The organism is uncultured Psychroserpens sp. (genome assembly GCF_947492715.1).
In the GTDB taxonomy this organism is placed as follows: domain Bacteria; phylum Bacteroidota; class Bacteroidia; order Flavobacteriales; family Flavobacteriaceae; genus Psychroserpens.
This window is the reverse complement of sequence record NZ_CANLNS010000001.1, coordinates 1,153,428-1,268,770: the sequence shown is the minus strand read 5'-3', so window position 1 is coordinate 1,268,770 and position 115,343 is coordinate 1,153,428. Positions and strand designations below refer to the sequence as shown.

Here is a 115,343-nt window from a genome sequence, read left to right as displayed (position 1 = left end):
ATTGGCGCCCCAAAAAACATCAGTCAGGTAAAATATGTTGGCGAATTATTACAACGTATTAATGCCGAAAAAGGAAACTTACAAAGCACTGCCGTTGTTTTAGGCGATGAATCACTGCTATTACCACTACTAAATTCGATTCCTAAATCTATAAATACTATAAACATCACAATGGGACTGCCGCTAAAAGTTATCCCATTGGCATCATTATTTGAAGCATTGTTTAATATTCACAAATCGAACTCTAAAACATTATACTACAAAAACATTATCGAGGTATTGTCAAATCAGTTTATAACACCTCTATTTCAAACTAATGGGATCAATAAGGCTCAGCATATTATAAATCATATTCAAGTAAACAATAAAGTATCTCTAACTTTAGAGGACTTAATGCATGTAGCTCCCGAACATCACGAGCTCTTAACCGTATTGTTTAGTTCCTGGGATGATAAGCCAAAAACTGCAATACGTCATTGCCTCGCTCTTATTGCAAGCATAAAAACCGCCCTAAGTCTTGACAAAGAAAACAACTTATTGGCTCTAGAATATCTATACCGCTTCTATCAAGTGTTTAATACCCTAGACACTCTAAACACTTCCTTTTCGCATATTAATGCGATTGCAACCTTATTGAGCTTATATCGTGAGCTCATAAAAAGTGAAACACTAGACTTTAAGGGAGAGCCTCTCAAAGGCTTACAAATTATGGGAATGTTAGAATCTCGTGTTTTAGATTTTGAAACCGTTATTATAACATCAGTTAACGAGGGTATTTTGCCATCCGGAAAAAGTTATAACTCCTTCATTCCTTTTGATGTCAAAATAGAAAATGAATTGCCTACCTATAAAGAGAAGGATGCCGTTTATACCTATCACTTCTATCGTCTTTTGCAACGCGCAAAATCGGCCTATATTCTTTATAATACAGAACCTGATGTTCTTAATGGAGGTGAGAAAAGCAGGTTTATTACCCAATTGGAAGTAGAGAAAAAGCATCAAATAAAAAATTATGTCATATCTGCTCATGTGCCCTCAATAGATGAAAATCTAAGGCAAATTCAAAAAACACCAGATGTACTTAGTATCTTAGATAGCGTAGCTCAAAAAGGATTTTCGCCTTCCTCATTGACTAATTATATACGAAACCCTATAGATTTCTACTATAACAAAGTCTTAGGAATTAAACAATATGAAGAGGTTGAAGAAAGTGTAGCTTTTAATACCCTAGGAACTGTCATTCACAATACGCTTGAAGACTTTTATAAGCCGCTAGAACATCAGTTACTCACTGTTGACCTCATTAAAAAAATGAAATCTCAGATTACTAAAACCGTACATCATCACTTTAAAGCGGAATTTAAAGAAGGAGATATTACAACTGGTAAGAATCTTATTATTTTTGAGATTGCTCAACGTTATATATCAAATTTTTTGAATTTAGAAATTCAAGATCTTACTAAAGGTAATACCATTAAAATTGTTGCTATTGAAACCGAAAACAAAGTCCCTGTATATATAGAAAAACTCGATAAAACAGTTTTTCTTACAGGAAAAGTTGACCGCGTAGATCAATATAACGGCACAACAAGAATTATAGATTATAAAACTGGACGTGTAGAATCTGGAAAAGTTGAAATAGTTAATTGGGAAGCTATTTCAACAGATTACAATAAGTATAGCAAGAGTTTTCAAATACTCATGTATGCATATATGATGTATAAGTCTTCGATGATTAGCCTGCCAATAGAAGCAGGAATTATTTCATTTAAAAACCTAAGTTCTGGTGTCTTAAAATTTGCAACTAAACCAACTAGTAATAGTAGAACCAAGAATCATTCTATAACACAGGACACCTTAGACGCTTTTGAAATTGAACTCAAAAAGTTAATTATTGAGATTTATGATTTGAATGTAGATTTCAATGAAAAAGAAATAACATGATACGTAAAAATCAAGTTTTATACAGAACAAATAAAAAGCCAATTGTTTGGGACGCTTTTTTCAATGCAAATGGAAATAAAAAACCCATAGTCATTTTCTGCCATGGATATAAAGGATTTAAGGATTGGGGGTGTTGGGATTTAGTGGCCCAAAAGTTTAAAAACAGTAATCTGTTTTTTATAAAATTTAATTTTTCACATAACGGCGGAACCGTTGAAGACCCAATCGATTTTCCAGACTTAGATGCTTTTGCTGAAAACAACTACTCAAAAGAACTTGACGATTTAGACGATTTAATTGAGTTCATTAGGTCCAAGTCGTTTGAATATAAGCAAGAGGTAGACCTTAATAATATTACTTTAATAGGCCATTCTCGAGGTGGAGGGATTTCAATATTAAAAACGTCTGAAAGCAACAGTATTACGAAACTCATTACTTGGGCGAGTGTAAGTAGTTTTGGAAAACGAACATCTACCACTGGAGATTTAGAACAATGGAGGAAAGACGGAGTTAAATATGTATTAAACGGAAGAACTAAACAACAAATGCCTCATAACTATCAGTTTTATGAAGATTTTAAAGCTAATGAAAGTCGATTACATATTGAATCTGCCATAAAACGAATCACTAAACCTGTGTTAATTATTCATGCCCAAGACGACCCTTCAGTAAAATTTGATGAGGCTTTGGCCTTACATTCTTGGAACCCAAAAAACACATTAATTACCATAGATAATTCTAACCACGTATTTGGAGCAAGTCATCCTTGGAAAAAAAATGATTTACCAAAACCATTAGACCTTGTAGTTATTAAAACGATTGCTTTTATAACCTCAGGAAATTAATAGTTAATTAAATAAACAACTTAAAAGAAATATTAGGTGTAAACCCTAATGAAAACCGTTGAATTACCTGTTCTAATATAATTTCTCGCTCTTCTGGTGTTTCGCCAGTTGTGCCTTCTATAGCAATCCCACCATCATCTAGAGGTTTTCGTTCTGCTTTGTAAATTACGTTTATTGGTTTTATCCTATTGTAAATATTTAAAAATGATATACCAAATTGTGCATCTGTTTTTTTAATCTTAAAATCATATAAAACCGACGCATCTAATCTATGAAAGCTTGGCAATCTATCACTATTTATTACGCCAAAATTTACAACTCCCGCATTTTCACCATCAGCATCAACTTCTATAGTATAACTGTTTACAGGCGTTATTGGTTTACCTGTTCTTATTTGCCATCCTATTGCAAACTGCCATTGGTTTAATTTAAGCGAATTGGATATTCTAAATTGATGGGTAATGTCGTTATTACCATTAAATTTAGATGGTGTATCGGCTAAGTTTGGGAACCGAAAAATAATATCATTAAATGTATAACCAAGCCAAATTTTATAGTTTTTTCGCTTATATTTTAATAAAACGTCAATCCCTTTTATAGTACTTTCTCCTTTTTCTAAATTTTCCAAGGGATTACTAAATCCGTTAGTAAAAGTTGTTAGTCCTTTTAGTTCTTTATAATAAAAATCTACGTCAATGTTTAAGTTTTTATGGTAATACAATAATCCTCCTGAAATTTGATTACTAGAGAGCAATGGATATTGATCATTATCTGATAATCGCCATAAATTATTTTCAAGACGTAATTCTGTATGATTAAACTCTATTAACTGTGAAATGGGTTGATTTCTTCTTTCTATTGCGATTTTTGTTCTGAGACGTTTGCTTAAAGGGTATTCAAAATTGACACGAGGTTCAATTAAAAATTCATTTAAACTACCATAATGTGAAAATCGCAAACCAGCATTAATCAAGCCTTTATTTTTTAAGCCTATACTGTACTCTGCAAATAATGCATTCTTAAGATTATGATCGTCTTGCAATAAGACCTCTTTTTCAAGTTCTAGAGGCTTTTCTTTACTTATGGTAACATCTAGATCTGTATAAGACAACTGATAACCCAATGTTAGTTTCTGAGTGGCAGTAATTTGTCTAAAGGACATAAAGTTGACGCCAATATCTGTAATATTATTTTCTCTAATATTAACTTCGCTCAGGTCTAAAATACCATCTCCTGTTTCATCTTTGATTTCATCGTTCTGATAAAAAGAATTGTATTCAGAAAAGTAAGCTGTAATCTCCTCTTCTTGCTTTTCGTTACTTTTATGTTTCCAGTTAAAACTTAGTCCTTTATTTTGAGTGATTAGCGAATCTACAAGGACTTCATCTCCACCTTTAAAATCGAAATCTAAACGATTTCTAGTATACAATGCGCTAAATTCGATGTTATTTCTTTCATTTGGTTTAAAAATCAACTTAGTACTAACATCGGCAAAATTAAATGTATTATTGCTAGTTTCTGGACTAAAATCATCGTCGGTTTCTAACTGCAAAATATTTCCATTAATATCTCTAGCAACACCAAAATTTGTAAAAATTTTATCTACATAACTATTGTAAGTAGGCGTTTTTAATAGGTCCGAATACGACCTTCTTGCAAATAGATATAACCCTATCTTACTTGATAATGGTGTTTTAACATAGCCATTTATAGATAAACCATCTATTTCAAATCCTCCTTTAGTGTTTTCATAAATTTTATTGCCACTAGAAATATCTATAATCCCAGAAATACGATCACCATATTTAGCACTTGTTCCTGATCTATAAATGGTAGCTTTTTGGGTGGCAAAAGGATTAAATAACGAAAACATGCCATAGAAATATCCAGTATTGAATAATTTAATATTGTCGTATAGCACTAAATTTTGATCTGGGGAACCACCTCTAACTTGTATTCCTGTAGCCGATTCATCTAAAGTTGAAACCCCAGGAATTAGCTGGATACTTTGTGCGATATCAGTATTTACCATTCCAGGTAAAATCCCTAACCTTTCAGTATCAACAACAATAGAACCGTCTTTCTTTTTATCTATCCCGTTTGTAACATATCCCAGAATAATAACATCATCTAATGTTTCAATAGGCAGCAGTTTATCGCGATCTATATTGGGCGTGACTATAATCTGATTGTCGGATATTTTTTTAAAAATCAAACCCGTTTCACTTTCTAAAACCGACAAAAACTCTACCCAAGTAACTTGCTTTAAATCAAGACTAACAAGAATACCTTCGACAACATCAGACGCAAACGAAATGGATACATTATTTTTCTCTTGAAGCTCTTTTAATACTTGAGACAAAGGGGTTTGAGTGTATTTGAAATTCTGTTTTTGCTGCGCAAAAATCGTCATAGAAAAAAAGAATACTAAAACAAAAAAATAATGTTTCATATTTGTTGATTTGGGAATCCAAATTTAGGTTTTGTATTTTATTCAGACAGGATAATCGTTTGCTTCTCGATTTTATAATTTATTCCCATTGGGATTAATGTTGCCTTTAACGCCAAATCCAAATCATTATGATTAAAACTTCCTGAAAACAATCTGTTTTTGTTAATGTTATGAGCATCAAAAGTGATATCGAAATACTGCGTTAATTCCTCTAATACTAGATGTAACGGTTGCTCGTCAAATTTTGAAACACCTTTTCTCCACAAAGGTGATTCTTCTTTAAAAAGTACATCTTCAACCAGATTATCATCAATTATTATTTGCATTCCTTGGGTCAAAATTTTCGAAGAAGATGCATCGCTCAACTGAGAAAACTTAACCTTTCCTTCGTAACATTTCAATTCAAAATAAGATCTGTCTTTTATATTAAACTTTGTTCCTAATACCTTAACTATACCCTTTGAAGTCTTTACTTTAAAATCATTGTTTTTTGTAACTATGAAATAGGCTTCACCATCTAAATTTACCGTTTTATTATTTGACCAAAAGAAGCGCTTTAACGAAAGACTGGAGTTAGCGTTTAAATGCACCTTTGAACCATCTTCTAGAACGATTGTTTGCGTTTCACCAATTGCATTTGTATAGGTTTTTGATGAATTGAAAAATACACCTAACGCTATAATTAACATGGCAGCGACAGTAATAGTTTGCCAAAGACGAATTGTTTTAGGTTTGTTTTGTTTTAGTTTCTGCTTTACATCATGCAGTGCCTTTTCGACATCAATATCGGGACCATCTAATAATTGAGACTCCCTATTAATGAGTTTAAACTGTTTATATGTCTCGGTCTTTTTAAAGGCAATAAGTTCCTCGTCAGATAGTTCTCCTGCAATCCAGCGTCCTAAAAAAGTATCATCATTATCGTAATTTTTCATCATATATTATAAGCTTCTAACTATAAGACATTTAAATTAAACCCTACCCTATTTTTATACTTTAATATGCGCTCCAAGCAGGTCTCGTAATTCCCTCAAGGCTTTACTCATTCGACGCTCTATTGCTTTAACTGTAAGACCTGTTATTTCTGCAATCTCTTTATATGTTTTATCTTCAACCCTACTTAATAAAAAAACCTCCCTTTCTTTAGGGTTTAACATGTTAATAGCTTGCTTTAGTTTTATTCGAAACTCATCAACTTCTATTAAAAAATCTGGACTTTCATAATTTGTATGTTCTTCTACTGTTTTCTGATGCTTTAAAACTACTTTTTCATGCGCGACTTCATTTAAAAATGAATGGTTACATGCAGAATAAATATAAGATTTTGCTTTTGAGTAAATAATAGTAGCACAAAGCTTCCAAATTTTAATAAATACATTCTGAACAATATCCTCTGCTTGATGTAAATTTCCACATTTATAATAAATGTATTTCGTTACTGGCTCGTAGTATTTCCGAAATAATTCGTTATAAATTTTTTCTTCACAAATAGAAGGTTCTTTTTCTGACATCTTTTAACTAATGAGAGTTCAAAAATACTCAAAGCACTAAAATATATCATCAAAAATAGGGTGAAGTTGTTTTTTCGTGTATTAACTATAGAGACCAATACGTAATTCTTTACCATGAAACTACTTCTTTATTTACCATTTTTAATTTCATTTAGTGTTTTTTCACAAGATTGGAATACTAACTTGGAAACTGCCAAGTCTATAGCTCAAGAGAATGAACAAACTATAATATTAGTGTTTCAAGGGTCAGATTGGTGCGCACCTTGTATGAAATTGGATAGAACTATTTTTCAATCGGAAACATTTAAGTCTTATGCAAAGTCTCATTTTGTGATGTTAAAAGCAGACTTCCCTAGACGAAAAAAAAATGCGCTAAGCGAAAAGCAGCAAAATCACAATAAGAAGTTAGCTGAGATGTATAACAAATATGGATACTTTCCACATGTAGTTGTACTCGATGGAAAAGGTAATGTCTTAGGAGAGACAGGATTTAAAAAGACAACACCTGAGGCCTACATAAAATTATTAGAATCTTTTAAAAAATAGATAAATGAAGAAGCTAATTATTTTGGGTCTATTGTTTTGTGTTAACTATACAGCCTTAGCTCAGGGCACTTACAAACGTGTTTTAAAGCTAATGGGGAGTCGTTTTGATATTACTGTTATAGCTACAAATTCTATTGAAGCCAACACATACATAGATACAGCAGTATCTGAAATATCAAGAATAGAAAAATTAATTTCTTCATGGGACAAAAACTCTCAAACTTCAGAAATAAATAGAAATGCAGGCATCAAACCTGTAACTGTAGATAAAGAACTCTTTGATTTGATTAAAAGAGCCATTCAAATATCTAAACTAACAGAAGGTGCTTTTGATATAAGTTATGCATCTATGGATCGCATTTGGAAATTTGATGGATCCATGACCGAAATGCCATCTGAAGACCGTATCAAAAAATCTGTTGAAAAAGTAGGCTATAAGAACATAATATTAAATGAAGACAACTACTCTATATACCTAAAACACAAAGGAATGAAAATTGGGTTTGGAGCTATTGGCAAAGGATATGCCGCAGATAAGGCTAAAGAATTATTAAAAAAAATAGGTGTCGAGGGTGGAATTATTAATGCTTCTGGAGACATGAATACATGGGGAAAACAACGTTCAGGTAAAGATTGGCAAATAGGAATTAAGAACCCCCTAAATAAAAATAAAGTATTTGCACTTCTCCCAATTTATGAGAGCGCTGTGGTTACCTCAGGTAATTATGAAAAGTTCGTTGTGCTTAACAAAAAGAGATTCTCTCATATTATTGATCCACGAACAGGTTATCCTAGCAGCGGTATTGTAAGTGTAAGTGTGTTTTCCGTAAGCGCCGAACTAGCCGATGCCTTAGCAACATCAATCTTTGTTATGGGAATAGATGTTGGACTAGACTTTATTAATCAATTACAAAATATAGAGTGCATTATTGTTGATGATACCGGAAAAGTATTCTACTCTAAAAACATCAATATAAAATAAAACAATCAAAAAAATTAATGATGATAAAAAAAGGAATTTCTATTACAGTAATACTGCTATCTCTAAGCTCATGCGTGGCTGTTAAAGAGTATGATAAAGTTAATATTAATGATCCAGATATGGCATTATCCGCAAACAAAATAGATCGTTTTGAAACTAATTTTCATGTCTACAGAGAAGGTGCTTCTGGAGCAAATGGAGGAAAAACAGGCGGAGGCTGTGGCTGTAACTAATATGAAATATCTATTCGTATCGATTTTGTGTTTCTTCTCTTTGCTTTTGCATTCTCAAGATAAGAATAAAGATTCTATATCTTCAGGTTATAAAAAACGCGTATTAGAAACAACAGAAGTTGATTTTTTAATGAGTTATTACCAACAAGATGGAACTCATGCTTCAGTAACTGGAGGCATAGGCGACGAGCATCTTACAGATATAACCCCAACTATTGTCGTTGCCATACCGTTAAATGCAGATGATGTATTAACTATAGATGCAGGAATTTCTGCATATACCTCGGCGTCTTCGAGTAATTTAGATCCTTTTGATTCTTCTGGAGCTTCTGCTGGAGGAGGAGATGACGATGACAACGAAGGCAATGCAAATGCATCTCCAACAGGTAGTCCGTGGGTAGAATCATCGGGAGCCTCTGCAAAGGATGTTTGGGGAGGAGTTACTGTTAGTTATAGTCATAGTTCAGATGATAGAAATAATATATGGAGTGTTAATGCTGGATTTGCAACTGAATACGACTATACCTCAATCGGCTTTGGTGGAGGATTCACTAAATTGTTTAATGAAAAGAACACAGAATTAGGAATTAAAGCACAAGTTTTTCTAGACACTTGGAGCCCAAGATACCCAACAGAAATAGACTCGTATAATGAAGCTGGTGGAGATCTTAATAACGGTTTTTTTAGTGGTATCGATATTCTAGATCAACAAGGGCAGGCCATTGATAAAAATGGCGCCATAGTTTGGAATCCATTCAATACAACACTTATACAAGATGAGTCAAGAAATTCTTATTCCTTATCCCTTAGTTTTTCTCAAATAGTGAGTAAAAATGCACAATTCTCTTTGTTTTTAGATGTTATCCAACAAAAAGGATGGCTCGCGAACCCCATGCAACGCGTTTATTTTAATGATAGACCAAACTATTATATAGGAAATGCAGCAAATATTCCTAATTATACATCACCAACAAATACTGATGTTTTTCAACTAGCAGATGATATCGAACGATTGCCTGACACACGATTCAAAATTCCAATTGGAGCTCGCTTTAACTACTATATAAATGAAAATATGGCGTTAAGAACGTATTATCGATATTATTTTGATGATTGGGGAATTAACTCGCATACAATAAGTATTGAACTTCCTATTAAATTGGGTAACGGTAAATTTACCTTCTATCCTAGTTATAGGTTTTATAACCAAACCGCGGCAGACTATTTTGCACCTTATGAAGCCCATACGTCCTCCTCAGAGTTTTATACATCAGACTACGATTTATCAGGTTTTAATAGCAATCAATATGGCTTAGGGTTTAGATATACAGATATTTTTACAACGTTTAAAATCTTCAATTTTGGTCTTAAGTCATTTGATATAAAGTATAGCATTTATGATAGAAGTGACGGACTTAACTCTAGCATTATTTCTAGCGGATTTAAGTTTGTATTAGATTAGAAAAGACCATATGAATCCCAAATATTTATGAAGCCCATGTATAACAAAAACTATAAATTTTATAGAGTAATCATCCCATTTACTTTACTAGTATCCCTGGCTCATGTTCTACTACTCTTAATATACCTCCTATAAAATATAAAATGAAACATTCCAAATAATGAACTAATAGATACCCAATGCGCTTGTATACTTCTTTTATATCCGATTAAGTATTTTAAAAAACCCGATTAAACATCATTTATTCATGATGAATTACAATTTTTTTAATAAAAAAAATAGGGTAAGCTCAGAATTACATGTCATAAGAGTAACAAACATTATTTAACCTATTTAATTATGAAAAAACAATTACTTTTTTTACTTGCAATGGTATTTTTATACCAAACTTCAACAGCCCAAACTGCTACAGGATTAGACTTTGATGGGCAAGTCGCTTCATGGGATTATATAGAACTTCCCGATAATGATTTATTAGATTTCACAACAAGTTTTACTTTCGAGGCTTGGGTGAATTTTGATCAAATAAATAGAACAACAAACGGATGGGACTGGGAATGCATCTTTGCTAAATCCAGATACACCGAGTCATACGGACTTATGTTGTTAACCGATGGAGCAAATAAGATTTTTCGTTTTTATCATGCTGGGATTGGTGCCAATTTCACCGATTATCAATGGAATACTGTGGCTCCAGATCAATGGTACCATATAGCTGTGACCTTAAGTAGTACCGAAGTGAATTTTTACATTGATGGTATAAACGTTCGAACTCAAGCCGTTTCAGGAAACTTAACACCTAATAGTAGCCCTCTAAGAATTGGTGCTGGTACCACGGCAGGTGGCGATCCATATCCTTTACAAGGCATGCTGGATGATATTCGTATATGGAACTATGCAAGAAGTGCTAGCGACATTGCAGACTCGAGAAATTGCGAATTAAATGGAAGTGAAACTGGATTAATCTTAAACTTTGATCTCAACCAAGGTATGGTAGATACAGATAATACTGCAATAGCTATGGTTACTGACAAGTCTTCAAATAGTTTAAACGGAAGTTTAAATGGTTTTCAACTAATGAATGTAGAAGGTAATTTCAGAGTCACTTCTGCTAATGGTATTTCAGGGTCTTGTGATACCTTATCTGTTAGTGATCTGGACAGCAATGAAAGTGATGTGTCTCTTATACCTAATCCAACAATTAATGGAACATTTAGAATTAAACACTTAGGAAATTCCGAAATAGAAAAAGTATCTATTTATGATATTTCAGGGAAGTTGATAAAAGAAGAAACAAACATAACAGACGGTCAACGTTTTGATATTTCCGAATGTACTTCAGGACTATATTTAATAGAGCTTAAATACACTGAAGGCATACTGACTAAAAAGCTTATTAAAAATTAATTAAGGGAGAACTAAACGCGGTTTAGTTCAAAATTAAGCCCAAAACTTTCGTTTTGGGCTTTTAATTATATCATATTTCACCTTTTTAACACGTTTATAAACTATAGTTTTTGAAGAGTTAAAGTATCTGTTCCGCCGCCGCCGCTCACATCTTGGATAACCACTTCAGTACTTGAAACAGAAATAACATCCCAGTCATCATCATTAAATTCTTCAAAAGGTATATCTGTTACAAAATCTAAAGCCATTTGATTTCCTGAGCTAAATACAGACCAAGTTCCATTATTTGTATTAGAACCGTTTGATGCTGATACAGAACCATCCATATTAAAATCTAATTCGTAACCTGAATAGTTAGAGGTTTGGTCATCAGCATCTTCAGTATAAGATGCAACTATCCATAACCCGTCTGTTAGTATTGCTTCCAAATCATCATTACCATTGCCTCCGTCGAATGGGTTTCTTTCAAAGGTTAAAAAATCTTCCGAACCATCTCCACCACTAACATCTTTTAGCCTAATTATATCATTAGTTACTTCAAGAACATCCCAATCGTCAGCTAATTCATCTAAGGGAATACCAGTTCCAAAGTTTAGGTTTAATCCAAGCTCGGTATCATCTCCCGATGTTGTTGACCATGAACCATTAGTAGATCCACTTGTATCTGTCGCTGTTGCAGTATTATCAGATGAAAAATTAAATACGTAATCTGAAAAATCTGATGTTTCGTCAGTATCATCAAAGAAATAAGTTATATACCAATCTCCATTTATAAGGGCGTTAACTAAAGCCGTGTCATTGATTGACCCATTAGACTGACAATCACTTTCAAAGCGTAATCTATCATCACCTAATCTTAGGTCTACATCTACTTCGTCATCATCTTGTTCAATTTCATGTAAATTCCATGTATCATTAAAATCAGGCAATCCTGTAACATTTATAACGACGGAAATATTATTACCTGTACCTGAAGCTTCCCAAGTTCCATTAAAAGAGTTAGTTCCTTGAGTAACTAAAATTGTTCCATCACTATTAAATTCAAATACATATCCTACATAATTGTCCTCAAGGTCATCGTCATTGCGTTCTAATTTATCAACAGTCCATTCAGAACAATCCGCAAAAACAGTTTCTAGGTCATTGGTCGTACAGTTATCACAATCATCATCATCAAAATCATTATCATCATCTTCATCACAGCTATCATCTGCAATCTCAATGACACCCTCTAATTCTTGTATGTTATTTATAGTCTGCGTAGTTCCATCTATAAAAATCACTATAATCGGGAAGTTAATTGTTACCGCTGCAAATTCGTCTAAATCATCAATAAAATCATACATATCATTATCATTATTGATTGTTATAGAATTGATTAAATCGTTGTTTTCATCATATATAGATGCCGTAATTGGATACTGAAAGTCTATACATTCTATATCGTCATCATCTTCGTTTTCGCCATTGCAATCTGCTACTAGTATTGCTAATTCAGAATCTGAGTTGACTGTAACAGTGGAAAAATCAGTTAGTATAACTGTTATTGGATATGAAATCACAACAGAATCTACATCGTCGTCAAATAAGTCGATAATATCTTCAATATCCTGATAACCATCATCATCATTAATGGTAATCTCGATACCATTAACTGTTACGGTAACGGGTAACTGCACGCTTAAACAATTGGCATTATCTATAATGTTATCGTCAGAACCATCATTGGATGCAACGTTACTCATAAGGTTAGCAATTGTTGAATTCGCTTCAATAGTGTCTTCAACAGGCGGGTCGATTGCTAAATCGTCTTCGGTTCTACAAGATGTCATAGTGAATAAAAAACCTATAACTAGTAGTAAAATTGGTTTCAATGTTTTCATAATGGAATGGATTTTATTAAATCTTAAGTTCGTTAATCAATTAGTTTTTAAATAACCTCTTTATTCTTAAAACAACCCATTAAAAAATTGTCCCAAGAAAAGATGAATTTTTTTTATTTATCTTTCTATATAGAAATTGAAAAACTGAATCCTTGTCAAAATCATTACATCAAGATATATGTGATAAGACTCGCTTCTCAAAACTTTACGAGAAGTATGCTCAATCATTGAGCAATATTCTTTTATATAAATATGGTCAATTATTAAATCCAGCAGACAAAGTTCAAGAAGCATTTATTAAACTCTGGAAAAATTGTGCTAAAATCAAGCCAGAAACTGCTAAATCATATTTATACACCACAGCAAATAATATGATGCTCAACGAGGTCAAGCACCAAAAGGTTGTTTTAAAACATCAACAAGTAAAACCAAAGGATTACACAAACGAATCTCCAGAATTTATTCTACGCAAAAAAGAATTTCTAACCCGATTTGAACGTGTATTATCACAGTTAAAGGAAGAAGAAAGAGTTGCATTCTTACTGAACAAGGTAGATGGTAAAACTCATAAAGAAGTTGCAGAAATTTTAGGAATCACCAAAAAAGTCGCTGAGCACAGAATTTATGCGGCTTTTAACAAATTAAAAAATGAGCTTGAAGAGCTCAAGCGAAAATAATTCTGGGACAATTATAATTTAAATTGTTTTAAGAATATAACCCTATTTTATGAACGAAGAGTATTTAGTAAAAAAATGGTTGAATGATGATTTGTCTCTTTTAGAGGCAGAGTCTTTCAATGCTTTAGAAAATGCAACGTTCTATAAAGAAATTATTGACAGCGCACAACAGTTTAGTGGTTATTTAAATGCTAAAGTCGAATCCTTTGATATGTTAGACAAAAAGTTAGCTTCTCAAAAAAATACTTCTAATAATTGGCTAAAAGTTGCTTTTAGTATTGCTGCTACTCTTGTTGTTGGGTTTGCATTGTTTACGTTGTTAAACAAAGATCAAATAAGCTCTTTTAAGACCAATTTAGCTCAAAACCAAACTATCACTTTACCTGATAATTCAATTGTAAATCTTAACCAATTATCTGGTCTAGAATACTCTAATTCTAATTGGGATAAGAATAGGTCATTAGACCTTTTTGGAGAAGCCTTTTTTGATGTTGAAAAAGGAAAACGCTTTGATGTAAATACAAAATTTGGGAAAGTCAGTGTTCTTGGTACAGAATTTAATGTATTATCTAGGGATAGCATTTTTAAAGTCTCTTGTTATGAAGGCTTAGTTCAAGTCACATATAATAATGATATTATAAGGCTACCTGCTGGTACTGAATTTGTTCTATCATCAGGACATAGTATAAAATCGAATATTGTCGTAGCAGAGCCTTACTGGCTTAAAAATATGAGTGTATTTGAAAACGCTTCTTTTGAGGAAGTTATTGACGAGCTAGAAAAGCAATACAATATTAAGGTACAATATTCATCTGATTTGAGTATTCAATTCATAGGTGCTTTTGAACATGACAATCTTGAAAATGCTTTAAAGTCTATAACGAACCCCCTTAATTTGACCTATGAAATTCAGAATACTAACGAGGTCATTATAAGGAATGGACAGAACTAGGTTTTACATATTTCTATTTCTGTGCTTTTTTCAATTATTTAAGTCGCACGGACAAAATTCAGAGCAAAAAGTTCCAGTATCTGAAGTACTTGAGCAAATTACAAAAGTGCATTCTATTACCTTTAATTATGAAAGTAATCTTTTAAAAAGCATCATTGTAACCCCTATATCACAGGATTTAAGTTTAAATTCAAAACTTAAAAATCTCGAAAAACAAACCAATCTAATTTTTGAGAGAGTTAGTGATTTAGTTTATACTATTTCTAAGTCAATACGATTGTGTGGTTATATCAAAGATTCAGAATTAAAAAAACCTCTTATGGGCGCTACTATTACAGGTAAATTTGCTCATTCAGTAACCGATGAAAATGGCTATTTTGAAATTGAAATAAGATCCCAAAATGAACTAGTAATCATAAGACATATTGGATTGAAAACCATTGAGCGTCAAGTGAAATATTTTGACTTAGAGGATTGTGGAATAATAGTAATGCTTATTCAGCAAGAGTTAATTTCCCCAGTTCTCATTGAAGCGTATCTCGTTAAAGGTATTGATAAAAGACACAATTGGACAACCTCAATAGACTATAAACGATTTAGTCTTTTACCTGGTCTAATTGAATCAGATGTCTTACAAACTGTTCAGGCATTACCAAGCATCTTGAGTGTTGATGAAACTGTTTCTAATATAAATATCCGAGGTGGTTCTAATGACCAAAATTTGATGCTTTGGGATGATATCAAAATGTATCAAACGGGACATTTTTTTGGTCTCATCTCGAGTTTTAATCCGCTTATGACTCAAACTGCAAACGTTATTAATAATGGCTCAGATGTAGCATTGACAGATGGAGTTTCTGGTACGATTCAAATGCAAACAGATAAGCAAATTGATTCTAAATTCAAAGGTGTTTTTGGTCTTAATTTTTTAAATGCAGAATTGTTTTCGAATATTCCAACAGGCAATAAGTCGTCACTTCAGATTGCATCCAGAAAGTCTTTGAACGATTTTGTAAGAACACCAACTTACGATGTTTATTTCGATAGAGTGACTCAGGACACAGAAGCAGAAAATAATATTGCAAATGTTACTAATTCTAATCAGGAATTCGACTTTTACGATACAGCGCTACGATGGTTATATCAGCCTACGAGTAGAGATTTTATAAGACTAAATTTCATACTAATTAATAACGATTTAGGCTTCAATGAAACGGCTGATATTGATGGCGTATTAAGAACCAGAGGTAGTAATATTACGCAAAACAGTCTAGCAGTAGGGCTAAACTACAAAAGACAATGGAGTGAGAGGCTGTCATCAACAATCAATATTTATGATAGCGAATATAAACTTGAAGCTCTTAACGCTGATGTATTGAGCAATCAGCTACAGCTACAGGAGAATATTGTTTCTGAAACAAGTGTCTTGTTAAACAACCTGTATGAACAAAATCAATGGCGCTTTAATCTTGGTTATCAATTTACAGAAACAGAGGTCATAAACTTAAATGATATTGACTTACCTCGATTTGTGAGACGAGACGAAGAAATATTAAGAGAGCATAGTGCTTTTGGTCAAGTTTGGTACAAAAACCCAAATAAAGACTTTTCCGTTAGAGGCGGACTGAGAGTAAATTACTTAACACGATTTGAAGAGTTAATTCTTGAACCAAGATTAAGCTTAAGAAAATCTATTGGAGAGCATATTGAAATTGAAGCACAAGGCGAATTTAAACATCAAAGTACATCACAAATCGTTAATTTTCAGAATGACTTTTTAGGTATTGAGAAAAGGCGTTGGCAATTAACTGACAACGATAGCATCCCAATCATTCAAAGTAAGCAAGTTTCATTTGGAATAACATACAAAAATAATGGTTGGTTATTAGATGCTAAGGCTTATTATAAAATAGTAGATGGCATAACTTCCCAAAGTCAAAGTTTTACTACTAAATATGAATTCGCGAAGCAAAAAGGCAGTTATGATGTCTATGGTTTTGAGTTTTTATGCAGAAAGAAATTCAGCAATTTCAATACTTGGTTAAGTTATTCATACATGAACAATACTTACACTTTTGAAACACTTGAAGATATTGAATTCCCCAGTAATTTTGATATAACGCATTCGGTTGCTCTAGGAACAACCTTTAGTAACAAATCTTGGAATATTTCAGCAGGAGTAAACTACAGAACAGGAAAACCTACGTCTATACCGTTAAACGGAAATGAAATAGTTGAAGATAATGTAAATTTTGATCAAGGAAATAATGAACGATTATCAGACTATTTAAGAATTGATGCTTCAGTCATTTACAAGTTCAAATTAAGTAATTCTGTTAGATCAGAAATAGGTGCATCCATCTGGAATATATCAAATAGAGAAAATGCCATTAACAACTATTATAGAGTCAATGTAAATACTGAAGTCAATAAATTCTCTAGGTTTTCCTTAGGGCTTACTACAAATGCCGTAGCACGTATCTATTTTTAATTGAATAAGCGCTTCCATATTAAAACACATTTCCATATCATATAAAAAAGCCTCACATCACTGTGAAGCCCTGTTATTCAGTGTGGAGCATATCGGATTCGAACCGATCGCCTCTACGCTGCCAGCGTAGCGCTCTAGCCAAATGAGCTAATGCCCCAATTTTTATTTCAAACCTCTTAAAACCAATACAGGCAAAGCACTACTAAAGTCTTTCTTTAAAATGGTACTCTTTTCCCATTTTTTCACAAAAAACCCACGCTTACGTCTTACAACACATAATAAATCAGGGTTATTATTGGTATAATGTTCTAAAACACCTTGATGTGTTGTGGCGTTTTCACTTACTGTAGTATTTGTAATTAAACTCGCTAAATCATCATTAACATCTAAGTCGCCTTCATTGAAAAATGGCGTTTTTACCAGAAGTAAATTCACTACAGCTTTAAACTGGTTCTTTATTGCTTTTAAAGGATCTAAAGCATCTTCTTTTCTAATGATAGCAGATTTAACGGCTAATAAAATCTTTACAATCGGTTTGTAAACATAACCCTCTGGAACAATTAATGCCGGAATATTCGTTTGCTTAACAATTTTCCCTGAAGTTTTGCCTAAGTATACCTCATCTTTAATTGAGTTCGTTCGAGGCTCTAATAAAATGAGGTCTACATTTAGAGCTTCACATGCCAACTCTATCGTATCTACCAGTTTTCCTTTAAATGTTTTAACAACAACGTCTACTCCTTTGGTATCAATTTTAGACACATGACTATTTAAAAAAGTAACACTTTCGCGCTCCAATATGTGATCAATCTTTATCATAGTGCCTGCTTTTGTATAAACATTATAAATCTGTACAACATATAATTTGGCACCAAATGCTCTAGCAAAATCAACAGCATACTGTAAATGGCTTTCAGCATTTTTAGAGGAACCAACAGGAACAAGAATAGACTTCATAATCAAATATTTAAAAGTAACTTTGTTTAAAATAAATTTTTGCAAAGGTAACTATTAATATGATACGTAAAGCAACTCTAAAGGATATAGATGCTATCATAAGCATCACAAAGGCATGTGCTAAACATATGATCGATCAACAAATATTTCAGTGGAACGAACATTATCCAAACCCATCTGCTTTTCAAAATGATGTAGAGCGCGATGAATTATATGTGCTAGATGTTGAAAACAGTATTAAAGGCTGTATAGTAATCTCAACCTTAATGGACGAGGAGTATATGCCTGTGACATGGTTGACTCCAAATGAAAACAATATCTACATTCATCGGTTAGCCATTCATCCAAAGTATCAAGGTCAAGGTTATGCGCGTCAACTTATGAATTTTGCAGAAGCACACGCTATAGAAAACAACTATACCTCTATTCGATTAGACACCTTCTCTGAGAACAAAAGAAACCAAAAATTTTACGAACTTCGTGGCTATCAGCGCTTGGGTAATATTTATTTTCCTAAGCAAAGTGAGTTTCCTTTTTATTGTTACGAGCGTATTTTTTGAAAACAGACATTACATTAAAAAACATCAATAAATTAGCCATTCCGGCATTAATATCTGGAGTAGCCGAACCTATCTTGTCGCTTACAGATACTGCTATAATTGGTAATGTAGATCATAATGCTGCCGAAGCCTTAGCCGCTGTTGGAATTGTTGGGACCTTTATCTCTATGCTTATTTGGGTATTTGGTCAAACACGAAGTGCTATTTCATCTATTGTATCCCAACATTTAGGCGCTAATCAGTTAGATGCAGTTAAAAATCTTCCTGCTCAGGCTATTTTTATTATCACATCAATTAGCCTCATAATTATAGCCATCACATTACCATTCTCTTCTCAAATATTTAATTTCTATAATGCCTCTGGTCAAATATTAGATTACAGTGTTGAGTATTACAATATTCGCGTTTTTGGCTTTCCATTTACACTCTTTACTATTGCTGTTTTTGGCACATTTAGAGGGCTTCAAAACACCTACATTCCAATGATTATTGCTATTGTTGGAACCGTCGTTAATATTGTATTGGACTTTGCTTTTGTTTATGGTATAGAAGGACTTATAAGCCCTATGCATATCAAAGGAGCCGCATACGCCAGTGTAATTGCTCAAATTATTATGGCCTTATGCTCAGCCTATTTTTTACTAAAAAAGACCGATATTTCGTTGCGTGTTACATTTCCGTTTAATAAAGAAATTAAAACATTTACGGTTATGGTTTTGAATCTATTTGTAAGAACCCTAGCCTTAAATGCCACCTTATATTTTGCAACAAGTTTCGCCACATTATATGGAACACAATACATTGCAGCCTATACCATTGCTATAAATCTTTGGTTTTTAGGAGCTTTCATTATTGATGGTTATGCCAGTGCCGGAAACATTCTGTCTGGGAAATTATTAGGAGCAAAAGACTATAAAAAATTGGTGGAATTAAGTCGGTTTTTGATAAAATGTGGCATTGGTATTGGAATTATTTTAGCCGTCATTGGATTTATAACTTATAATGTTGTTGGTTCTATTTTCACGAAAGACCAAACCGTACTCAATGAGTTTTATAACGTCTATTGGATTGTTTTGGCAATGCAACCTTTTTGTGCATTAGCCTTTATTTTTGATGGGATATTTAAAGGCATGGGGAAAATGAAATTTCTTAGAAACCTACTCCTTTTGTCAACTGGTTTAGTCTTTATTCCACTTTTATTTTTACTAGATAGCTTTGACCTTAAGTTATACGCTGTTTTTATTGCATTAACCTTATGGATTATTGCAAGAGGTATTCCGCTAATCATAAAATTCAGACAACTATTTTTATCACTTTCACAAAAGACGTAACTTTGGCGAATAATACGCTTTAAAGCAAGCCTAAAAACAACGCTATGGATATCATGTCATTTATAAGTGGAAACGGTTTATTTCTTATTTTAGGAATCGTTTTAGTTATTGTTTATTTCTACAACCGTAATAAAAAACGATAATGAGTAACATTCGCATTACAAAACAATTTTCTTTTGAAACTGGTCATGCCCTTTATGGATACGACGGAAAGTGTAAAAACGTTCATGGTCATAGCTATCGATTAGATGTAACGGTTATTGGGAAGCCTATTTCAGACAATACCAACGTAAAATATGGGATGGTTATTGATTTTAGTGATCTCAAGAAGATTGTTAAAGAAGAAATCGTAGATGTGTTTGATCATGCGACAGTGTTTAATAAGAATACACCACATGTTGAGTTAGCCAAAGAACTTGAAGATCGAGGCCATAATGTATTATTGGTTAATTACCAACCTACAAGTGAAATGATGGTTATTGATTTTGCTGAAAAGATAAAACAACGTTTACCTAATACCATCAAACTACACTCATTAAAACTCCAAGAAACGGCAACCTCATACGCACAGTGGTTCGCTTCTGATAATGACTAAGCCAACTCACATAAAAATCCCAGAGGGCAAGAAAATTTACTTTTCGTCAGATAATCATTTGGGGGCACCAACAAAAGAAGCCTCCCTACCTCGCGAAAAGAAATTTGTAGCATGGCTTGATGAAATAAAAAAAGACGCTGCAGCCATCTTTTTACTTGGTGATTTATTCGATTTTTGGATGGAGTACAGACGTGTTATTCCAAAAGGATTTACAAGAACTTTAGGGAAACTTGCTGAAATTAGTGACTCCGGAATTCCTATTTACTACTTTGTTGGTAATCACGACTTATGGATGAATGGATATTTTGAAGAAGAACTTAATATTCCTGTATTTCATAAACCCAAAGAATTCATTTTTAATGATATGCGTTTTTTTATTGGTCATGGTGATGGATTAGGCCCAGGAGATAAGGGTTATAAACGCATGAAAAAAGTATTTACAAATCCAATTTGTAAATGGCTATTTAGACGTCTATTACATCCCGATTTTGGTATGCGCATTGGGCATTATATGTCTGTTAAAAACAAAATGATATCTGGAGATGACGATGCTAAATTTTTAGGGAACGATAAAGAATGGCTAGTGCAATATTGTAAACGAAAATTAGAAACAGAACATAGAGACTTCTTTGTATTCGGACACAGACATTTGCCTTTAGATATTCAACTCAATGAACAATCAAAATACATCAATCTAGGAGATTGGATAACCTATTATACCTATGGCGTTTTTGATGGCAATCAAATGGAATTGAAAACATTTAAGTAGTCTCATCGGTCTCTGCCTCGTGAGCTTCAATATCTTTTGTTAAATCGAGATCACGTAACGGTTTATTTTTAACTCCCATTACCGCCACAACAATTAAGGTTACTGTTCCGCCTAACATAACAGCTAAAGGCGCACCAAAAATCCTGGCAGCAATACCGCTCTCTAGAGCTCCCAGCTCATTAGAAGATCCTACAAACATAGAATTTACCGCACCAACACGACCTCTCATATTATCTGGAGTTTTAAGCTGAAGTATGGTTTGACGTACAACCATAGAAATACCATCAAAAACACCTGAGAAAAATAATGCTAAAACACTCAACCACATAAGTTTAGATGCTCCAAAAATGATCATACAAAACCCAAATCCGAATACAGAAATGAGTAACTTCTTCCCTGTATTTTTTGTAATAGGTATATAGGTTGTTGCTAACATGGTTATAATACTACCTGATGAAAGCGCTGCATTTAAAATACCGAACCCTTTTGGTCCAGCGTCTAAAATATCTTTTGCAAATACAGCAAAAATTGCCACAGCGCCACCAAACAAGACAGCCATCATATCTAAAGTTAAAGCGCCTAAAATAACCTTGTCGTTAAACACAAAGCTAAGTCCGGCCTTTAAGCTTTCTTTTATTGATTCATTATTTCCTTTATTTAAAATTGGTTTTTTAGCTATTTGTAATACCAATACCAGGGCAACCATTACTAGTAGAAATACGATCCCTAAGGTCTGATTTACACCTATCCAAGCTATTAAAAACCCACCGCATAAAGCTCCAAATACATTTGCACCTTTCCATGTACTACTACTCCATGTTGCTGCATTAGGATATGCTTTCTTTGGAACGAGTAATGCTATTAACGAAAATATCGTAGGACCAAAAAATGCCCTCAATACACCGCCAAAAAAAACTAACCCATAAATCCCATATAAAATAGTACTTGTTTCCCACGAAGACTCAACCGTGTTCGATGTTAACCAAAACAATCCAAAACTTATTAAAGAAAACAATGAAATACAAAGTGCAAATAAATTTCGTTTTTCTTTCTTATCGACGATATGGCCTGCAAAAGGAGCAAGAAAAAAAGCTGGTAAAAATTCGCAAAGACCAATAATCCCCAATGACAATGGGTCTTCGGTTAGTGCATAGACCTGCCATTCTATGACTACAAATTGCATAGACCAACCAAAAACTAATGCAAAACGAAGAATCAAAAAAATGTTGAATTCTCTAAACCGTAATGCTGCGTATGGATCGTTTTTAGCCAATTAGATAAATTTGTGATTATGTCTAATATTTACCACAAAAATAAACGAAAGCAAAGTATTAATCTTTGATTTTCTTAATCAATTTAAATTCAACACGCCTATTAAGTTCACGTCCTTCTGCTGTTGTATTGGTTGCAATTGGTTTAGAACTAGCATAACCAAAAAATTGAATTCTTTCATTAGGAAGCCCTAATGACATTAAATATTTAGAAACCGCCTGAGCTCTTTGTTGAGACAATTCAAGATTTCTTACTTCCGTCCCTGTATTATCAGTATGTCCATAAATTTCAACATTCAAATCAGGGTTCGTAAATAGGTATGTATATAAGCTATTCAGTTCAATTTTAGAAGTATCCAGTAATTTGGCCTTATCAAATTCGAAAAGGACATTCTTAAAGGTATAAATTGTTTCATTTTCAAAACTCTCCTGTTCTTTTTCAGTAGATAATTGAGTTTCGTTTTTAGCAATCGGTTTAACGCTCACATCATCAATATAATAATACGAAAATTGCTTACCTGTTGAAGACAATACATTCTGTTTTTTCGTTTTGCGATTAGAGCTAAAATTTCCAATGGTAAAATATTTTTCAAACCCTAAAGCCGTATACTCTACATCTATCTTAATCCAATTCACCGTATCAGCATAGAAATCGTCATGAGGTATTTCTAAAAAATTTGATGCAACAGCTTGTTTAGATAAACGTTTTATATTGATTTGATTCGAATTTGTATTTTGTAATGGAATTGGCATAAACAAAACATCTATATGACTTATAGCATGCGTAGAATACTCCGCTAAACTCACATAAAAAGACAACTTGTAAGTTATTCCTTCCTCCAGTTTTTGGCGTAATTCACCTTGAATATATTCGCGATAATTTTTATCAGAAAACGTATATATTCCAACATAGCCATTTCCTGTCTTGGCTTTCTGGTTTCCTGCATGATTAATACTATTCATGCGTTCAGCACACGTATTGAAATAGTCAGTAGTGGCAAAAGTAGGTGTTGACCATGAGGTCACGTTTTTATTGAAATTACTTATAAATTCTGGACAATACTTATACGTCTCAAAACTTGGGTTAACAACTAAATTTTGCGCCAATATAATATTGCAAATTAAGCAGGAAATAATAGTTGTAATGTGTTTCATAATGGAGTAACGAAAACCAAAAAGAAATATTATGACTTAATGTCTCGTAGTTTTAATTGTAAACTTACTTGACCTTGCCAATGGTTTTCGTCAATAGAATATACTGCGTTAAATGGCTTTCGGTTTTTAATGATGTCTATTTTATCACCTAAGTTAAATCCAATACCAACAATGTTATAACCATCTTGCGTTGCCGTTAGTCGTAAGTGCTTATCATCACCTCCAACACACCTTCCATATCCTGTGTCTTTAAGGTTTTCAGTCATAAAAATAGGCGTTCTATTTTCTGGTCCAAATGGTGCAAATTGACTAATGATTCGCCAAAATTTTTGATCTACCTGACGCAGGTCAAGACACATGTCTATCTTTATTTCTGGTGTGAGTAAATTTCTGTCAATTGTTTTAGAAACCTCATCTTCAAATGCTTGTTTAAAGGCATCATAATTCTCCTCCTTAAGTGTTAAACCTGCGGCATATTTATGACCTCCAAATTGTTCTAAATGTTCACTGCATGCCTGTAACGCATTATAAACGTCAAAACCAGAAACCGATCTTGCTGAAGCTGCAAGTTTATCTCCGCTTTTAGTAAAAACTAATGTTGGTCTATAATAGGTTTCGGTGAGTCTGGACGCCACAATACCAATAACCCCTTTATGCCATGATTCGTCATAAACAACCGTTGTTAGTCGGTTTTCTTCATTTAGTTCAGTAATTTGATGTAGCGCTTCTTCAGTAATACGCTTATCCGCTTCTCGTCTATCTTGATTAAAAGCGTTAATCTCTTGAGCGTATGCTTTTGCAAGAACTGCATCAGTTTCAGTTAATAAGGTTACGGCGTAGTTACCATGTTTCATTCGCCCTGCCGCATTAATACGAGGCGCAACAATAAATACGACATCTGTAATTGTAAGTTTATCTTTTTGAACCTGCTCAATAATGGCTTGAATTCCCGGTCTTGGTTGCGAATTAATAACTTGTAATCCAAAATAAGCTAAGGCCCTGTTTTCTCCAACAATAGGAACAATATCAGCGCCAATAGCAGTAGCAACTAAATCTAAGTATTCCGAAAGTTCCTCTACAGTTTTACCCTCTTTTGAAGCTAAAGCCTGTATTAATTTAAATCCAACACCGCAACCACATAACTCCTTAAAAGGATACTCACAATCGTTCCGCTTTGGGTCTAAAATAGCCACAGCTTTTGGCAATACCTCACCTGGTCTATGATGGTCGCATATAATGAAATCAATTCCTTTTTCAGAAGCATAGTCGACTTTGTCAATAGCTTTTACACCACAATCTAGCGCAACGATGAGCGAAAACCCATTGTCATGAGCAAAGTCAATTCCTTTGTAAGAGATGCCGTAACCTTCATCATAGCGATCTGGTATGTATGTGGCAATTTGATCCGATTTCGTTTCTAAATAGGATGATAGTAAGGCCACAGATGTTGTTCCATCAACATCATAATCGCCATAAACCAAAATATTCTCGCCTTGAAGAAGTGCAGCTTCAATACGAGCAACGGCTTTGTCCATATCTTTCATAAGAAATGGATCGTGTAAATCATCTAAACTTGGGCGAAAAAATGTCCTGGCTTCTTCGTAAGTCTCTATACCCCTCTGCACTAAAAGCGTAGCTATTGACGCATCAACCTGCAACGCTTTTTTCAAAGTGTCAACAGTAATCGGATCTTGTTTTGGTTTTAGAGTCCAACGCATATGCTAATATAGAAAATTTTCGCTATACGTTGTGATAATGAATAGACGTTTTTACTTCCGAGAATTTTCGAAACATCTCCATAACACCGCAGTATTTTTCGATAGAAAGGTCTACTGCTTTTTTAATCTTAGCTTCATCGAGGTTTTCACCATACAAATGGTATTCAACAGTTACTGTATGATAATATTTAGGGTGTTCTTCGGTAAGTTCTCCATAAGTATCAATTCTAAAATCTGAAAAAGGCACTTTCATCTTTTTAAGAATAGAGACCACGTCTAAACCAGAACAACCTGCTAAGGACGATAACATCATGGCTTTAGGTCCTAACCCAGAATTATGACCTCCGTGTTCTGGAGTTGTATCCATAGTAACTAACTTTCCGTTTGGATTATCGGATTCAAATTGTAAGTTTCCTTTCCAATGTGTGACAACTTTATGAGACATATCTAAAGAATTTTTCGTTTATTGTTAACTCAAAAATACTACTAAAAAAAACAAAAATATGGCATTAGTTACACCTTTATCAGCAGAACACGATCCAGAAACAAAACAACTTGCAGAATTTTTTAACGAAACTCTTGGGTTTTGCCCAAATTCTGTATTAACCATGCAACGTAGACCAGCTATTAGTAAGGCCTTTATTAACTTAAATAAAGCAGTCATGGCTAATGAAGGTCGTGTGACTTCTGCATTAAAACGTATGATTGCTTGGGTAAGCAGTAATTCTACTGGTTGTCGTTATTGCCAAGCTCATGCCATTCGTGCTGCAGAGCGTTATGGTGCCGAGCAAGAACAATTAGATAATATTTGGGAATATAGAACGCATCCTGCTTTTTCGGAAGCTGAGCGTGCTGCATTAGATTTTAGCTTAGCGGCTTCTCTTGTACCTAATGCCGTAAATGCCGATATCAAAAAACGTTTGTATGAGCACTGGGATGAAGGTGAAATCGTTGAAATGCTTGGTGTGATTTCTCTATTTGGATACCTCAACAGATGGAATGACTCTATGGGAACCTCTATTGAAGAAGGCGCAGTAGAAAGCGGAGATCAATACCTAGGTAAACACGGCTGGGAAAGTGGTAAACACAATGGTTCTCAATATTAAATAAAGATCATATAATACGTCCAAAAATCTTCAAAAATGTAAAGGGTATTTAAGTTATCCCTAGCCATTTTTAACATCAAAATAAAAAATCCTCTTCTATCCGAAGAGGATTTTTTATTGGAATACTTCACTCATTGAAACGTAGCTTTCACTCATTTCTAGTTTCCAAATCTTTAATACTGAAATAGATTTGAACTATTAAACCGTCAATATTATGAAAAATCAATTACTTAAAAAACTATGCATAGGGCTAGTCATACTTGTTTCGGCAAACCTTTTTGCTCAAGAAGGTACTGTGAGTGGTACGATCAATTCTGAAATAGATGGTCTTCCTCTTCCTGGTGTTAGTGTTATAGTAAAAGGCACTAATAGAGGTGTTCAAACCGACTTTGATGGGGATTACAGTATTAAATGCAGAGTTGGAGAAACTTTAGTATTTAAGTACATCGCTATGACAACCAAAGAGGTAAAGGTCACATCAAGCATGTTAGGATTGGAGTCTAACGATTTCTTCGTTGATGAAATTCCCATTAAACCCATTGAAAATGACGCCTACAAGAATGCTATAAAAACGACTAGCAATACTCCATTTAATGTACCTAGTTTGGATCTTTCTAATAAAACTTACAACAAAGTAAATAATTACCAATATAATCGTATCAAAGACATTAAAGTCAAGGAAAACAAAGTAGATCTAAACTATTTTGATTCCGATATCTATTTTGAAATTAAATTCAATAGTAAGTTCGGAACTCAATTTTTTAAAGATGAGAACTTGCCTAAGTTACAATCTGTTTATGTCCAAGGTGCTTCTCTAAATGGTGAGCTTGCTTTTTTAGGTGCCGAAACAGGAAATCCATTTTCCTATGGTCCAAAATTGAGCAATCTAGAATTTGATGGTAGCACCTATGATTATGATGTTAACGGACAATTAGTTGCTCTTGGTAGTGGTAATGGGACGGTATCTAACCCCTATGACAATGCTGTTTTACAAACAACATACAAAACAGATAACACCCTTTCTTTTAGCGCATCTACAGATGGAAGTATTCTTGAATTTAATTATTCAAATACTCTGTTTAAAGATGTCTTCAATCGAGAAAGAAGTGTTAGCGATTTTATGAAAATTTCTTTTAATCAAAGCTACCGTAACTCTAAAAAACTGTTATGGGAAGCCTATCTAAAATATGGTAAAAACAGAGACAATCAACCTAATATAAATGGATTTTTAAATAACACGCTATTAAACGCTTGGGCAACTCCAGTCAGTTTTAGCAATGCTCAAAACCCTGTTTTAACTAATAATACGCAACGTCGTTTTAATGCAAACTTCAATAATCCTAATTGGTTATTAGACAACAATCGCAACGCCGAAAAAAACAAATTCTTTGTCGCTTATCTTAAAAATGGAATAGAACTATCTGAAACCATTAATATTCATAACAGTTTAAGTTATACCAAAAATACAGATACTCAAAATTTTGGGCTGGTAACTAATTCTGCTGGATTTGATGATGGGTATTCTAGTGACAAAACTATTGAGAAGAATGTATTCAACGCCATACTTGATTTTGAATACGAAAGTGACGATCACAAAAATGAAATTAAAGTGATCTCTAAACTCGACTTTTCTTCTGAAGACTTAACATATAACCTCCATGAAGGTATTGGATTTAATCCGTTTAGCTTTGAAAACCCGCAAACGATTAATACCATCAATAATCGCTTGAACAGAAATACATTGCAGATTTTAAACAAATTCACCTACGGATTGAACTATTCTGATGTTGAGTTTACTGTAGGAAATAATTCGTATATCTCATCTGTTCAAAACAACAAGTGGGCACTTCCATTTTTACAACTTAATGCAGACATCGAAAGAATATTTGATATTTATGGTTTTACCTTCTTTAATATTTATGCCTTAACGTCTTTTGACGTTAATAACGCGTCATTATTTTACAACAATCAAAGTCATAACAGTCTGGGCTTATTACCCTCTCAAAGTTTAAGTTACACCGCTAATAATGATTTGTTTTTGAGTGATGCCATAGATTTAGAAGAAAAAAGAAGTTATCAGTTTGGTGTAGATTTCGAATTTTACCTCAGCCATAATTATTTCCGTTTTGATCTGGGTTATTTCAATACCCAAACCAAAGGTTCTGTATTTCCAATTTTTGAGAACAACAACTACGCATTAAAGAACATTGCAGATGTAACAAACAAAGGATTAGAAATGAGTCTTCATTCAAGACTTAGAATAACAGACAATTTCGATTACAATTCATCTTTTGTTTTTTCTACTAATAACGCAAAAGTTACTAGTATAAATAGTGATGAAGAACGTGTTCCAATTGCTGGATTTTCATCGGTGTCTAAAAATCTTATTGTAGGAGAATCTGCCGGAGTTATTGTTGGATCGGCATATGCTAGAGATAATCAAAACAACATAATCATTGATAACGAAGGATTCCCTTTAGTGGCCAATCAACCACAAATTATTGGTGATCCAATTCCTGATTTTAATTTTGGAATTAAACAATCATTTGTATGGAAAGATTTAGAACTAAAAGTTGTTTTAGATATTCAAAAAGGAGGCGACGTGTGGAATGGCACTCAAAATGTGCTCAATTATTTAGGGAGGTCTCAACAGTCTGCCAATGAAAGAACCATTACCAACTTTATTTTCTCAGGTGTAAATCAGCTAGGACAACAAAATACAGTTCCTGTTGATTTTTATAATCCGCAAAATGATATTTCACAAAACAGATTTGTGCGCTATGGGTTTTCGGGTGTTGACGAAGCCGCAATTCAAGATGGGAGCTATGTTAATTTAAAATCAATCGACCTCTCCTATAACTTCGAATTTGACAACGACCATTCTACATTTATAAGAGAATTAACGCTTAGTTTATACGCTAATAACCTTATCACATGGGCCAAGTTTGATGGTGCTTCTCCTTATCGCAGCCTTTATGACACACCTTCTAGTCTTGGATTAAACTTCTTTAATATGCCAATAACTAGTGAGATTGGCTTTATGCTTAACATTAAAATATAATCGTTATGAAAACTATAAAAAAAATAAGCGTTTATTTTCTTTTAACTGCTATTGTCATGACATCATTGACGGCTGTTAAGGCGTATCAAAATACAATAGCTCCAATTGAGAAAATATATACACAGACTGATAGACCATTTTATTTCCCCGGAGAAACACTGTGGTTTAAATCTTATATCGTTACCGAAAACAATACGGTTTCTAACCTTAGTGATGTTGCACATGCACAACTTATTTCACCTAAAGGCGCTGTCGTTAAATCTCTAAGATTATCAATTAAAGATGGGTATGCTTATGGTGATTTTGACATTAACACCAATTGGGTAGGAGGTATTTATACCTTAAAAGTCTATACGAATTGGATGCGTAATTTTGGTGAAAACACCTTTTTTACGAAACAGATTACTGTTCAAAAAGTAGTGAAACCTAACTTACTTTTAACACTAGAATTTCAAAAAGAAGGTTACGGAAAAAACAGCAAGGTGATAGCCGATTTTGAAGTTAAAGACTTAAAAAACAATCCGCTCGCCAACACAGAAATCACGTATGAAGTCTCAGTAAAAGGGCAAAAAATAAGCACTCAAAACGCTGTGACAGATAGCGAAGGAAAAATTAATCCGACGTTTACACTTCCAAAAGATTTGGTCACTACAGATGTAGTTCTCAACGTCCTTATCCCTTACAAAGGATCTACAGAATCTATATCAAGAAGTGTTCCTGTAGCATTAGATAATATTGATTTTCAGTTGTTTCCTGAAAGCGGCCAAATAATTGCTGGAACCAACAACACCATAGCATTTAAAGCCATTAACGAATTCACAAAACCAGTCGATGTTTCAGGAGATATATTGGATAGCAATGGACGTTTAATCACTACGTTTTCAAGTTTTCATGATGGGATGGGAAGTTTTATTCTCAATGCAAAAGAAGGTGAAGTTTATACAGCAAAACTTAAAACACCTTTTGTTTCTGAGCGTGCTATTGCACTTCCAAAAGTTCAAAAAGAAGGAACACGATTTTCGGTAGAAACTGAAGAGTCCATGACTAAAATCATTCTGTTTTCTACTGAAAAAAAATCATTGCGTTTAGAGGTTTCAAGTGCTTCTAAAGTATTACTTCAGAAGAAAATATCTAACAAGGAAAGTTTTATTAGTATAAATACGGAAGACTTTCCAATGGGAATTACAAAATTCAGTATCACAAATAACAACAATCAAATTGTAGCTGAGCGTTTGGTGTTTGTAAACCCACATAAACAGTTAAACGTTGATATAGATTTAGAAAAAACCGTTTACGAAACTCGTGAAAGAGTAAAGCTAAAGATCAATACCACAGATGGCAAAGGCCTCCCCTTACCGTCTAATTTATCAATTGCCGTTGCAGACAACAAGCTACTATCGTTTGCAGACGACAAGCAAGATCATATCCTATCGTACTTGTTAGTGTCTTCAGAATTAAAAGGAAAAATCCACAAGCCAAGTTTTTACCTCAATCCTAAAAAAGAAAAGTCTGCCGAAGCGTTAGATTATTTGATGCTTACTCATGGTTGGAGAAACTATATTGTGGATCCAAAAGTGACATTAGAAAATGCCGAGTTTTTACCAGAACAACATGCTATTCAATCTGGAACCGTTGTAGACAAAAAAGGAAAACCAATAACAGCCCATTTACTTCTTATGGATAGACTTGGTCATAAAATACATGCATTTGACACCGAAAACGATGGTACGTTTACTTTTAAATTCACAGATAGTCAGCATCTTGTGCTATTAGCTTACAGAGATGATAGAAAATCTGTATTTATCAAAAAAACGAACTTCATTAATGGTCGCTATCAACATCATAAAGACGCTACCCACAAAGAAAATGTTAAGCGTATTAAAACATTTGATAAAGAAGAAAAGCCTTTAAAAAAGAAAATTCTAAAAGAAGCAGAAGCAATAGAAATTGCACTTACAGAAGATTCTAGTCAACTTGATGAAGTAGTGATTGTAGGATATCGAACAACAAGTAAGAGCTCAACAACCGCTTCTGTGGTAGTAGTCGCAGAAGAAAGCCTTTCAAATGCATCTTCTGTTGTACAATTATTACAAGGGCAAGTGGCCGGAATTAACATCACAACATCCAATGGTGCGCCAGGCGCAAACTCAACCGTTCAATTGAGAGGTGTTGGAAGTATCTCTGGAAACATTGAACCTTTGTTTATAGTTGATGGAGTTCCTGTAGATGAAAGTGTTTTTCGAAACCTTAATCCTTCAGACCTCCATAGTATTAGCGTAATAAAAGATGCTGGAGCTACTGCAATTTATGGTTCAAGAGGCAGTAATGGTGTTATTGTTATTCAAACCAATAGTGGTGGTTACATTAATAACAGTTCGAAGAAAAAACTAAATAATGCAAAGTTCAATAACTACGGTATTGCCAATTTTCAAAACTCAAAACCATCACGTCTCTCTCAAGCAAAGGAATTCTATGTTCCTGTTTATGTAGGTGGAAACACCATAAACGAGAGAACCGATTTTAGACAAACGATTTATTGGAACCCTGTTGTACAAACAGACGAAAATGGGCAAGCAGAGGTTGAGTTTTACAATAACGATGCCATCACATCTTTCAAAATTACTACTGAAGGTGTTGGCTTTAATGGTATGATTGGAAGGCAAGAAGAAACTTATGCCACAAAAAAATTATTGAATATCGATTTTAAATCACCAAACTATATGGCACTCAAAGATGATGTGGTTTTACCATTAACCATAACAAACGAAACAGATAAAGACATTACGACTGACATAGAAATTATACTACCAAAACAATTAAAGTTTGCCGAAAATTATGATCGTCAAGTCACTGTTAATGCCAACAGTTCGGTATTGAGAAATGTTCGTGTTGTTCCTATTGAAAAAGCGGAGAACGCAACACTTGAAGTTCGTATAAACTCAGAAACACTAAGTGATGTGGTTAAAAGAAACGTCACGGTTTTAAGTCCGTACTTCCCAACACAAACCTCCATTTCTGGATCTAAATCTGGAGTCTACCAATTTGACATTAATAGTGTTGTTGACGGAAGTCTAAGCGCCAATTTCAACATATACACTGATGTCATTGGAGACGTAATGAATGGCATAGAATCCTTAATACGAGCTCCTTATGGTTGTTTTGAGCAAACCTCATCATCAACATATCCAAACATTATGGTACTTCAATACCTTAAAGAATCTGGTAAAAGCAATCCTGAAATAGAAGCTAAAGCTTTAGACTTTATTGATAAAGGTTATAAGCGTCTTATAGGGTTTGAAACTAAAGACGGTGGTTTTGAATGGTTTGGAAAAACACCGCCTCATGAAACCTTAACAGCTTACGGCATTTTAGAGTTTACCGAGATGAAACAGGTCTATGGTAATGTAGATCAAGCCATGATTGATAGAACCGTACAATGGCTCATGAGCAGAAAAGATGGGGAAGGTGGCTTCAAAAAAAGCACTAAAGGTTATGATAGTTTTGCGAGCTCTCCAGCAGATGTTGCCAATGCCTATATTGTCTATGCGATTAGTGAAGCAGGAATTGATGTAGACCTCAACCTAGAATACGAAGCGGCATATAAAGATGCTCTAAAAAGTAAAGATGCCTATAAAATGGCCATGATGGCCTTAGCCAGTTATAATCTTGATAAGCCAGAAAATGCAAGCACACTCATTAGTAAACTTAAAGATCAGATCTTTAAAAACGATTTTAAAGGCTTACCAGTAGAAAATACCATTACAAGATCCTACGGAAATGCAAAACATATAGAAACTACCGCTTTTACCTTGTTGGCTTTAATGAGAGAAGCACACGCAGACAAAACCTTAATTTCTAAAGGTATTGAGTATTTAGTAGGTCTAAGAAAACACGACAGATTTGGTTCTACACAATCTACAGCTATGGCATTAAAAGCGTTGATTAATTACACTAAAATGCAAAAACAACTCATTATCAAAGGTAATGATACTGTAGAATTAACAATTAACGGACAGTCTCTAAAAAGACGATTGAGCATCAACGATCAAGGAAAGATTGTCATTGATAGTTTAGCAACCTATTTTAAACAAGGGCAACAAAAGATTCAGGTACAATTTGCAAATGATAAAGTCACTTTTCCATACTGTTTAACTATAAATTGGGACAGTTATGTTCCTGATTCGTCTTCAGAAAGTCCACTAAAATTAGAGACAAAACTTCTTGAGAATAAATATAAAGTTGGAGACAATGTGAGCATGACGATACATGTATCTAACATCAAAGAAGAGCCTTTAGGAATGGTGACCTCCATTATTGGTATTCCATCAGGAACTACAGCCCAGCCTTGGCAATTGAAAGAACTATTAGAAAAAGAAAAAGTAGCCTATTATGAAGTGTTTGATAACTATCTGGTGTTTTACTGGAGGTTCTTCAGGCCTTCCGAAACAAAAACCATAAGACTAGACCTCAAAGCAGATATCGCGGGTGATTATCAGGCTCCTGCAAGCACAACCTACTTATATTATGGTGATGAATACAAAACTTGGATTGAAGGAAATACAATTGAGATTTTGAATTGATGGTTGTCATATTTTAGTTGTTGAATGAGGCCTCTTCAGAAATGGAGGGGCTTCTTATTGTTTACATTTAAACTATAGAATATGTTTTACCCTCTTCTTCAACTCTGGCAACACATCGGTTTCAAACCAAGGGTTCTTTGCCAGCCAAAATCGGTTTCTAGGGCTAGGATGTGGTAAGGTGAAAAACTCAGGTAAGTAATCTTGGTAATTGGCAACCGTTTCCGTTAAGGTACGCTTAGCACGATCTTTTAAATAATATTTTTGAGCATACATCCCAATTAAAACAACCAATTCTACATGTTTCATATAATCAAACAAAGGTTGGTGCCATTGTGGTGCACATTCTGTTCGTGGTGGCAAATCACCACTTTTTCCTTTACCTGGGTAACAAAAACCCATGGGTATGATGGCAAATTTACTTTCATCATAAAAATCGGCATCAGAAACGTTTAACCATTTACGTAATTGTCTTCCGCTAGCATCATCCCAAGGAATTCCAGAGGCATGAACTTTCGTTCCTGGCGCCTGACCAATAATTACAATTTTCGAGTCTGGGTGCCCTGTAGCAATAGGTCTTGGTCCTAGCGGTAAATGCGCTTCACAAATTTTACATTGTCTTATGTCATGAAGTAAATCTTGCATCATTTTTTCCCTCCTACTACAATCACTATTTCCCCTTTTGGAGGCTTATTAGTATAATGGTCTAAAACTTCTTTTGCCGTACCTCTAATCGTTTCTTCGTAAAGTTTTGTTAACTCTCTAGATACTGAAACTGGCCTGTCCTCACCAAAATACTCACAAAAATTGCCCAAGGTTTTTATCAACTTATGTGGACTCTCATAAAATACTATAGTCCGAGTTTCCTCCGCCAATAATTTTAATCGTGTTTGACGTCCTTTTTTCACAGGTAGAAATCCTTCAAATACAAACTTGTCATTTGGTAATCCTGAATTTACCAACGCAGGCACAAAGGCCGTTGCTCCTGGTAAACAATCTACTTCTATACCATTTTCAATACAAGCTCTTGTTAATAAAAACCCAGGATCTGAAATTGCAGGTGTGCCCGCATCACTTATAAGCGCAATAGATAAACCACTTTTAAATTTTTGGACCAATTGCTCTACCATTCTATGTTCGTTGTGCATATGATGGCTTTGCATTTGAGTTCCAATTTCAAAATGTTTCAGCAGTTTTCCAGAAGTTCGTGTGTCTTCGGCTAAAATTAAATCGACCTCCTTTAAAACTTCAACAGCTCTAAAGGTCATGTCTTTTAAATTTCCGATAGGTGTTGGTACAATATAGAGTTTACTCATTTGTAAGAGATTTCTTTTCAAATTTACAATGTTTTCAACTATATTGACACAACCTTTAATATTATTTAGCGTCTAACAATAAACCATCCTATATGATTAGGAATATTTTCCGCTTCTTTATCTTAGTCTTTCTATGTAGTTCTGTTTACGGCCAAACTACCGATTTGTCTATCGTTGCGCAAGCTCAAAATGTAGGCGGAAATGGCGTTTCTCAAGTAGAAATTTTCCAAGATTTTCAATATATCGTTACCATCATAAACTCTGGAAATGCGGTTTCTGATGCAACATTTGAAATCACCATGGATCCCGATTTAGCAAATCTCGATATTAATGCTATAAGTTCTCAAAATAATTCAGGAGGTGCATCCAATGCATCCAACTTGATTTTAAATGGAAGTGTCCTCACAGGGAGCGTTGCTAGTTTACCCAGTGATTCTAGTGTGGAATTAAAAATTGAAGTAACAGCCCCTTCTCAAGTTGGAGGTATTGCTATTAACGCCATTATTACTCCTCCAGATGGTACCACAGACACCAATGATTCTAACAATCAATCTCTAATTTCTATTGATGTTATTGATGTCGCCATCGATTTTTCAATAGCCCACACTCAAGTGTCTCCTCCAGAAGGCACTCCCATCCCTTCTTGGAATAGTTTTGTAACCTATCAATTTACGATTACCAATAACAGCGCTATAGATTTTCCACTTACAGATATTGTAGGTGAACTTACTTTGGTTTCAGATTTAGACTATGGGAGACCAAACGTACGTCTAGAATCTATTGAATGTATTGGCACAACGAATGACACAGAATGCCCAGATGTTTCGGGTTTAGCTCCTGGATCGCCTAATTTGATTAGTGCAACTACAACTATGTTTACAATTGGCACTCCTCACGTATTTACTGCTGGAGGCTCTGTTACTTTTGAAATGGTTTATGAATATTTAGATCCTTCATGCGCTGTAGAACAACAACCTATTGCCGTATCTAGTACTATTAGGATAGAGTTAGATCACGAAAATATATCGCCTAGTATGTCTGATCCTGTGATAACTCAGTTATTAGAAGCCGAATTATGTCAGCTTACTGATATTTGTATTGATACCATTCAAACCGATCCAGATCCTGATACAGTAGCCGATTGGAATGAAGAAGTCACTTTTGAAACGACCGTTTGTAATAATGGCCCATTGGATGCCAGTATTGCATTTTTTCTTCAAAATTTATCACCACAAATAGAATGGCAGATTCTTACAGTAACCTGTACTCAAACCACTGGAAATGTGAGTTGCGAGGATGTCACCATAAATGTAGATGAGCTGTTTTGGGTGAGTGACGCTTTTGTTTTGCCTGTCGGTGCAACCGTTACCATTACCACTGTAGCGATATTTCTAGAGCCCGAATGTTCTTTCAGTACAGATATTAGTATGGCTAATATTAGAAGTGGAACCAATATTCTTGAACCAAATATATTTGACTCCAATATTGAAAACAGTACGCAAACAGACTTTGTAATGTTACCTGCAACCGAAGCATGTCCAACTATAAATTTGGAAGTTTCAAAAACGCAAATAAGTCCAACATTGCCTATTGGAGAATCTCCAGATAATACGATGCAAGCTGGTAATGTTATTTATGAGATTACCGCTTCAAATCTTAGTGATCTTGATACAGTTATTGAGCTCATAGATTTCACTGAAAATCTAGGAAATACTGGCTACACTGGCACATTAGTTGCCGTAGAATGCGTGTCAACGACTGGAGATGCCGAATGCTCAACAATTAATACTGCAAATATTGGTGTACCGTTAGATGGCATATCCCAAAATGGAGAACCTGACATATTTTGGGAAATTACCGAAGCCGATAATTGGAATTTGCCTGGCAATAGTTCGGTAAGCTTTCATGTTACAGTAAATTGGGAAACAGATTGCGATATTAATGCTATTCCTGTTTATAATATGGTTGAAATTAATCATGCTAATAGTTCTTTTGACAATAACCCAGCGAACAATGAAGATGATGTTGTCACCTTTATTGCACCTTGCGTGGACTTGGTGGTTCAAACATTTCCAGAATTTACACAAGTAAATATTAATCAAAACTTTGATTGGATTATAGATATTACCAATAGTGAAAACAGTTCGAATGCCATTAACATTTCGTTTGAAGATACTATTAATAATGTTTTTACTATTAATGGTTCGCCATCATGTGTGGTAACTAATGGTAATGCAACTTGCATCTCTGGTTTAGCCATAAACAATAATGTTGTTACTGGAACCATTGATAACATGGACGCTGGATCAACAATAAGAATTACAATTCCGGTTACTGCTCCAAACTTTGGAGGTGCTTATAATAACATTGCCATAGCAACTCCAAATGAAAATGATAATTCTGAAATTTCTCCTGAAACCAACACGTCTATAAGTAATGTTCAAATCGTAGCTCCAGTTCTTGACAAAAGTTATAATCCCGAAATTATTACTATTGGAGAAGAAAGCACTTTGACGTTTACTATAACTAATTTACCTTCAAATCCGTCTCAAAGTGATATTTCATTTACAGATGTATTTCCTGCGGAAATCACATTGGTTTCGGCGCCAGATTGGGTAATGAGTAATGGTTGTACGGCTACATTTATAGGAACTACTGGAGATAATTTTGTTGGTGTTACTAATTTGGTTTTCCCAGATGGTGTTTCGTCTTGTACCTTTAGTGTTGTTGTATCTTCAAATACACCAGGAGTCTATCTTAATGATACTAATAATTTTGAGTCACAGAACAACGTTGACACCTCCCAAACTAATGCGACCTTAACCGTATTAGACGATGATTCGGATGTTGATATTGAAATTTTGAAAGCGGTATCGCCACAAGAAGCTTCAATTGGAGATCAAGTAACATTTCAAATTACAGCCACAAATTTAGGAACCTCACAAGGAACACTTATTGAAATTCTCGATGTATTTCCTAGTGGGATGAGCTTTATATCTGCAACAACTTCTGCAGGAGTATTTAACCAATCCACATTCATTTGGTCTATTGATGCGTTAGATAGTAATCAATCTGAAACATTAACAATAGTAGCTCAAATTTCATCCGCTTCAGATTTACTGAACACTGCAATTTTAAGCAACTTAGAGGAACCAGATAGAGATGATACCAATAACATGGATGATGCCGAAGTTACGGTTGACGTTTGTCTATACATTCCTGAAGGGTTATCTCCTAATGGTGATGGCTTAAATGATGTATTCTCCATAGAATGTATTGAAGAATATCCGAATAATCGTCTCAAAATATATAATAGGTTGGGTGTCCTAGTCTACGAAAGCAAAGACTACAAAAACGACTGGGATGGCACACCAAATAAAGGCATACCAAACAACTTAGGTCTTTTACCAGTTGGTACTTATTTTTATATTTTGTATTTAAATACTGGAGAAAAACCTATTCTTGGTTGGGTATATCTAAATTATTAGGTCTTTCCTGTTTCCCTAGGAAATAAGATATTATTAGTACAGGAATTGCCATTGCCGATAAACCTAATCCATGACCAGCTTCTTGATGTGCTGCTGTCGCTAAAACTAAGTCGAAGAAAAAACCAGCATAGGCCCACTCTGTTAGCCATTGACTTTTTCGCCATAGAATCATAACAACACCTGCAATTTTAGCTATAGCAAGTGGAATTACAATATAGGTTGGGTAATTAAAATGCTCAAAAAAGCCTTTAATCATTTCTGTTTTAAAAAAGTACATCTGAGCAGAATACAGAAATACTAGTGCTACAAGGATTGTAGAAATCCAATAGATTATTTTGGTTGTTTTCATCTATTGGCAGTCGAAAACTCTTATTGAAACTTACGCTCAATAATTGCTAAGAAGCGTTCTTCGAACTCTTCTTTACCTTCCCAGTTATTATAATCTGGTTTTACAATGTCTTTTATAAGATGTGTTGCTTCTTTAAGTGAGCTTATTGTTTTTAACTGGGATAAAACACGTTCGTAATCTTCAACTTGCCCATTAAAGAGATGTTTTATGAAAGCTAATTTATCATTAAGTCCAATGTTTAATCCACCATTTTTGAGCTTGTCATTTAACGACTGCTTCAAATTTTCATTAACTTCAGATACGGGTTCAAAAACAGGAATTTCTTCAAAACCTGCTGTAATATCTTCTAAATGAGTTTCTGTCTTTGGTTGTTCTGCAACAGCAGTTTCAACGAGTTCATCAACTTGCTGAGTTTCCTGTGGCATTTGGGCTACCATATCTTTGATTTTTTCCATCACTGGTTCATAAATATGGTCGTCTTCTTTTTCATCAAGATTAACGTAAATTTTATCCTCAATTTCAATATTGTCACTTACTTTATTGTTGAATGCCGTATCAAGCATTCCAAAGAATGATGAATTGCTTCCAATTGTTGGCAAATCGCCCTCAAAGTTTTCGTTTGCAAACTTGAGAACGCTTAATTTTTCATACAAGGCAGCAACTTCAGCATGCAATTTTACTACATCTTCCTTTCCTTTAAGTTTTAAAATTCTATGAGCAATGCTTATTAAATCTGCTTCCAGCTTCTTCTTCATAACTTTTATTTTTTATTCCCAAATAGGTTTTTGTTTTTTAATAAATTTACGCCACCTTTATACAAAACGAACTTTAGGTGAGTTTTAGTGTTAAAATTACAAAATGTTTCTCGAAAATACAGTAAATCATAAAGAACAATTTGGATGGATTGAAGTCATTTGTGGCTCAATGTTCTCTGGCAAAACGGAAGAATTGATTCGAAGACTTAAACGCGCCCAATTTGCTAGACAAAAAGTTGAAATCTTTAAACCAGCGGTTGATGTTCGTTACGACGAAGATATGGTCGTTTCTCATGATTCAAACGAAATTAGGTCTACACCTGTTCCAGCTGCGGCAAATATTCCTATTTTGGCAGATGGTTGCGATGTTGTTGGAATTGATGAAGCTCAATTTTTTGATGATGAAATAGTACGGGTTTGTAACGATTTGGCTAATAAAGGTATTCGTGTTATTGTAGCAGGTTTAGATATGGATTTTAAAGGAAACCCATTTGGTCCTATGCCAAATTTGATGGCCACAGCAGAGTATGTAACCAAAGTACATGCTATATGCACAAGAACAGGAAACTTGGCACAATACAGTTATCGTAAAGCCACTAGTGACGCACTTGTTTTACTTGGAGAAGTTGATGAATATGAACCTTTGAGTCGGGCTGCTTTTTATAAGGCAATGTTGCGTGATAAAATTAGACATATGAAGGTTACTGATCCAGAAGAAATTTCTAACAAAGACAGTAAAACCAATGCCCAAAGCTAAAGAGACTGTTTTAGAAATAGACTTAAAAGCGCTCAAACACAACTTCGAGTATCTTAAGTCTAAACTTAAACCTAACACTAAAATTTTAGCGGTTGTTAAAGCATTTGCCTATGGTAGCGATGCCGTTACCATTGCCAATTACCTTCAAGATTTAGATGTAGATTATTTAGCTGTTGCCTATGTTAGCGAAGGTGTAGCCTTACGAGATGCAGGAGTTACGACTCCTATTTTGGTCTTACATCCTCAGGCTGTTAATTTCAAAACATTAATTGAACGTTGTTTAGAACCGAGTTTATACAATGCTAAAGTTTTAAATGCCTTTATTGAAATAGCTACACAGGAATACCAAACAAACTACCCTGTACATATTAAGTTTAATACGGGTTTAAATCGTTTGGGGTTTTGGGAAAATGATGTAGACTATATCGTATCTAAACTTAAAAATACCTCATCTATAAAGGCGGCATCATTGTTTTCTCATTTGGCAGCAAGTGAAGATTTAAACGAAAAGGACTTCACAGAATCTCAAATTATTAACTTTAAAAAAATAGCTGAGCAGTTCTCAAAATCTATTGATTATCAGCCTATACTTCATCTTACAAACACCTCTGGAATTATTAATTATCCGGAAGCCCATCTCGATATGGTAAGAACCGGAATTGGTTTATACGGTTTTGGAAATTCTAAAGAAGAGAACCATAATTTGATACCCATTGCAACATTAAAATCTGTTATTTCTCAAATTCATAAGATAGAAAAAGGAGAAACTGTAGGTTATAATAGGGCTTATACCAGTAAAGGATACGAAAAAACAGCCACGATACCTATTGGTCATGCAGATGGTATAAGCAGACAATATGGTAACGGAAAAGGATATGTTGTTATCAATAATAAAAAAGCACCTATAATTGGAAACGTTTGTATGGATATGATTATGGTTAATATAAGCCATATAGAATGTCATGAAGGCGATGAAGTCATTGTGTTTGGAAAAGCGTCTAATGCTTCGGAGTTAGCCCAATCTGCAAATACCATTTCTTATGAAATTATCACTGCTATTTCACAACGTGTAAAGCGTATTGTCTTAAAATGAGTCGTTTTCATTTTTTAACATTTCGTTTTTTTTAGTTATTTTAGGGTTCTAATAACTAACTTAATACATTAATTATGCTTAAAGAATTTAAAGAATTTATAATGACAGGTAATGTCATTGATCTTGCTGTCGCCGTTTTACTTGCTGGTGCAATGGGACTGGTTGTAAGTGGATTTGTAAACGACATTATGATGCCGTTAGTGGGTCATTTTACTGGAGGTGTTAGCTTTGAAGACATGAAGCACGTTCTATCTCCTGCCGTTATGGCCGCCGATGGAACTGTTGAAAAACCAGAAAATGCCATCATGTATGGTAAGTGGATTAACGCCATCATTAATTTAATAATCGTTGGATTTGTTCTATTTATTATTGTAAAAGCTTATAACAAAACAAAGGCTCCTGCCGAAGAGCCAGCTCCTGCTGGACCATCTGAAGTTGATTTATTGACAGAAATAAGAGATGCCTTAAAAAAATAGTTTGTAACTAATCGCTACACTATATATTTAACTTTAACCGCTTCATTAAATGAAGCGGTTTTTTTATGTTTTTTTTTAGACCTCAAAATGATATAATAACTACATTTGTTCAATATTATATGTAAACCTTTTTCTTATGAAAATAGCAGTTGTTGGTGCCACTGGTCTTGTTGGCGAAGTTATGCTAAGAGTTCTTGAAGAACGACAATTTCCTGTTTCGGAATTAATTCCTGTCGCTTCAGAGCGTTCTATTGGTAAATTAATTTCTTTTAAAGGGAACGACTACAAAGTTGTTAGCATGCAAAATGCTATTGACATGAAACCGCAGTTAGCTTTATTCTCTGCTGGTGGAAGCACATCTTTAGAATGGGCTCCTAAATTTGCTGAAGCAGGTATTACTGTCATTGATAATTCTTCAGCTTGGCGAATGGACCATAGCAAACAATTAGTTGTACCCGAAATTAATGCAAATACCTTAACTTCTGACGATAAAATTATTGCTAATCCCAATTGTTCAACCATTCAAATGGTTGTTGCTCTTGCTCCTCTTCATAAAAAATATAAGATTAAGCGTATTGTAGTATCTACATACCAATCTATAACAGGTACAGGTGTAAAAGCGGTAAGGCAATTAGAAAATGAGTTGGCAGGTGTTAAAGGAGAAATGGCTTACCCATATCCAATACATCAAAATGCTATTCCACATTGTGATGTTTTCGAAGCTAATGGCTATACCAAAGAAGAAATGAAATTGGTAAATGAAACCCAAAAAATATTAGATGATCGCACCATAGCTGTAACTGCAACTGCAGTTAGAATCCCAACTGCAGGTGGTCATAGTGAGGCCGTAAATGTTGAATTTGAAAACGACTTTAACGTTCAAGAAATAAGACAGTTACTCAATGAAACTTCTGGTATTGTAGTGCAAGACAATGTAGACGTCAATACCTATCCAATGCCTATTTATGCTAATGGTAAAGATGATGTTTTTGTTGGAAGAATTCGTAGAGATACGTCGCAACCCAATTCGTTAAACTTGTGGATTGTAAGTGACAACCTTAGAAAAGGAGCTGCTACGAACACAATTCAAATTGCAGAATATTTGGTGGCTAATAATTTAGTTTAAGTGATATTATATTGTCAATATGTTACTAAAGAGATTATTACAATTCTTGAAATTGTTCATTCCTCTTGGTTAAACGCTAACTAGTATTCAAAACGATTAGAAAAGGTATTCGCTCTTGAAAAAATAAACTTTTTGATTATGAATTGTTTGACAAAACAAGGATTATAACACTTTATTTCTAATATAAAAGTAGGGTTTTTCATAATTAAGTTGTTTAATTAATAGAACCTTTGCAAAGTTCCTAACCAACTAATATTGTTTTATAGATTTTTTTAGCATTTAGACCCTTGTCGTCTGATAAAAAGTGTATTACAACTAATTAATTGTAAGGATTGATGGGTTTGTAACTATATTTACTATCCAAATTTTACTATAAATGTTAAAAAATTACCTCAATTTACTTAGCATAGTTATACTCATTGTAACTTTCTACTCATGCAGTGAGGACGACAATTATGTACCTATAGTTATTGAGGCTAACGCAGATTCTGTGGAGGTTTCTCAAAATAACGCTATTGAAATTCAGGTATTGTTAAATGACACTAATGTTCCTAACACTGGAACACTTACTGCTCAAACTCCGCAAAATGGTACTGCTCAAATTTTAGACCCAAATAATACGCCAAACAATCCTTCAGATGATGTCATCTTATATACACCAACTTTAGATTTTGTCGGGACCGATACATTTCAATACACTATTTGTAGTGACAATAATAATTGTGCCACAGGTACTGTAACTGTTGTGGTAACACCTACATCACCTGTAAATTTTAATTTAGACGACATCCCATATGCGACGCTTTCAGAATACAACTTCTTTGAAGGAGTTTTAAAAGATTTAGACCCTGTATACGGAGTGTTACCTTACAATTTGAATTCTACCTTATTTACAGATTACGCTCATAAAAAGCGATTTGTTTGGATGCCCGATGGGACAAAGGCAAGTTATAATAGTGATTTTACACCATTAGATTTCCCAATTGGCTCAGTGCTCATTAAGAATTTCTATTACGATAATGTTCAACCTAGTAATGAAACTAGAATAATTGAAACGCGATTAATGTATATGACTGAAGATGGATGGGATTTTGCAAAATATGTTTGGAATGATGAACAAACTGAAGCAACTTTCACTAATGCAGGAAGCTTTACAGATGTTGAATGGATAGAAAATGGTATTACAAATAATGCTACTTATCGAATTCCTTCTAGAAATGAATGTTTCACATGTCACAATAAATTTGGTACACCTTTACCTATTGGACCAAAACCTCAAAACCTTAATAGAGATTTAAGTTATACAGACGGCACCTTTAACCAGTTAGAAAAATGGATAAACTTCGGATATCTAGAAGATAACCTTCCTACATCTATAGTTTCTACTGTAAAATGGGAAGATGAATCTCTAGATTTAGAATTAAGAGTTCGCTCTTACCTAGATATTAATTGTGCACATTGTCATTCAGAAGAAAGCTATTGTGAGTATAGACCTATGCGATTCGCTTTTAATGAAAACGATGACGATACAAATAAAGGATTATGTGTAACACCAGACACTCAAATTGCTGGCGCAACACATATTGTTGTTCCTGGAGACATTGATGCGTCTGTCCTTCGATTTAGAGTCAACTCTATTGAAGAGCAAAACAGAATGCCTTTATTAGGAAGAACTTTAAAACACGCGGAAGGTGTTAGACTAATCGACGAATGGATTAATTCTCTTAGCGGAGAATGTGAATAAATTATAAATAAAGAGTTATGAAATCAAAATTACTAGTATTAACAATTTTAGCATGTTGCTCTCTGTCTTTTGGACAACCTGCTAATGACAATTTTGCAGGAGCAATTCCTATTACGCCTTCGGTTGAAGGAACAGGATGCGCATCTCCTACATTTAATTTACCATTTTCTACTGATGGAACAACCGATAGTGGTGTTCAAGGGTCATGTAGAACTTCGGGACGGGATCAGTTCTTTACGTGGACCGCAACCACTAATGGATTATTTTTCTCTTCTGAAGACCCTGGAAATCCTGGGATTGTAGTATGGAGTTCTGATGGCTTAACAGAAATTGCTTGTACAGATACTTTTGCTACCGAAAGCATAAACGGTTGGACAGTTGGAGACGATTTAGTTATTCAAATCTATGATTTCCAAGGAACAGGACTTGCAGATGTTGCTTTCTGTTTAGAAGCAATCAACTATACGCCACCGCCTCCAATGCCTATAACGTTTACATCGCAATCGTCTGGTTCGTCTGGAAGTTACCGAATTGCTGTTGTAGACATGAATGGTGATAAATTGGATGACATGGTTTCAATTTCTCAGACAAATGTGAATATTAGAGAACAAAATGCTGGTGGAGGTTTTACAACAAAAAATATTACAACACCTAGCGCAGATTTTCTTCCAACCTGGAGTTTAGCGGCTGCAGATTACGATGAAAATGGTTATACAGATTTGTTATATGGTGCTGGTAGTGGTGTTACGTTTATGCGTGCAAACTCTACTGGAACTGGATTTACAGAAGTTTCTGGCCCGCAAGATGTATTCTCTCAACGTTCTAATTTTGTAGACATTAACAATGATGGAAATCTCGATGCCTTTGTTTGTCATGATGTGGCACCTAATGTATATTATCTAAATGATGGAAGTGGAAATTTATCTTTCAATCAAGGTGGACTAGGAGATTATGCTTCTGGAGGAAACTATGGATCTATATGGATAGATTATGATAATGATCGTGACTTAGATATGTTTATCGCTAAATGTGGTGGTGAAACAGCGCGTAGAACAAACCAAATGCATACAAACGATGGAAATGAAAATTATACAGAGAATGCTGCTGCTATTGGTTTAGCAGATCCAATGCAAACGTGGTCTGCCGCTTGGGGAGATTTCGATAGCGATGGCGATATGGATGTATTTGTTGGTGCTAGTTCTGGTGCTCACAAACTTATGAGAAATGACGGCGGTACGTTTACAGATATCTCTGCTGGTTCTAATATAAATACGCTTACAAGTAACTCTACGGAAACGGTAACTTTCGATTTCGATAATGATGGTAACTTAGATTTAGTCTCTGGAAATAATATCTTATTTGGAAATGGTGATATGACATTTAATGTTTACACCAACGTCTTTCCTGGATCTGGATCTTATGGAGATCTAAATAATGACGGTTATATCGATGCTTTTAACTCTGGAAACTTATATATTAATAACGCTGAAAGTAATAACAACTGGATTAAAATTCATACAGTTGGAACAGTTAGTAACCTTGAAGGTATTGGCGCTCGTGTAGAAGTACATACACCATCTGGAATTAGAATAAGAGATGTGAAAAGTGGTGACGGATTTAGATATATGAACTCATTAAATACACATATTGGAATTGGTACTGACGCAACTATAAATAGCGTTGTTATTTATTGGCCTTCTGGAATTATCGATACAGTTACTAACCCTTCAATTAATACACCTTTAGAGGTTGTAGAAGGCGCAACACTTGGTTTAGAAAATTCCTTAACAGATGAATTAATTATTTATCCAAGTCCAGCAAAGGATGTTATAAATATTGAATCGTTACAGCTTAATGATTCTACCATTTATTCAATTTTTGATGTTACTGGAAAGAGAGTCTTGAATTCAAAACTCGAAACACCAACAATAGATGTATCAAAACTATCTCCTGGTAATTATATTCTAAGAATAGTATCTGGAACATCAATAAAAAGTCAAAAATTTATCAAAAACTAAACAAAGAAGCCTCTAAACTAAGAATTTAGAGGCTTTTTTCTTACTTTTATAAACTTTCTTAATTAATCTCGAAAAACCTATGAAAAAAATTACGCTAACACTTTTTATTTTAAGTGCATTTTTTAGTTTTTCCCAAACTTTAAATCAACCGGCAAACTGGCCAAACCCTAACTGGTCTATCACTGGTAACTACTTATTTGACGCAGCTGTTTTTGAGGCAAACCCTACTCAAGATAATAGCTTCGCTTACGACGACGACGACGCTCAAAATGGTCATGACGATGATATCGCTGCAGAATCTCCTATTATAAATTTAACAGCCGCTAGCAATGCTGGTGAAAACTGGATAACAGTAGGCTCAAGTTATGTGTTTAATCACATTGGAGAATTACTAACATTACAATATTGGGATGCCGATGCTAGTTCATGGGTTGTTTGGGGTGCCGCTCTTGACGGAACCGCAAATCCTCCTAACGATAATTTTTGTGGCGGAGCTGCTGAAAGTTTTACGTCATCTCCTCTAGATATTTCAGCATTTACAGCAAATCAATTAAGTAATTTTAGATATAGAATTTCTTATGACGATAATAATGTTTGGGGATGGGGATTTTGTTTTCAATCACCAACGATAAGTTCACAAACACCTCCTGCTTGTCCGAATATCACAAACCTTTTAGCGAATAACGTAACTGTAGACTCTGCAGATATTTACTGGCAAGCTGGAAATAATGAATCAAACTGGGAAATTGCTGTGCAAACTCCAGGCTCTGGAGTTCCTGCTGGATCTGGAACCTCAACATCATCAAATAACCCTCATTCTCTTACTGGTTTAAATTCTGGAACAAGTTATGAGGTATATGTAAGAGGATATTGTGGAGGCACGGATTATAGCAATTGGGTTGGACCTGTTATACTTAACACCCTTTCACCTGCTAGAGTAAATTTCGTAACACAAGCATTTCCTATTGGAGGATATGATTTAACAGTTGTAGATATGAATGGCGATCACTTAGATGATATCGTATCAGCATCAAGTACAAACGTGAATATTTTCTACCAACAAGAACTTGGTGGCTTTAATGAAGTTAATATTACAACACCTAATGCAGATTTCCTTCCAACATGGAGTATGGCAGCCGCAGATTTTGATGGCAACGGACACACTGATCTTTTATATGGAAACGGATCTGGTGTAACTTTTATGAGAGCAAATAATACTGGTACTGGTTTTACCGAAATTTCAGGGGCACAATATGTGTTTTCTCAACGATCAAATTTCGCCGATATCAACAACGATGGAAATTTAGATGCTTTTGTCTGTCATGATGTAGCGCCTAACGTATATTATATCAATGATGGAAATGGTAACTTAACCTTTAACCAAGGTGGACTAGGTGACTACTCTTCAGGAGGAAATTATGGATCAATCTGGATTGATTACGACAATGATAGAGATTTAGATATGTTTATTGCTAAATGTGGTGGTGAAACAGATAGAAGAAGAAATAACATGCTTACTAATAATGGCGATGGTACTTATACAGAAAATTCAGCAGCTTTAGGTTTAGATGATCCAATGCAAACTTGGTCTTCTTCTTGGGGAGATTATGATAATGATGGTGATATGGACCTTTTTGTTGGTGCAAGTTCTGGAAGTCATAAATTAATGAGAAATGACGGAAACGGTGTTTTCGTAGACGTTACTACTGCAGCAAATGTAAGTTCGGCGCCTACAGGTCACGAAAATGTAAGTCATGATTTTGATAACGATGGATTCCTAGATATTGCCTGTAACGGTACAATCATGTATGGTAAAGGAGATATGACTTTTGAAGATTTAGACCCTAATCAAATTAACTATAAAAATGGTTCTTTTGGGGATTTAAATAATGATGGGTTTTTAGATACCTATTATAATGGAGTTATCTATTGGAATGGCACAACATCTAACAATTGGATTAAAATTAATACGGTTGGAACGGTAAGTAATATTGATGGTATTGGGGCTCGAGTAGAATTATATACAAGCGCTGGTGTTCAAATTAGAGATGTTAGAAGTGGAGAAGGCTTTGAATATATGAGTACTATTAATACGCACTTCGGAATTGGCTCATTAACAACAATTGATAGTGTTGTTATTTATTGGCCTTCTGGTGTTATTGATACAGTAACTAACCCTGCTATTAATGCGCCTTTAGAGGTTGTAGAAGGTGCTACACTTACTGCTGAAGAGTCGTTTGTTAATGATTTAGTTATCTATCCAAATCCTACTAAAGATGTTATAAAAATCTCTAGTAATGACAATTTACAAAATGCAATCTACACCATATTTGATATTACAGGTAAGCGTGTAATGAATGCAAAATTAAACCAAAATACAATTGATGTTAGTGCTCTAAATACAGGAAACTACATCTTAAGAATTGTATCTGGAAACAGTATTAAAAGTCAAAAATTTATTAAACAATAGTAATAATCTTAATGATATCTTAAAAAAGCCTCTGCATTAAGTTGTAGAGGCTTTTTTGCTTATTTTTGAGATACTAATCAAGACATTCCCATTATGAAAAAAATTTCAATATTATTAATTGCTATAATTGTGTTTAGTTCATGTAAAGAGGACGCTAAAACAGAAAAAAAGGACATTGTGGTAAATTACCCTGAAACAAAAAAAGTTGATACCGTAACCAATTATTTTGGTACAGATGTAAAAGACCCCTATAGATGGCTCGAGGATGATAGAAGTAAAGAAACAGAAGATTGGGTGAAATCTCAAAACGAAGCCACGTTTGGTTATTTAGATAACATCCCATATCGCGAGGAGTTAAAAGACCGTTTAACAAAACTCTGGAATTACGAAAAGGTTGGAGCTCCATTTAAAGAAGGCGACTATACTTATTTTTATAAGAATAATGGTCTTCAAAATCAGTATGTGATTTACAGGCATAAAACTGGTGAAGACCCTAGTACAGCAACTGTATTTTTAGATCCAAATACGTTCAAAGATGATGGTACTATCTCACTTGGAGGCGCAAGTTTTTCTGAAGATGGGAAGACTTTAGCATATGCTATTTCAGAAGGTGGAAGTGACTGGAGAAAAGTTTTAGTCATGGATACTGAAACTAAAGAAATAATAGAAGACACCTTAGTAGACATCAAATTTAGTGGTATGTCTTGGTATAAAAACGACGGTTTTTATTATTCAAGTTATGATAAACCTAAAGGAAGTGAATTATCTGCAAAAACAGATCAACACAAAGTATACTATCATAAACTAGGAACACCTCAGAAAGATGATCAATTAATCTTTGGAGGCGTACCTTCTGAAAAACACAGGTACATTGGTGCATATCTTTCAGAAGATAATAACTATTTGTTTATTTCAGCAAGTGTTTCGACCTCTGGAAATAAATTGTTTATGAAAGATCTCACAAAGCCTGATAGCGAAATGGTTACCATTTTAGACAACACAGATTCTGATACATATCTTATTGACAATAAGGGAAGCACATTATATTTCGTTACTAATTTAAACGCACCAAATCAAAAAATTATAACTGTTGATGCTTCAAACCCAACTCCAGACAATTGGGTAGATTTTATTCCAGAAACAGAGTATGTACTAAGCCCTTCAAGTGGTGGTGGTTATTTCTTTGCAGAATATATGGTAGATGCGGTTTCTAAAGTAAAGCAATACGATTTTGATGGAAAATTTATTAGAGATATTGAACTTCCTGGTGTAGGAAACGCTGGTGGTTTCGGAGGCAAAAAAGACGCTAAAGTCGATTATTACTCTTTCACAAACTACAACACACCTAGTAGTATTTACACCTATAACGTTGATACTGGAAAATCTGAGTTGTACTGGAAACCATCTATTGAATTTAACAGTGACAATTTTGAAAGTAAACAAGTGTTCTATAACTCAAAAGATGGCACTAAAGTTCCAATGATTATCACCTATAAAAAAGGTATTGAACTCAACGGAAAAAACCCAACTATTCTGTATGGATATGGTGGTTTTAATATTAGTTTAAATCCATCTTTTAGCGTTACTAATGCTGTTTGGATGGAACAAGGAGGTGTGTATGCTGTGGCTAATTTACGTGGCGGTGGAGAGTATGGAAAAGAATGGCATAAAGCCGGAACACAACTGCAAAAGCAAAATGTATTTGATGATTTTATCGCCGCTGCCGAATACCTCATCGAAAATAAGTATACGTCTAGTGATTACTTAGCCATTAGAGGTGGTTCTAACGGCGGTTTATTAGTTGGAGCAACAATGACTCAACGTCCAGATTTAATGAAAGTGGCATTGCCAGCTGTTGGTGTTCTTGATATGCTACGTTATCATACATTTACGGCAGGTGCTGGTTGGGCTTATGACTACGGAACTGCAGACGACAATAAAGAAATGTTTGAATATTTAAAAGGATATTCGCCTGTTCATAATGTTAAAGAAGGGGTTCAATATCCTGCAACATTAGTGACCACAGGAGATCATGATGATCGTGTAGTACCTGCCCATAGTTTTAAATTTGCTGCAGAACTTCAGGACAAACAAACTGGTAATAACCCAACGCTCATTCGTATCGAAACAGATGCTGGTCATGGCGCTGGAACACCAATTAGTAAAACCATTGAGCAATATGCAGATATTTTTGGCTTTACGTTATATAATATGGGATTTGATGTATTGCCAAGCAAAACCGAAGGAGAAGTAAAAGGCTAGCCCTTTTTCACAATCTTATATAAAAGTCGCTCATGTATCGAGCGACTTTTTTTGTAGTATTTTTGCATCATATGCTAAGCGTAAAAAACCTCACTTTTTCATACCATAAAACGCCTGTTCTAAAAGACCTCACTTTTAAAGTAGAACAAGGAGAGCATCTTGCCATTATAGGTGAAAGCGGATCAGGAAAAAGTACCTTATTAAAACTATTGTATGGTGAGTACGATCTAAACTTCGGAAATATCTACTGGAAAGACACCGAAATTCTCGGACCAAAATACAACCTCGTTATTGGATATGATTTCATGAAGTATGTGACTCAAGAATTTGATCTCATGCCTTATACTTCAGTAGAAGAGAACATTGGAAAATTTCTATCTAACTTTTTTCCTGAAGAAAAAAAAGAACGTACAGCAGAACTTCTTGAAGTTGTTGAACTTTCAGCATTCGCAAAAACAAAGGTTAAAGCACTTTCGGGTGGACAAAAACAGCGTGTTGCTCTGGCAAGAGCTTTGGCAAGACAACCTGAAATTGTTTTACTCGATGAGCCTTTTAGCCATATCGATAATTTTAAAAAACAATCCCTAAGACGACGTATTTTTAAATACCTAAAACGTAAAAATATTAGTTGCATTCTCGCAACTCATGACAAGGATGATGTACTTGGTTTTGCAGATACTATGATTGTTTTACACGACAATAAAATTGAAGCCATAGATACACCTGAACATCTGTATCACCAGCCAAAAACAGCCTTGATAGCTTCATTTTTTGGGGAGTTTAATCGTATAAATAATACAATTGTCTATGCACATCAACTTCAAATAACCAAAACATCTGGACTCAAAGTAACCGTTTCCAAAAGCTACTTTAAAGGTCATTATTATTTAATTGAAGCTGAAACAGATAACAACACTCTTTTTTTCGAACATACTACTGCGCTTAAGAGCCAAAGCATTGTGTTTTTAAAACAGGTTAAATAATTTACTATATATTTGTTCTAGTTCATTGAATGTTCTTTTGTGAAATTTTGGAGGATATATACGTCAATATTGACTTATATAACTTTTAAAATTTAAAATTATGAATTGGAAAATTCAAAAACTTCAAAATGGTGAAACCATCATTTCAAAAGAACCTGGTAATTCTATGTTACCTCTTCTAAAATCTAAACAGCCTGTAAAGCTCATTCCTATAACTTGGGAAAACTGTGACGTAGGTGATATTGTTTATTGTAAAGTTAGAGGATATTGTTTTACACATATTGTGAAAGGCAAAAACAGCAAACGCGGATTATTAATTGGAAATAATCGCGGGAGAATTAACGGATGGACAAAACATGTTTATGGAAAAGTGATAGAAATATTACCAATGTCATAGACATTTTCTATTTAAAATAATTTTACAACTGTTCCTTTTCTGAATACCTTAACCCATGTTGTAACTCTATTGATGAGAACTCTAAATGAAGTACGCGTCGGCGTCGCTGAATTTTAGATTCAGAAGATGCATGAAGCAATAAGGGCTTTAATAACTGTACACCTCCAGAACCAACTTCACTAATAAATGGGATAGAATTTGTGGTAATCAACTTAATATCTTCACTACTTAGTCGCTTTTTATGAGATCCAGGAATAACCTTTAAAGCACCATTTTTAAATGTTGTGTCATCCAAATGAATTCGCATTGAGAACGTATTTTTAGAAATTTCCTCTGGTGGCCGAACGCTAATAACACCTTTTTTATTGGTCCAAGAATCAAATCCTTTTAGTTCCTTTTTTTCTGAAACGTTAATTGGAATATCTTGATGCCAGCTTACAAACCAATTATCTTTAGGCGTCTTATCGAAGTATATCGCTTTAGTTAAGAACGCATCTTTATCTATAGATCTTACAAGTTTTCTGAAATTTTTATTAAACAAAATAGCTTTAAGTTCTGGCATTTTTAAAAGTACTTCTCGCATGCCAAAAACCTTTTCGTCATGATGCTGTTTTATATAAGCATCTAATTTTGTTTTAAGTTTTCTCACATCACGTTTAGAGTAGACATGATTTAAAATTCCAAAACCCTTATACTCCAACCGCTTTGATAAAGTGCGTAAATTTTTGTCATCAATTTCCGTTTCATAAGCATCTACAGCATCATATAATCTAGTTTTTATATTTCGCTTTAAACGCTCTGGCGAAATTACTTTTATACCCTCTCCTAATCCTAAAATTTCTTTTTCTAATTCAAAATTTAATTGAACATCTAAAGAAATCGTAACACCATAGTTATCTCGGCTTACTACGTTTTGCGAATGGTGAAATGGCTTTGTAAGCACATAAGGGGCTTGTTTGTGATTTACATATAACAAGACGTGCTCTGGCTCTAAGTTAGGACTAATAGACACACCTATAGCATGATTGTAATAGGTTTCAGAATCAAAGTCTTTATCGATTTTAAATGTTTGCGGGCTTTTCTCTATGGAAACGATTCGATCTAAGGCTAGATTCATAATCCCTTCTGATGACCTTCTTTTTCCTATCACAAACCATCGGTTTCTAAATTCTTTTAGTAAATATGGATGAAACGTAAAGGTACTTTCTTGTCGGGCTTTAAACGATTGATAGGTCATTTCTATCGCATGTTTTTTTAAAATAAACTGATAGAGCTGATCTAAAAACTCTAACCCTTTTAGGTTGTCATTCTTTTCAAAATCTATCAATGACTTCTCATGTGTTTGTTGTGTGTAAACATGATCTTCTAACTTCTGAACCATGCTACCTAACTCGGCAAAATGAGAAAATCCTTGAAATTGTTTTAAAAATGATACCGCCTCAGATAATTTAGTTAAATCTTGATTAGAAATTGGACTATTGGTAATGCTATAATTGACATCTTCATACTTGTAAAACTTTCGATCATAAACTACAATTGGTGCATTGTAACCTAGTTTATCACTTCGCATCATTTGTATATCTAACTGAACTGTTCGCTTACTTACATCAACATCCTTACCTTCATATTCATACAAAGCATCAGAACAAGCATCAATTAGATCATTGAGTGTCCATTGCCTAAAGTTGTTTTGAAGACATCTATCAATTGTTTTATATCGTATTAGAGCATTTTTGTTAACTGCCATTGTTTAGTTATTACAAGTTTTACAAAATAAATTTTTAACGCCGTCATCGCGTAAATTCTGAAAGTCCTTATTAATCCATTTGCACCATCTATCTTTATTAAATGATATGGACAGTTTGTGGATGTTTAGCAAAATTTCGGGATCATAGTCTTTAGTCTTTGCTACAAAAGTTTTTGCCAAGACAAAGGCCGAATTCTCATCCATTTTTCCAATATCAAACCGCTCCATTAAACGATCTACGGTCATCGTATACATACTCCAACTATTAAAAAACAGGCTTAAATCTGTATCATCTTTAACACTTTTAGCAGCGCTTTTAAAGTAGTTTGTGATAAACTCGAACGATTCATTTATTTTAGGACTGAAATTGATTTGACCAAAGTATTCGATACTAGACATATGAAAATTAAGAAACAACGGGCTTACTTTATCTTTGTTTTTGTAATTCTCGAAAAGGGGTTCTACTTTCTCAGGATGCAAAACCTTAGAAAAATCTTCTACACTACTGTCCCATTTTCTAAGAAGTTCTCTAGACGTAATAGTATAAAGGTTCAAAAGGTTTTTTTGAGCTTCCTCTGAAAGCAAATCAGGTTTCGATAACCAGTTTCGAACAAAAAATACGATATTGTCAGTAGCATAATAACTGATGTTTTTCAACAATAAAGCCGCTACGTTTTGAACCAATTCTGGCTTGTCAAATAATTTATCTCGTATGAATTCTTCATTTAAAAAAAGGTCATCTTTTCCCGAAAAATACATTTCGGCTAGCGCTTGATTTGCCAAATCATAGTTTTTATTTAAGAGAGCATTGGTTAGGTTGTTGTTTAAGTGAAGGTTATCTGCTTCACTCCAACTTCCAATGGTATATATAATAGCTTTTGATTGTCGTTGTAAGCTAAGAGATTCCTCCCATTTATCATCCAAATTATTGAGAATGTAGGCTCTAATCGCTTCTTTGTTTCGCCCTAAGGTTCGGTCCAAACCTAAAAGTTCTAAATGATAAAAGCACAAATCCCAATTTTCTTTAGCGTTAATAGTAATGGGAATCTCGCTTAACTCTAAATTTTTATTTAAAAAATCTCTAATGTAACTCGCACGTTTACTGTGTAATACGTTGTTTGTTGCCGAATTACCATCAACCGAAGTGAAACTTTTGATATCGATAGAATGAACCTTACGACCTTCTAATTGAATTTCGGGGTTGATTATTGGTATCGTTTTTCCAGTTTTAAAATCAAAACTCACTTCATAAATCCCATGAACTCCTTCGGTTTTTAAAGTCTCGTCTGGGATTAAAATTTCAGGATCCACAGGTCTAAGATCATATCTTCTACTAGGAATATTTGAAGGCACTGCATAACTGCATTTCTTCCCATCTTTTATTAAAATCAAATTAGGGCTTAAATCTTTATTTTTAAGATGCTCCGGGATTTTTCCCAACGACACAATAAGTCGTTTAGGGTTTTGTGCAGTATTACTCCCGAAAATATCATCTCTATATTTGGGTTCAAGCAAAGTGCCTTCATAAATATTTGAAACGTCTAATCTATTCTCTTCACCACATTGCAATTGATCCCTCGCTACCAAATCAATAGCCAAACCATCCTTTACACTTTCAAATATTTCATGCATCGTTTCAAGATTGTGGTGAGACAAGATAACCTCATCGTCAACGATAGATATCGCATTACCCATATTAACAACAATATTGCCTTTGTTGCCAATTAAATAATGGCAAGACACATCTCTTGGCTGTATACCAAAAGCATTTTTAGATAATTGTCCGTCTATCACATGTCCTTTTTTACCAAAGACCTGAACAGCAAATACACGTTTCGATTTTGCGTTATAAGTAAATCCAAAATCACCATACGTAAAACTATCTGAAATCAAATTCGCATAATGACCAGGCGAGTTTTTCCAAGAACGAAACATATCAAAAGCTAATCGCTTTAAACCAGTTGAAGATAGTGGTGTTTTAATCGTTTTTGAATACAAAATGTTCTCTCCTATATTCGCGAAAGATGTATTAAATTTTTCTACCCTGTCTTTTGGTTGCGGCAGAGCCGTTTTAATTTGAATGTGCGTGAGCTTATTTCGCTTTGAAATGTAGGTAGAATGTATCTTTGCCGCTTTGGCTAAATCTTCATGCCTTTTTAGAGCTTGCTTACCTTTTTCTATTCTCAATTTGTTGATGTGCTCTAATAAAAATATTGCTAATTTTTCTTCATCCGCAATACTAATTTGAGCGTCCAATTTTTGAAAACTTATGGCAAGAATAATAAAAAGAAAAAACTTAAATTTCATATGCTGTCTAGCATGATTATCATAGCAAAATTAAATATACGCAATTATACTGCGTAGTGATGAAATTCAAGTAAAAAACGAAAAACTTGAATTCAGATTTTGTTTTTTCAAAAAAAGTTAATACTATGTATTAAGGCTGGAAATTTTCAGAAAATGAAAAAATAAATTTTGAAAATTGAAAAATAAATCTAAATATTTGCAACAGCGAATTAAACAATTCAGGCAAAAAATTAATATTAACTAAAACACGAAGCTATGTATTTATTCATACCTATTTCAGGAAATCCAGAGGGAAAAGCCCTTTCTGTGATGCTTCGAGCGTATAGTTAATATACATTTTCAAACACAATGAAAAATCCGAAGCACTTGTTTAACTGTTTCGGATTTTTTGTTTTCAGTCTATAGCAGATCTGCTAAACCTCCTCCAAACAGTTAAAATATAAGGCTCAAATTATGGGCTAAAGCGAATGTTTTCGCACCAAACAAATTATTAAAATAAAAAACAATGGACACGAATTTGTTAAGCAACTACGTGTTAAAAGCAATAGATGCATATCCATACGATTTAGAAGAAACGGTAGAAAATCTAAATTATGCTTTGTCTTATGAGAGCGATAACGCTTATGCATTATATCTCATGGGTCGTTTACAAGCAGAGCAACTTGGAGATTATGAAAAGGCCAAACACTACTTTGCAGAAGCGCTTGCTAGCAAGATGGATTTTGCAAAAGTATATCCAAAATACATTTTGGTTTTAATTTGGAATCATGATTTTGACGAAGCACAAAAACTAATTGATTTTGCAACTACTGTAAGGTCAATTCAAAAAGGAGAGCTTATGGTATTACAGGCTCAACTTTTTGAATGCCAAGGCGCATATAAAAAGGCATTAAAAACTTTTAAAAAATCGAAGTTGTTTGTTTACAACAACAGTTTTATTTCGTTCATAGATTCTGAAATAACGAGGGTCAAGAACAAAATAAAACCAAAGAAAAAGAAGACTTCAAAAAAGAAAAAAAAGAATAAAAAGAAGTCGAAAAAAAATAACAAAAATGATTAAATATCATTTGTAAAACATATTAGAAAACATGAATAAAACAAGAAACATATATTTCACTTCAGATCATCATTTTGGTCATGAGAATATTATAAAATTCACCAATCGTCCATTTGGTAGTGTAGAAGACATGGACCAGGAACTCATAAAACGCTGGAATAGCCGTGTAAATAAACATGATAAAGTCTATCATTTAGGCGATTTCGGACTCTGTAAAGCCGAGCGTATGCGGGACATTTTACAAGAATTAAACGGACATATCTTTTTAATTCGAGGCAATCATGAAGGTGCTGCTTTGGCAAACCCAAATAGATTTGAATGGATAAAAGATTATTTCGAACTCAATGTCAATGATTCCGATGCCCCAAATGGCAAGCAGAAAATCATGCTCTTGCACTATGCAATGCGAGTTTGGAGATCTAGTTTCAGAGGCACATGGCATCTTTATGGTCATTCACATGGTAGTTTACCCGACGATCCAACAATGAATAGTTTCGATGTTGGCGTAGATTGTCATGATTTTTATCCGATAAGTTATGAAGAAGTGAAGCAGATTATGAGTAAAAAAACGTGGGAGCCACCATTTTAAAAACGAGTAATATTAAAAATTAAGAGTTATGACACGTCAAGAATTAATGAAACGATTTCTTACAGGAACAGATAAGACTGGTCGTTTCATCGTGAGTTCTAAAGTTACAGGAATCACCTATTTTGTTGAACCTATAGATAGCGGAAAACCAAATAATCTTTGGGGAGATGTTGATCCAGCGACTAATAAGTTTACTGGAGACTATGGCAACAAAAGTATTGGAGCCGTTAAAGAACAAGACTCTTTAATCACCAAACAAAATGGGTTCGTAAACATTTTAACTTTCAAAGGAAGCCCCTTAGGCGAAATAGACAGGAGAGACAAAATGTACGCATCCAAATAATTAAAAAAATAATTTACTACGCAAAAACAATGCGTATTAACACATAATCTTTGCAGGGTAAATAATAATAGAATGGTAAAACAATTAATACATAAACAACCGATATCGCACTTTAGTGGATGCGATTATAGATGGATGGTCATTGAACTCAATCATCTTCGTGGGCGTTTCATGCATATTTTAAAGAGAGCATTGTGATTTAAACACAGTTAATATTAGAATAGCAAGCGCCCAACCTAAAAGTTGGGCGCTTTTTTTAATTTTTTTTAAAAGTAATTATCGAAAAGTAAAAAGACAAAAATAGACGCTTAAAACAGTGAAACAATTGGGAGACAGACTATTGTACAACATGTTGAATATTCGTTAAAAAACGGACAGGAATTTCTTTATCCAAAATGAACGTAACATATTGATTATCAATAAATTAAATTGAAATTTTTCTTGTGAAATTCAAAAATTGGTTTCATATTTGCAACATCAAAACAAACAAGATAATAATGCGAAATTATTTAAAACATATATATCAAGAAATGATCTGGCTGCTCGAACCGAAGCAGATGGAAGTCTTGCGTAGTGGCGGCGATGCCAGATCAATAGTATTTAATAGGAAGGTTATAGATCCATGAGTTGATGTATCTATAGATTTAAGAAAAGCACCTTCCTTAAAAAGAGGTGCTTTTTTTATGGTGTAAACCGAAATTAAATAATACTGACGCGTAGCTTAACTGGCTAAAGCACTCGACTTTTAATCGAGGTGATGTGAGTTCGACTCTCACTGCGTCAACAAACCAGGAAGGACAAGCCAATAGGCGGTGGCCACACTCTTGAAAAGTGTTCGGAGATTACGACTCGTGTGGGTTCGACTCCCACTCCTTCCGCAAAACTAGGAGAATAACAATGGCTGTTTACTCGCTTTGGAAGTGAGAGGTTGCAGGTTCGAATCCTGTCTCTTAGACAGGACGGAACGTTAAGAAAATGTCTAGTAGACATTTTTAGTGAACGTGCCAGATGGCGCATGGAAATGCACCATTAAAAACATGAGTATTTATAATAAAATTAAAAATGCTCTTGAAAAATATTTTGGAGGGTAGGCAAATATTGGTTTGTTGCGCTTGTCTGCTAAACAAGTCCGCAATATCGCGGTGAAGGTTCAATTCCTTTACTCTCCGCAACATAATGGGGTTATAGTTTAACAAGCCAAAACAGTGGATTTGCAATTCGCAGAATGGAGTGCAAGTCTCCGTAGCTCCACAAAATGATATCGTAGCTCAAAGGCAGAGCAGTTGGTTGTTAACCATCAGGTTATAGGTTCGAATCCTATCGGTATCGCAAAAGACAAGGTGGCTGAATGGCTAAGGCGTTGGTCTGCAACACCAATTTTTATGAGTTCGATCCTCATCCTTGTCTCAAAATACGGGAATGCGTCAACGTTGGAGAGTTGAGCCAGTCTGTAAAACTGGTGCTAAAGCTAAATAGGTTCGAATCCTATGATTCCTACAATAAGCATCTATGGTGTAATTGGCAACATAGTAGACTTCCAATCTATAGTTTCGAGTTCGAGTCTCGATAGATGCTCATAATTAATAACACACATCTATGGTGTAAGGGATAGCACTAAAGATTTAGCTCACCCATTTTTATTTTAAATGAAGGTGTTCGTGAATGCTGCGCATTTCTAATCTTTAGGTTCTTTGGTTCGAAACGCGAAGCGTTCATGAGTACATATTTATAACAATATGTATGATACGAACTAATCCTAGTAGATGTACAATATGGTTCATTGGGGTAATGGCTATCCTTCCCGACTGTCTCTCGGGAGACACGAGTTCGATTCTCGTATGAACCGCTAAACAACCGCGTTAAGGATTGAGGTATTGTTGAAGCTCCTCGCAGAGAGCGACTACCGAAAGCCTGCCCCTTTAGGGTAACGCCATAAAAGAAAAACATGCTCTATTAGCATAGTGGTTAGTGCAAACGGCTTTCTACCGGAAGACAAGGGTTCGATTCCCTTATAGAGTACAAATTGAGGTATAGCTCAGTGGTTAGAGCATCACGCTTACATCGTGAAAGTCATAGGTTCGAATCCTATTACCTCAACATATTGAGATGTAGCTTAATCTGGTAGAGCATCGCTCTCATAAGGCGAAGGATTCAGGTTCGATTCCTGACATCTCAACAACTGCAGGAATGGTGGAATTGGCATACACTCTTGTTTTAGAAACAAGATTTTGAGAGTTCGAGTCTCTCTTCCTGTACTTATGCTTCGCTGGCCAAACTGGAAAAGGCATCAGTTTTAAGCGCTGTGATTTCTTGGTTCGAATCCAAGGCGAAGTACAATTAGGTTTATGGTGTAATGGATAGCATGCAAGGTTTCGACCCTTGTGGTATGGGTTCGAATCCTATTAAACCTACAAATTAACTTGTGGTGTAACGGCAGCATGGAAGATTTTGAATCTTCCGGTACAGGTTCGAATCCTGTCAGGTTAACATATTCTGATATAGCTTAACTGGTAAAGTACAAACCTGATACGTTTGTGGATAAAGGTTCAAATCCTTTTATCAGAACTAAAATATGGTGGTTTTAGCTTATGTGGTAAAGTACCTCACTGTGAATGAGGAGAACAGAGTTCGAATCTCGGAATCACCCTAAAAAGGAACAATAGCAAAGTAGGTCTATGCGTCTGGTTGAAGCCCAGAAGATACTGGTTCAAATCCAGTTTGTTCCGCAGTAATTGTTATTAATTTAAACTATGAAGACCAATGAAAATCGTACAACAAAAATGGAGAAATTTTAGTGGGAAAATCTACAATCAACCTATTACAGAATTGATTGAAAGCGCCATTGTGAAAGAGCAAAATGCTGGATATCGCTTAAAGGTTTGTGTAGGTTCAGATTCTCAAGCCTATAAATCTCATATTGAGTATGCTACTGTTATTGTGGTTTTACGTGAAGGAAAAGGTGGATTCATGTTTATGAGAAATTACAAAGGCACAAAACACATTGGTATTAAAGAACGAATGCTCAAGGAAGTAACAATGTCTGTAGAAGTCGCTTATACTATTTGTGATATTCTAGATAAATACGATGTTGCTTTAGAGGTTCATGCCGATATCAATACAGATCCAAAATTTCAATCTAACGTAGCCCTAAAAGATGCTATGGGTTACATTCTTGGAATGGGCTTTGTTTTTAAAGCAAAACCACATGCTTTTGCAAGTTCATCTTGCGCAGATAAAGTGGTTTAAAATACTTCACTCTAGAATAGATTCCTATTCTTTTTATAAGGGATTCTGCTGGGTTTTAATTAGCCTAGAACCTGGCAGAACTCTTAAAATGAGATGAAGCCGTTTAATACAATCATGGAAGGAATAGTTTACATAGAAAACTTTTTAAGCAATCATGCTTTATTATTTGAAACCTTAATAAGTAATACCATATGGGATACGCGTATGGCTAATAGAAAAACAGCAAGTTTTGGTAGGCCTTACAATTACGCTCAGATGGAATATCTTTTTCAGGAATTCACAGAAGAACTAGAAGAAATTAGGGATTCTATTGAAGCATTAGTTGGTTATAGATCTAATAACTGCTTAATCAATTATTATGAAAATGGAAGTTCAAGAATGGGGTTTCATTCTGACCAGATAGATATACTTGAAGAAAACACAGGCGTAGCAATTATCTCTATTGGAGAAACAAGAACACTTTGCTTCAGAAATATCGAAGATAGAAGTATGACTGTAGACTTTAATCTTATACCTGGTTCATTGATTTACGTGAATAATGAGATCCAAAATATATGGCAACATGCCATAACAAAAGCTAATACTGAAAACGGAAGAATAAGTTTAACGTTTAGAAAATTAAAATAATTATTAACCCTTAAAACCATAAAATTATGATGTTTAAAAAATATAATTCAATCGAGAATGCATACCGCAAAGAATTTATTGAGCGTGTGGCTATAGCTACCGCAAACAGTAATGATTTTGTGGTGCAAGAAAAAGTACATGGTGCTAATTTTAGTCTAATCACCAACGGGAAGGATTTAAGGTCTGCAAAACGCACTAGTATTCTAGAAGATACTGATACGTTTTACAACCATGCTTCAATCAAGTCGCTATACTATGAAAAAATGTTAGCTCTCTTTGAAGCTGTAAAAATCAAATACCCAAATACAGAAAGTATAACTGTTTTTGGTGAGCTATTTGGCGGTAGCTATCCAGATGTAGAGCAAGTTAGAGGAGCATTTAAGGTTCAGAAAGGAGTGTTTTACGCACCTTATAATGAGTTCTATGCATTTGATATTATGATCAATCAGGAGTTTTATCTCAACGTCATTGAGGTTAATCAACTATTAGAAACCCACGGTTTCTTCTATGCAAAAACACTTTGCAGAGGAATACTAAAAGAGGTGCTGGATTATCCTAATGCCTTTGACAGTAAAATTCCTGAATGGTTAAAGCTACCCGAAATCTCAGATAATATCTGTGAAGGTGTAGTTATTAAACCTATAGAGCCACATTTTTTACCAAACGGAAGTCGTGTTATTATTAAAAATAAAAATGCGAAATGGAGCGAAAAAAGCAAAGCTAATTCAAAACATTCAGTACAGATTGAGTTGTCAAAAGAGGCACATATTTTACTGTCTGAATTAGAACGCTATGTCAACCCTAATCGTTTGGCAAATGTAATGAGTAAAGAAAGTAATTTGGATAGTATCCAAATTGGTAAACTTATTGGTTTGCTATCTAAAGATGCTTTTGAAGATTTCTTAAAAGCGTTTGAAATTCAATATAAAACTCTTGAGAAATCAGAACAAAAACGATTAACAAAACAGCTGAATCAATACTCGGCAAAGCTTGTAAGACAAGAATTATTGCAGTTGTATTAAAGATTAGTGGTTTTCGTAGAATTCAGTTAATCAAAAGAATAGTAATTAAACCTGAGCAGTACTTTGTTGAATACTGCTCAGGTTATAACAAGTAGTAGAATGAAAACAATATTAGTTATAAATGGAGAAACTTATTGGCAAGACTTTTTACCTGAGTTTAAAGTAGTACAAAAGTTTATTCAAAACACCTCATGGATATTAAAGAACAATAGGTTGTTTGTAGCCGATTCTGAAAGTGTCATTGAACCCGATGGGATTCTTTGGCGAGTAGGAGCTATTCGCCCATCGGAAATACAGACGACAGCTCTAAATTTAATAGAGTTAGCCGGTATTCCTTGCGTGAATTCGTCGGAAACCTTAAAAAAAGGTTTTGATAGATTGTCCATGCTTTTTATGATTAAAAAAATGGGGCTACCAATAATAGACTTTAACGTAGTTACGGCATCTTCGTATTTAAAAAACATAACGATGGAGTTTCCTTTTGTTGTTAAAGTTGGAAATTATCATGGAGGATATGGAAAGGTATTAATACAAAATGAGAGTCAATGGCAAGATATTAGAGATTTACTTTTTGTGTCTAAAACTTACGTTACTACAGAACCTTATATTAATTATAAAAGAGATATTAGATATATCATTATTAATGACAAAATCTGGGCAATGTCTAGAAAAGGAAAATATTGGAAAGCTAATATTGAGACAACTGACTTTACTGAAATAGAGCCTTTAAAAGGAATATCAAATAAGCTATTAATGCTACAAAAAGAACTTAAAGCAGATATTCTGGCTATTGATATTCTTGAGGACGAAAATGGAGAACTACACATTGTAGAGTATAACGATATTCCTGGGCTTTCAGGTTTTCGTAGCGAATTGAAAAACGAGTTGGCAAATTCATTAAGGAAGAAGCTTTCGTAGTTTTAATTATATGGTAATTAAAAAATAAAATGAGAACAAAATACATAGCATTATCGCCTATTTATAGCACAGATTCTAACTTAATAAATCAGGCAACATATAGTAGAGATTTAAAAAGTTTGCGTTGCATAAAATGGAATGTTCCTTTTAATGAGCGCAAAAACATAGTAGGTGTTTATGGTGAAGATTTTTTTACAACACATGTCGCACACCAATGTGGTTTCCATTTATCTAATGTAGAAGGAAATTGGTTGGCTCGTGTTCCTAATAAGTATTTAAAACGAACGGTAGTTCACCAAAGATTGAAAGATGTTTCAATAAATGAAAGTTTCATTAAACCAGTAGATACAAAATATTTTAAAGCTGGTGTGTACGAAACTAAAGAAGCTATTAATGGATATCATAGCTTAGATAAAGATCAATATGTATATACAAGTAATGTTGTAGAATGGGATTGTGAGGTTAGAACATTTGTTCTAAATAACACCATACAAACCTATTCAACATATCTTAAAAATGGACGCTATTTTATTGATTCTAATATTCCGAAAGACAAGGATGGTTTTGAAAAGTTTACACGTGCATTTTTAAATGACTCAAACGTAAAACTTCCAGAAGCCATTGTTGTAGACTTTGGATACATTAAAGATTTAGGATGGGCCATAATTGAAGCAAACCCTGTATATAGCTCAGGAATTTATGCTTGCGACCCAGAAAAAGTCCTAGATGTCATTATAAAAAGTTGTGAAAATTAAACTATTTTTTTACTACGCAAAATGATTGCGCAATAGGGTTAAACATTTGCAGTGTAATCATAAAGAAGTCTTGTTAGTTAGACTTTGGTAGTAGTGCTCCACCAGACCGAGGGATTCTGGTGGAGCTTAATAAAAAAGTTCATTGAAATAAAAATGAAGCTCAGATTAGAGCTTCAATCATAAAAAAATCATCATGCGTTAATCTCGATTATCGCTTGATAGGGCGGCTTATCGTCCTTAGATAAACTTGGCAACAAGGATAAATCTATTTACAGGCACTGTGAATGGAGACTGTTTTCTTTTGAAAATAGTACAGGTAAGCAAGCAACTAACACAAACCACTTTTTGCAAGGGGCAACCGCTGAAGTAAAAGAGGGTTTGTAGCCGACACTTGATAGGCTTGCGATGGAGACATCAATAGGAAAAGTTGTAGTAATAGGTTACGTATAGGTCATCCAACCGAACGGAGCGTATTGCAATATTAGAGTTACCCGATTGGAAACGGTTCGGTAGCTTAACATATCGTGTACTGGGAAGTACACAAGGAGAAGGTTGGTATTTTGTAGGCTAAAATCTACGAAGCCATTTTCGAAGCCCTTCTCCTAGGTCAAAAGATATAGTTCAATTATAGAACGCTGTTATTTCACATACAGAAGTTGGGTTTTTCCCATATCGTAAACGCAAAAGACTTCGAACATTGTAGCAGCTAGTAGTTGCCTAAACCCATTGCAATATATGGGGCGATGAAGGTCGCAAACCTTTGTCGTGCGGTGAACATTCTAGTAGGCCGCCTCAAGAGAGGACGCCTACGAATGGTGAGGGAGCCAACCCTCGTAATTGCAAAGCGTGGCAATAAGCCACTATGCAAGCCAAGTCTAAGTTGCCGAACAGCTACAATGTAAATAGGCATCAGACAAGTACATGACACTCTAAGCAATGAGAAGAATGTGGAAAACTAGAGAAGACGAAAGTTATAATTCTAGGAAAGCTTGTCTATAAGCGAAGGTATTCTCAGAACGCTTTTTTTAAAAAAATAGTCCAGTAGCTCAGAAGGTAGAGCAGCGAAAATACTTTTCGCTTTAGGCATAAAAAAGTTCCTGTAAAGATTCATAATCCGCGGGGCGTGGGTTCGAGTCCCACCTGGACTACATTAAAATTACTGACACAGAAAGTTCCTATAATATTCATCGGAGAAATTACTTTCCGTTAGTAAAAGACATAAGATGTTCCTATAATTAGCTGGTTCGAGTCCAGCGCCCGGAAGGGTCTTCTGGTTGTATCTACATCTCGTCTTAAAAGACAAATAGAGTTCCTATAAATTCACGACTTGTACCCATTGGGTGCAGGATAATTACTCTTCGTCTTTAAGAATAATAGGTAAAAGGTGTTCCTATTTCATTGACTTTTAATCAAATCCATACACCTCACTTATTTAAATATGAATACTATGAATACATTAAAATTATTTAACGCCGTATTAGCGAAAACATCAAACGACAAGCCATACATCTCAGATGAAGGCTATATTATAGCACCAAATGCACTTTGGGCAAAAGATAGAATCATGGCTTTTTTAAAAGCTGAAAAACTCAGTGGCAATGATCTAAATAAAACGTTCCACAAGTCGTGGCTTAAAATTAGAAATAGCTCAAGATATGAGTTATACATGGAGCAAATTAAGCACTATCTGTCAACCTATGGAAGTAACTTTCGAGATGACATTTATATTCCAGAAGAAATTTTAAGTATTCCAAATGTAAAGCTCAGCTATAAGATAATAAATGCCTATTCAATAGATGAGATGACTCAGAAATGCTTGAACATCTTAGCATCTGGTATGGCTTTAAAAGAAGACACAGTAGATGCCTTGATTACTGTTTTAGTAGATGAATTAGGATACACGTTTACTGGCAAAGAACACATTAGAAACAAAGAGGCCGTTGTAAAATTAGCCGAGTATTATGACATCTACCCTAGTAATCCTGTTGAATTTTTTAGGTATATCATTTATAGAGCTACAGACACCACCTTGTTAATCAAAAACGACGCATTAATTGAATTAATCAAAGACAGTTCATACAATCCAGCGCAAGCATTTAATACGTTTGGATTAGAAAAACTTGCGGAAATTTTTAACCGATTCAAACCTTTGTTTTTGGCATTCAAAAGTAAAGCTCCTAAAACGATCAACAAGATTAGCAAGCTATCTAAAACGTATCACAAGCCTTTAATTTCTAATCCGTTAAACGATGTCACAAATGCATTAATAACAGATAACGATATTCACTGGTTAGATAACGCAACGCCTTTTGCTTTGTTTAAAGCATTGTCGGCATGCTACACCAGAAACCAAGGTCAAGATGCTTTTTTATACAGAATTAGAAATGGTAAATCTTGGGTCAAATCTAATACTGTTTCTACCGTAGTTAGAAAGAACATGCTTGTTAATCTTTTGAAGAAAAATAAAGCAGCTAAATATAAAGGAGTCGTTCCTGAAAACACGGTGTTCAAGCAAAATTACGCGTTCTTGCTTAAGTATTTAAAACAACGTTTTGATTTATCAGGTAAGCGCTTATTTTTTCCTGAGGACATTACTTATGCTTTACCAACATCAGAAAAAATGTATGTGGGAAATATTCCTACTGGGACGCGTTTCTATGGTAAAAAGTTAGCAGTCGGTATTTATTGGGAAGATGCTTGGGGAGCAAGAGACTTAGATTTATCAGGCTTAAACATTGCAGGTAAAGTAGGTTGGAATGCCGCATATAATCAACAACAAGGCAATCTTATGTATTCTGGAGATATAACCTCAGCACCTAATGGCGCCGTAGAATATTTATATGCTAACAAGGGATTAAATGTTCCTACTTTGATTCAAAACAATGTGTTTTCCGGAGCAGCCGATTGTGGCTACAAAATTATCGTCGGTAAAGGCGATTCTGTTTCTAAAGACTATATGATGAATCCAAACAAACTGTTTGCAGATATTAGATGTGAGTCTGTACAAAAGCAAACTATTTTAGGAATGTTAATTCCCAAAAAAGACAAACAGTGCTTTGTATTATTAAACTTTGGTGCAGGTCACACTAGAGTGTCTGGTAATTCTGAAGTATCAAATTTAGCAACCAAAGCTTTATATCAACAATGGAATGAATCTTTATCTTTTGATAGTTTAGTCAGAGCTTTAGGAGCTCAAATTACAGATTATAAAGACGAAGCCGATTTTGATTTCTCTTTGGAAAATTTAGAAAAAGATAGTTTTTTAAAACTTTTTAATTAGAACGAAGTTTCAATAGCCTACAAGCCCAATCTTGTAGGCTTAATTTAAAACAAACACTATTGAAAACATGTACTTTTTAATTCAATCAAATATATACTCAGATCCCGATCATAACAGAATTTACGATGTGTTAGATGAGCTAAATTATCCTTATGAAACCATTGAAGTTTTAAAAGAAACGAAACACTTAAAACTCAACACAAATAGACAAGATATTTTTGTATATGGCTCGGTAAGATTAGCACGTTTGGCATTGCAATACACCGATTGGAAACCCAACTCATTTTATGGGAATAATCACTTATTTGAAATCTATTCAAAACACTACAAAGACCATGTGTTAAACTATGAATTTCAAGTCATGAAACTTACAGATAACATAGATTGGACAACAAACACCCAATTATTTATTAAGCCTTTTCGTGATGCAAAAGTGTTCACAGGACAGGTTTTCAACAAGCATACGTGGTCTGATTATGTTTATGAAGCACTTGCGAGTAAACGATCAGAAAACCTCAACGAAAATACGCTTATCCAAATCTCAAAGCCACAAGACATTCGTAAGGAAGCAAGACTTTGGATTGTAGGCGAACAAATCATAGATGCAGGTTATTATAAATTTAATGAAAACAGCGCATTCGAGTTAAATGTTCCACCAGAAGGTATTCAGTTTGCAAAGCAAATGATAAGCCTTTTTAATATTGCCGACGCTTTCGTAATGGATATTGGCTTAACACATAACGGTTGGAAAATTGTAGAAATTAACTGTATTAATAGCTCTGGCTTTTATCCTAACACAAATATTAAGGCTATTTTCAAAGCATTATTCACTTATTTCACTATAAATAAGACATATATTTAACTACGCAAAAAGACTGCGTAATACGTTATAATATTTGTAATGTCATTCCGAGCACAGTCGAGGAATCTCATTAAAAATAAAGTTTAACTTAAAAAAAAACCGTTTTCACGGGAAATGAAAATGAAAACAAAAACAACAGGTCACGATTTAATCGCCTTAGGATATAGACAAGGAAAATGGATGAAAGAAGCTATTGCTCATATTAATGACAATGGCTTAGAAGGTGAGGCTATGGCATCGTACTTAGAACAATTTAAGTCACCAGACCCAATAGCTTTGCATAATGCTCCTGTGGCATTTTCTATAAATATTAAAGCAGAAAACGAACTGGAAGAAGACAACGTTTCTAAAGTGATTAACTCTATGCAGACTTTAATGAAAACACCAACACTTGTTGATGGTGCAATTATGCCTGACGCTTGTCCTGCTGGTCCAGACGGAACTATTCCAGTTGGAGGTGTGGCTGTTGCAAAAAACGCCATTCACCCAGGAATGCATAGTGCCGATATTTGCTGCTCGGTGATGCTAACCGATTTCGGTAAAGCAGATCCTAAAGACATCCTTGACGCTGCTCACGCCAATACGCATTTTGGTCCTGGTGGACGTGATAGAAACACTCAATTTCGGTTTCCGAAGGACTTATTAGAGGCTTTTGAAACTAACGTATTCTTGAATGATAAAGAAATGGTGAAAATAGCCAGATCACACTTAGGAACACAAGGTGATGGTAATCATTTCTTGTTTGTTGGTAGATCTAAAAAAACGGGAAATACCATGTTAGTAACGCATCATGGATCAAGAGGTCCTGGAGCACGTTTGTATACTAAAGGAATGAAAATAGCCGAACGTTTCAGAAAGGAATTATCGCCAGACACAAAAAAACAAAACGCCTGGATTCCTTTTGATACTGAAGAAGGACAATCATATTGGGACGCGTTGCAGGTGATCAGACAATGGACAAAAACCAATCATGAAGTGATTCATAATTCGGTGGCAGATACTTTAGAGATCGCTATTGAAAACAGGTATTGGAACGAACATAATTTTGTGTTCAAGGATGGAGATTTGTTTTATCACGCCAAAGGTGCAACGCCTTTAGATGCTAAGTTTATGCCAGATATTACGGGTCCGAGATTGATTCCATTAAACATGAGTGAGCCTGTTTTAATTGTTGAAGGCGCTACAACTACAACCAATTTAGGTTTTGCACCTCATGGTGCTGGTAGAAATGTGAGTAGAACTCAACATAGAAAAAGCAAAACAGGAAGCATCATGCAGATCTTTAATGAAGAAACTAGAGGTTTGGATGTTCGTTTTTTCTCTAAGGAAATTGATATTACTGAGCTTCCTAGTGCTTACAAAAATGCAAAAGCCGTAAGAACTCAAATGGACGAATTTGGTTTAGGTAAAGTTATTGATGAAGTGATGCCTTATGGTTGTATTATGGCAGGCGACTGGCAAAAAAATGCACCTTGGAAGATTAGAAGAGAAAAACGTAAAAAAAATAGAAAGTGAATTTTGAAAACGCAAAAGCAGGCTGACTTTAATTGGTTTTAGTCGGTCTGCTTTTTAAAACAAGACCATGAAAATAGTAGAAATTATAAGAGGACTTATGAGTTTTATAGTTGCCATTCCAATTATCATAATTGCTGCGGTTATTTTCCTTCCAATTATAATTTATACTATTATTTCTGGGGGAATTCAAAAACGTAAGGATAAATCAGAACTTAAAGAGCTTCTAAAAATCAATAATGGTCAAATTTATTTTATTCATGCCTATTATAATCGTTATAATCTTTCGAAAGTAATTAAGGAAAAATATGAGGATATTATTTGCATCAAGGTTGAAAGAAGTTTAACACACGATTTACTTACTAGACATTTGGTAAAAGATTGTTCCAATAGAAGTTACCCGAGATTGGTGAAAATTGAAAACGATAACTTGATTCATAAGGAACATTACAATGCTTTTAAGCATCTTTATAAAAGAAATAATAATATTGATGCCTTCGTTGAATTAATAGGTCGCTCAATACATAATTTGAAAAATTAAAAACAATGAAAACACAACTTTTAAAAGCTATAGATCATCTATACGATACTTTTAAATCTTATACAATATTGGGAAACTTAAGAGATAGGAGTTGTGATTGTTGCGTCTTTGATACCGAAATAAAAATGCTATTGTCTAAGCCTATTAAATCACTTGATAAAGACGATATTTATCATTTTATGACCTCAGCAATGACCACTTTTGGAGATGTTGAAGATTACAAGCACTTTTTACCAAGAATACTAGAACTTGTAATATTTTCAGCAGATGTAAGAGAGGATTTTTTAACTTTTGAAAAGTTAGACTATGCTAAATGGGAAGGTTGGGAAGCGAAAGAGATTAAAGCTATAAACTCTGTTTTAGAATGTGCTCTAATACAGGCTCTAAATGAGAACTCGGAACATATTGACGATTTCATTTCATTGAATTTACTTTACAATGATTTTGAAACATTATCTAAGATTTTATTAGAATCTGATTCAGAAAAGCTCATTTCAAATATTGTAGATAAAGCCTTAACAGGTTATTCTCAGCCTATAAACGAAAGGTTAGCAGAATTATATGCACATCCAAAAATCCTTGAGAAAATTGAACAACGTTTCTTAAACACAACACATAAAGAAGAAGCTAATCGGTTATCAATAGCTTATAGTCTTTTGGAAAATAAAAATTAAAAACAATGAAAACTAAAATACTAGAAAAACTCTCCGAGATAGAAAAGGAGCGTAACATAGAGATCCTATTTGCAGTGGAATCTGGAAGCAGGGCTTGGGGTTTTGAATCTCCAGATTCAGACTATGACATTCGTTTTGTGTACAAACACAATACAGACTGGTATTTGAATCTATGGGAGCAAAAAGACACTATAGAGTTTATGACCGATGACGATCTTGATGGTTCAGGGTGGGACTTAAGAAAGGCTCTTAAACTATTAGCAAAATCAAATGCTTCATTCTTAGGGTGGTTATTTTCTCCAGTAATCTATAGAGCCAATGAATCGTTTTTAAATGACGTCAAATCACTCGCTACAAATAACTTTAATCCAGTTTCTGGATTTTACCATTATAGCAGTATGAGTAAAGGCTTTGAAGAAACTTTAGATACAGAAAAAATGACACTTAAAAGTTTTTTCTATGCGATTAGAACAGCCTTATGTGCCAATTGGATCTATAAAAAAGAGAGCATCCCGCCTGTTTTATTTAAAGAGCTCTATCCTATAATCGACATGAAATATCATTCAATATTAGATGACTTAATTGATTTGAAAAGTCGGGAAATAGAGAAAAGCCAAGAACCAGTTGATCCTACTTTAATTACATTGGTTAGAGAAACTGTTGCAGAAAATAATCGTATAAAAAACGATGTAATGCATAAAAAATCAAATCCAGAAGAATTTAATAGTTTCTTCTTAAACACAATATCATGACCATAGAAGATCTTAAAACATCTGGAGCAATCATCTTTGAAAGTATTAGCGGCAGTAAAGCATATGGCTTAGATACTGCCGCTTCTGATACAGATATAAGAGGCGTTTTTATTTTGCCTAAGAACCTGTTTTATGGGCTTAATTATATTGGGCAAGTTAACAACGAAACTAATGACATTGCCTATTATGAACTGAATAAGTTTGTAGAGTTATTGTCTAAAAACAATCCAAATATCTTAGAACTTTTAAATGCTCCAGACGAGTGCATCCTGTATAAGCATCCCATTTTTGATAGCATTGAAAAAAAAGACTTTCTATCTAAACTTTGCAAAAACACCTTTGCTAATTATGCCTTTACTCAAATTAAAAAAGCAAGAGGTTTAAACAAAAAAATTGTTAACCCAATCGATAAAGAGCGTAAAACAGTAGAGGATTTTTGTTACATAAGAGCCGATAAACAATCGATACCTTTTAAAGATTTTATTAAGAATAATAATTTAAAAGCTGAACACTGCGGACTAGTAAATTTACCTCACATGAAGGATTGTTACAACCTGTTTTATCACGAAAATCTAAATTACAACGGGATTGCAAGAGTTAATGCCAACGAGGTTTGTTTAAGTTCTGTACCAAAACCAGAACAGCCTATAGCTGTATTGTATTTTAATGTGGATGGCTACTCTGCGTATTGTAAAACATATAAAGAGTATTGGAACTGGGTAGATATTCGAAATGAGGAACGCTATAAAAACAATATCTCTCATAGCAAAAACTATGATGCTAAAAACATGATGCATACTTTTAGGCTATTGCATATGGCAAAAGAAATTGGTTTGGATGGGAGTATTAATGTGAAACGCTTGGATCGGGATTTTTTATTGTCTGTGAAAAATGCCGAATTTGAATATGATGACCTGGTTAATAAAGCCGAACACATGAAAAGCGAATTAGACGATATTTATAAAAGCTCTAATTTGATGGAACGACCAAACATGGCTCATATTAATACATTGTTGGCGTCTATAAGAACAGAATTTTATAACAACTATTAATCATTACGTAAAAAGACTGCGTACAACTGTATCATATTTGCCAAAGACATAAGTAATCATGACAGCAGATCAATTAACACAACTTATATTAGACGCAAAATCTTTGTTTTCCAAAGATTGGCTAAAATCCTATGGACTGTTCTTTGAGCGAGAACACATTCAAAGGTTTTCAAAAGGGTTGATAAGGTTTCATGAGAACGGGGTTTCAGACCATTTGCCATTGCCTCATTTTTCAGAAGAGATAACGCCAAATTTAGATACTTCATACAGGTTTTTTGAGTCTGATATTTCAGAAATAATAGATGAAAAAATTAGTAATGATATAGCTATTATGGCAAAACTTGTGGAAGCGATTCAAAATACACCTTTTGATCACATCCTTTTAATTATGGGGCAACGACAAACGTCGGCAACTCTAAAAACCATTGAGGGTTTACCATTAAAAAAACAGGTGCTTATTGATAGTTCTTTAAGCGCATTTAACTCACAAATAAGTGTAGGTGTTCGGGCTTGGGAAAAGCATACAGACCGCTCTGAAGATGCTTTTTGGGGCAATATAAAAGGGACACCGCAGCAAAAACAAAATAAAGTAAAACAAATCATAACAACACTAATTGAACAGCATACCTGGTGGAATACCTTTCATCATTACAAACATGAAATCGTTTTCGAAATACGAGTAGAAAGTGGTCATGGTATGCGATGGTCATACAAAGATCAATTGTTAATAGGTTTTTTAGAACCCTTTTTATAACTTAAATTATGAAGTCGTATAATTTCACATCGAAAGAATGGGAATCCTGCTTAAAGGTTTTGTCTGAGTTAAAAGACAAGCCCTTAGATAATCCAGATAATCAAACATTTGGGACATTGATTTCTAAAATTCATAAGAATGCCAAAAAACAAAACAGATCGTCTAGTTATAAAGCTAAAAGAACCCACGATTTGCAAATACTTAAAAGCTCTAAAATTGCGCAAAACGCGTTAAACAATACTACAGAATATAATGGTTTTATAAGAACAGAGCAGTCTTATGAAACCATCAATATTCCTAAAAATTGTTATTCATGTAATGCTCCTTATAATGAAGTTCATTCGTTTTATAATAGGTTATGTCCAACATGTGCTGAGCTCAATTATGCCAATCGTTTTGCCTCTGTAGACCTAAGTTCTAGAAATGTTATTATAACTGGAGGTCGAGTAAAAATTGGTTACGCCACTGCATTGCGTTTTTTAAGAAGTCATGCCAATGTCTTAGTAACAACACGGTTTCCTGCTTCGGCATTAGCTCTTTTTCAGAAGGAAAAAGATTATAATGTTTGGTCGGGCAATTTAACTATATATGGGTTAGATCTAAAGCATCTCAAATCTGTTGAAGATTTTATTTCGTATTATACATCTCATCATGACAGCCTTGATATATTAATAAATAATGCGGCACAAACGATAAAATACTCAGACCAATATTATGAGCCAATTGTTAAGAACGAGCAAGAGTTGCTTTTAAATTATGGGGCTTCTCAACAGCTTATTGAAAACAAAACGCCTATAATTCAAAACAGGCAAGCACTTGCATCTGTAAGTGATTTAGAATTAAAACTGAATCGTTTTGGGCAACCCGTAGATTTAAGCTCTAAAAACAGTTGGAACTCAACATTGGAAGATGTGTCAATGTATGAGTTGGTTGAAGTTAATTTAATCAACCAAATATCACCATATTTCTTAATAAAGGAGCTTACGCCATTAATGAAAGCATCTGCATTTAAACAGAAGTTTATTATTAATGTAACCTCTTCTGAAGGCCAGTTTAGTTATGCTAATAAAACGGTGTTTCATCCGCATACTAATATGACAAAGGCCGCTTTGAATATGCTCACACGAACCTCAGCCAAAGAATATGAGGGTTATAATATTTGTATGAGTGCCGTTGATGTTGGCTGGGTTTCTACAGGAGCGATAGAATCATTGAGAGAAAAACAATATGAACGTGGTTATATCCCTCCCTTAGATCCAGTAGATGGTGCATCTCGTATTATTCATCCTATTATCGAGACATTAACACATCAAAAAAAGTTAGCCGGAAAACTCTTGAAAAATTATAGAGTTGAAGCTTGGTAAGTTATTTTTGTGGCAGTAGTTCAAGATCATTGGAAGAACATCGCCGGCCAAGCGAAGGTTGCGGGTTCGAGTCCCGTCTGCTACTTTAAAAAAATGGTGGAGAATGTTAGTTCAATTGGAAGAACGCGGGGTCGACAACCCCGAGGTTATGAGTTCGAATCTCATACATTCTCTACTTTTATAATATTGGGTGTTAGCTCAACAGGAAGAGCGTCTGCCTGTCACGCAGAAGGATATGGGTTCGAATCCCATACACCCTCACTTTATTTAATACTGGGAGCGTAATAGTTTAATTGGAAAAACAGCGGACATCAAATCCGAGGTTGCAAGTTCGAGTCTTGCTTATGCTCCTTTTTAAAATTGATTTTATGAAACTCAAGATATTAAATGAACAATTCTACAAAGTGCTTCTAGAGCATAAAAATGGTTTTTTACACCCTGAAAATGTTCATTATCCAAATGGATTTCCTGTAGAACTTCATGATATTTGCGTGATTATTTATTGGCGTTATAAAAAATTAAATCGTGCCATTAAAAAGGCAAACGTTACGCATAATGAGTTGTTGTTTTTAGACGACAATTCAATCATTAGTATTTATGGCAATCTTATTCTTCCTCCTACTGAAATTGAGAGAAATATAGCTGTGAGTCAGAACCAATTATATTGGTTTTTATTCCATCAATTATACGGGCAAGACTTGACAGTGAGAAAATCTATACATGATTATTTATATCTAACCTGTTTAAATCCGTTACTCATAAAAGAACACGAAGCTCTTGTTGGTTTAATTGTAAAATATGCCAAAAAAATTAATAAAAAACGTTCTGGAGGATCTAAATTAGCGAGTTTGAAAGTTATTAATTCTAAAACCAAACGCCCTATATTTCCAATGGAAGATATGGAACATCAGGTCATAGATAAAACCATATTTCCTGTTAATATATACAGAGGAGATATTTCTAAACTTAAACCGAAATAGAGAACCTCCTAAATTAATTTTAATGTCTAAAATAAGAAACAGAGGAAAAAACAGTAATGACGATCAGCTTTTTGGTTCTGATAAAATCCATCAGAAACTTAAAGATGCGATCACAGATATGCACTATTTGCTCTCTAGAGGCTATGCCGAAAAATCGTCATTGCAACTCGTTGGAAATAAACACCGATTAAATGTTAGGCAACAACAAGCAGTTCAAGGCATGAGTGCTTCACAAGAACAAATAGAAAGACGAGAAGCTCACATGATTCCATTCGAAAATATAGCCTCAGAAACCATTAGTATTGACGGATTTAATCTCCTCATTATTTTAGAAAGTGCCTTGTCTGGAGCTTACCTCTTTAAGGGTTTAGATGGCGCTTACAGAGACTTATCTGGTGTTCACGGCACCTACAAACGCGTGCAACAAACAGAAAAGGCTTTGATTACTGTTGGTCAACTTCTTAAAAACAATACAGTGATTTGGATTTTTGACAAACCTGTTTCTAATAGTGGTCGACTTAAAACCATATTAAGAACATTGGCTGAATCGCATGATTTCAATTGGGAAATAATACTAGATAATAATCCTGATAAACGCTTAGCTGAAAGCGAACATATTGTAGTAAGCTCTGATGCTTGGGTCTTAGATCGTGCCAAGCGTTGGCTTAATTTGGGTAAGCACATTATTGAAGAATGTCTTCCAGAAGCTACTATAATTTATAGCAAATAAACTAATACGCAAACCCCGAAAATCGCCCGCAATGCGTTAATGACATATCGATTGAATATTGTTCTGACTTATAAAAAACCTTTGGAATTCCGGGTGTATTCTTCTTGATACTTAATGTGTCAATGGGTATCGATTTTGTTTTAGATATCGTTCTAAGTACCTCTTGTTTCAATGCGTCGCTCTGGACAGTATAGGTGGATATTTCAGATTTAAAAACCGCAGTATTGAAAGGTTCATTTAAGTCTTTTGTAGCGACAGTATAAACATAATCATCAGTAATTGTCGAACATGTAACATACACTTGATTCTCAATACTTACGTTTCCTTTACCTTCGGAAATGATCTGGCATTGTAATCGTTTTGGGTTAAAAAACCGATTGCCAAATTGCTGCACATGCAGTTTATAAGCCGCTTCTTTCATGCTCCAAAGTAGCCAAACCATAGCGTGTTGGTTTTCCGAAGTCGAAATAAGCTCTTGCTCCTCTAACGTGAAAACCTTATCTAAAAAACGAGGTCGTTGCCAATGGCATGTATTATTCATGTGTTTTAAATCAACAATATCGTTACCTATCATTTTGCTTCTAGCTTTTCATTAACAATAGCCATTGCTGCTTTTACCGAAATCATTTTTTCCATATCCTCATTTTCAATTCGAATATCAAATTCATCTTCAACATCCAAAACTACATCGACCAAATTGGCAGAATTAATCTTTAAATCATTGATAAAATCGGTGTCCTCAGAGAGGTTTACAAAGGCAGTTTCATCCTGAATATAAGGCTCAACGATGGTTTTTAGTTTGGCAATTAATTGATCTTTGGTCATAGTTTAATTATATCTCTTAAAGATAATACAACCATTCACATCGCCAAAACCAAAACTGGCTTTGGCGGCAATATTTAAGGTTGTTCTTAAGTGTTGTTTTACAATTTTATCTTCGGAAATCATCTCGGAGATTTTTGGATGGACATCTTCGCAATTAATATTTGGAAACACAAATTGCTCTTTAAGTTGCAATACAGTAGCTACAGATTCAATGCTTCCTGCAGCAGCTAGACAATGACCAACCATAGATTTTAAGGAATTGATATAGGGGAAATCTTTTCCATTTCTACCTAGGGCTTTTACCCAGTTATCTATCTCTAAACTATCTTTTGAAGTTGCCGTTAAATGACCATTAATGGTGTCTATATCACTAGCCAAAATATTAGCATTCGCAACAGCTTCTTTTATACATCGTTGAACGGCTTCAGCATTTGGGGCAGTCATAGTTCCTCCTCGTCTTTGCCCTCCAGAATTAATCTGTCCGCCTAAAACCTCAGCATAAATGGTGGCATTCCTTTGTAAAGCACTCTCCAAAGACTCTAAAACTAAAGCACCTGCTCCAGACCCAGGTACAAATCCAGAAGCACTAGCACTCATTGGTCTTGAACCCATTTTAGGCATATCATTGTGCTTATAAGTCATCACGCGCATGGCATCAAATCCACCCCAAATATATGGGCCATGATCACTACAGCTCCCAACCAACATCCGTTTCGCTTGACCACTTTTGATGCGTTCGTAGCCCATGAGAATTGCTTCGGTTCCTGTTGTGCATGCCGAAGAATTCGTTGTTACTTGATTCCCAAAACCTAAAATACCACCAAGAAATGCACTAATACCACTTGCCATAGTCTGTACCACAACAGTACTACCTAAACGTTTAACCAGATGATCATCAAGTTTATAGATGGCTTCTCTAAATTTCTCAACTCCAGATGTTCCTGTCCCAAAAATAGTTCCGCTATCAAAATCTAATTCACTGTCTTTGTCTATGGATAATCCAGCATCTTTCCACGCATCGATTCCTGCAATGCATCCATATAAAATACCAGAACTATTAAAACCTCTTAGTTGCAAGGGCGTAAGGTATTCAAGTTTTTTTTCTTCGGAAATTTGAGGTATTCCTCCTATGCAGCATGAAAATTTTAAATCGGCTAATTGTTGATGAAACGTAATTCCGGAAACACCCTTTTTTATAGCTTTTGAAAACGCTTCAAGACCAACACCATTTGGTGCAACAACGCCTAATCCTGTTATGACAACTCTGTTTTTCATGCTTTAATCATTCCTGAGATTTTTCCTCGACATATTAAATCACCTTTCTCATTGTACATTTTTACATTGCATTTTAACTTATTAAATCTAAAGACTTCTTTTTCTGATACAACTGTCACTTTTTCTCCTGGATATACTGGTAAAAAGAAATCGACTTGACTTGAAGTCAAAGCAATTTTTGGATTGGTATTTTCTACAAACTCATCTTTCAGTATATAAATTCCTAAACACACCAAACCAATTTGGGCCATACATTCGGTGAGAATCACACCTGGAGTTATAGGGTTGTTTTTAAAATGACCTTTATAGAAATGGGTTTCTTTTTTAAACGTATAATGCCCAGAAATCCCTTTAGAAGATATTTCAGTCAAGTCGTCAACAAACAAAAAGGGGTCTTGATAGGGCAATAATGCTATGATTTGTTTAGAATTCATCAATTAACTTATATGCTCACCTCCATCTACAGGAATCACACAACCATTGATCCATGCGGCCTCATCTTTACATAAAAGATATACGGCATTCGCCACATCTTCAGGTTGCGTTAATCGTTTAAACGGATTTCTTTTTAAGCTATTTGCTTTAATTTGTTCACTTCCAGGAATCATTCTTAATGACACTGTATCAGTTACTCCAGCTTGAATGCAATTGGCTCTAATGCCATAAGGCGAAAACTCTAAAGCAATATTTCTGGTTATGGCTTCTAAAGCTACTTTCGCTGCTGATACAGCCGCATAGTTTTTCCAAGCTTTAGTATTTCCTTCGCTAGTAAAACTAATAATCCTTCCATCTTCTGAAAACTGTTTTGCTTCAAAAACAGATGTAGTCCAATCATATAAACTAATAGCCATAGCATTAATTGTAAGATTAAAATCATCGTTTTTTAACGTAGGTTTTTCATCATCTATCATGGGTTTTAAATTCCCTTTAGCAACACTATGAACTAGTGTTCTAATTCGCCCTTCTTTTCCAAGAATTGTTGTTAATTCTGAAATGATCTTATTTCGATTTTCAGCTTTAAAAGCGTCAACATTAAAAGATTTAAACTGAATGCCTTCTGCTTTAATTTTATGAAATTCGTTTTCAATAGCATCCATTTGGTTTCTTGGGTTACGATGAACAATACAAATGTTCATCCCATGTTTAGCGAGTTTTTTAGCTGTAGCCAAACCCAACCCACTAGAACCTCCTAAAATAAGGGCCCAATAATTTTTATCTTGAAATTCTTTTACCATTCTAATAAAATGCGTTGTGCCGAAAAACCAGGACCAAAACTTAACATTAAACCTCGATCACCTTTAGGCAATTGTTTATCCATAAAGCGCTCTAACACATAAAGTACAGTTGCGCTGCTCATATTTCCATATAATTTAAGCACTGCTTTGGTGTCATCAATATTTTTCCCAAGCGATCCAAATAAGTCCTCAACCGTTTGTACAATCTTCTTTCCTCCAGGATGAAATATCAAATGATCAATAGCTTCTATTGTTATTCCGTTGCGTTCTAAGAAAGGATGTACAATTTTTGGAAAATGTGCGGCAATGGTTTCAGGAACTGCTTTATCTAGAATCATTTGCAATCCTGTATTTACCAATTTAAAACCCATCATCGTTTCGGCATCATAAAAATGATACATCGCTTCATCCTTAATTGTCGGGCCTTTTTCATTATCATATGACGACAGAATCACACTCGCCGCGCCATCTCCAAAAATGGCTGCACTTACAATATTTACCATAGAATAATCTTCCAGTTGAAATGTTGCCGTTGGCGATTCTACAGCAATAACTGCAGCACGTTTATTAGGATTTGCTTTTAAAAAATTCTTGGCGTAAATGATTCCAGAAACACCAGCGGCGCATCCCATTTCTGTCACTGGAAGCCTAACAATATCTTGTTTCATATTGAGCTTATTGATTAAATAGGCATCTAAAGATGGAATCATAATTCCAGTGCAACTTACGGTTATAATATAATCTATATCTGTTGGTTTAAGATGTGCTTTATCAAGTGCTTTTATTAATGATTGTTCACCTAGTCTAATAACTTCACGCGAATAAATGTCATTTTTTTCTTCAAAAGAGGTTTTGGTAAACACCGCTTCGGCATCCATAATTGAGTATCTTCTATCTACTCCAGCGTTTTCAAACAACTTTACAACCTTGCGCTGAAAACGTTCATCCTGACCAGTTAGCCAAAGTTTTAAATAAGGAATAATAGCTTCAGTCTCTCTAGTGTACTTAGGTAGTTGTTTGGCTACTGCTGTTATTCTTACACTCATATTATTTTTGTTTTAATATCCATTGAAAACGGAACGCCCATTTCCATAGAATTTTATAATCGGCATTTAATCGCTGCGATATCGCCACCAACTCTCGTTTTTTAAACCCTCTCAAAACCGAGGTTAAACCGTCTTCAATTATCGTTTTATTTTTGATTGTTATACATAATAGTTTAAATAAGTAATATGCTAATTTATGTCTATGTAAATCGTTAACTACAACACCCCATTTTGCTTTCTCCAAAACAGGTCTTAAGAACGCTATTAACTCATCCTCTTTGAAATGGTGTAAAAACAATGTGGTTAATACCATATCGTAGTTTAGTTGTTTAAATTCTTCTGAAAAAATATCTAGAGCCTTAAATTCAATATTCTCATAAGCTACTGATGACGCTCTAGCATAATCTACTGTGTGCCTATTTGCATCTATGCCCAATAATCGAAAATTATACCCATTTTGTTTTCCAAAACGCGAAACAAACCTCAGCATATCTCCGCTTCCACAGCCTAAATCAATAATAGTAATCTGCTGTTCTTTGGGATGTTCTTTAAGTGCTTTTTTAAGTCCGCTAAGGGTTACCTTATTGCCGCCCAACCATTTATTAATCTTTGCTAGCTTATCAAGCGCATCATGAAGTATAGGCCCATTATAATCCAAATCGTCCATAATCTCGTTGGCTTCACTTCTATATTTTGTACTAACAAATATGCTCATTCAATCTGCATTAATTTACCATGTGTTCGTTTAATTATTTGTGGTAAAATACCCGGAAACCATTGTAGTCCTTTCATTAAAAACTCCGACAAATGAGGCCTATTAAACAAATTAGCAACTATTCGACCAACTTTTAATCGCGATTTAAACGTTGTGTTCCATTCTCTAAGATACTGCTTTTCTAGTGCATCTCTACTGGTGATTTCCGAATTAAAAAATTTAACAATAAGTGTTGATGCTATTTGAGCACTGCGTATGGCCATACTCATTCCATTGCCGCATAGCGGATGAATGAGTGTTGCTGTATCTCCGCACATAATGATATGATTCTCTATTGGTTTCTTATGGTCAAAAGAGATCTGACTTATCGTTAATGGTTGTTCAAAAAGTGGTATTGTGGTCTTAAAAACTTGTTTTAAGTAGGTGTTTTTAAAAATAACTTTCTCTTGAAATTCTTCAATGTTCTTAAATGCCTTAAAGGATTCAAAATTTGTTATATAACACAAGTTAATCTTATCGCCCTCTACCTTTGAAACACCACAATAGCCGCCTTCAAAATTATGAAGCGCTACCATATCGTTTGGGAAACTTCCTTTGACATGGGTTTTAACAGCCAAATAAGGAGATTTAGTTTTTATGAATTGCCTATTGAGTTTTACATCAAGGTTGGATCGTTTGCCATAGGCTCCAATCACAAACTTCGATTTAAGCTGTTTTTGGTTTTTTGTAACTACAGTGAATTGCTCATTATTAAACCGAACATCATCTACAGTATCTTGTATTAAACTAACATCGGAATCTATTGCTTTTTGTTCTAAAGCATGATCTAAACAAAAACGACTAATACCAAAGCCTCCTAACGGTAAACTCGTAGAAATAAGTTTATTTTTAGTTGTAGATAATTGAAATTTGTCAATTTTTTTAGCACCAAGTGCAAAAACATCTATACCCAAATAATTGAAATAAGGTAATACTTCATTAGAAATATATTCACCACAAACCTTATGTTTTGGATAACTATTTTTCTCAATGACTAGCACGTTAAGTTGTTGTCTTGATAAGTGAATTGCGCTAGACAAACCAGCTAATCCACCACCAACCACAATGACATCAAATGTTGAGGGTATTGTATTCAATTTCTTTTTCTAAAACAATGTCTTTAAAGATAAGCCGAAATTGATTGGGATAAAAATTAGAGTACTTCAATAATTTTAAATTCCTGATTTCTAAATTGAATATCGCTCCCAGTGGTTTTTCCTAATAGCAACTGAGCAATGGGTGTATGTGCTGAGATAGCATAAAATGACTGTTGTTGAGCTTTCAGTTCACCTGCACTAACGCTTATAAAATAATTCGCTTGAGTTGTCATTACAAGACTTCCTAAACCAATGATTTCTGAACATTTTAAAGGGTCTATTTTTAATAAGAGTTGATTGATTTTTTGAATTTCAGCTAGCTGTTGCCCTGCCTTTTCTCGTTCTAGTTGTAGCATTGCTCGGCCTGTTTCATGCTTATCTCCTGCAGAACTTTTAGTTTCAGAGCGTAACGATTCTTGAATTTCATTAATCGTTTTTTGAATCGTTTGTAAGCGTTCATCAATAAATGCTTGGCATAAATTATAAAGTTCTTCTTTAATACTCATTACAATAAGTTAGCTAATTCTTTCCCAACCAAACTTCCAATTGCCACGCCCATTCCTCCTAATCGAACACCACAATACACATTATTGCTTTGTTGTTGAACGATTGGTTTTTTTTGATGACCAACGCCCATAATACCGCTCCATCTTTGATCAATTTCGAATGAAGTATTAGGTAAAATTGTTGTTTTTAATAAAGTCTCCAAAGCATCCTGAATATGTTGAGTCTGACCTAAATTGGTGGTTTCTTCGCCTTTCATATCAAGGTTTCTTCCGCCTCCAAATAAGATACGATTATCGATGTTTCTAAAGTAATAATATCCTTGGTCTAAGTGAAACGTGCCTTTGATGTGAAGTTTACTAATTGGCTTTGTTATAAGTACCTGAGCACGCGCTGGTTTTACTTCGGAAATACCTAATTTAGATGCAAAACCATTTGTAGCGATAAGCAGTTTTGAAGTCTTAAACGCGAATCTATCCGTTTTTACATGCACTATACTTGACTCTTCATAAAAATCCTCAACAGTAATATTGTTAAGTATGTTTATTCCCGATTTTAATACAAGCTGTGTTAAACACATCATCATTTTCCCTGTATCGATTTGGCCTTCAAATTGATTAAAACCTAAACTGTTATGACAATTATTAAATTTGAAGTGATTAGGTTCAAAACGAAATACATTAGCATTAAATAGTGGCTTTAAAAGTGTATTTATAGCTCCTTTTTTAGATTGGCACTCGTCTAATAGGTTGCTTTCTTTCGAAAACAACTCATAGCCTCCTAACTCTTGATAATTGATGGTTTCATCTCCTAAGATACGCCTTAGTAAGCTCAAACCATCAATTCGTTTTTTTACCAAATGGAACACTTCATCTTCTGTATGTGTTTTAAGATCACTTATGATTTCACTTAAACTTCCAAAGCACGCAAAGCCTGCATTCTTAGTACTAGCGCCTTGAGGTAAAGTTCCGCGCTCTACAATTAAAATTTTCGCTTTTGGAAACCGTTGCTTTAATTCTAGAGCACAATTAAGCCCAACAATACCGCTTCCTACGATTGTATAATCGATATTAGTGAGCCATGATTTTGTTTCCCAATAGGATAGATTCATAGAATTTAAATTGGCAGAACTGCTGGTCCTACATACATATACCAAAAATAACCACTTAAAAACGAAGCTGGTATAACTAGCAGGAAAATTTGCAATTTTTCTTTCTTACTGAAATATCTAATAAACATAACAGCCGCCAAAATAGTGGCTATTATACTGAATGCCAATAGCCAAAAAACGACCTTAATATAGTCAACATCCACTTGTGTTGTATAAAAAATAAAGTGATATAAGAACTCTAAGCCTGTAAATAGAAATAATGAAAACACGAAAATCAACAGCCATTTGATGTGATAATTTTTTGATGTCTTTCTTTTGAGAATCATTAAAAATGTTACAACCGAAACTAAAAATGTAATCATTAGAACGCCGTTTTTTTGAAAAAAATTAAATGAACTTGATAGTTCTATATATTTCGCCACTCCTAAACAACCAAGTAGATTACCTGTATAATTATAGCTAAACAGTTTTGAGACTTCACCTCCAGTAAACGTATAATCAAACAAAAACAAAATAGTATTGTTGACTATGGCATAAGTAGGAAAGAACAATAAAAACAGAAGAAATATAAAAATAGATTCTTTAGTCTTAAACATTAAAGCTGGTTATTAGCTCTCTTAAATATAACAAGAAATATCGGGTTGTGTTAAGGATGGAGCAACTGTTGGAGCTCCTCGTAGAGAGCGACTTGCGAGAGCCTGCCTTTTGTCTCGACACTTCGAGATAAAAGAACACTATAATAAGAGAAAAAAAACTCCGAAATATAAATTTCGGAGTTGAATTGTTAATCTTCTGGAGTTCGTTCGATGACGAAATCTTCCATAAATTTAGTGGTATAATTACCAGCTAAATAATCTGGATGCTCCATAAGTTGTCTATGAAACGGAATCGTTGTTTTGATACCTTCGATAACAAATTCTTCTAAAGCACGCTTCATTTTATTGATAGCTTCCTCACGTGTTTGTGCGGTAGTAATTAACTTCGCAATCATAGAATCGTAATTTGGCGGAATCACATATCCTGCATATACATGAGTATCTAAACGAACACCATGTCCTCCTGGTGCATGCAGCGTAGTGATACGTCCAGGTGATGGTCTAAAATCGTTAAACGGATCTTCGGCATTGATACGACATTCTATTGAATGTAAGTTTGGTGTATAGTTTTTACCAGAAATAGGCACACCTGCAGCTACAAGAATTTGTTCACGAATTAAATCGAAATCTATTACTTGTTCTGTAATTGGATGCTCTACTTGAATACGCGTATTCATTTCCATAAAGTAAAAATTACGATGCTTATCTACAAGAAACTCCACTGTTCCTGCGCCTTCATATTTGATAAATTCAGCGGCTTTTACAGCAGCTTTTCCCATTTTATCACGTAAGGCTTTGGTCATGAATGGAGAAGGTACTTCTTCTGTTAATTTTTGGTGACGTCTTTGTACAGAACAGTCTCTCTCAGAAAGATGACAAGCACGACCTGTTGAATCTCCAACAACTTGAATTTCGATATGTCTTGGCTCTTCAATGAGTTTTTCCATATACATATCATCATTACCAAAGGCCGCTTTAGATTCTGCTCGTGCAGATTCCCAAGCATTCTGAAGATCTTCTGGTTTCCAAACAGCACGCATTCCTTTTCCACCACCACCAGCAGATGCTTTAAGCATTACTGGATAACCGGTTTCTTCTGCTAATTTTTTACACTCTTCAAAATCTTCTATAACGCCTTCACTTCCTGGAACACATGGTACGCCTGCTTCTAGCATTGTTGCTTTTGCATTGGCTTTGTCTCCCATACGATCGATCATTTCTGGAGATGCTCCAATAAATTTAATATCGTGTTCTTCACAAATTTTTGAAAACTTAGCGTTTTCGGATAAAAATCCATACCCAGGATGTATAGCATCGGCATTTGTAATTTCTGCTGCTGCTATAATATTTGATATTTTAAGGTAAGAATCACTACTTGATGGTGGACCAATACAAACGGCTTCGTCTGCAAACTTCACGTGTAAACTTTCAGCGTCTGCCGTAGAATACACTGCTACTGTTTTGATACCCATTTCTTTACAGGTTCTAATAACACGTAGTGCTATTTCTCCTCTATTGGCTATTAATATTTTTTTAAACATAACTTCTTGAATTAAAAATTTCAAATTCCAAGTACCAAAAAACCACATATTAGGTTTTGGGTCATCAATACGATGCGCTGTGAATTGGAATTTTTAAACGGTTATGATGGATCTACCAAGAATAATGGTTGATCAAACTCTACTGGAGAAGAATCGTCTACTAAAATCTTAACAATTTTACCTGATACTTCTGATTCAATTTCGTTGAACAACTTCATTGCTTCAATAACACATAATACATCTCCTTCTCCTATTGTACTACCTACCTCAACAAACACTGGTTTGTCTGGAGATGGCTTACGATAAAATGTACCGATAATTGGCGATTTGATAGTAATATATTTTGAGTCGTCTGAAGTTGGTGCTGCTTCTGTTGGTGCTGCTGGAGCAGGTGCTGGAGCTGCTGCTGGCATAGCTTGAGCTACAGGTTGACTTACAGGAATTTGCTGAACATAAGTGGTTGAGTCTCCCTTGTCATCTGAACCAGTTCTGATGGTGATTTTTACATCATCCATTTCTAATTTAACCTCACTAGCGCCAGATTTGGCTACAAATTTGATTAAGTTTTGAATTTCCTTAATATCCATAATTATTAGTCTTTTTAATTAGTTAGTTAAAAGTCGGTTAGGAATTATAGGCCCATTTAAAATAAATAGAGCCCCAAGTAAATCCGCCTCCAAAGGCTGCGAATATAATTATATCATCTTTTTTTAATTGTGATTCGTAATCGTGCAAGAGCAATGGTAATGTAGCAGATGTTGTATTTCCATATTTATGAATATTCATCATTACCTTCGCTGGATCCAAAGATACGCGGTTAGCCGTGGCTTCAATAATTCTTTTATTCGCTTGATGTGCCGCTAACCAAGAGATGTCGTCATTGGTTAAGTTGTTGCGTTCTAAGATACGCTCTGTAACATCTGCCATATTAAAGACAGCGTTCTTAAATACTGTTTTTCCTTCTTGAAATACAAAATGTTTTCCCTCAGCTATGGCTTCAGGTGTTGATGGGTATGACGATCCTCCATATTGTGCATGAAGAAATTCTCGTCCCTCTCCGTTACTTCTTAAAAGTTCATCTTGTAAACCTAGCCCTTCATTATTTGGTTCAAATAATACTGCGCCCGCACCATCTCCAAATATGATGCATGTTGCTCGGTCTTTATAGTTAATCATTGAAGAATTTTTATCTGCTCCAATGAGTAATACTTTTTTATATTTTCCAGATTCTATATAACGTGAAGCTACAGACATTCCGTAAAGAAAGCTAGAACATGCCGCTTCTAAATCGAAAGAAAAAGCATTGGTCGCTCCTATATTAGTTGCAGTAAAAGCAGCAGTAGAAGCGGCTTTCATATCTGGAGTTGCCGTAGCAACTATCACTAATTCTATATCTTTGGGGTCAATTCCTTTCTTATTGATAAGGTCTTGAGCAGCTTTAATAGCTAAAAAAGAGGTTCCCTTTCCATCTTCTTTAAGGATTCTACGCTCTTTTATACCTGTCCGTGTAGTAATCCATTCGTCATTGGTATCGACCATAGTTTCCAAAATTTGGTTGGTCAACTTATACTCAGGCAAATAAGCTCCTACTCCTGTAATTGCAGCTGTGATTTTACTCATACTAATTTTTTAAAAAACAGTCCTAAAAAGGCAAAAATCGTCAAAAAAAGGCAAAACATTAATGAATTTACTAAATTTTGAACGAATACGACGCAAAATAAGTCGTTTTTAAGACTTTGAGAAATTAAACATAAAAAAAACGCTCATTGCTGAGCGTTTTATTATATGCGTGCATAATACTTATGCTAAGTTTTCTTCTTTTTCAGAATTGTCAATCAAAACTTGACCTCTGTAATATAACTTACCTTCGTGCCAATGTGCTCTATGGTAAAGGTGAGCCTCTCCTGTTGTAGGACAAGTAGCTATAGTAGGAACAGATGCTTTATAATGTGTTCTTCTCTTATCTCTTCTTGTTTTAGAAATCTTTCTTTTAGGATGTGCCATTTTATATGTTATTTATCCGTTAATAGTTTTTTTAATGTATTCCAGCGAGGATCAATATCCTCTGATGTTTCTTCTTTTTCTTCTAAGCCTTTTGGACTTAGCTCTTCTAGTTTTTTAAGTATCTCAGAATCTAAGGTGCCATCTTCAACTCCTGGGTGAATTCGTTTTGCTGGCATTGATAATATGATTAACTCATATATATATTGTGCCACATTAATTTCGTATTCCCCATGAGGAACAATTAATATATCTTCAAATTCATCATTGTAATCGTCACCAAATTTGACCACCAACTTAAACGTTCCTTCAACACTTTGGTCATAGGGTTCATTGGTAAGATCACAATTAACGTTTACAATGCCAGAAATTTCAAAATGTAACTCCAACAAGGTTGTCTTTTTTTCAAACAACAACTCTGCTTTAACGTTAACATCATTAAAATCATCATACTCAAAATGTTCAAAGAACTTTTTATCAATCTGATAATCAAAATGGTGCTTTCCAACCTTGAGACCAATAAATGGTATCGTAAATTCCTTTAAGGGCTTCATCATCGCATTCATTTTGAGCCTGCAAATATATAAATTTTAATTTATTAATCGTTGGTTATAAACAAAAAATGTTTATATCTTTTTTGGCGCCTTTTTTAAAGGGTTTTTCGAGTATTCAGAATACTCTCCTCTGTTCTTAAAAACTTTAATGGCTGTGAACACAGCTTCCTTAAAAGAACCATTATCTGCTTCACCTTTCCCTGCAATTTCAAAGGCTGTTCCATGATCTGGTGATGTTCTAACTCTATTCAATCCTGCGGTGTAGTTTACACCATGACCAAATGCTATTGTTTTAAATGGGATTAAACCTTGATCGTGATAAGACGCTATTATAGCATCAAAGTTTTTATAATTTCCTGAACCAAAGAAACTATCTGCCGAATATGGTCCATAAACCAGTTTCCCTTTTTCCTTAATCTCAAGTAAGGTCGGTCGTAAGATTGTATCATCTTCTTTACCAATGACACCATTATCTCCAGCATGAGGGTTAATACCTAATACTGCAATCCTTGGTTTATTAATTCTAAAATCTTGTTTTAAGGAATTGTAAACTGTTTCTATTTTTTCATTTATGAGCTCGGCCGTAATATGATTAGGAACGTCTTTGACCGGAACATGATCTGTAAGTAATCCTACTTTCAACGTGTTTGTAACCATAAACATTAAACTTTTACCTCCCAATTTTTCTGCGAGATAATTAGTATGTCCTGGAAACTTAAATTGTTCAGATTGGATATTGTGTTTATGAATTGGAGCTGTAACCAATACATCAATAGCTTCTTTTTTCAAGGCTTCGGTCGCTGCCTCGAGCGACTTAACAGAATATGTTCCAATTTTAACATCCTCTTCTCCAAAGTTTATGTTTGCATTTTCCTTCCATACATTAACCACATTAACTTTTCCATGAACAATTTGATCTGTATGATTAATGCCGTGGAAATTTATTGCGCTTTTAAAATGTCTTTTGAAAAAGGACATTGTTTTAATGGATGCGAAAATTACAGGTGTGCAAAATTCTAACATGCGGTTGTCTTCAAAGGTTTTAATAATGATTTCAGATCCTATACCATTAAGATCACCAATTGAAATTCCAAGTTTTATTTTTTTAGCTTTTTCCATTAAGATGTTATCTATAGTCCGTAATTTTACAATTGCAAATTTAACCAATTATTCGACACTATGTTTACAGGAATTATCGAAGATCTTGGCGTTGTGACCAATCTTAAAAGAGAGCATGATAATCTTCATTTGACAATACAAAGTCAGATAACTTCAGAATTAAAAATAGACCAAAGCGTTTCTCATAATGGTATTTGTCTTACAGTCGTACATATTTCTGAACAACAGTACACAGTAACAGCTATAAAGGAAACTATTGACAAAACTAACATTGGCGATTTGCAAATTGGGGATGACGTTAACCTTGAGCGTGCCATGAAACTGGGAGATAGGTTAGATGGCCATATTGTTCAAGGGCATGTTGACCAAACTGGAATTTGCGAAGACATTAAAGAAGAAAATGGCAGCTGGCTTTTTACGTTTAGCTATGATGACAGCCTCGGAAACGTAACTATAGAAAAAGGGTCGGCAACTGTAAATGGCGTAAGTCTAACTGTCGTTAATTCAGGAAAAAAAACGTTTAGCGTTGCTATTATTCCATATACTTACGAGCATACTAATTTTAAGCACCTTAAAATTGGTTCTAAAATTAATTTAGAGTTTGATGTTTTAGGGAAATATATACAAAAGCTATATGAAGCTAGGCTATAGCTCTTCTTTAGAGTTTTTAAGCGTCGCTTTTATACCAAAAAACGCTCCTAAAATTACGGCTATAGTTGTAAAGCCATCTATAGGTAACCCTGGAGGTGGAGGTGGCATAGGTGGGGGCGGATCGCCACCTTGCGCTGCACATACAAAACTTATTAATACAAATAAGATCGAGGCTATGATTTTCTTGTTTTGTATTCTCATTACGGCGTAAATGTATAAAAAAAAAGGTCTCAACAAAATTAAATAGCAAAAAAACATCCATAAAACGCAAAAAAAATCGACGAAAAGCGCTTTTTTTGCCTTTTGCGTTAAATTTATATTAAAATCAAATATATGCTTTTTTATCATAATCAAAAGAAAATCAGTATGTTTTTCACTTTAAATTATTGTTACTAGGCACATTACAAAACTACTGCGAGTTTTTCTTTGATTTTTGCTCATGAGTTTTTAATAAAAAATCAAACTTAGCGATGCATTTGGTCTAAAATTTCAATAACCTCTGCTTTTTTTCTAACCGAAACCGGCACATTTTCTCCATTCTTTAACATCAAATAGCCTCCATCTGTTTTAATAAAGGCGCTTATGCATTGTAAATTAACCAAATGGCTCTGATGAATTCTTAAAAACCCGTAAGGCTTTAGCATATCGGCAAAATATTTTAATGTTTTGGTTACAAAAATTTTTCGTTGGTCTTGCAAATGAAACATAGTGTTATTACTGTCTGACTCGCAACGCACAATATCGTCTAAATTAACAATGATGATTTTATCTAAGGTATGAAGGGAAATTTTATCTGGTTTCTTTTCTGGTGCTGATAAGGTCTCCTTTAGAATGTTCAGTCGCTCTTTGCTTGGTTGTATCTGTTGTTTAGCACGATTAATAGCGTGAGCCAACTCCTCATTTGCATAAGGTTTTAACACGTAGTCAATAGCAGCGAATTTGAAGGCTTTGATAGCAAATTCATCACTGGCCGTTACAAAAATAATCTTCGATTTTAACTCTGGGAAAATTTCCAAAACATCAAATCCTGTTCCATCACCTAACATAATGTCAAGAAATAAGATATCTGGTTGTGTTTTTCTCAAAACCTTCGCGGCCTCAACAACGCTTTGTGCTGTATCAATAATTTTAATCTCTGGATGGTGATTTTGAATGTCACTTTTTAAAAGCTCCATAGCATCCTTCATGTCTTCTACTATAATTGCTGTTAGCATAATTAATCTTCTTGTTTACTAGTAATCTGTCTCTAATGGAATCGTAAATACAATGGCGGTGCCACCTATACTTCCATCACTATTTTTTATTTCTGAAATCTCCAATGCGTTCTTACCTGAGATCGATTCTAAACGCTCTCTCGTAACTGTAAGGGCCATAGATTGATGATCTGTTTTGGGTTTTTGCTGCTGCGAACTATAAATACCAATACCATTATCCGTAATACTTACCTTTAAAAGGTTATCAGTTGTGTCAAACTGAATTCTTAATTTACCCGCTCTTGATCCTTTCAAAATACCATGACGAATAGCATTCTCTACAAAAGGCTGAATGAGCATTGGCGGAATTAATATTTCTTCGGCATCCAAATCTGTATTTAACTCAATAGCGTAGTCAAACTGCTTTTCGGCCATTAAGCGTTCAACCTCAACATAATGTTTCAGTGTTTTTATTTCTTGATCTAGACTAATGGTATCCTTTCTAGAGTTTACTAAAGTTTCTCTAAGTAAAGTTGCAAAGCTATTTACGGTTTCATTCATTTTGTCTGGCTTTGTTGGTGCCATTGCCTTTATACCATTAAGTACATTAAAAATGAAATGTGGATTCATTTGCAATCGCAATGCTTTTTGCTCTAACGTAAGCAAATGGTTTTCTAATTCTAAACGCTCTTTTTCTTTAGTTGTTCTGCGTTTTATACGCTTAATATATTGATGTGCGATAGCCGCTAAACCTAAAATAGCTAAACCTAAAATAGTCCATTGAAACCATGCTTTTTTTAATAATGGGCTCTCTATGTAAAACGAAAAACGCAAAGGTTCACTTTCCTTCCAGCGATGATTTCGAGATTGTACCAAAAAGTCATGTGTTCCAAAATTTAATTCTGAAAAATCCTGAGTTTCTTTTGATGACCATGGACTCCAATCATTATCGTTTAACTTATAGCGATACTCAACACCATTTGGGTGATCTATATCAACTGTTTTAAATGAAAAACTAACTTGTCTTTGATCAGGGTTTAGCTTTAAAACCTTATCTGTATTTGTCCATGATATTAATTGGATAGAGTCTACGCTTTTATTCGCGACTTTGACATCTTCTAAAAAGAGTTTCGGTTTTTTAGTTTCTTGGTCGGTTTCTGTTGGCCTGTACTCGGTAAGACCATACAAAGCGCCAAACCATAAGTGACCATTAGCGTCTTTATCTACCGCATTTAGACAAGTCTCGATACCCAAAAAACCGTCATTTCGCCCAAAGAAAAAGGCATCTTTAATCTCATTATCTTTATCTAACTCTAGCTTATCAACACCGCGTTCTGTTCCTGCCCAGAGATAGCCTTGGTTATCAAAAATGAGTTGATAGATATTTTCTGAAGATCCTTTTTTTGCGCCTTTGAGTTTTTTAAATGTGCTAAAAGTATCATCATTAGACCACCAAATGCCTTTTCCTGCAGTTCCCAAAAACAACGTTTTGTTATGAAATAATATGCTGTTAATTGGTGTTTTTAAATCTAGTACGGCACCAAGGTGCGTCACCTTATTATTTTGGATGTAACCCAACTCACCATTTCGAGTGGCATACCAAAGCTGTCCATTATCACCTTTAACCATGTCTTTAATGTACAGATCTTGAATCCCATCTTGAGTGCCAAATACTTTTAAAACGGTTAAACTATCCCTCTGAGCGTCATATCTAAACTTCACAATGCCACTAGAATATGTTGCTGCGTATATGGTGTTTTTATCTATATGAATTTTTCGAATCCAATCGTCTAATGGAAATCCGTTTTCGGTACTTAGTACTCTATTAACTTCAATTGTTCTTGGAAATGCTTTTTTTCGAATTTTTAATGAATCTGGTATGATAGAATCAGAAATCACTTTTCCGTGAAATAATAAACCTCTTCCTTCAGAACCTGCCCAAATGTTTCCATTTAAGTCGCTCGTTATGGTTTTTATTTTAACTTGGGAAAATGCTTCTGGAATGTCAACATCATGAATTCCAAAATCATCAATTCGCATGAGTCCTTTTTCTGAAGTTGATATCCAAATGGCATTATTCTTATGATGAACTGCATAAACACGGTTGCCATTGAGGCCTGTATCGGTATTAAAATGTTTGAAATTATTTTGAAAATATTTATACAATCCACCTCCTGAGGTTGCGATCCAAATATTAGATTGACGGTCTTGAAGCACTTGTTTAACATTAGGCACAGACAACCCGTTAATGCCTGTTAGCGTAAACAATTCGGAATTCGTAGAAGTATCAATAACAGAAATCCCATCATTGTCAGTTGCAATCCAAAGTTCATCAGTATTTAAAATAGCTGTATCATTAATACGCAGCGGTTCTCTAATAAGAACCACATCGTCAACATTTTTCGAATCAAATACTAAAGTACCATCATTAAATGTAGATGCGAATACCTTATGATCAAAACCTGCTAATGCGGCAAAATCATTACGTTCTAATTTTTCAAAAGTACTGGCAGATGCACTAAGTTCATTTAATTGCCATAGACCTTCTTGAGTGGCAATCCAATAGTAACCATCAAAAAACATCATGTCCTTAATTTGGAGTATATCAATTTCGGGGTGCACCTTTATTTTTTCTACCGTTTTATTTTCTTTAACCTTATATATCCCTTGATGTGTTAATACAAATAGGTCATTTTTTATGAGAGAGATCTTATTTATTTCGGGGGTTTCAATATTTGTAAACTTAGATTTATGCTTAATACTAAGTCCGCGTTTTGTTCCAATGTATAGTGTGTTGTTTTGTGTTAAAAGCGCATTTATATAATTAGATAGCAATCCGTTGGCCTCATTAAACACTCTAAAATCATTACCATCAAAACGCGCCAACCCGCCACCTTGAGTACCTAACCATAAATACCCTTTACTATCTTGGGTCATGGCATAGACTTGAGACTGCGGCAATCCATCTTCTAAAGTAAACGCTCGCAATTGCTTGTTTTGAGCATTTCCAACGAAGAACATGCTCAAGAAAAGTACGATTGTTATATGTGTTATTTTAAATTTCAACCCTGAGTTTAAGATTTTATGCAACTTACAATTTTGAACGGAGTTTTTGTAATTGAAGTATATACAATTTTATGAAACGCCTAAAAGCGCTGTACTCTAAAAAGAGGTACAGCGCTAAAAACATGAATCACAACATCAACTAATTTTATTTTTCATTATCAAGTTCACAAGAGAAAGCATAATTCGCTTTTTGAAATTTAACTTTTTCTAAGGCTACCAAAGTTGTGGTTTGCGCTAGCTTGTTGTTTTTAAATACAACATATGATTTACTCTCTGTTGTATCGCAGCTTTCACCTTCATTACTACATAATGTAATAACATCTGTACCATATTTGTTGTCTTGCTTGTCTAACATACTTACCAATTCATGGCTTAATGTTTCAGACTTCAAAAATATTTTATCAATCTCAACACCATTTCTCACTGCTCTTAATTGAAAGCGTTTGTATCCTTTATAATCTACTCCTGCTTCACCAAAGACAAATTTAATTTCAGGGTTCATTTGGCTTACCATTGTTTTTTGTGAAATGAGTCCTCCCCAGATCCAACCTACTTGAGGTCCCATTTTTATTTTATAAAATCTGCTTTTTACGCCGTTAATGGTTTGTGCGTTTTCACTTTTCGCTAACAATCTTACGCGAGTACCAATATTTACGGTTGTTAGTTTTTCACAGTGTACCGAGGCGCAATCTCTCAAGGCAACATCATCACCAAGTAAATATTGGGTTGCATTGGCTGCAGAATTGGTGTAAACATCAAATTCTACTTCATTGGTTTGCGCATAGATATCTGAAGCGATAAATAACATTGCTAAAATCATAATTGCTTGAAAGAGTTTAGAGACTCTGGATTGTGTTTTGTTTTCTGTTTGGGTGTGCTTTAAAGTTTTCATAGTATTCTGTTTTATGGGTTTATACTTGTTTGATACTTCAAAGATATGTTGGCATTACACCTAAATTTGGGTGCTTCTAGAATTCGTTAAGAGTTGTTTAGAATTCGTTTAGAAAATGGGATGGGAATAAAAAAAGACCTTATTATTTAAAAAGGTCTCTTTAATTCGCTTCGAAAACAAATGGGATTAACTCCCATAAGCTAGCTGCTGTTTCATACTATGGTTACGACGTAATTTGTTTCTATTAACTGGCGCTGCATATGCCTTAGCCATATACGTATCGAACCTAAGGTCTACTTGTTTTTGAATGTATTGCATTATAGCATCAAATTGTTTTGGGTCTCTATTAAACAATGTAGAAAAACGACCTTCCATTTTTAAATAATCTTGAATTCTCATATTTGGCAAATCGGAATCCAATTGTAATGTGTTTAAATTTTCAGTAATACGTCTTGGATCGTTTCTATATAATAACCACTGTCCAGAATTCACTGCTGCCTTGTGATATTGGCTTGGATTTTTCATATCAATACCATGAGATTTACTATGTGAGTAAGCAATAATTATTGAAGGGCCATCATAACTTTCAGCTTCGATAAACGCTTTAAGTGTTTGTTCCTGATTGGCTCCAATAGCTACAGATGCTACATAAACATCATTATAGGTCATTGCCATTAAACCCAAGTCTTTTTTCTGTTTCACTTTTCCACTAAAACCAAATTTCGCTTTAGCCCCAAATGGTGTCGCTTTAGACATTTGCCCACCTGTATTAGAATACACTTCATTATCTAAAATTAGGATATTCACATTTTTTCCAGATGCTATAACATGGTCTAGACCTCCAAAGCCAATATCATAGGCCCAACCATCGCCACCAACACACCACACGCTTTTTTTAACCAAGCTATCGGCAATTTTTAAAAGGGTATCTGCCTCGTTAGTGTTTATGGAACTCAAAATAGTCTTTAGCCGTTTTACGCGTTTTCTTTGTTGAATAATCTCAATTTCAGTGTGCTGACTAGCTGAAATAATATCATGGACCAAATCAAAATCAATAGTATTCATCATACTTTTAAGTAACCGTTTAGCTTCACTTTCCTGATGATCTAATGACAATCTAAAGCCTAAACCAAATTCGGCATTATCTTCAAACAAAGAATTAGACCAAGCTGGCCCTTTTCCATGTATTGTTTTAGACCAAGGCGTTGTTGGTAAAGCACCACCAAAAATAGAACTCGCTCCTGTAGCGTTTGCTACCAGTAGGCGGTCTCCAAATAATTGAGACAATAATTTCAAATAAGGTGCTTCACCACAGCCATCATCTCCTGTAGCATATTTAAATAACGGCTCTTGCAATTGCTGCTCATTTACTTTAGTCACATCTATTTTTGTTCGATCAAATTCTGGTAAGGTTTTAAAATAGCTCCAACTGTTATTTGCCTTATTTCTTTTTGTCTCTAGCTGAATAGCATCAACATCACAAACCTCAACACAATTATTACATCCGTTACATTGATCGTTATTGATTTGAATACTAAGGTTCATAAGATCAAAGACTTCCGAAGTTATAGCTTCAAAACCCAATGGTGCTTTTTCTAAGGCTTCATTATTAAACACTTTCATGCGGAGTGCGCCTAGCGGACAAGCCATGCTGCAAGCGCCACATTGAATACATGCATCTGGATTCCATTGGGCTATCATTTCAGCATCTCTCTTGGTGTTATATATAGAGGTGTTGGTTTGAAACGTACCATCATAAGGAACATCACTAACTAAAATGACATCATCTTTGCCGTTAAGTAATTTTCTGAAAAGCGTAGACGATTGTTCTTTATGAAAATCTGTTTTCTCAACGGAAAAATTAGTTTGATTTGACGTATCTACTTTTATAATTTTTGTCATTAACTGAGCCAAATTATTGGAATAGACAAAACCTGCATTTAAAAACAAGAAACAAGCATCAAATGCTGAAACTTTAGAAGTTCCTACGCTATAGCTTAGCTTTAAGTTTTTGAGGTTTACTATATATAATACGATATCCTTATTAACAATTGTTTCTTGTGTCTTTGCTGAAAGCGATTGCCAAAAAGATTTAGACGATTGTGAAGAATTAACTAGCAATGTCCCTTGAGATTTTATGCGTTGTAATGCGTTGTCTTTTTCGGTGAAGTGTGCATTTTGGCAAGCGATAAAATCAGCATCAGAAATTAGATATGGTGCCTTTATGGGAGTGGCATCAATACGAAAGTGATTAACCAGTCTTGATTGTGATTTTTTATAGTCTAGTTCGGTATATGTTTGAACGTAGTTTGTTTTATTAGCACCAATTAAGTGTGATAAAGGTGTGAGTTCGTTGTCCTCTGAGTTTGGTTTTTTACTATAGAATATGGCTTCAAAAGCCTTTGTTTCTAATATAAAATCATGGTCGATTGATAAACTCAAGCCTGTGATATCATCTGAAATACCAACGGTAAAGTTATGCTTTGGAGATGTCTTTTTTAAATTGTTATAGATTGATTTAACCATGGCTGGTGTGAACTCTTTTGAAGACAACCCGTAACGTCCTCCAACAATTTTAGGAAGTTCTTGCAGTTCTTTATTTTGGAATGCTTCTAAAAGCGACTGACAGACATCTAAAAAAAGTGGCTCCCCAGAAGCTCCAGGTTCTTTTGTTCGATCTAAAACCGCAATTGACTTGCAGCTTGACGGTAGAGACTTAATAAGGTGTTTTGTACTAAAAGGTCTGAACAATCTCACTTTTATTAATCCGTATTTTTCTCCTGCACTATTTAATTGTTTTATCGTTTTCTCGACTGTTTCTGTAGATGATGCCATTGTTACGATAACCTGTTCCGCTTTTGGGTGGCCTACATAATCAAATAATTGGTATGCTCTTCCTGTGAGTTTACCGAATTTATCCATTTCAGTTTGAACGCTATTAGGACATGCATTATAAAACGTATTAATTGCTTCTCTACTTTCAAAAAACACATCGGAACCTTGAGAGGTGCCTCTCAAAATAGGGTTATTAGGGTTTAAGGCTCTGTTCCGATGCGAATCAATTTGATTAGAATTCATCATTTTAGAAATTGTTTCATTCGGGATTATTTCAATTTTAGCTGTTTCGTGAGACGTTCTAAAACCGTCAAAAAAATGAACAAAAGGAACTCTAGACGCTAATGTAGCGGCTTGGGAAATTAAGGCAAAATCATGCGCCTCTTGAACAGATGATGCGCCAAGCATAGCATAGCCTGAACTTCTTACAGCCATAACATCGCTGTGGTCGCCAAAAATAGACAACGCATGTGTGGCAATACTTCTTGTAGCAACATGGATCACGTTTGGTGTTAATTCACCAGCAATTTTATACATGTTAGGTAACATCAACAACAAACCTTGGGATGCTGTAAATGTTGATGTTAATGAGCCCGTTTGGAGAGCGCCATGCATAGCGCCAGCAACACCAGCCTCACTTTGCATTTCAAAAACCGTAGGGCATGTCCCAAAATTATTTGTTTGTTTTTTTGCGTTCCATTCTTCAACCAATTCTGCCATTTCAGAAGAGGGTGTAATTGGATATATAGGAAACACTTCGTTGGTTTTGTAAGCTATATGGGCTACAGCTTGATTTGCTGTAATAATTTGTTGTGATTTTGTTTTCATTGTTGGTATAAAATTGCCGTTAAAAAAAGGACTATCAACGTATCAATAATCCTTTTTTAATGTGTTGTGATGCTCATTTTTTAAATCGTCTTCTACTGTGCCATTTTTCTCCTCGAGAAGATTTTACACACGAATACAATCTGCCTGTGTAAAAGTTCTCCATATTTGAAGCCAATGATGGCATTAATTTTATAGTTGTCATTTTTCTGTTTTTTGGCATTTAAAAAGGCTGTTTATGTGAAAACAGCCTTTTTAAACTGTTGTTACTTTACAATTTCTATTGAAACTGGAGTTGGATTTGAAAGCATATCAAATACAGGTGAGAATTTTGCGAAATTTTCTAATTGCTCTGCAGATGCATCAGACTTTACTTTAAGTACCATTTTGATACCATCAAAACCTTTACGTACCTCTGGGTCCAATCCTAGGAAACCATGTAAATCGCATCCACCTTCTAAAGTAGATGTTGCACTTTCAATATCAACTCCATTGGCCGCAGCATGATAAGTCATTGCTGCTGTAAGGCAAGATCCTAAAGCGTGTAATACTACTTCTGGTGGTGTTGGTGCTTTGTCATTACCTAATAATACGTTTGGATGATCGCACTCCATAGTGAATGTTTCTTGGCGAGATTCATCTTCGGCGCCAACACCGTAAAACCCTTTAATACTAGACACGCAATGTCCTCCTGTAATCCAATCATTTTTAGATCTAAATTGAAATTTTGCCAATTCTGGATTGGTTTGAACTGCTCCAATAGTGTCTACTAATTGGTCTACATTTACTCCGTTTTTAATGTTTGCTGTTGTAATCATTGTTTTAAATTTTATTTGTTAAACATTTTAATTTGACTGGTTTAAAGCCAACGTCATGCCAAACATTATAAAATATTGATAATCAACAATTTACAACTAATTTGTATTGTGTTTCTGTAAACGCAAATTCGTTAATTAACGATATTTCGTTTTTATTTTTACGATATTTCGTGAATTATATAGGGCGTTCTAAACCAAAAGCCTTGATTTTTGATGCCAATGTGGTCGCAGGAAGTTGAAGTAGTTCGGCAGCGCCATGTGTTCCTGAAATTTTCCAGCGTGTTTGTTTTAGAGCTTTTAAAATGTTCTCTTTTTCTAAATTAGACAACTCTTTTGAAGTATAAATTTTCTCCCGTATAGGGTCTTGTTGCGCATTACTAAAAGACATATCATTTGGAATCACCTCCTTAATATTAATTCTATCGTCTTTAGAGATGATTATAGCACGTTCGATTAAGTTTTGAAGTTCTCGAACATTGCCTGGCCATTGATATGACATTAATAAAGACTTGTCTGCCTCTGTTAGATCTACAATATTTTTATTCAATTTCTTTGAAAAATGACGTATCATTTCATTTGCTATCAAAGAGATATCATTACCACGATCTCTTAAGGCTGGTACTTCAATTGGAAATACATTAAGACGATAATACAAATCTTCTCTAAATTTACCGTCGTTGGCGTGTTGTAATAAATCTCTGTGTGTCGCAGCAATAATCCTGACATTAACCTTAACCGTCTCAGAGCTTCCAACAGGATCAAATTCTCCTTCTTGAATAACACGTAGCAATTTAGGTTGTAAATCTATAGGCATTTCACCTATTTCATCTAAAAATATTGTGCCTTGATCGGCCAATAAAAAACGTCCTTTCCTATCTGCTGTCGCTCCAGTAAACGCTCCTTTTTTATGTCCGAATAATTCACTTTCAATAAGATTCGCTGGAATGGCCCCGCAATTTATACGTATTAGAGGTTTGTCATTTCTATTACTAGCTTCATGGATAGCTCTAGATACAAGCTCTTTCCCTGTTCCTGTTTCTCCATTTATTAAGACTGTGGCATCTGTAGGAGCTACATGCTTAATAAGACTTAAAACATTTTGCATTTTTACATCCTCGGCAATAATGCCATAACCGCTTGTAAGTTCCTTAATCTCTTTATTGAGATATTCTGTTTGATTGGTTAAAAAATTAATTTGGTTTTCGGCATCTAATCGTTCTTCTATATTCCTAAGAATAAGCGTGTAGAACGTTTCAGTTTCATTTCCAAACTTACTAATAGTTCCTTCATTTAAGGTTTCAGTTTCATTAGACCCTATAACTTTTACAATATTTGGAATGTAATTATTAATGGTTTTTGCTTTATTGTGCTGAGCTTCATCTATTAGTGATTCGATGACCTCAGCGCTATCTTCATCAAAAAAATAAAGCACATTGCGCTGTAGTGTATCATCATTTTCAAGTAATTTATTCGCCGATGGGTTTGTAAGAACAATTCTAAAATTACTGTCAAACATGATAATAGCATCCATAGCGCCTTGCACGAGTCCGGTTGTTCTAGAGCTCTCTAATTCAAGTTCCAGTTTAGACCTTGCTAACCGTTCTTGAATAGCATCCAATTCTCTATGCCGCTTAATCATAACAGCCAAAATGCCCTGTGCAAACCCGCCATCTTCGGTCATCAAATTTAGAAAATCTATACGTTCAATTTTAAGAACCTTTGTACGCTCTATTGTGGTTACAGATGCCGATCGTTTTTTGTTATCTATCAAGGCGTATTCGCCAAAGCATTCTCCTTGCAACAAGGTGTCATATTGATGATCGTTATCATGAACTTTAACTGTGCCGTTAATAATAACATACATAGCATCACCAATAGTTTCTTTAGCTATAATGATTTCATTTTTTCTGAAAGATTCCTCAGTAGAGTTCGCAACTAAATTCTTTAGAGATTTTTTTGATACCTCTGAGAAGAATGAGACTTTGGATAAAAAATTAACGAGATTAAGCTCTGGCATTTTTTGATAAATTTCTAGTTAAAGATATTAATTATTATTTCAGAAATGTGCATTGGTCTCATGACAAAACAATTTTAATTAACTTAGTAGCACCTAACGTAATTAATCCATAAATGTCACAGCAAAGGCTTTTGGCCGCCATAATGTTTACAGACATTGAAGACTACACAGCTTTAATGCAGCGCGATGAAAAAGAGGCTCTGAATATTAGAGACAGACATCGCAGTACATTTGAAATGACTACAGATGCATTTCATGGTAAGATTATTCAGTATTTTGGAGATGGCACCTTAAGTATTTTTACGAGTAGTGTTGAAGCTGTGAAATGCGCTATAGAATTACAAAAAGCCTTTTTAGAAGATCCTAAAATTCCTGTTCGGATTGGGATTCATGTTGGAGATATTATCTATTCTGATGAGGACATTATTGGCGATGCCGTTAACGTAGCATCTCGCGTAGAATCTTGTGCTGTTGCTGGAAGTGTTCTAATTTCAGATAAAGTTCACGATCAAATTAGAAGTCATCAAGACATAGACGCTCAATTTTTAGATGCTTATGAATTAAAAAATGTTGATGGCGCAATGCCGATATTTGCTATATCCAATGACAACTTAGTGGTTCCAAAACCTGAGGATGTCAAAGGCAAGTTAAAAGGGTCTTCTGCCACAAATTCATCATCAAACTCCAAAACTAAATGGTTGATAATTGCGATGCTTCTTATAGCTCTTACAATCGCAGGTGTATTTGCTTTTCAACATTTTAATACTGCTCATGCAAACTCTAAAGCACTATCTATTGCTGTTTTACCATTTGAAAATTTAAGTGCTGAATCCGACGCAGAAATTTTTAGAGACGGGATTACTGAAGATATTTTAACACAATTGTCCAAAATTAAGGATTTGCACGTGATTTCTAGAACTTCTGTAATGCAGTACAAGAATACTAAAAAGACCATTCCTGAAATTGCAAAAGAACTAGGGGTGTCTTATATTTTAGAAGGAAGTATAAGAAAATATGGTAATGACATTAGAATCGTTGCTCAGCTCATTGATGCCGTTTCAGATGAACATTTATGGGCCGAAAATTACGACAAAACCTTAACCAATATATTTAGCCTACAAACAGAGGTTTCTAAAGAAATTGTAGCTGCCCTAGAAATTAATTTATCTTTTGAGGAAGCTCAAGGTTTGGATGTTATTCCAACTCAAAACATAGACGCCTACAAGTTGTTTTTAGAAGGGAGAAATGAAGCGGATAAACGCAATACTGAGAGCTTAGCCAAGAGTATCTTATTGTATAAGGAAGCTATTGCATTAGATCCTAACTATGCTCTTGCTTATGCCGAAATCGCCAATTCCATATATTTAGAAACCTACTACTCCCGAAGAGATCCCGTTGAAGCCTCTAATTTGGCAAAAGATTATTTAGATAAAGCAGAAAAAATAAATGATAAGATTTCAAGAATATATTCTGTAAAAGGCTTAATAAATAATATTGAAGGAAACCATGATGCTGCCGAAATAGCCTTTAAAAGAGCCATCAAACTATCACCTAATGATCTAACTGCCAGACACCAATATTCTACATATTTCTTTTACACTGGACAGTATAAAAAACAATTAGAGCAAGCCGAAATCGCTTATCGCTTAGACCCTTTATCTTTTCCAACAGCCAATAGTTACTTTAATGCTTTATTAGCAAATGAAGAATATGAGCGCGCTGAAACAATTATGGATAAAATTCAAAATAGAGATGATGACAGCAATCAATTTGTCATCAACAGGTCTTATTTTAGATTATTTATGGATCAAAAAAAATTTAAGAAGGCAATTCCATATCTCGAAGAAATTGTAAAAGTAGAAAACGTATTCAATCGTTTTCTGGGCTATTGTTATGTTAAAACTGGTGACACCCTTAAGGCCTATCGTACAATAGATTCTATTCGTAAAAATGCACATCCTGGAGAGAAAAGTCATCAATTGGCTGTTGTGTATTCTGCATTAAAAAATAATGACAGTGTCTTTTTTCATTTAGATACGATAAGAAACAAGCAAACAAGAACTTTAAAAAGAGAATATGATGAGTTTTTTGATCACCTTCAAACGAACAAAGAATTTCAAAACATCTTAAAATCTCATGGGATAGACATGAATTGAAATCGTATTAATTATTTAAAAATCGTCATCAAATTTGTTAAAACTAAACGATTTTTTAGGGTTTTCTCTTAACAGCCTGTTTTATATATAAGTCTAAAATTTTAAAGTGTTATGGTCATCCTATTTATTTTAGTAGAAGTTATATTAATTGGCGTTTATTTACGATTTATTAAAAGTCCCTCATAAATAAAAGTATCTAAATGTAATTGGATACGAAACAAAAAACCCTTCGCAATGAAGGGTTTTAAGTGTGGTCCCACTTGGGCTCGAACCAAGGACCACCTGATTATGAGTCAGGTGCTCTAACCAACTGAGCTATGGGACCAATAAGGGTGCAATATTACTACATATTTTCAAAGACTGCAAGAAATTTGTATCAATATTCTTAGTCAATATCCTGACACAACTCAATGAGAACGCCATTTGTCGCTTTTGGGTGTAAAAATGCAATCAATTTATTATCGGCGCCTTTCTTTGGTTTTTCGTGTATCATTTTAAATCCTTCGCCTTTTAAACGTTCGATTTCCTTCTCTATATCTTTTACTGCAAAGGCAATATGATGGATTCCTTCACCTTTCTTCTCAATAAATTTTGCTATCGGACTGTCTTCATTAGTGGCTTGTAATAGCTCTATTTTATTCGGTCCTGTTTTAAAAAACGACGTCATAACGCCTTCGCTCTCTACGGCTTCAATCTTGTAATGCTTCTTTCCAAAGAGTGAAGCAAACAATGCATTAGACGCTTCGAGGTCTTTTACGGCAATTCCGATATGTTCAATTTTCTTCATGTAAATGTATTTTGGGTTTCCTTTTAAAACGGAAATCTTATAATAAGGTATGAATTTTGCCATCAAAAATAAGATAATCCTTAAATATCATCTACTTTTGCAGATGATTACTTATTATAGTAACTATGGAAGAAACACAAAGACAGAAAAAAATAGGAGGTATTCTCCAACAAGATTTAGCCGAGGTATTACAAAAAGCAGCAACAGATGGTGGCTTGAGAGGCGTTATTATTTCGGTAAGCAAGGTAAGCGTTACAACAGATTTATCCATCGCAAAAGTATATTTGAGCATTTTCCCAAACAAAGAAGCCCAAGCATTACTTGAGGGTATTCGTTCTAACACACCATTAATTCGACATGAATTGGCTCAACGCACCAAACATCAATTACGTCGAATGCCAAACCTCGAATTTTTTATTGATGACTCCTTAGACTATATTGAAGGTATAGAGCGTTCACTTAAAGGAGAAGACAACCCAATTAAAGACCAAGATTTGTTAGATAAACGAAAGAAAAAATAATTGGGTTTTCAAAACCTTCAAAACACCTTTTATTATAAACTTTTCACTTTACATAGCAAAACGATATCTGTTTTCAAAAAGCAGCAATAATTCTATAAACATTATGACTATTATTGCCGCTTCAGGAACGGTAATTGCCTCTGCAGCTTTGTTTATAGTGCTTTCTGGTTTTGCTGGACTAAAGAACTTTAGTTTAGAGTTTTCATCCTTTGTTGATCCAGATCTAAAAGTTATCCCCTCTAAGGGCAAGTCGTTTATACTTTCAGAAAACGATGCACTCGCCATTCAATCTATTGATGGGGTTTTGGGGTATTCAAAAATTATTGAAGAACGCGTTGTCTTAGAGTTTGACAACAAACATCAAATCGTAACTTTAAAAGGTGTAGATGAAAACTTCACAACAGTTACATCTATAGACTCAATGATTTACTACGGAAATTGGCTCGAACGAGGCACTGATCAAATTGTATCTGGTGGTGGCGTTTCTCGAAAACTCTCATATGGCACATTAGATTTAACAAGGCATCAAAAAATTTACGTGCCTAAACCTGGAAAAGGACAAATCACTTCAGTAACTGGAGCTTTCACTTCTGTAAATGCCTATAATGTTGGTATCCTTGATATTAACGAAGAATTGAACAACGAGTATATTTTTTCTAATATTGAAACCGCTAGGTATTTATTGAATTATGCTGAAGACCAAGTATCGTCTCTGGAGTTTAAATTAACAGAGGAAGCCGACCAAACTGTAGTTTCAGAAGCATTAAAAAACGCATTAGGAACTAAAATTGACGTTAAGAATAGAGCGCAACTTAATGATGCGCTTTATAAAATGCTCAATACCGAAAATGTAGCGGTTTACCTTATTTTTACTTTGGTGATTATCATTGCTCTATTTAATGTTATTGGTGCGCTAATTATGATGATCTTAGATAAACGGGAATCTATTCATACGTTGTTTAATCTTGGAACAACGACAAAAGACATCAGGCGTATTTTCTTTTTACAAGGAAGTTTAATGACAATTCTAGCAGGAATAATAGGCTTATCTCTGGGATTTGTTATTGTATTTCTTCAAAAACAATTTGAACTCATTATGCTTACACCATCATTGGCGTATCCTGTTGAGTTAAAAATCATCAACTTTATTGTAGTGATTCTTACCATTTTAGTCTTAGGAGTTTTGGCTTCGAAGTTAGCATCTCAACGCATTACCAAAGATTTAGTAAAAGGATAAGTTATATAAATTGATGACTACCAAACTTTTCTAGAACCTCATCAAAAGCAGCAAATACATCTTTTGAGTCATCGCTAGTCACCATTTTCATTCTATATTCCTTAAAATTTGGAATACCCTTAAAGTAATTGGTATAGTGACGTCTTGTTTCAAAAACACCAAGTTTTTCTCCTTTCCAATCGATAGACATTTGTAGGTGTCGTCTTGCGGCTTCAACACGTTCTGCCATTGATATAGGCGCTAAATGAGTCCCTGTTTCAAAAAAGTGTTTGACTTGTTTAAAAAACCAAGGGTTTCCAATTGTCGCACGACCAATCATACAACCGTCTAAACCAAAACTATCGCGCATAAGTGCGGCTTTTTCTGGTGAATCTACATCGCCATTTCCAAATACAGGAATATGCATTCTTGGATTATTTTTCACCTCAGCAATTGGTTTCCAATTGGCTTCTCCTTTATACATTTGGGCACGCGTTCGTCCATGAATTGAAATAGCCTTGCAACCTACATCTTGAAGGCGCTCTGCTACTTCAACAATTTTAATAGAATCATGGTCCCAGCCCAGTCGCGTTTTTACGGTTACAGGAAGTTTCGTTCGTTTAACCATTTCGGCAGTTAAACTTTCCATAAGACAAATATCTTTTAGTATCCCTGCTCCTGCTCCCTTACTCACAACTTTCTTTACAGGACACCCAAAATTGATATCAATTATATCTGGATTCGATTTTTCAACAATATCAATAGTTTGAAGCATACTGTCCATATTGGCTCCAAAGATTTGAATACCAACAGGACGTTCTTTTTCATAGATATCAAGTTTCATAACACTTTTCGCAGCATCACGAATTAAACCTTCACTCGAAATAAACTCTGTATAGACCACATCGGCACCTTGCTCCTTGCACAAAGCACGAAACGGCGGGTCGCTTACATCTTCCATTGGAGCTAAAAGCAATGGAAAATCAGGAAGTTCTATGTCACCTATCTTTACCAAAATTATTTTGTTTTGCGCAAAATTACAGCTTTTTAAGTTTTAGTCAAGCGCTTCTCTTTTTAAAACCCAGAGTCCATAAATGCCAAGACCTAATTCGGCAACTGTTCCAAAGATATAACCTGAGGTTGGAAAGCCATCTATACTAATACTAAGCAATCTTCCAAAGCCAAGGCCAAGCATAAAAATAACATTAGTAATTAGTGCTGTTTTAACATATTTGGTGTTAGTTAAACCTATAATCCACAACATTGAAAACCCTAAATAAAGTCCTGTAATAGCCTTATAAAAATTATGCTCATCAATCGTTTTAGGTAACAATTCAAATTGAGTCTCAGGGAAAAAAGCATATATAATTGCTACAGGAATAACAATGACCACCGAAATGATCAAGTGAATTTTATTAATAAAATCGTTCTTGGTTTTTAGCACTTAAAACTTTTGAAATTCGATATCTCTTTCAACTTCAATGTCGCCACGTTTCACAACAACTTTCGTTTTATCTCCTTCTTCAAAACTCGAAAGTGCGCGCATATAACTATTCATATTGGTCACCAAACTATCCCCTAGTTTAATAACAATGTCACCTTTTTCGAGACCTGCTTTATGAGCAACTTTATCTTCTGTAATACCATCAATCCGCATCCCTTTTCCGTCGAACAAATAATCGGGAATCACACCTAAAGCAACTTTAAACACAGGCACGTCGTCGCTTTCATTTTTTGTTGTTCTGAACGGTAATTTTCCATTGTCATCAAGGTCTGAAATGATCTCGAAAATATAGCTTGATATCATATCCATCCCTTCATAGTTAAGTTTCGGTGTGTCATCACCGGGCTTATGGTAATCTTCGTGTTGGCCTGTAAAGAAGTGCATTACGGGAATATCGCTATTGTAAAAAGAGGTATGATCACTTGGGCCCACACCAGATTCATTTTCAATGATCTTAAACTTAGAGTTATTTGCCTTAATTACATGTTTTAAAATTGGTGATGTTCCAACACCATAGACAGCTAACGTACTATCTTGCTTCAATCGTCCCACCATATCCATGTTAATCATGTAGTTTGCTTTGGATAAATCTATCGTAGCATTTTTTGTGAAATAATTAGAGCCCAACAAGCCCATTTCCTCTCCAGAGAATGCCATGAATAAGTAATTGTTTCCAGAATTAGCCGTTGCCAACTTCTTGGCAAGGCTTAACATTACAGCAACACCACTTGCATTGTCATCTGCGCCATTATGGATTTCTTGCGTTTCTCCTCTATATAATGACCCTTCTGCTCCATAGCCTAAGTGATCGTAATGTGCCCCAATGATAATAGTGTTCTCGGCATTATTATCTAAAAACCCAATAACATTTGTTCCTGTAATAGTACTATCACCATCCTTTACAGTATAGTTAACTTTCTGATGCGGATCTGTTTGAGGCTTAAATGAGAAGGCTTGAAAATAACCATTTGTTCCCTTAGCCTGTAGTCCTAAGTTTTTAAAGCGTTCTGCTATGTAGTTGGCAGCAGCTTTTTCACCGTCGGTTCCTGTTTGTCTTCCTTCAAGTTCATCAGATGCCAAAAAAACAACATCCTCTTCAATAGAAATCGTTCTGGTTTCCTCTTTAGAATCTGTTTTACAGGAGAACAAAACCATCAAAAAAAGAACCACAATTAGGTTTTTCATAGCTATATATCTTAATTTTACACAAATTTAGTTAATATTTATCAGATGAAATACGTATATATTCTAATCTTAGGTGTTTTACTTTTTAATTGTAAAAGTGATTCAAAAACGGCTCCAGAAGCTCAGAAAGAAACACAAATTCAAGTTGTTGAAACCACAAAAGATTCTTTAATATACCCAGGAGAAAAGCACTTTAAGTCTATTAGACAAGTTACGTTTGGAGGAGATAATGCAGAGGCTTACTGGAGTTTTGATGACAAACAAATTATATTTCAATCTAATAACAAGGCATGGGGAGTTGGTTGTGATCAAATGTTCCTGATGAATGCAAATGAAACATTTATGGATAGTATTGTGCCTCCCATGGTAAGTACAGGAAAGGGGCGTACAACATGTTCTTATTTTTTGCCTGACAACAAGCACATCATTTACGCTTCTACGCATCTTGGTGATGAAGCCTGCCCTGATACACCTTTGCGCAAGAACGGAAAATACATCTGGCCTATCTATGATAGTTATGACATTTTTGTTGCAGATTTAGAAGGTAACATTGTAAAACAATTAACCAATGAAGTTGGCTATGATGCAGAACCAACCGTATCTCCAAAAGGTGACAAAATAGTCTTTACCTCAACAAGAAGTGGTGATTTAGAATTGTATACTATGAATATTGATGGTAGTGATGTTAAACAAATTACCAACGAATTAGGTTATGATGGTGGCGCTTTCTTTTCGCCAGATGGGACAAAATTAATTTTCCGTTCATCACGCCCAAAAACTGAAGAAGAAATTAAAGCCTATAAAGATTTACTTGCCGAAGGTTTAGTAGAGCCTACAGAAATGGAGCTTTACATCTGTAATGCAGACGGTAGTGATTTGAGACAATTAACAGATTTGGGGAATGCCAATTGGAGTCCGTTTTTTCACCCGTCTGGGGAGAAAATTCTTTTCTCTTCTAATTTTGAGGCAGAGCGTGGTTTTCCATTTAATCTCTATTTAATAGATCTTGATGGCAAAAACCTGGAACGCGTAACGCATGGTGAGACGTTTGATGCATTTCCTGTGTTTTCTAATGACGGAAAGTATTTAGCGTTTTCATCCAATCGCAATAATGGTGGTGGGAGAGATACTAATTTATTTATTGCAGAATGGCAAGACTAATTAGGTGTTAATTTCCTTCTTTATTTAATCTATCACGTTCTTCAAGATCAATAGCCCTTTCATTTGTTTCTAACCTAGTGTTTCCAAATCTATAACGAAACCCAAGAGTAACAATACGCGTATCGAGATCTGAATTGGTGAAATTAAATTGGTTTTGATACCGCACTCGCGATTTCTCATCTTGCATATTAAATAAATCACCTGCTGTTAAAGTAATAGTGCCCTGTTTATTAAAAACTGTTTTTGAAATCGCTATCTGACTAAACAATCGGTCTTCTACAATTTGGAACGCCTGAAGGTTCTCACCAATCCATATTACATCCAAAAATAGGCTTAAACTTCTATCCTTTAATAATGAAATCGTATTCGTAATATTAGAATAGTTAGACCATTGGCTTTGGCTCACAAATCCATTGCCAAAATCGGTTTCTTCATCGATATTATAGAAAGAAGTTACAAAATAAGTGTTCCAGTGATCAGTAATATTAAAATCGACTAAAAAATCGAAACCATATTCAACTGTTTTATCAAAATTAACTGAAGTATATTCAATAATGTTTGTGTCATTATCTTGTCTAGGGATTTCAGAAATTGCACCATCATAATTTTGATAATATGCTTCTACTGTCAAGAAATCAAACAATGTAGCTCCTACAACATAATGATCTAAAAACGTCGGAACTAGATTAGGGTTTCCTGTGACTACATAATTGTCATTAAAGAAAAAACGAAACGGATTTAAATCAGTATAACTTGGTCTAGCAATGCTTCGTTTGTAATTTGCATAAACATTATATCCATCTGAAATATTATACTGAAAACTCAGGTTAGGAAATAACTCTAAATAATCCTGAGTATTAGAGATGCTAGTTAAAGGAGACTGTCCCTCTAAATTAGTCTGTTCTACCCTCAAACCAACATTAAGATTATAATCATCAGTACTTGATGCATAATTGAGGTATCCTGCATAAATGCGTTCGTCATAATCAAAAGCATCCGAATTTTGAATATCTATGGTCTCATCTCCTGTATTAATATCAACATCAAATTGCATGATGTCGCTTTCTGTTTTAATATTAGACATTTTGATACCTGTTTCGAACGTAGAATTCTCACTCAACGGTAAACTGTAATCTAATTTAGTTGTAAAGATTTGGGTGTCTTGATTGGCATTAGTGTTAAATGCAGATCTATTTAAAAAATCATCATTAACATCAAAAAATTCACTTACCACCCCTTGACCTCTCTGATAATTATAGGCCGTGAAATGTGCATTAAATGCTAATTGCCCTTTAGTAAAATTGTGGTTAAAATCTAAATCAAAACCTAAGTTGTACTTGTCATGTCTAGAGAGGTTATCTGCACTAAATCTGGATAAAAAATCCCCCGTATTATCTCTAATTGTCGTGTTGTTTACAATTTTATATTTAAAATACGGTACATACAATGCATTGGATGATAAGCTCAATGTGTTATTGTCACTAATAAAATAGTCAAAATTGGCATTTAGATTATGAGTTTCAGACCATGTATTTCGATTTGTAATTGAGCGCCAGTTTTCATCTATTGCATTCGCATTATCTAAATAATTAATACTTTCATCTCCTCCTCTATTTATTTTGTTTTTGGCATAATTATAATTTACATTAAAACTGAGGTTTTTGTTTTTGAAAAAATGGCTTGTTCCTGCATTATATTTAGGAAAAACGCCTTGTGTGTATCTCGTTGAAATGCTTCCTCTATAACCAGTAATGAGGTTTTTACTCATTATAATATTTAAAACAACGCCGCTTTCAGCGTCATATCGTGCCGAAGGATTTGTAATAACCTCAACAGATTTTATCGCATTTGCAGAAGAACCTTCAAGCAATTGGTTTAAGTCTTCAGATGATAAATGTACTTTTCTATTATTTATATATACTGTTGGGCTGGTGTTTTTAACGGTTATCTCATCTCCAAGCACCAAAACACTAGGTGTGCTTTTCAATACATCTAATATATTTCCTTCTACTAAAGCTGTGTTTTCA

Annotated in this window: 97 protein-coding genes and 25 tRNA genes (2 of these 122 cut by a window edge); 76 read left to right on the top strand and 46 right to left on the bottom strand. The window is 34.5% G+C overall.

Going from position 1 to position 115,343, the window contains the following annotated elements; genetic code table 11:
* A protein-coding gene (locus tag Q0787_RS05740; protein ID WP_298901275.1) for a PD-(D/E)XK nuclease family protein crosses the window boundary here: on the top strand, window positions 1-1,944 show its 3' portion. The gene continues 822 nt to the left of window position 1, outside the view; the window shows 1,944 of its 2,766 coding nt (coding positions 823-2,766); its start codon lies beyond the left edge, outside the window; the stop codon is at window positions 1,942-1,944.
* Window positions 1,941-2,789, top strand: a complete 849-nt coding sequence (locus Q0787_RS05735; protein WP_298901274.1) for an alpha/beta hydrolase — start codon at window positions 1,941-1,943, stop codon at window positions 2,787-2,789. The genes Q0787_RS05740 and Q0787_RS05735 overlap by 4 nt, the downstream gene beginning before the upstream one ends.
* A gap of 7 nt (window positions 2,790-2,796) precedes the next feature.
* Here the strand turns inward: Q0787_RS05735 and Q0787_RS05730 are convergent, their stop codons facing one another.
* The 3 genes from Q0787_RS05730 to Q0787_RS05720 are packed head-to-tail and all read right to left on the bottom strand — an operon-like array spanning window position 2,797 to window position 6,752.
* Window positions 2,797-5,241 carry a TonB-dependent receptor gene (locus tag Q0787_RS05730; RefSeq protein ID WP_298901273.1) on the bottom strand — a complete coding sequence of 815 codons (2,445 nt, stop codon included), beginning with the start codon at window positions 5,239-5,241 and terminating at the stop codon, window positions 2,797-2,799.
* A gap of 38 nt (window positions 5,242-5,279) precedes the next feature.
* Entirely contained in the window at window positions 5,280-6,179 is a 900-nt protein-coding gene (locus Q0787_RS05725) for a FecR family protein (protein ID WP_298901271.1), read from the bottom strand.
* Window positions 6,180-6,230: 51 nt separating this feature from the next.
* On the bottom strand, window positions 6,231-6,752 hold the full coding sequence (locus tag Q0787_RS05720) for a sigma-70 family RNA polymerase sigma factor (RefSeq protein ID WP_298901270.1): 522 nt from the start codon (window positions 6,750-6,752) through the stop codon (window positions 6,231-6,233).
* A gap of 114 nt (window positions 6,753-6,866) precedes the next feature.
* Between Q0787_RS05720 and Q0787_RS05715 the strand changes: the two genes are divergently transcribed.
* The 5 genes from Q0787_RS05715 (at window position 6,867) to Q0787_RS05695 (ending at window position 11,382) form a co-directional block, all read left to right on the top strand.
* Complete coding sequence (locus tag Q0787_RS05715; protein WP_298901269.1) at window positions 6,867-7,298, top strand: thioredoxin family protein; 432 nt, start codon at window positions 6,867-6,869, stop codon at window positions 7,296-7,298.
* Between the two features lie 4 nt (window positions 7,299-7,302).
* A complete protein-coding gene (locus Q0787_RS05710; protein WP_298901268.1) occupies window positions 7,303-8,280 on the top strand; it encodes an FAD:protein FMN transferase in 978 nt (325 codons plus the stop codon).
* A 20-nt stretch (window positions 8,281-8,300) separates the two neighbouring features.
* Window positions 8,301-8,513, top strand: coding sequence for a DUF4266 domain-containing protein (locus Q0787_RS05705; protein WP_298901533.1), 213 nt, complete (start codon window positions 8,301-8,303; stop codon window positions 8,511-8,513).
* Window position 8,514: 1 nt separating this feature from the next.
* A complete protein-coding gene (locus Q0787_RS05700) occupies window positions 8,515-9,975 on the top strand; it encodes a DUF3570 domain-containing protein (RefSeq protein ID WP_298901532.1) in 1,461 nt (486 codons plus the stop codon).
* 339 nt (window positions 9,976-10,314) lie between these two features.
* On the top strand, window positions 10,315-11,382 hold the full coding sequence (locus Q0787_RS05695; RefSeq protein ID WP_298901267.1) for a LamG-like jellyroll fold domain-containing protein: 1,068 nt from the start codon (window positions 10,315-10,317) through the stop codon (window positions 11,380-11,382).
* Between the two features lie 101 nt (window positions 11,383-11,483).
* Here the strand turns inward: Q0787_RS05695 and Q0787_RS05690 are convergent, their stop codons facing one another.
* Window positions 11,484-13,265 carry a hypothetical protein gene (locus Q0787_RS05690; protein ID WP_298901266.1) on the bottom strand — a complete coding sequence of 594 codons (1,782 nt, stop codon included), beginning with the start codon at window positions 13,263-13,265 and terminating at the stop codon, window positions 11,484-11,486.
* A 152-nt stretch (window positions 13,266-13,417) separates the two neighbouring features.
* On the opposite strand from Q0787_RS05690, the gene Q0787_RS05685 reads away from it, so the two are divergent.
* From Q0787_RS05685 to Q0787_RS05675, 3 genes are read left to right on the top strand one after another with little or no spacing between them, the layout of a single operon-like run.
* The gene (locus tag Q0787_RS05685; protein ID WP_298901265.1) at window positions 13,418-13,942 is read left to right on the top strand and encodes a sigma-70 family RNA polymerase sigma factor; all 525 of its coding nucleotides are present in this window, start codon (window positions 13,418-13,420) and stop codon (window positions 13,940-13,942) included.
* 49 nt (window positions 13,943-13,991) lie between these two features.
* Window positions 13,992-14,894 (top strand): FecR family protein, encoded by a 903-nt coding sequence (locus Q0787_RS05680; protein WP_298901264.1) that lies wholly within the window; start codon window positions 13,992-13,994, stop codon window positions 14,892-14,894.
* Window positions 14,881-17,385: a TonB-dependent receptor gene (locus Q0787_RS05675; RefSeq protein ID WP_298901263.1), complete on the top strand. Its 2,505-nt coding sequence runs from the start codon at window positions 14,881-14,883 to the stop codon at window positions 17,383-17,385. The genes Q0787_RS05680 and Q0787_RS05675 overlap by 14 nt, the downstream gene beginning before the upstream one ends.
* A gap of 83 nt (window positions 17,386-17,468) precedes the next feature.
* Here Q0787_RS05675 and Q0787_RS05670 read toward each other — a convergent pair.
* Window positions 17,469-17,542, bottom strand: a tRNA-Ala gene (locus tag Q0787_RS05670).
* A 5-nt stretch (window positions 17,543-17,547) separates the two neighbouring features.
* Window positions 17,548-18,342: a universal stress protein gene (locus Q0787_RS05665; RefSeq protein WP_298901262.1), complete on the bottom strand. Its 795-nt coding sequence runs from the start codon at window positions 18,340-18,342 to the stop codon at window positions 17,548-17,550.
* A gap of 59 nt (window positions 18,343-18,401) precedes the next feature.
* Between Q0787_RS05665 and Q0787_RS05660 the strand changes: the two genes are divergently transcribed.
* From Q0787_RS05660 to Q0787_RS05645, 4 genes are all read left to right on the top strand, one after another.
* Entirely contained in the window at window positions 18,402-18,902 is a 501-nt protein-coding gene (locus Q0787_RS05660; RefSeq protein ID WP_298901261.1) for a GNAT family N-acetyltransferase, read from the top strand.
* Entirely contained in the window at window positions 18,899-20,233 is a 1,335-nt protein-coding gene (locus Q0787_RS05655) for an MATE family efflux transporter (RefSeq protein ID WP_298901260.1), read from the top strand. Before Q0787_RS05660 ends, Q0787_RS05655 begins: the two co-directional genes overlap by 4 nt.
* A 142-nt stretch (window positions 20,234-20,375) precedes the next feature.
* On the top strand, window positions 20,376-20,828 hold the full coding sequence (locus Q0787_RS05650; RefSeq protein WP_298901259.1) for a 6-carboxytetrahydropterin synthase: 453 nt from the start codon (window positions 20,376-20,378) through the stop codon (window positions 20,826-20,828).
* 10 nt (window positions 20,829-20,838) lie between these two features.
* On the top strand, window positions 20,839-21,597 hold the full coding sequence (locus Q0787_RS05645; protein WP_298901531.1) for a UDP-2,3-diacylglucosamine diphosphatase: 759 nt from the start codon (window positions 20,839-20,841) through the stop codon (window positions 21,595-21,597).
* On the opposite strand, the gene Q0787_RS05640 is transcribed toward Q0787_RS05645, so the two are convergent.
* The 4 genes from Q0787_RS05640 to Q0787_RS05625 are packed head-to-tail and all read right to left on the bottom strand — an operon-like array spanning window position 21,590 to window position 26,186.
* Window positions 21,590-22,870, bottom strand: coding sequence for an MFS transporter (locus Q0787_RS05640; protein WP_298901258.1), 1,281 nt, complete (start codon window positions 22,868-22,870; stop codon window positions 21,590-21,592). The two genes, Q0787_RS05645 and Q0787_RS05640, sit on opposite strands and share 8 nt — an antisense overlap.
* A gap of 58 nt (window positions 22,871-22,928) precedes the next feature.
* Window positions 22,929-24,023 (bottom strand): OmpA family protein, encoded by a 1,095-nt coding sequence (locus Q0787_RS05635; RefSeq protein ID WP_298901257.1) that lies wholly within the window; start codon window positions 24,021-24,023, stop codon window positions 22,929-22,931.
* 29 nt (window positions 24,024-24,052) lie between these two features.
* Window positions 24,053-25,741, bottom strand: a complete 1,689-nt coding sequence (gene recJ / locus Q0787_RS05630; RefSeq protein WP_298901256.1) for a single-stranded-DNA-specific exonuclease RecJ — start codon at window positions 25,739-25,741, stop codon at window positions 24,053-24,055.
* A 22-nt stretch (window positions 25,742-25,763) separates the two neighbouring features.
* Window positions 25,764-26,186 (bottom strand): OsmC family protein, encoded by a 423-nt coding sequence (locus Q0787_RS05625; RefSeq protein WP_298901255.1) that lies wholly within the window; start codon window positions 26,184-26,186, stop codon window positions 25,764-25,766.
* A 58-nt stretch (window positions 26,187-26,244) separates the two neighbouring features.
* Between Q0787_RS05625 and Q0787_RS05620 the strand changes: the two genes are divergently transcribed.
* The 3 genes from Q0787_RS05620 (at window position 26,245) to Q0787_RS05610 (ending at window position 34,488) form a co-directional block, all read left to right on the top strand.
* The gene (locus Q0787_RS05620; protein WP_298901254.1) at window positions 26,245-26,847 is read left to right on the top strand and encodes a carboxymuconolactone decarboxylase family protein; all 603 of its coding nucleotides are present in this window, start codon (window positions 26,245-26,247) and stop codon (window positions 26,845-26,847) included.
* A 214-nt stretch (window positions 26,848-27,061) separates the two neighbouring features.
* Window positions 27,062-29,908, top strand: a complete 2,847-nt coding sequence (locus tag Q0787_RS05615; RefSeq protein WP_298901253.1) for a carboxypeptidase-like regulatory domain-containing protein — start codon at window positions 27,062-27,064, stop codon at window positions 29,906-29,908.
* Between the two features lie 5 nt (window positions 29,909-29,913).
* Window positions 29,914-34,488 carry a TonB-dependent receptor plug domain-containing protein gene (locus Q0787_RS05610; RefSeq protein ID WP_298901252.1) on the top strand — a complete coding sequence of 1,525 codons (4,575 nt, stop codon included), beginning with the start codon at window positions 29,914-29,916 and terminating at the stop codon, window positions 34,486-34,488.
* Window positions 34,489-34,560: 72 nt separating this feature from the next.
* Here Q0787_RS05610 and Q0787_RS05605 read toward each other — a convergent pair whose 3' ends face one another.
* Both Q0787_RS05605 and rsmI read right to left on the bottom strand, forming a co-directional pair.
* Window positions 34,561-35,130, bottom strand: coding sequence for a uracil-DNA glycosylase family protein (locus tag Q0787_RS05605; protein WP_298901530.1), 570 nt, complete (start codon window positions 35,128-35,130; stop codon window positions 34,561-34,563).
* Window positions 35,130-35,801, bottom strand: a complete 672-nt coding sequence (gene rsmI / locus Q0787_RS05600; RefSeq protein ID WP_298901251.1) for a 16S rRNA (cytidine(1402)-2'-O)-methyltransferase — start codon at window positions 35,799-35,801, stop codon at window positions 35,130-35,132. The genes Q0787_RS05605 and rsmI overlap by 1 nt, the downstream gene beginning before the upstream one ends.
* Window positions 35,802-35,893: 92 nt before the next feature.
* On the opposite strand from rsmI, the gene Q0787_RS05595 reads away from it, so the two are divergent.
* Window positions 35,894-39,289, top strand: coding sequence for a gliding motility-associated C-terminal domain-containing protein (locus Q0787_RS05595; protein WP_298901250.1), 3,396 nt, complete (start codon window positions 35,894-35,896; stop codon window positions 39,287-39,289).
* Here the strand turns inward: Q0787_RS05595 and Q0787_RS05590 are convergent.
* Both Q0787_RS05590 and Q0787_RS05585 read right to left on the bottom strand, forming a co-directional pair.
* Window positions 39,258-39,638: a DoxX family protein gene (locus Q0787_RS05590; RefSeq protein ID WP_298901249.1), complete on the bottom strand. Its 381-nt coding sequence runs from the start codon at window positions 39,636-39,638 to the stop codon at window positions 39,258-39,260. The two genes, Q0787_RS05595 and Q0787_RS05590, sit on opposite strands and share 32 nt — an antisense overlap.
* Before the next feature lie 20 nt (window positions 39,639-39,658).
* A complete protein-coding gene (locus Q0787_RS05585; RefSeq protein WP_298901248.1) occupies window positions 39,659-40,393 on the bottom strand; it encodes a hypothetical protein in 735 nt (244 codons plus the stop codon).
* Between the two features lie 103 nt (window positions 40,394-40,496).
* Between Q0787_RS05585 and Q0787_RS05580 the strand changes: the two genes are divergently transcribed.
* The 10 genes from Q0787_RS05580 to Q0787_RS05535 all read left to right on the top strand — a co-directional run bounded on the left by Q0787_RS05580 (window position 40,497) and on the right by Q0787_RS05535 (window position 53,719).
* Window positions 40,497-41,150 carry a thymidine kinase gene (locus tag Q0787_RS05580; protein ID WP_298901247.1) on the top strand — a complete coding sequence of 218 codons (654 nt, stop codon included), beginning with the start codon at window positions 40,497-40,499 and terminating at the stop codon, window positions 41,148-41,150.
* Window positions 41,137-42,243: an alanine racemase gene (gene alr, locus Q0787_RS05575; protein ID WP_298901245.1), complete on the top strand. Its 1,107-nt coding sequence runs from the start codon at window positions 41,137-41,139 to the stop codon at window positions 42,241-42,243. The genes Q0787_RS05580 and alr overlap by 14 nt, the downstream gene beginning before the upstream one ends.
* A 74-nt stretch (window positions 42,244-42,317) precedes the next feature.
* Entirely contained in the window at window positions 42,318-42,719 is a 402-nt protein-coding gene (gene mscL, locus Q0787_RS05570) for a large conductance mechanosensitive channel protein MscL (RefSeq protein WP_298901244.1), read from the top strand.
* Window positions 42,720-42,855: 136 nt separating this feature from the next.
* Window positions 42,856-43,845 (top strand): aspartate-semialdehyde dehydrogenase, encoded by a 990-nt coding sequence (locus Q0787_RS05565; RefSeq protein ID WP_298901242.1) that lies wholly within the window; start codon window positions 42,856-42,858, stop codon window positions 43,843-43,845.
* A 376-nt stretch (window positions 43,846-44,221) separates the two neighbouring features.
* Window positions 44,222-45,589, top strand: coding sequence for an Ig-like domain-containing protein (locus tag Q0787_RS05560; protein ID WP_298901240.1), 1,368 nt, complete (start codon window positions 44,222-44,224; stop codon window positions 45,587-45,589).
* Window positions 45,590-45,606: 17 nt separating this feature from the next.
* Window positions 45,607-47,607, top strand: coding sequence for an FG-GAP-like repeat-containing protein (locus Q0787_RS05555; RefSeq protein WP_298901239.1), 2,001 nt, complete (start codon window positions 45,607-45,609; stop codon window positions 47,605-47,607).
* Between the two features lie 79 nt (window positions 47,608-47,686).
* Window positions 47,687-50,077, top strand: coding sequence for an FG-GAP-like repeat-containing protein (locus Q0787_RS05550; RefSeq protein ID WP_298901238.1), 2,391 nt, complete (start codon window positions 47,687-47,689; stop codon window positions 50,075-50,077).
* A gap of 93 nt (window positions 50,078-50,170) precedes the next feature.
* Window positions 50,171-52,339 carry a prolyl oligopeptidase family serine peptidase gene (locus Q0787_RS05545; RefSeq protein ID WP_298901237.1) on the top strand — a complete coding sequence of 723 codons (2,169 nt, stop codon included), beginning with the start codon at window positions 50,171-50,173 and terminating at the stop codon, window positions 52,337-52,339.
* 71 nt (window positions 52,340-52,410) lie between these two features.
* Window positions 52,411-53,322 carry an ABC transporter ATP-binding protein gene (locus Q0787_RS05540; RefSeq protein WP_298901236.1) on the top strand — a complete coding sequence of 304 codons (912 nt, stop codon included), beginning with the start codon at window positions 52,411-52,413 and terminating at the stop codon, window positions 53,320-53,322.
* Between the two features lie 100 nt (window positions 53,323-53,422).
* A complete protein-coding gene (locus Q0787_RS05535; RefSeq protein WP_298901235.1) occupies window positions 53,423-53,719 on the top strand; it encodes a S26 family signal peptidase in 297 nt (98 codons plus the stop codon).
* A gap of 22 nt (window positions 53,720-53,741) precedes the next feature.
* Here Q0787_RS05535 and Q0787_RS19350 read toward each other — a convergent pair whose 3' ends face one another.
* Both Q0787_RS19350 and Q0787_RS05520 read right to left on the bottom strand, forming a co-directional pair.
* Window positions 53,742-55,466, bottom strand: a complete 1,725-nt coding sequence (locus Q0787_RS19350; RefSeq protein ID WP_366915880.1) for a WYL domain-containing protein — start codon at window positions 55,464-55,466, stop codon at window positions 53,742-53,744.
* A 3-nt stretch (window positions 55,467-55,469) separates the two neighbouring features.
* Complete coding sequence (locus Q0787_RS05520; RefSeq protein ID WP_298901234.1) at window positions 55,470-57,773, bottom strand: CAP domain-containing protein; 2,304 nt, start codon at window positions 57,771-57,773, stop codon at window positions 55,470-55,472.
* A 505-nt stretch (window positions 57,774-58,278) separates the two neighbouring features.
* On the opposite strand from Q0787_RS05520, the gene Q0787_RS05515 reads away from it, so the two are divergent.
* From Q0787_RS05515 to Q0787_RS05310, 42 genes are all read left to right on the top strand, one after another.
* On the top strand, window positions 58,279-58,833 hold the full coding sequence (locus Q0787_RS05515) for a hypothetical protein (protein WP_298901233.1): 555 nt from the start codon (window positions 58,279-58,281) through the stop codon (window positions 58,831-58,833).
* 28 nt (window positions 58,834-58,861) lie between these two features.
* Window positions 58,862-59,419 (top strand): metallophosphoesterase, encoded by a 558-nt coding sequence (locus tag Q0787_RS05510; RefSeq protein WP_298901232.1) that lies wholly within the window; start codon window positions 58,862-58,864, stop codon window positions 59,417-59,419.
* A gap of 28 nt (window positions 59,420-59,447) precedes the next feature.
* Window positions 59,448-59,762 (top strand): hypothetical protein, encoded by a 315-nt coding sequence (locus Q0787_RS05505; RefSeq protein ID WP_298901231.1) that lies wholly within the window; start codon window positions 59,448-59,450, stop codon window positions 59,760-59,762.
* 710 nt (window positions 59,763-60,472) lie between these two features.
* A tRNA-Lys gene (locus tag Q0787_RS05500) sits at window positions 60,473-60,546 on the top strand.
* Between the two features lie 7 nt (window positions 60,547-60,553).
* Window positions 60,554-60,640: transfer RNA gene (locus Q0787_RS05495), tRNA-Ser, on the top strand.
* A gap of 5 nt (window positions 60,641-60,645) precedes the next feature.
* Window positions 60,646-60,717 (top strand) — tRNA-Pro (locus Q0787_RS05490).
* Between the two features lie 127 nt (window positions 60,718-60,844).
* Window positions 60,845-60,931 (top strand) — tRNA-Ser (locus Q0787_RS05485).
* A gap of 9 nt (window positions 60,932-60,940) precedes the next feature.
* Window positions 60,941-61,013, top strand: a tRNA-Ala gene (locus Q0787_RS05480).
* A 6-nt stretch (window positions 61,014-61,019) separates the two neighbouring features.
* Window positions 61,020-61,091 (top strand) — tRNA-Asn (locus tag Q0787_RS05475).
* Between the two features lie 5 nt (window positions 61,092-61,096).
* A tRNA-Cys gene (locus tag Q0787_RS05470) sits at window positions 61,097-61,169 on the top strand.
* 96 nt (window positions 61,170-61,265) lie between these two features.
* Window positions 61,266-61,337 (top strand) — tRNA-Gly (locus Q0787_RS05465).
* Window positions 61,338-61,536: 199 nt separating this feature from the next.
* Window positions 61,537-61,608 (top strand) — tRNA-Asp (locus Q0787_RS05460).
* 101 nt (window positions 61,609-61,709) lie between these two features.
* A tRNA-Glu gene (locus Q0787_RS05455) sits at window positions 61,710-61,781 on the top strand.
* A 5-nt stretch (window positions 61,782-61,786) separates the two neighbouring features.
* Window positions 61,787-61,859 (top strand) — tRNA-Val (locus Q0787_RS05450).
* Between the two features lie 5 nt (window positions 61,860-61,864).
* Window positions 61,865-61,938, top strand: a tRNA-Met gene (locus Q0787_RS05445).
* Between the two features lie 5 nt (window positions 61,939-61,943).
* Window positions 61,944-62,017 (top strand) — tRNA-Leu (locus Q0787_RS05440).
* Window positions 62,018-62,022: 5 nt separating this feature from the next.
* Window positions 62,023-62,096, top strand: a tRNA-Leu gene (locus Q0787_RS05435).
* 5 nt (window positions 62,097-62,101) lie between these two features.
* Window positions 62,102-62,173, top strand: a tRNA-Arg gene (locus Q0787_RS05430).
* 5 nt (window positions 62,174-62,178) lie between these two features.
* Window positions 62,179-62,249, top strand: a tRNA-Gln gene (locus tag Q0787_RS05425).
* A 5-nt stretch (window positions 62,250-62,254) separates the two neighbouring features.
* Window positions 62,255-62,327 (top strand) — tRNA-Ile (locus tag Q0787_RS05420).
* A gap of 9 nt (window positions 62,328-62,336) precedes the next feature.
* Window positions 62,337-62,409, top strand: a tRNA-His gene (locus Q0787_RS05415).
* A 6-nt stretch (window positions 62,410-62,415) separates the two neighbouring features.
* Window positions 62,416-62,488 (top strand) — tRNA-Phe (locus Q0787_RS05410).
* A 34-nt stretch (window positions 62,489-62,522) separates the two neighbouring features.
* Window positions 62,523-63,008: a ribonuclease H-like YkuK family protein gene (locus tag Q0787_RS05405; protein ID WP_298901230.1), complete on the top strand. Its 486-nt coding sequence runs from the start codon at window positions 62,523-62,525 to the stop codon at window positions 63,006-63,008.
* A 114-nt stretch (window positions 63,009-63,122) separates the two neighbouring features.
* On the top strand, window positions 63,123-63,635 hold the full coding sequence (locus Q0787_RS05400; protein ID WP_298901229.1) for an alpha-ketoglutarate-dependent dioxygenase AlkB: 513 nt from the start codon (window positions 63,123-63,125) through the stop codon (window positions 63,633-63,635).
* Window positions 63,636-63,661: 26 nt separating this feature from the next.
* On the top strand, window positions 63,662-64,657 hold the full coding sequence (locus tag Q0787_RS05395) for an RNA ligase family protein (RefSeq protein WP_298901227.1): 996 nt from the start codon (window positions 63,662-63,664) through the stop codon (window positions 64,655-64,657).
* A gap of 99 nt (window positions 64,658-64,756) precedes the next feature.
* Window positions 64,757-65,575 (top strand): RimK family alpha-L-glutamate ligase, encoded by an 819-nt coding sequence (locus Q0787_RS05390; protein ID WP_298901226.1) that lies wholly within the window; start codon window positions 64,757-64,759, stop codon window positions 65,573-65,575.
* A 29-nt stretch (window positions 65,576-65,604) separates the two neighbouring features.
* The gene (locus Q0787_RS05385; RefSeq protein ID WP_298901225.1) at window positions 65,605-66,330 is read left to right on the top strand and encodes an ATP-grasp domain-containing protein; all 726 of its coding nucleotides are present in this window, start codon (window positions 65,605-65,607) and stop codon (window positions 66,328-66,330) included.
* Between the two features lie 1,035 nt (window positions 66,331-67,365).
* Window positions 67,366-67,478, top strand: a tRNA-Met gene (locus Q0787_RS05380).
* A gap of 299 nt (window positions 67,479-67,777) precedes the next feature.
* Window positions 67,778-69,610 carry a hypothetical protein gene (locus tag Q0787_RS05375; protein WP_298901224.1) on the top strand — a complete coding sequence of 611 codons (1,833 nt, stop codon included), beginning with the start codon at window positions 67,778-67,780 and terminating at the stop codon, window positions 69,608-69,610.
* A gap of 67 nt (window positions 69,611-69,677) precedes the next feature.
* Window positions 69,678-70,472 carry an ATP-grasp domain-containing protein gene (locus tag Q0787_RS05370; RefSeq protein WP_298901223.1) on the top strand — a complete coding sequence of 265 codons (795 nt, stop codon included), beginning with the start codon at window positions 69,678-69,680 and terminating at the stop codon, window positions 70,470-70,472.
* Between the two features lie 114 nt (window positions 70,473-70,586).
* Complete coding sequence (locus tag Q0787_RS05365; protein ID WP_298901222.1) at window positions 70,587-71,987, top strand: RtcB family protein; 1,401 nt, start codon at window positions 70,587-70,589, stop codon at window positions 71,985-71,987.
* Window positions 71,988-72,054: 67 nt separating this feature from the next.
* On the top strand, window positions 72,055-72,525 hold the full coding sequence (locus Q0787_RS05360; RefSeq protein ID WP_298901221.1) for a hypothetical protein: 471 nt from the start codon (window positions 72,055-72,057) through the stop codon (window positions 72,523-72,525).
* A 5-nt stretch (window positions 72,526-72,530) separates the two neighbouring features.
* Window positions 72,531-73,199, top strand: coding sequence for a hypothetical protein (locus Q0787_RS05355; protein ID WP_298901220.1), 669 nt, complete (start codon window positions 72,531-72,533; stop codon window positions 73,197-73,199).
* A 5-nt stretch (window positions 73,200-73,204) separates the two neighbouring features.
* Window positions 73,205-73,951 (top strand): nucleotidyltransferase domain-containing protein, encoded by a 747-nt coding sequence (locus Q0787_RS05350; RefSeq protein WP_298901219.1) that lies wholly within the window; start codon window positions 73,205-73,207, stop codon window positions 73,949-73,951.
* Entirely contained in the window at window positions 73,948-75,003 is a 1,056-nt protein-coding gene (locus tag Q0787_RS05345; RefSeq protein ID WP_298901218.1) for a nucleotidyltransferase domain-containing protein, read from the top strand. The genes Q0787_RS05350 and Q0787_RS05345 overlap by 4 nt, the downstream gene beginning before the upstream one ends.
* A 58-nt stretch (window positions 75,004-75,061) precedes the next feature.
* Window positions 75,062-75,757 (top strand): hypothetical protein, encoded by a 696-nt coding sequence (locus tag Q0787_RS05340; protein ID WP_298901217.1) that lies wholly within the window; start codon window positions 75,062-75,064, stop codon window positions 75,755-75,757.
* Window positions 75,758-75,765: 8 nt separating this feature from the next.
* On the top strand, window positions 75,766-77,121 hold the full coding sequence (locus Q0787_RS05335) for an SDR family oxidoreductase (protein WP_298901216.1): 1,356 nt from the start codon (window positions 75,766-75,768) through the stop codon (window positions 77,119-77,121).
* A gap of 9 nt (window positions 77,122-77,130) precedes the next feature.
* Window positions 77,131-77,206, top strand: a tRNA-Gly gene (locus tag Q0787_RS05330).
* Between the two features lie 15 nt (window positions 77,207-77,221).
* A tRNA-Val gene (locus Q0787_RS05325) sits at window positions 77,222-77,294 on the top strand.
* A 15-nt stretch (window positions 77,295-77,309) separates the two neighbouring features.
* Window positions 77,310-77,381, top strand: a tRNA-Asp gene (locus Q0787_RS05320).
* Window positions 77,382-77,489: 108 nt separating this feature from the next.
* Window positions 77,490-78,101 (top strand): hypothetical protein, encoded by a 612-nt coding sequence (locus tag Q0787_RS05315; protein WP_298901215.1) that lies wholly within the window; start codon window positions 77,490-77,492, stop codon window positions 78,099-78,101.
* Window positions 78,102-78,123: 22 nt separating this feature from the next.
* A complete protein-coding gene (locus Q0787_RS05310; protein ID WP_298901214.1) occupies window positions 78,124-78,831 on the top strand; it encodes a DUF434 domain-containing protein in 708 nt (235 codons plus the stop codon).
* 1 nt (window position 78,832) lies between these two features.
* Here Q0787_RS05310 and Q0787_RS05305 read toward each other — a convergent pair whose 3' ends face one another.
* From Q0787_RS05305 to pdxA, 17 genes are all read right to left on the bottom strand, one after another.
* On the bottom strand, window positions 78,833-79,405 hold the full coding sequence (locus tag Q0787_RS05305) for a 4'-phosphopantetheinyl transferase superfamily protein (RefSeq protein WP_298901213.1): 573 nt from the start codon (window positions 79,403-79,405) through the stop codon (window positions 78,833-78,835).
* Window positions 79,402-79,656 carry an acyl carrier protein gene (locus Q0787_RS05300; protein ID WP_298901212.1) on the bottom strand — a complete coding sequence of 85 codons (255 nt, stop codon included), beginning with the start codon at window positions 79,654-79,656 and terminating at the stop codon, window positions 79,402-79,404. The genes Q0787_RS05305 and Q0787_RS05300 overlap by 4 nt, the downstream gene beginning before the upstream one ends.
* A 3-nt stretch (window positions 79,657-79,659) precedes the next feature.
* Window positions 79,660-80,931: a beta-ketoacyl synthase gene (locus Q0787_RS05295; protein ID WP_298901211.1), complete on the bottom strand. Its 1,272-nt coding sequence runs from the start codon at window positions 80,929-80,931 to the stop codon at window positions 79,660-79,662.
* Complete coding sequence (locus Q0787_RS05290) at window positions 80,928-81,365, bottom strand: hydroxymyristoyl-ACP dehydratase (protein WP_298901210.1); 438 nt, start codon at window positions 81,363-81,365, stop codon at window positions 80,928-80,930. Before Q0787_RS05290 ends, Q0787_RS05295 begins: the two co-directional genes overlap by 4 nt.
* Before the next feature lie 3 nt (window positions 81,366-81,368).
* Window positions 81,369-82,166 (bottom strand): SDR family oxidoreductase, encoded by a 798-nt coding sequence (locus tag Q0787_RS05285; RefSeq protein ID WP_298901209.1) that lies wholly within the window; start codon window positions 82,164-82,166, stop codon window positions 81,369-81,371.
* The gene (locus tag Q0787_RS05280; protein WP_298901208.1) at window positions 82,160-83,212 is read right to left on the bottom strand and encodes a type III polyketide synthase; all 1,053 of its coding nucleotides are present in this window, start codon (window positions 83,210-83,212) and stop codon (window positions 82,160-82,162) included. The genes Q0787_RS05285 and Q0787_RS05280 overlap by 7 nt, the downstream gene beginning before the upstream one ends.
* 1 nt (window position 83,213) lies before the next feature.
* The gene (locus Q0787_RS05275; protein ID WP_298901207.1) at window positions 83,214-83,927 is read right to left on the bottom strand and encodes a methyltransferase domain-containing protein; all 714 of its coding nucleotides are present in this window, start codon (window positions 83,925-83,927) and stop codon (window positions 83,214-83,216) included.
* Complete coding sequence (locus Q0787_RS05270) at window positions 83,924-85,063, bottom strand: NAD(P)/FAD-dependent oxidoreductase (RefSeq protein ID WP_366915879.1); 1,140 nt, start codon at window positions 85,061-85,063, stop codon at window positions 83,924-83,926. The genes Q0787_RS05275 and Q0787_RS05270 overlap by 4 nt, the downstream gene beginning before the upstream one ends.
* A gap of 56 nt (window positions 85,064-85,119) precedes the next feature.
* Complete coding sequence (locus tag Q0787_RS05265) at window positions 85,120-85,569, bottom strand: 3-oxoacyl-ACP synthase (RefSeq protein WP_298901206.1); 450 nt, start codon at window positions 85,567-85,569, stop codon at window positions 85,120-85,122.
* Window positions 85,569-86,678: an FAD-binding oxidoreductase gene (locus Q0787_RS05260; RefSeq protein WP_298901205.1), complete on the bottom strand. Its 1,110-nt coding sequence runs from the start codon at window positions 86,676-86,678 to the stop codon at window positions 85,569-85,571. Before Q0787_RS05260 ends, Q0787_RS05265 begins: the two co-directional genes overlap by 1 nt.
* 5 nt (window positions 86,679-86,683) lie before the next feature.
* Window positions 86,684-87,274, bottom strand: a complete 591-nt coding sequence (locus Q0787_RS05255; RefSeq protein ID WP_298901204.1) for a hypothetical protein — start codon at window positions 87,272-87,274, stop codon at window positions 86,684-86,686.
* Window positions 87,275-87,462: 188 nt separating this feature from the next.
* Complete coding sequence (gene accC, locus Q0787_RS05250; protein ID WP_298901203.1) at window positions 87,463-88,815, bottom strand: acetyl-CoA carboxylase biotin carboxylase subunit; 1,353 nt, start codon at window positions 88,813-88,815, stop codon at window positions 87,463-87,465.
* Between the two features lie 101 nt (window positions 88,816-88,916).
* A complete protein-coding gene (gene accB, locus Q0787_RS05245) occupies window positions 88,917-89,402 on the bottom strand; it encodes an acetyl-CoA carboxylase biotin carboxyl carrier protein (RefSeq protein WP_298901202.1) in 486 nt (161 codons plus the stop codon).
* Between the two features lie 37 nt (window positions 89,403-89,439).
* Window positions 89,440-90,435 (bottom strand): beta-ketoacyl-ACP synthase III, encoded by a 996-nt coding sequence (locus Q0787_RS05240; protein WP_298901201.1) that lies wholly within the window; start codon window positions 90,433-90,435, stop codon window positions 89,440-89,442.
* 180 nt (window positions 90,436-90,615) lie between these two features.
* On the bottom strand, window positions 90,616-90,819 hold the full coding sequence (rpmF, locus tag Q0787_RS05235) for a 50S ribosomal protein L32 (RefSeq protein ID WP_040279531.1): 204 nt from the start codon (window positions 90,817-90,819) through the stop codon (window positions 90,616-90,618).
* 8 nt (window positions 90,820-90,827) lie between these two features.
* Complete coding sequence (locus Q0787_RS05230; protein WP_298901527.1) at window positions 90,828-91,370, bottom strand: DUF177 domain-containing protein; 543 nt, start codon at window positions 91,368-91,370, stop codon at window positions 90,828-90,830.
* Window positions 91,371-91,442: 72 nt separating this feature from the next.
* The gene (pdxA, locus tag Q0787_RS05225; protein ID WP_298901200.1) at window positions 91,443-92,489 is read right to left on the bottom strand and encodes a 4-hydroxythreonine-4-phosphate dehydrogenase PdxA; all 1,047 of its coding nucleotides are present in this window, start codon (window positions 92,487-92,489) and stop codon (window positions 91,443-91,445) included.
* Between the two features lie 60 nt (window positions 92,490-92,549).
* Here pdxA and Q0787_RS05220 point away from each other — a divergent pair, with 60 nt between their 5' ends.
* Window positions 92,550-93,140 carry a riboflavin synthase gene (locus Q0787_RS05220; protein WP_298901199.1) on the top strand — a complete coding sequence of 197 codons (591 nt, stop codon included), beginning with the start codon at window positions 92,550-92,552 and terminating at the stop codon, window positions 93,138-93,140.
* Window positions 93,124-93,351: a hypothetical protein gene (locus Q0787_RS05215; protein ID WP_298901198.1), complete on the top strand. Its 228-nt coding sequence runs from the start codon at window positions 93,124-93,126 to the stop codon at window positions 93,349-93,351. The genes Q0787_RS05220 and Q0787_RS05215 overlap by 17 nt, the downstream gene beginning before the upstream one ends.
* 253 nt (window positions 93,352-93,604) lie before the next feature.
* Here the strand turns inward: Q0787_RS05215 and Q0787_RS05210 are convergent, their stop codons facing one another.
* From Q0787_RS05210 to Q0787_RS05180, 7 genes are all read right to left on the bottom strand, one after another.
* Complete coding sequence (locus Q0787_RS05210; protein WP_298901197.1) at window positions 93,605-94,354, bottom strand: LytTR family DNA-binding domain-containing protein; 750 nt, start codon at window positions 94,352-94,354, stop codon at window positions 93,605-93,607.
* An 18-nt stretch (window positions 94,355-94,372) separates the two neighbouring features.
* Window positions 94,373-97,399 carry a two-component regulator propeller domain-containing protein gene (locus Q0787_RS05205; protein WP_298901196.1) on the bottom strand — a complete coding sequence of 1,009 codons (3,027 nt, stop codon included), beginning with the start codon at window positions 97,397-97,399 and terminating at the stop codon, window positions 94,373-94,375.
* 145 nt (window positions 97,400-97,544) lie between these two features.
* Complete coding sequence (locus tag Q0787_RS05200; protein ID WP_298901195.1) at window positions 97,545-98,291, bottom strand: hypothetical protein; 747 nt, start codon at window positions 98,289-98,291, stop codon at window positions 97,545-97,547.
* Between the two features lie 186 nt (window positions 98,292-98,477).
* Window positions 98,478-101,954: a 4Fe-4S binding protein gene (locus tag Q0787_RS05195; RefSeq protein WP_298901194.1), complete on the bottom strand. Its 3,477-nt coding sequence runs from the start codon at window positions 101,952-101,954 to the stop codon at window positions 98,478-98,480.
* A gap of 73 nt (window positions 101,955-102,027) precedes the next feature.
* A complete protein-coding gene (locus Q0787_RS05190; RefSeq protein ID WP_298901193.1) occupies window positions 102,028-102,156 on the bottom strand; it encodes a hypothetical protein in 129 nt (42 codons plus the stop codon).
* Between the two features lie 61 nt (window positions 102,157-102,217).
* A complete protein-coding gene (locus Q0787_RS05185) occupies window positions 102,218-102,769 on the bottom strand; it encodes an OsmC family protein (protein WP_298901192.1) in 552 nt (183 codons plus the stop codon).
* Window positions 102,770-102,944: 175 nt separating this feature from the next.
* Window positions 102,945-104,786, bottom strand: a complete 1,842-nt coding sequence (locus Q0787_RS05180; protein WP_298901191.1) for a sigma 54-interacting transcriptional regulator — start codon at window positions 104,784-104,786, stop codon at window positions 102,945-102,947.
* A gap of 113 nt (window positions 104,787-104,899) precedes the next feature.
* Here Q0787_RS05180 and Q0787_RS05175 point away from each other — a divergent pair, with 113 nt between their 5' ends.
* The gene (locus Q0787_RS05175; protein ID WP_298901190.1) at window positions 104,900-106,942 is read left to right on the top strand and encodes an adenylate/guanylate cyclase domain-containing protein; all 2,043 of its coding nucleotides are present in this window, start codon (window positions 104,900-104,902) and stop codon (window positions 106,940-106,942) included.
* Between the two features lie 251 nt (window positions 106,943-107,193).
* Here the strand turns inward: Q0787_RS05175 and Q0787_RS05170 are convergent.
* Both Q0787_RS05170 and mce read right to left on the bottom strand, forming a co-directional pair.
* Window positions 107,194-107,267, bottom strand: a tRNA-Ile gene (locus Q0787_RS05170).
* A 60-nt stretch (window positions 107,268-107,327) separates the two neighbouring features.
* Entirely contained in the window at window positions 107,328-107,729 is a 402-nt protein-coding gene (gene mce, locus Q0787_RS05165; RefSeq protein WP_298901526.1) for a methylmalonyl-CoA epimerase, read from the bottom strand.
* 125 nt (window positions 107,730-107,854) lie between these two features.
* Between mce and rbfA the strand changes: the two genes are divergently transcribed.
* Both rbfA and Q0787_RS05155 read left to right on the top strand, forming a co-directional pair.
* Window positions 107,855-108,250 carry a 30S ribosome-binding factor RbfA gene (gene rbfA, locus Q0787_RS05160; protein ID WP_298901189.1) on the top strand — a complete coding sequence of 132 codons (396 nt, stop codon included), beginning with the start codon at window positions 107,855-107,857 and terminating at the stop codon, window positions 108,248-108,250.
* 103 nt (window positions 108,251-108,353) lie between these two features.
* Complete coding sequence (locus Q0787_RS05155) at window positions 108,354-109,487, top strand: FtsX-like permease family protein (RefSeq protein ID WP_366915878.1); 1,134 nt, start codon at window positions 108,354-108,356, stop codon at window positions 109,485-109,487.
* 1 nt (window position 109,488) lies between these two features.
* On the opposite strand, the gene dusB is transcribed toward Q0787_RS05155, so the two are convergent.
* Genes dusB through Q0787_RS05140 form a run of 3 tightly spaced genes read right to left on the bottom strand, consistent with a single transcriptional unit; the run spans window position 109,489 to window position 112,155 of the window.
* Window positions 109,489-110,481 carry a tRNA dihydrouridine synthase DusB gene (gene dusB / locus Q0787_RS05150; protein ID WP_298901188.1) on the bottom strand — a complete coding sequence of 331 codons (993 nt, stop codon included), beginning with the start codon at window positions 110,479-110,481 and terminating at the stop codon, window positions 109,489-109,491.
* Window positions 110,482-110,520: 39 nt separating this feature from the next.
* Entirely contained in the window at window positions 110,521-110,910 is a 390-nt protein-coding gene (locus Q0787_RS05145) for a DUF4345 domain-containing protein (protein WP_298901187.1), read from the bottom strand.
* Window positions 110,911-112,155 (bottom strand): M28 family peptidase, encoded by a 1,245-nt coding sequence (locus Q0787_RS05140; RefSeq protein ID WP_298901186.1) that lies wholly within the window; start codon window positions 112,153-112,155, stop codon window positions 110,911-110,913.
* A 45-nt stretch (window positions 112,156-112,200) separates the two neighbouring features.
* On the opposite strand from Q0787_RS05140, the gene Q0787_RS05135 reads away from it, so the two are divergent.
* On the top strand, window positions 112,201-113,316 hold the full coding sequence (locus tag Q0787_RS05135; RefSeq protein ID WP_298901185.1) for a hypothetical protein: 1,116 nt from the start codon (window positions 112,201-112,203) through the stop codon (window positions 113,314-113,316).
* Between the two features lie 7 nt (window positions 113,317-113,323).
* Here Q0787_RS05135 and Q0787_RS05130 read toward each other — a convergent pair whose 3' ends face one another.
* Window positions 113,324-115,343: the 3' portion of an outer membrane beta-barrel family protein gene (locus tag Q0787_RS05130; protein ID WP_298901184.1), read on the bottom strand. 395 nt of this gene lie beyond the right edge of the window; only the last 2,020 of its 2,415 coding nucleotides appear in the window; the start codon falls outside the window, past its right edge; its stop codon occupies window positions 113,324-113,326.

What these genes read in the sequence shown, in the direction of transcription:
- Q0787_RS05375 (WP_298901224.1), top strand. Translation starts at nt 67,778, where the DNA reads ATGAATACATTAAAATTATTTAACGCCGTATTAGCGAAAACATCAAAC.
- Q0787_RS05240 (WP_298901201.1), bottom strand. Translation starts at nt 90,435, where the DNA reads ATGAGTAAAATCACAGCTGCAATTACAGGAGTAGGAGCTTATTTGCCT.
- rpmF (WP_040279531.1), bottom strand. Translation starts at nt 90,819, where the DNA reads ATGGCACATCCTAAAAGAAAGATTTCTAAAACAAGAAGAGATAAGAGA.
- Q0787_RS05355 (WP_298901220.1), top strand. Translation starts at nt 72,531, where the DNA reads ATGAAAACACAACTTTTAAAAGCTATAGATCATCTATACGATACTTTT.
- Q0787_RS05210 (WP_298901197.1), bottom strand. Translation starts at nt 94,354, where the DNA reads ATGCTAACAGCAATTATAGTAGAAGACATGAAGGATGCTATGGAGCTT.
- Q0787_RS05305 (WP_298901213.1), bottom strand. Translation starts at nt 79,405, where the DNA reads ATGATAGGTAACGATATTGTTGATTTAAAACACATGAATAATACATGC.
- Q0787_RS05735 (WP_298901274.1), top strand. Translation starts at nt 1,941, where the DNA reads ATGATACGTAAAAATCAAGTTTTATACAGAACAAATAAAAAGCCAATT.
- Q0787_RS05580 (WP_298901247.1), top strand. Translation starts at nt 40,497, where the DNA reads ATGTTTCTCGAAAATACAGTAAATCATAAAGAACAATTTGGATGGATT.
- Q0787_RS05215 (WP_298901198.1), top strand. Translation starts at nt 93,124, where the DNA reads ATGAAGCTAGGCTATAGCTCTTCTTTAGAGTTTTTAAGCGTCGCTTTT.
- Q0787_RS05405 (WP_298901230.1), top strand. Translation starts at nt 62,523, where the DNA reads ATGAAAATCGTACAACAAAAATGGAGAAATTTTAGTGGGAAAATCTAC.
- Q0787_RS05265 (WP_298901206.1), bottom strand. Translation starts at nt 85,569, where the DNA reads ATGAGTATTAAAGAAGAACTTTATAATTTATGCCAAGCATTTATTGAT.
- Q0787_RS05720 (WP_298901270.1), bottom strand. Translation starts at nt 6,752, where the DNA reads ATGTCAGAAAAAGAACCTTCTATTTGTGAAGAAAAAATTTATAACGAA.
- Q0787_RS05275 (WP_298901207.1), bottom strand. Translation starts at nt 83,927, where the DNA reads ATGAGCATATTTGTTAGTACAAAATATAGAAGTGAAGCCAACGAGATT.
- Q0787_RS05540 (WP_298901236.1), top strand. Translation starts at nt 52,411, where the DNA reads ATGCTAAGCGTAAAAAACCTCACTTTTTCATACCATAAAACGCCTGTT.
- Q0787_RS05280 (WP_298901208.1), bottom strand. Translation starts at nt 83,212, where the DNA reads ATGAGTGTAAGAATAACAGCAGTAGCCAAACAACTACCTAAGTACACT.
- accB (WP_298901202.1), bottom strand. Translation starts at nt 89,402, where the DNA reads ATGGATATTAAGGAAATTCAAAACTTAATCAAATTTGTAGCCAAATCT.
- rbfA (WP_298901189.1), top strand. Translation starts at nt 107,855, where the DNA reads ATGGAAGAAACACAAAGACAGAAAAAAATAGGAGGTATTCTCCAACAA.
- Q0787_RS05610 (WP_298901252.1), top strand. Translation starts at nt 29,914, where the DNA reads ATGAAAACTATAAAAAAAATAAGCGTTTATTTTCTTTTAACTGCTATT.
- Q0787_RS05345 (WP_298901218.1), top strand. Translation starts at nt 73,948, where the DNA reads ATGACCATAGAAGATCTTAAAACATCTGGAGCAATCATCTTTGAAAGT.
- Q0787_RS05675 (WP_298901263.1), top strand. Translation starts at nt 14,881, where the DNA reads ATGGACAGAACTAGGTTTTACATATTTCTATTTCTGTGCTTTTTTCAA.
- Q0787_RS05180 (WP_298901191.1), bottom strand. Translation starts at nt 104,786, where the DNA reads ATGCCAGAGCTTAATCTCGTTAATTTTTTATCCAAAGTCTCATTCTTC.
- Q0787_RS05590 (WP_298901249.1), bottom strand. Translation starts at nt 39,638, where the DNA reads ATGAAAACAACCAAAATAATCTATTGGATTTCTACAATCCTTGTAGCA.
- Q0787_RS05175 (WP_298901190.1), top strand. Translation starts at nt 104,900, where the DNA reads ATGTCACAGCAAAGGCTTTTGGCCGCCATAATGTTTACAGACATTGAA.
- mscL (WP_298901244.1), top strand. Translation starts at nt 42,318, where the DNA reads ATGCTTAAAGAATTTAAAGAATTTATAATGACAGGTAATGTCATTGAT.
- Q0787_RS05565 (WP_298901242.1), top strand. Translation starts at nt 42,856, where the DNA reads ATGAAAATAGCAGTTGTTGGTGCCACTGGTCTTGTTGGCGAAGTTATG.
- Q0787_RS05220 (WP_298901199.1), top strand. Translation starts at nt 92,550, where the DNA reads ATGTTTACAGGAATTATCGAAGATCTTGGCGTTGTGACCAATCTTAAA.
- pdxA (WP_298901200.1), bottom strand. Translation starts at nt 92,489, where the DNA reads ATGGAAAAAGCTAAAAAAATAAAACTTGGAATTTCAATTGGTGATCTT.
- Q0787_RS05300 (WP_298901212.1), bottom strand. Translation starts at nt 79,656, where the DNA reads ATGACCAAAGATCAATTAATTGCCAAACTAAAAACCATCGTTGAGCCT.
- Q0787_RS05340 (WP_298901217.1), top strand. Translation starts at nt 75,062, where the DNA reads ATGACAGCAGATCAATTAACACAACTTATATTAGACGCAAAATCTTTG.
- Q0787_RS05710 (WP_298901268.1), top strand. Translation starts at nt 7,303, where the DNA reads ATGAAGAAGCTAATTATTTTGGGTCTATTGTTTTGTGTTAACTATACA.
- Q0787_RS05155 (WP_366915878.1), top strand. Translation starts at nt 108,354, where the DNA reads ATGACTATTATTGCCGCTTCAGGAACGGTAATTGCCTCTGCAGCTTTG.
- Q0787_RS05135 (WP_298901185.1), top strand. Translation starts at nt 112,201, where the DNA reads ATGAAATACGTATATATTCTAATCTTAGGTGTTTTACTTTTTAATTGT.
- Q0787_RS05545 (WP_298901237.1), top strand. Translation starts at nt 50,171, where the DNA reads ATGAAAAAAATTTCAATATTATTAATTGCTATAATTGTGTTTAGTTCA.
- Q0787_RS05535 (WP_298901235.1), top strand. Translation starts at nt 53,423, where the DNA reads ATGAATTGGAAAATTCAAAAACTTCAAAATGGTGAAACCATCATTTCA.
- Q0787_RS19350 (WP_366915880.1), bottom strand. Translation starts at nt 55,466, where the DNA reads ATGGCAGTTAACAAAAATGCTCTAATACGATATAAAACAATTGATAGA.
- Q0787_RS05560 (WP_298901240.1), top strand. Translation starts at nt 44,222, where the DNA reads ATGTTAAAAAATTACCTCAATTTACTTAGCATAGTTATACTCATTGTA.
- Q0787_RS05650 (WP_298901259.1), top strand. Translation starts at nt 20,376, where the DNA reads ATGAGTAACATTCGCATTACAAAACAATTTTCTTTTGAAACTGGTCAT.
- Q0787_RS05615 (WP_298901253.1), top strand. Translation starts at nt 27,062, where the DNA reads ATGAAAAATCAATTACTTAAAAAACTATGCATAGGGCTAGTCATACTT.
- Q0787_RS05400 (WP_298901229.1), top strand. Translation starts at nt 63,123, where the DNA reads ATGGAAGGAATAGTTTACATAGAAAACTTTTTAAGCAATCATGCTTTA.
- Q0787_RS05680 (WP_298901264.1), top strand. Translation starts at nt 13,992, where the DNA reads ATGAACGAAGAGTATTTAGTAAAAAAATGGTTGAATGATGATTTGTCT.
- Q0787_RS05370 (WP_298901223.1), top strand. Translation starts at nt 69,678, where the DNA reads ATGTACTTTTTAATTCAATCAAATATATACTCAGATCCCGATCATAAC.
- Q0787_RS05605 (WP_298901530.1), bottom strand. Translation starts at nt 35,130, where the DNA reads ATGCAAGATTTACTTCATGACATAAGACAATGTAAAATTTGTGAAGCG.
- accC (WP_298901203.1), bottom strand. Translation starts at nt 88,815, where the DNA reads ATGTTTAAAAAAATATTAATAGCCAATAGAGGAGAAATAGCACTACGT.
- Q0787_RS05695 (WP_298901267.1), top strand. Translation starts at nt 10,315, where the DNA reads ATGAAAAAACAATTACTTTTTTTACTTGCAATGGTATTTTTATACCAA.
- Q0787_RS05195 (WP_298901194.1), bottom strand. Translation starts at nt 101,954, where the DNA reads ATGAAAACAAAATCACAACAAATTATTACAGCAAATCAAGCTGTAGCC.
- Q0787_RS05595 (WP_298901250.1), top strand. Translation starts at nt 35,894, where the DNA reads ATGATTAGGAATATTTTCCGCTTCTTTATCTTAGTCTTTCTATGTAGT.
- Q0787_RS05585 (WP_298901248.1), bottom strand. Translation starts at nt 40,393, where the DNA reads ATGAAGAAGAAGCTGGAAGCAGATTTAATAAGCATTGCTCATAGAATT.
- Q0787_RS05625 (WP_298901255.1), bottom strand. Translation starts at nt 26,186, where the DNA reads ATGTCTCATAAAGTTGTCACACATTGGAAAGGAAACTTACAATTTGAA.
- Q0787_RS05555 (WP_298901239.1), top strand. Translation starts at nt 45,607, where the DNA reads ATGAAATCAAAATTACTAGTATTAACAATTTTAGCATGTTGCTCTCTG.
- Q0787_RS05505 (WP_298901231.1), top strand. Translation starts at nt 59,448, where the DNA reads ATGACACGTCAAGAATTAATGAAACGATTTCTTACAGGAACAGATAAG.
- Q0787_RS05230 (WP_298901527.1), bottom strand. Translation starts at nt 91,370, where the DNA reads ATGAAGCCCTTAAAGGAATTTACGATACCATTTATTGGTCTCAAGGTT.
- Q0787_RS05315 (WP_298901215.1), top strand. Translation starts at nt 77,490, where the DNA reads ATGAAACTCAAGATATTAAATGAACAATTCTACAAAGTGCTTCTAGAG.
- Q0787_RS05260 (WP_298901205.1), bottom strand. Translation starts at nt 86,678, where the DNA reads ATGAATCTATCCTATTGGGAAACAAAATCATGGCTCACTAATATCGAT.
- Q0787_RS05185 (WP_298901192.1), bottom strand. Translation starts at nt 102,769, where the DNA reads ATGATTACAACAGCAAACATTAAAAACGGAGTAAATGTAGACCAATTA.
- Q0787_RS05520 (WP_298901234.1), bottom strand. Translation starts at nt 57,773, where the DNA reads ATGAAATTTAAGTTTTTTCTTTTTATTATTCTTGCCATAAGTTTTCAA.
- mce (WP_298901526.1), bottom strand. Translation starts at nt 107,729, where the DNA reads ATGAAGAAAATTGAACATATCGGAATTGCCGTAAAAGACCTCGAAGCG.
- recJ (WP_298901256.1), bottom strand. Translation starts at nt 25,741, where the DNA reads ATGCGTTGGACTCTAAAACCAAAACAAGATCCGATTACTGTTGACACT.
- Q0787_RS05635 (WP_298901257.1), bottom strand. Translation starts at nt 24,023, where the DNA reads ATGAAACACATTACAACTATTATTTCCTGCTTAATTTGCAATATTATA.
- Q0787_RS05660 (WP_298901261.1), top strand. Translation starts at nt 18,402, where the DNA reads ATGATACGTAAAGCAACTCTAAAGGATATAGATGCTATCATAAGCATC.
- Q0787_RS05715 (WP_298901269.1), top strand. Translation starts at nt 6,867, where the DNA reads ATGAAACTACTTCTTTATTTACCATTTTTAATTTCATTTAGTGTTTTT.
- Q0787_RS05690 (WP_298901266.1), bottom strand. Translation starts at nt 13,265, where the DNA reads ATGAAAACATTGAAACCAATTTTACTACTAGTTATAGGTTTTTTATTC.
- Q0787_RS05385 (WP_298901225.1), top strand. Translation starts at nt 65,605, where the DNA reads ATGAGAACAAAATACATAGCATTATCGCCTATTTATAGCACAGATTCT.
- Q0787_RS05700 (WP_298901532.1), top strand. Translation starts at nt 8,515, where the DNA reads ATGAAATATCTATTCGTATCGATTTTGTGTTTCTTCTCTTTGCTTTTG.
- Q0787_RS05290 (WP_298901210.1), bottom strand. Translation starts at nt 81,365, where the DNA reads ATGAATTCTAAACAAATCATAGCATTATTGCCCTATCAAGACCCCTTT.
- Q0787_RS05255 (WP_298901204.1), bottom strand. Translation starts at nt 87,274, where the DNA reads ATGTTTAAGACTAAAGAATCTATTTTTATATTTCTTCTGTTTTTATTG.
- Q0787_RS05310 (WP_298901214.1), top strand. Translation starts at nt 78,124, where the DNA reads ATGTCTAAAATAAGAAACAGAGGAAAAAACAGTAATGACGATCAGCTT.
- Q0787_RS05350 (WP_298901219.1), top strand. Translation starts at nt 73,205, where the DNA reads ATGAAAACTAAAATACTAGAAAAACTCTCCGAGATAGAAAAGGAGCGT.
- Q0787_RS05730 (WP_298901273.1), bottom strand. Translation starts at nt 5,241, where the DNA reads ATGAAACATTATTTTTTTGTTTTAGTATTCTTTTTTTCTATGACGATT.
- Q0787_RS05295 (WP_298901211.1), bottom strand. Translation starts at nt 80,931, where the DNA reads ATGAAAAACAGAGTTGTCATAACAGGATTAGGCGTTGTTGCACCAAAT.
- Q0787_RS05335 (WP_298901216.1), top strand. Translation starts at nt 75,766, where the DNA reads ATGAAGTCGTATAATTTCACATCGAAAGAATGGGAATCCTGCTTAAAG.
- Q0787_RS05200 (WP_298901195.1), bottom strand. Translation starts at nt 98,291, where the DNA reads ATGAAAACTTTAAAGCACACCCAAACAGAAAACAAAACACAATCCAGA.
- Q0787_RS05665 (WP_298901262.1), bottom strand. Translation starts at nt 18,342, where the DNA reads ATGAAGTCTATTCTTGTTCCTGTTGGTTCCTCTAAAAATGCTGAAAGC.
- Q0787_RS05190 (WP_298901193.1), bottom strand. Translation starts at nt 102,156, where the DNA reads ATGACAACTATAAAATTAATGCCATCATTGGCTTCAAATATGGAGAAC.
- Q0787_RS05550 (WP_298901238.1), top strand. Translation starts at nt 47,687, where the DNA reads ATGAAAAAAATTACGCTAACACTTTTTATTTTAAGTGCATTTTTTAGT.
- Q0787_RS05705 (WP_298901533.1), top strand. Translation starts at nt 8,301, where the DNA reads ATGATAAAAAAAGGAATTTCTATTACAGTAATACTGCTATCTCTAAGC.
- Q0787_RS05390 (WP_298901226.1), top strand. Translation starts at nt 64,757, where the DNA reads ATGAAAACAATATTAGTTATAAATGGAGAAACTTATTGGCAAGACTTT.
- Q0787_RS05515 (WP_298901233.1), top strand. Translation starts at nt 58,279, where the DNA reads ATGGACACGAATTTGTTAAGCAACTACGTGTTAAAAGCAATAGATGCA.
- alr (WP_298901245.1), top strand. Translation starts at nt 41,137, where the DNA reads ATGCCCAAAGCTAAAGAGACTGTTTTAGAAATAGACTTAAAAGCGCTC.
- Q0787_RS05140 (WP_298901186.1), bottom strand. Translation starts at nt 112,155, where the DNA reads ATGAAAAACCTAATTGTGGTTCTTTTTTTGATGGTTTTGTTCTCCTGT.
- Q0787_RS05620 (WP_298901254.1), top strand. Translation starts at nt 26,245, where the DNA reads ATGGCATTAGTTACACCTTTATCAGCAGAACACGATCCAGAAACAAAA.
- Q0787_RS05725 (WP_298901271.1), bottom strand. Translation starts at nt 6,179, where the DNA reads ATGATGAAAAATTACGATAATGATGATACTTTTTTAGGACGCTGGATT.
- rsmI (WP_298901251.1), bottom strand. Translation starts at nt 35,801, where the DNA reads ATGAGTAAACTCTATATTGTACCAACACCTATCGGAAATTTAAAAGAC.
- Q0787_RS05285 (WP_298901209.1), bottom strand. Translation starts at nt 82,166, where the DNA reads ATGGTAAAAGAATTTCAAGATAAAAATTATTGGGCCCTTATTTTAGGA.
- Q0787_RS05395 (WP_298901227.1), top strand. Translation starts at nt 63,662, where the DNA reads ATGATGTTTAAAAAATATAATTCAATCGAGAATGCATACCGCAAAGAA.
- Q0787_RS05365 (WP_298901222.1), top strand. Translation starts at nt 70,587, where the DNA reads ATGAAAATGAAAACAAAAACAACAGGTCACGATTTAATCGCCTTAGGA.
- Q0787_RS05360 (WP_298901221.1), top strand. Translation starts at nt 72,055, where the DNA reads ATGAAAATAGTAGAAATTATAAGAGGACTTATGAGTTTTATAGTTGCC.
- Q0787_RS05510 (WP_298901232.1), top strand. Translation starts at nt 58,862, where the DNA reads ATGAATAAAACAAGAAACATATATTTCACTTCAGATCATCATTTTGGT.